Annotated in this window: 106 protein-coding genes and 1 tRNA gene (1 of these 107 only partly in view); 40 read left to right on the plus strand and 67 right to left on the minus strand. The window is 69.2% G+C overall.

Going from position 1 to position 112626, the window contains the following annotated elements:
* Positions 1 to 1714, minus strand: the 5' portion of a protein-coding gene (glgX, locus tag AC1DP3_RS11835) for a glycogen debranching protein GlgX (RefSeq protein ID WP_477293475.1). Its footprint begins 500 nt before the window's first position; only the first 1714 of its 2214 coding nucleotides appear in the window; its start codon is at positions 1712 to 1714; the stop codon falls past the left edge of the window.
* A 228-nt stretch (positions 1715 to 1942) separates the two neighbouring features.
* Here glgX and nirB point away from each other — a divergent pair, with 228 nt between their 5' ends.
* Genes nirB through AC1DP3_RS11855 form a run of 4 tightly spaced genes read left to right on the plus strand, consistent with a single transcriptional unit; the run spans position 1943 to position 7375 of the window.
* Positions 1943 to 4624 carry a nitrite reductase large subunit NirB gene (gene nirB, locus AC1DP3_RS11840; protein WP_477293667.1) on the plus strand — a complete coding sequence of 894 codons (2682 nt, stop codon included), beginning with the start codon at positions 1943 to 1945 and terminating at the stop codon, positions 4622 to 4624.
* Positions 4621 to 5001: a nitrite reductase small subunit NirD gene (gene nirD, locus AC1DP3_RS11845; RefSeq protein ID WP_477293477.1), complete on the plus strand. Its 381-nt coding sequence runs from the start codon at positions 4621 to 4623 to the stop codon at positions 4999 to 5001. The genes nirB and nirD overlap by 4 nt, the downstream gene beginning before the upstream one ends.
* Complete coding sequence (cobA, locus tag AC1DP3_RS11850; protein WP_477293479.1) at positions 4998 to 6230, plus strand: uroporphyrinogen-III C-methyltransferase; 1233 nt, start codon at positions 4998 to 5000, stop codon at positions 6228 to 6230. Before nirD ends, cobA begins: the two co-directional genes overlap by 4 nt.
* On the plus strand, positions 6227 to 7375 hold the full coding sequence (locus tag AC1DP3_RS11855) for a uroporphyrinogen-III synthase (RefSeq protein WP_477293481.1): 1149 nt from the start codon (positions 6227 to 6229) through the stop codon (positions 7373 to 7375). Before cobA ends, AC1DP3_RS11855 begins: the two co-directional genes overlap by 4 nt.
* Positions 7376 to 7417: 42 nt before the next feature.
* Here AC1DP3_RS11855 and trmD read toward each other — a convergent pair whose 3' ends face one another.
* A complete protein-coding gene (trmD, locus tag AC1DP3_RS11860; protein WP_477293483.1) occupies positions 7418 to 8098 on the minus strand; it encodes a tRNA (guanosine(37)-N1)-methyltransferase TrmD in 681 nt (226 codons plus the stop codon).
* A gap of 165 nt (positions 8099 to 8263) precedes the next feature.
* Between trmD and AC1DP3_RS11865 the strand changes: the two genes are divergently transcribed.
* The gene (locus AC1DP3_RS11865; RefSeq protein WP_477293485.1) at positions 8264 to 9688 is read left to right on the plus strand and encodes an MFS transporter; all 1425 of its coding nucleotides are present in this window, start codon (positions 8264 to 8266) and stop codon (positions 9686 to 9688) included.
* Positions 9689 to 9927: 239 nt separating this feature from the next.
* On the opposite strand, the gene AC1DP3_RS11870 is transcribed toward AC1DP3_RS11865, so the two are convergent.
* The 4 genes from AC1DP3_RS11870 to rpsP form a co-directional block, all read right to left on the minus strand.
* Positions 9928 to 14016, minus strand: a complete 4089-nt coding sequence (locus AC1DP3_RS11870; RefSeq protein ID WP_477293487.1) for a molybdopterin-dependent oxidoreductase — start codon at positions 14014 to 14016, stop codon at positions 9928 to 9930.
* A gap of 140 nt (positions 14017 to 14156) precedes the next feature.
* Positions 14157 to 14846 carry a ribosome maturation factor RimM gene (gene rimM / locus AC1DP3_RS11875; RefSeq protein ID WP_477293489.1) on the minus strand — a complete coding sequence of 230 codons (690 nt, stop codon included), beginning with the start codon at positions 14844 to 14846 and terminating at the stop codon, positions 14157 to 14159.
* 1 nt (position 14847) lies between these two features.
* Positions 14848 to 15078: an RNA-binding protein gene (locus AC1DP3_RS11880; protein ID WP_477293491.1), complete on the minus strand. Its 231-nt coding sequence runs from the start codon at positions 15076 to 15078 to the stop codon at positions 14848 to 14850.
* A 4-nt stretch (positions 15079 to 15082) separates the two neighbouring features.
* Positions 15083 to 15505, minus strand: coding sequence for a 30S ribosomal protein S16 (rpsP, locus tag AC1DP3_RS11885; RefSeq protein ID WP_477293493.1), 423 nt, complete (start codon positions 15503 to 15505; stop codon positions 15083 to 15085).
* A 293-nt stretch (positions 15506 to 15798) separates the two neighbouring features.
* Between rpsP and AC1DP3_RS11890 the strand changes: the two genes are divergently transcribed.
* Positions 15799 to 16962, plus strand: coding sequence for a glutamate--cysteine ligase (locus tag AC1DP3_RS11890; protein WP_477293494.1), 1164 nt, complete (start codon positions 15799 to 15801; stop codon positions 16960 to 16962).
* 38 nt (positions 16963 to 17000) lie between these two features.
* Here the strand turns inward: AC1DP3_RS11890 and ffh are convergent, their stop codons facing one another.
* Positions 17001 to 18557, minus strand: coding sequence for a signal recognition particle protein (gene ffh, locus AC1DP3_RS11895; RefSeq protein ID WP_477293495.1), 1557 nt, complete (start codon positions 18555 to 18557; stop codon positions 17001 to 17003).
* A gap of 192 nt (positions 18558 to 18749) precedes the next feature.
* Complete coding sequence (locus tag AC1DP3_RS11900) at positions 18750 to 19322, minus strand: TetR/AcrR family transcriptional regulator (protein WP_477293497.1); 573 nt, start codon at positions 19320 to 19322, stop codon at positions 18750 to 18752.
* A gap of 84 nt (positions 19323 to 19406) precedes the next feature.
* Between AC1DP3_RS11900 and lipB the strand changes: the two genes are divergently transcribed.
* Both lipB and lipA read left to right on the plus strand, forming a co-directional pair.
* Positions 19407 to 20045 (plus strand): lipoyl(octanoyl) transferase LipB, encoded by a 639-nt coding sequence (lipB, locus tag AC1DP3_RS11905; protein ID WP_477293498.1) that lies wholly within the window; start codon positions 19407 to 19409, stop codon positions 20043 to 20045.
* Complete coding sequence (gene lipA, locus AC1DP3_RS11910; RefSeq protein WP_477293499.1) at positions 20042 to 21097, plus strand: lipoyl synthase; 1056 nt, start codon at positions 20042 to 20044, stop codon at positions 21095 to 21097. The genes lipB and lipA overlap by 4 nt, the downstream gene beginning before the upstream one ends.
* Before the next feature lie 23 nt (positions 21098 to 21120).
* Here lipA and AC1DP3_RS11915 read toward each other — a convergent pair whose 3' ends face one another.
* From AC1DP3_RS11915 to smc, 5 genes are all read right to left on the minus strand, one after another.
* A complete protein-coding gene (locus AC1DP3_RS11915; RefSeq protein ID WP_477293501.1) occupies positions 21121 to 21621 on the minus strand; it encodes a DUF2004 domain-containing protein in 501 nt (166 codons plus the stop codon).
* Positions 21622 to 21691: 70 nt separating this feature from the next.
* Positions 21692 to 22564 carry a signal recognition particle-docking protein FtsY gene (ftsY, locus tag AC1DP3_RS11920; protein WP_477293503.1) on the minus strand — a complete coding sequence of 291 codons (873 nt, stop codon included), beginning with the start codon at positions 22562 to 22564 and terminating at the stop codon, positions 21692 to 21694.
* Between the two features lie 73 nt (positions 22565 to 22637).
* A complete protein-coding gene (locus tag AC1DP3_RS11925) occupies positions 22638 to 23321 on the minus strand; it encodes a hypothetical protein (RefSeq protein WP_477293505.1) in 684 nt (227 codons plus the stop codon).
* Positions 23321 to 24025 (minus strand): hypothetical protein, encoded by a 705-nt coding sequence (locus AC1DP3_RS11930; RefSeq protein WP_477293507.1) that lies wholly within the window; start codon positions 24023 to 24025, stop codon positions 23321 to 23323. Before AC1DP3_RS11930 ends, AC1DP3_RS11925 begins: the two co-directional genes overlap by 1 nt.
* 42 nt (positions 24026 to 24067) lie before the next feature.
* Positions 24068 to 27610: a chromosome segregation protein SMC gene (smc, locus tag AC1DP3_RS11935; protein WP_477293509.1), complete on the minus strand. Its 3543-nt coding sequence runs from the start codon at positions 27608 to 27610 to the stop codon at positions 24068 to 24070.
* Positions 27611 to 28071: 461 nt separating this feature from the next.
* On the opposite strand from smc, the gene AC1DP3_RS11940 reads away from it, so the two are divergent.
* From AC1DP3_RS11940 to AC1DP3_RS11955, 4 genes are all read left to right on the plus strand, one after another.
* Positions 28072 to 28620, plus strand: coding sequence for a GNAT family N-acetyltransferase (locus tag AC1DP3_RS11940; protein ID WP_477293511.1), 549 nt, complete (start codon positions 28072 to 28074; stop codon positions 28618 to 28620).
* Complete coding sequence (locus tag AC1DP3_RS11945; RefSeq protein ID WP_477293513.1) at positions 28583 to 29158, plus strand: hypothetical protein; 576 nt, start codon at positions 28583 to 28585, stop codon at positions 29156 to 29158. Before AC1DP3_RS11940 ends, AC1DP3_RS11945 begins: the two co-directional genes overlap by 38 nt.
* Positions 29151 to 30245 (plus strand): GNAT family N-acetyltransferase, encoded by a 1095-nt coding sequence (locus AC1DP3_RS11950; protein WP_477293515.1) that lies wholly within the window; start codon positions 29151 to 29153, stop codon positions 30243 to 30245. The genes AC1DP3_RS11945 and AC1DP3_RS11950 overlap by 8 nt, the downstream gene beginning before the upstream one ends.
* Positions 30246 to 30387: 142 nt before the next feature.
* Complete coding sequence (locus AC1DP3_RS11955; protein ID WP_477293517.1) at positions 30388 to 32721, plus strand: glycoside hydrolase family 5 protein; 2334 nt, start codon at positions 30388 to 30390, stop codon at positions 32719 to 32721.
* Positions 32722 to 32742: 21 nt separating this feature from the next.
* Here the strand turns inward: AC1DP3_RS11955 and mutM are convergent, their stop codons facing one another.
* From mutM to AC1DP3_RS11985, 6 genes are all read right to left on the minus strand, one after another.
* Positions 32743 to 33660, minus strand: coding sequence for a bifunctional DNA-formamidopyrimidine glycosylase/DNA-(apurinic or apyrimidinic site) lyase (gene mutM / locus AC1DP3_RS11960; protein ID WP_477293519.1), 918 nt, complete (start codon positions 33658 to 33660; stop codon positions 32743 to 32745).
* A complete protein-coding gene (gene rnc / locus AC1DP3_RS11965) occupies positions 33653 to 34345 on the minus strand; it encodes a ribonuclease III (protein ID WP_477293521.1) in 693 nt (230 codons plus the stop codon). Before rnc ends, mutM begins: the two co-directional genes overlap by 8 nt.
* A gap of 16 nt (positions 34346 to 34361) precedes the next feature.
* Positions 34362 to 34571, minus strand: a complete 210-nt coding sequence (gene rpmF / locus AC1DP3_RS11970; RefSeq protein ID WP_028495421.1) for a 50S ribosomal protein L32 — start codon at positions 34569 to 34571, stop codon at positions 34362 to 34364.
* Positions 34572 to 34613: 42 nt separating this feature from the next.
* Positions 34614 to 35075: a YceD family protein gene (locus AC1DP3_RS11975; protein ID WP_477293669.1), complete on the minus strand. Its 462-nt coding sequence runs from the start codon at positions 35073 to 35075 to the stop codon at positions 34614 to 34616.
* 122 nt (positions 35076 to 35197) lie between these two features.
* A complete protein-coding gene (gene coaD, locus AC1DP3_RS11980; RefSeq protein ID WP_477293523.1) occupies positions 35198 to 35692 on the minus strand; it encodes a pantetheine-phosphate adenylyltransferase in 495 nt (164 codons plus the stop codon).
* 40 nt (positions 35693 to 35732) lie between these two features.
* Positions 35733 to 37886 carry an ATP-dependent DNA helicase RecG gene (locus tag AC1DP3_RS11985; RefSeq protein ID WP_477293525.1) on the minus strand — a complete coding sequence of 718 codons (2154 nt, stop codon included), beginning with the start codon at positions 37884 to 37886 and terminating at the stop codon, positions 35733 to 35735.
* Between the two features lie 50 nt (positions 37887 to 37936).
* On the opposite strand from AC1DP3_RS11985, the gene rsmD reads away from it, so the two are divergent.
* Positions 37937 to 38518 (plus strand): 16S rRNA (guanine(966)-N(2))-methyltransferase RsmD, encoded by a 582-nt coding sequence (gene rsmD / locus AC1DP3_RS11990; RefSeq protein WP_477293527.1) that lies wholly within the window; start codon positions 37937 to 37939, stop codon positions 38516 to 38518.
* Here rsmD and thiL read toward each other — a convergent pair.
* Positions 38488 to 39471, minus strand: a complete 984-nt coding sequence (thiL, locus tag AC1DP3_RS11995; protein ID WP_477293529.1) for a thiamine-phosphate kinase — start codon at positions 39469 to 39471, stop codon at positions 38488 to 38490. The genes rsmD and thiL overlap by 31 nt on opposite strands.
* 334 nt (positions 39472 to 39805) lie before the next feature.
* On the opposite strand from thiL, the gene AC1DP3_RS12000 reads away from it, so the two are divergent.
* Positions 39806 to 40294 (plus strand): DUF3515 family protein, encoded by a 489-nt coding sequence (locus AC1DP3_RS12000; RefSeq protein WP_477293531.1) that lies wholly within the window; start codon positions 39806 to 39808, stop codon positions 40292 to 40294.
* Here the strand turns inward: AC1DP3_RS12000 and AC1DP3_RS12005 are convergent, their stop codons facing one another.
* The 7 genes from AC1DP3_RS12005 to AC1DP3_RS12035 form a co-directional block, all read right to left on the minus strand.
* Positions 40295 to 41386 (minus strand): D-alanine--D-alanine ligase family protein, encoded by a 1092-nt coding sequence (locus AC1DP3_RS12005; RefSeq protein WP_477293533.1) that lies wholly within the window; start codon positions 41384 to 41386, stop codon positions 40295 to 40297.
* Complete coding sequence (locus AC1DP3_RS12010; protein WP_477293535.1) at positions 41286 to 42419, minus strand: NAD(P)H-dependent glycerol-3-phosphate dehydrogenase; 1134 nt, start codon at positions 42417 to 42419, stop codon at positions 41286 to 41288. The genes AC1DP3_RS12005 and AC1DP3_RS12010 overlap by 101 nt, the downstream gene beginning before the upstream one ends.
* A complete protein-coding gene (locus AC1DP3_RS12015; protein WP_477293537.1) occupies positions 42409 to 43179 on the minus strand; it encodes a lysophospholipid acyltransferase family protein in 771 nt (256 codons plus the stop codon). Before AC1DP3_RS12015 ends, AC1DP3_RS12010 begins: the two co-directional genes overlap by 11 nt.
* A 3-nt stretch (positions 43180 to 43182) precedes the next feature.
* On the minus strand, positions 43183 to 44553 hold the full coding sequence (murA, locus tag AC1DP3_RS12020) for a UDP-N-acetylglucosamine 1-carboxyvinyltransferase (RefSeq protein ID WP_477293538.1): 1371 nt from the start codon (positions 44551 to 44553) through the stop codon (positions 43183 to 43185).
* 81 nt (positions 44554 to 44634) lie between these two features.
* Positions 44635 to 45231, minus strand: coding sequence for a 3-isopropylmalate dehydratase small subunit (gene leuD / locus AC1DP3_RS12025; protein WP_477293541.1), 597 nt, complete (start codon positions 45229 to 45231; stop codon positions 44635 to 44637).
* A 1-nt stretch (position 45232) separates the two neighbouring features.
* Positions 45233 to 46726, minus strand: a complete 1494-nt coding sequence (gene leuC / locus AC1DP3_RS12030; RefSeq protein ID WP_477293543.1) for a 3-isopropylmalate dehydratase large subunit — start codon at positions 46724 to 46726, stop codon at positions 45233 to 45235.
* Positions 46727 to 46886: 160 nt separating this feature from the next.
* The gene (locus tag AC1DP3_RS12035; RefSeq protein WP_477293545.1) at positions 46887 to 47963 is read right to left on the minus strand and encodes a TerC family protein; all 1077 of its coding nucleotides are present in this window, start codon (positions 47961 to 47963) and stop codon (positions 46887 to 46889) included.
* 447 nt (positions 47964 to 48410) lie between these two features.
* On the opposite strand from AC1DP3_RS12035, the gene AC1DP3_RS12040 reads away from it, so the two are divergent.
* Positions 48411 to 48965, plus strand: coding sequence for an RNA polymerase sigma factor (locus tag AC1DP3_RS12040; protein ID WP_477293671.1), 555 nt, complete (start codon positions 48411 to 48413; stop codon positions 48963 to 48965).
* Complete coding sequence (locus tag AC1DP3_RS12045; protein ID WP_477293546.1) at positions 48962 to 50143, plus strand: DUF4349 domain-containing protein; 1182 nt, start codon at positions 48962 to 48964, stop codon at positions 50141 to 50143. Before AC1DP3_RS12040 ends, AC1DP3_RS12045 begins: the two co-directional genes overlap by 4 nt.
* Before the next feature lie 52 nt (positions 50144 to 50195).
* Here the strand turns inward: AC1DP3_RS12045 and AC1DP3_RS12050 are convergent.
* From AC1DP3_RS12050 to AC1DP3_RS12060, 3 genes are all read right to left on the minus strand, one after another.
* Positions 50196 to 50280, minus strand: a tRNA-Leu gene (locus AC1DP3_RS12050).
* Positions 50281 to 50350: 70 nt separating this feature from the next.
* Positions 50351 to 51439, minus strand: a complete 1089-nt coding sequence (locus AC1DP3_RS12055; protein ID WP_477293548.1) for a VIT1/CCC1 transporter family protein — start codon at positions 51437 to 51439, stop codon at positions 50351 to 50353.
* A 113-nt stretch (positions 51440 to 51552) separates the two neighbouring features.
* Positions 51553 to 53442: a DEAD/DEAH box helicase gene (locus tag AC1DP3_RS12060; RefSeq protein ID WP_477293550.1), complete on the minus strand. Its 1890-nt coding sequence runs from the start codon at positions 53440 to 53442 to the stop codon at positions 51553 to 51555.
* Between the two features lie 124 nt (positions 53443 to 53566).
* Between AC1DP3_RS12060 and AC1DP3_RS12065 the strand changes: the two genes are divergently transcribed.
* Complete coding sequence (locus tag AC1DP3_RS12065; RefSeq protein ID WP_477293552.1) at positions 53567 to 54466, plus strand: SGNH/GDSL hydrolase family protein; 900 nt, start codon at positions 53567 to 53569, stop codon at positions 54464 to 54466.
* Here AC1DP3_RS12065 and AC1DP3_RS12070 read toward each other — a convergent pair.
* Positions 54463 to 55269, minus strand: coding sequence for a TrmH family RNA methyltransferase (locus AC1DP3_RS12070; RefSeq protein WP_477293554.1), 807 nt, complete (start codon positions 55267 to 55269; stop codon positions 54463 to 54465). The genes AC1DP3_RS12065 and AC1DP3_RS12070 overlap by 4 nt on opposite strands.
* Before the next feature lie 84 nt (positions 55270 to 55353).
* Between AC1DP3_RS12070 and AC1DP3_RS12075 the strand changes: the two genes are divergently transcribed.
* Genes AC1DP3_RS12075 through AC1DP3_RS12085 form a run of 3 tightly spaced genes read left to right on the plus strand, consistent with a single transcriptional unit; the run spans position 55354 to position 57218 of the window.
* Positions 55354 to 56199 carry a Sir2 family NAD-dependent protein deacetylase gene (locus tag AC1DP3_RS12075; RefSeq protein WP_477293673.1) on the plus strand — a complete coding sequence of 282 codons (846 nt, stop codon included), beginning with the start codon at positions 55354 to 55356 and terminating at the stop codon, positions 56197 to 56199.
* A gap of 43 nt (positions 56200 to 56242) precedes the next feature.
* Positions 56243 to 56842, plus strand: coding sequence for a histidine phosphatase family protein (locus AC1DP3_RS12080; protein ID WP_477293556.1), 600 nt, complete (start codon positions 56243 to 56245; stop codon positions 56840 to 56842).
* A 10-nt stretch (positions 56843 to 56852) separates the two neighbouring features.
* Positions 56853 to 57218, plus strand: coding sequence for an iron chaperone (locus AC1DP3_RS12085; RefSeq protein ID WP_477293558.1), 366 nt, complete (start codon positions 56853 to 56855; stop codon positions 57216 to 57218).
* 25 nt (positions 57219 to 57243) lie between these two features.
* Here the strand turns inward: AC1DP3_RS12085 and AC1DP3_RS12090 are convergent, their stop codons facing one another.
* Genes AC1DP3_RS12090 through AC1DP3_RS12100 form a run of 3 tightly spaced genes read right to left on the minus strand, consistent with a single transcriptional unit; the run spans position 57244 to position 59751 of the window.
* Positions 57244 to 58053, minus strand: a complete 810-nt coding sequence (locus AC1DP3_RS12090; protein WP_477293559.1) for an HpcH/HpaI aldolase/citrate lyase family protein — start codon at positions 58051 to 58053, stop codon at positions 57244 to 57246.
* Positions 58050 to 58586, minus strand: a complete 537-nt coding sequence (locus tag AC1DP3_RS12095; protein ID WP_477293561.1) for a MaoC family dehydratase — start codon at positions 58584 to 58586, stop codon at positions 58050 to 58052. Before AC1DP3_RS12095 ends, AC1DP3_RS12090 begins: the two co-directional genes overlap by 4 nt.
* Positions 58587 to 58596: 10 nt before the next feature.
* The gene (locus tag AC1DP3_RS12100; RefSeq protein ID WP_477293563.1) at positions 58597 to 59751 is read right to left on the minus strand and encodes an acyl-CoA dehydrogenase family protein; all 1155 of its coding nucleotides are present in this window, start codon (positions 59749 to 59751) and stop codon (positions 58597 to 58599) included.
* A 115-nt stretch (positions 59752 to 59866) separates the two neighbouring features.
* Between AC1DP3_RS12100 and AC1DP3_RS12105 the strand changes: the two genes are divergently transcribed.
* Positions 59867 to 60463 carry an SACE_7040 family transcriptional regulator gene (locus AC1DP3_RS12105; RefSeq protein ID WP_477293565.1) on the plus strand — a complete coding sequence of 199 codons (597 nt, stop codon included), beginning with the start codon at positions 59867 to 59869 and terminating at the stop codon, positions 60461 to 60463.
* Positions 60464 to 60543: 80 nt separating this feature from the next.
* Here AC1DP3_RS12105 and AC1DP3_RS12110 read toward each other — a convergent pair whose 3' ends face one another.
* The 3 genes from AC1DP3_RS12110 to pdhA are packed head-to-tail and all read right to left on the minus strand — an operon-like array spanning position 60544 to position 64165.
* Complete coding sequence (locus tag AC1DP3_RS12110; protein WP_477293567.1) at positions 60544 to 62025, minus strand: dihydrolipoamide acetyltransferase family protein; 1482 nt, start codon at positions 62023 to 62025, stop codon at positions 60544 to 60546.
* Complete coding sequence (locus tag AC1DP3_RS12115; protein ID WP_477293569.1) at positions 62022 to 63032, minus strand: alpha-ketoacid dehydrogenase subunit beta; 1011 nt, start codon at positions 63030 to 63032, stop codon at positions 62022 to 62024. Before AC1DP3_RS12115 ends, AC1DP3_RS12110 begins: the two co-directional genes overlap by 4 nt.
* The gene (gene pdhA, locus AC1DP3_RS12120; protein WP_477293571.1) at positions 63029 to 64165 is read right to left on the minus strand and encodes a pyruvate dehydrogenase (acetyl-transferring) E1 component subunit alpha; all 1137 of its coding nucleotides are present in this window, start codon (positions 64163 to 64165) and stop codon (positions 63029 to 63031) included. The genes AC1DP3_RS12115 and pdhA overlap by 4 nt, the downstream gene beginning before the upstream one ends.
* Positions 64166 to 64331: 166 nt before the next feature.
* On the opposite strand from pdhA, the gene AC1DP3_RS12125 reads away from it, so the two are divergent.
* Positions 64332 to 64805: an Lrp/AsnC family transcriptional regulator gene (locus tag AC1DP3_RS12125; RefSeq protein ID WP_477293573.1), complete on the plus strand. Its 474-nt coding sequence runs from the start codon at positions 64332 to 64334 to the stop codon at positions 64803 to 64805.
* Here the strand turns inward: AC1DP3_RS12125 and AC1DP3_RS12130 are convergent.
* Complete coding sequence (locus AC1DP3_RS12130) at positions 64777 to 65754, minus strand: EamA family transporter (protein ID WP_477293575.1); 978 nt, start codon at positions 65752 to 65754, stop codon at positions 64777 to 64779. The genes AC1DP3_RS12125 and AC1DP3_RS12130 overlap by 29 nt on opposite strands.
* Positions 65755 to 65824: 70 nt before the next feature.
* Between AC1DP3_RS12130 and AC1DP3_RS12135 the strand changes: the two genes are divergently transcribed.
* Positions 65825 to 66379 (plus strand): CGNR zinc finger domain-containing protein, encoded by a 555-nt coding sequence (locus AC1DP3_RS12135; RefSeq protein ID WP_477293576.1) that lies wholly within the window; start codon positions 65825 to 65827, stop codon positions 66377 to 66379.
* Between the two features lie 36 nt (positions 66380 to 66415).
* Here AC1DP3_RS12135 and AC1DP3_RS12140 read toward each other — a convergent pair whose 3' ends face one another.
* Positions 66416 to 67315, minus strand: a complete 900-nt coding sequence (locus AC1DP3_RS12140) for an alpha/beta fold hydrolase (RefSeq protein WP_477293578.1) — start codon at positions 67313 to 67315, stop codon at positions 66416 to 66418.
* A 105-nt stretch (positions 67316 to 67420) separates the two neighbouring features.
* Here AC1DP3_RS12140 and AC1DP3_RS12145 point away from each other — a divergent pair, with 105 nt between their 5' ends.
* Positions 67421 to 68152, plus strand: a complete 732-nt coding sequence (locus AC1DP3_RS12145; protein ID WP_477293580.1) for an exonuclease domain-containing protein — start codon at positions 67421 to 67423, stop codon at positions 68150 to 68152.
* A 71-nt stretch (positions 68153 to 68223) separates the two neighbouring features.
* Here AC1DP3_RS12145 and AC1DP3_RS12150 read toward each other — a convergent pair whose 3' ends face one another.
* From AC1DP3_RS12150 to glgA, 3 genes are all read right to left on the minus strand, one after another.
* Positions 68224 to 68475, minus strand: coding sequence for a type B 50S ribosomal protein L31 (locus tag AC1DP3_RS12150; RefSeq protein ID WP_477293582.1), 252 nt, complete (start codon positions 68473 to 68475; stop codon positions 68224 to 68226).
* Positions 68476 to 68598: 123 nt separating this feature from the next.
* Positions 68599 to 69387, minus strand: coding sequence for an ABC transporter ATP-binding protein (locus AC1DP3_RS12155; protein WP_477293584.1), 789 nt, complete (start codon positions 69385 to 69387; stop codon positions 68599 to 68601).
* Positions 69388 to 69396: 9 nt separating this feature from the next.
* Entirely contained in the window at positions 69397 to 70590 is a 1194-nt protein-coding gene (gene glgA / locus AC1DP3_RS12160; protein ID WP_477293586.1) for a glycogen synthase, read from the minus strand.
* A gap of 79 nt (positions 70591 to 70669) precedes the next feature.
* Here glgA and glgC point away from each other — a divergent pair, with 79 nt between their 5' ends.
* The 3 genes from glgC to AC1DP3_RS12175 are packed head-to-tail and all read left to right on the plus strand — an operon-like array spanning position 70670 to position 73357.
* On the plus strand, positions 70670 to 71908 hold the full coding sequence (gene glgC / locus AC1DP3_RS12165) for a glucose-1-phosphate adenylyltransferase (protein WP_477293587.1): 1239 nt from the start codon (positions 70670 to 70672) through the stop codon (positions 71906 to 71908).
* Positions 71909 to 71966: 58 nt separating this feature from the next.
* The gene (gene serB, locus AC1DP3_RS12170; protein WP_477293589.1) at positions 71967 to 72608 is read left to right on the plus strand and encodes a phosphoserine phosphatase SerB; all 642 of its coding nucleotides are present in this window, start codon (positions 71967 to 71969) and stop codon (positions 72606 to 72608) included.
* Between the two features lie 53 nt (positions 72609 to 72661).
* On the plus strand, positions 72662 to 73357 hold the full coding sequence (locus tag AC1DP3_RS12175) for an alpha/beta fold hydrolase (protein WP_477293591.1): 696 nt from the start codon (positions 72662 to 72664) through the stop codon (positions 73355 to 73357).
* A 34-nt stretch (positions 73358 to 73391) separates the two neighbouring features.
* Here the strand turns inward: AC1DP3_RS12175 and fabG are convergent, their stop codons facing one another.
* Positions 73392 to 74102 carry a 3-oxoacyl-ACP reductase FabG gene (fabG, locus tag AC1DP3_RS12180; RefSeq protein ID WP_477293592.1) on the minus strand — a complete coding sequence of 237 codons (711 nt, stop codon included), beginning with the start codon at positions 74100 to 74102 and terminating at the stop codon, positions 73392 to 73394.
* 110 nt (positions 74103 to 74212) lie between these two features.
* Here fabG and AC1DP3_RS12185 point away from each other — a divergent pair, with 110 nt between their 5' ends.
* The 4 genes from AC1DP3_RS12185 to AC1DP3_RS12200 are packed head-to-tail and all read left to right on the plus strand — an operon-like array spanning position 74213 to position 76222.
* Positions 74213 to 74680 carry a DUF4190 domain-containing protein gene (locus AC1DP3_RS12185; protein ID WP_477293594.1) on the plus strand — a complete coding sequence of 156 codons (468 nt, stop codon included), beginning with the start codon at positions 74213 to 74215 and terminating at the stop codon, positions 74678 to 74680.
* A gap of 47 nt (positions 74681 to 74727) precedes the next feature.
* Positions 74728 to 75141, plus strand: a complete 414-nt coding sequence (locus AC1DP3_RS12190) for a DUF3099 domain-containing protein (protein WP_477293596.1) — start codon at positions 74728 to 74730, stop codon at positions 75139 to 75141.
* The gene (locus tag AC1DP3_RS12195) at positions 75138 to 75353 is read left to right on the plus strand and encodes a hypothetical protein (RefSeq protein ID WP_477293598.1); all 216 of its coding nucleotides are present in this window, start codon (positions 75138 to 75140) and stop codon (positions 75351 to 75353) included. The genes AC1DP3_RS12190 and AC1DP3_RS12195 overlap by 4 nt, the downstream gene beginning before the upstream one ends.
* Positions 75350 to 76222 carry an SURF1 family cytochrome oxidase biogenesis protein gene (locus tag AC1DP3_RS12200; RefSeq protein ID WP_477293600.1) on the plus strand — a complete coding sequence of 291 codons (873 nt, stop codon included), beginning with the start codon at positions 75350 to 75352 and terminating at the stop codon, positions 76220 to 76222. The genes AC1DP3_RS12195 and AC1DP3_RS12200 overlap by 4 nt, the downstream gene beginning before the upstream one ends.
* Positions 76223 to 76270: 48 nt before the next feature.
* On the opposite strand, the gene AC1DP3_RS12205 is transcribed toward AC1DP3_RS12200, so the two are convergent.
* Complete coding sequence (locus AC1DP3_RS12205; RefSeq protein ID WP_477293602.1) at positions 76271 to 77869, minus strand: ABC-F family ATP-binding cassette domain-containing protein; 1599 nt, start codon at positions 77867 to 77869, stop codon at positions 76271 to 76273.
* A 276-nt stretch (positions 77870 to 78145) separates the two neighbouring features.
* Here AC1DP3_RS12205 and AC1DP3_RS12210 point away from each other — a divergent pair, with 276 nt between their 5' ends.
* Entirely contained in the window at positions 78146 to 78793 is a 648-nt protein-coding gene (locus AC1DP3_RS12210) for a biotin transporter BioY (RefSeq protein ID WP_477293604.1), read from the plus strand.
* A 70-nt stretch (positions 78794 to 78863) separates the two neighbouring features.
* Here AC1DP3_RS12210 and AC1DP3_RS12215 read toward each other — a convergent pair whose 3' ends face one another.
* The 12 genes from AC1DP3_RS12215 to sufB form a co-directional block, all read right to left on the minus strand.
* Positions 78864 to 79922 carry an ABC transporter substrate-binding protein gene (locus AC1DP3_RS12215; RefSeq protein WP_477293606.1) on the minus strand — a complete coding sequence of 353 codons (1059 nt, stop codon included), beginning with the start codon at positions 79920 to 79922 and terminating at the stop codon, positions 78864 to 78866.
* A 25-nt stretch (positions 79923 to 79947) separates the two neighbouring features.
* A complete protein-coding gene (locus tag AC1DP3_RS12220; protein WP_477293608.1) occupies positions 79948 to 80793 on the minus strand; it encodes an ABC transporter ATP-binding protein in 846 nt (281 codons plus the stop codon).
* A complete protein-coding gene (locus AC1DP3_RS12225) occupies positions 80790 to 81836 on the minus strand; it encodes a FecCD family ABC transporter permease (protein ID WP_477293610.1) in 1047 nt (348 codons plus the stop codon). Before AC1DP3_RS12225 ends, AC1DP3_RS12220 begins: the two co-directional genes overlap by 4 nt.
* Positions 81833 to 82846: a FecCD family ABC transporter permease gene (locus tag AC1DP3_RS12230; protein ID WP_477293612.1), complete on the minus strand. Its 1014-nt coding sequence runs from the start codon at positions 82844 to 82846 to the stop codon at positions 81833 to 81835. Before AC1DP3_RS12230 ends, AC1DP3_RS12225 begins: the two co-directional genes overlap by 4 nt.
* Entirely contained in the window at positions 82843 to 83772 is a 930-nt protein-coding gene (locus AC1DP3_RS12235; RefSeq protein ID WP_477293614.1) for a siderophore-interacting protein, read from the minus strand. The genes AC1DP3_RS12230 and AC1DP3_RS12235 overlap by 4 nt, the downstream gene beginning before the upstream one ends.
* A gap of 49 nt (positions 83773 to 83821) precedes the next feature.
* On the minus strand, positions 83822 to 85186 hold the full coding sequence (locus AC1DP3_RS12240) for an MFS transporter (protein ID WP_477293616.1): 1365 nt from the start codon (positions 85184 to 85186) through the stop codon (positions 83822 to 83824).
* Entirely contained in the window at positions 85183 to 86343 is a 1161-nt protein-coding gene (locus AC1DP3_RS12245) for a MalY/PatB family protein (RefSeq protein ID WP_477293618.1), read from the minus strand. Before AC1DP3_RS12245 ends, AC1DP3_RS12240 begins: the two co-directional genes overlap by 4 nt.
* A 76-nt stretch (positions 86344 to 86419) precedes the next feature.
* Positions 86420 to 86749 carry a metal-sulfur cluster assembly factor gene (locus AC1DP3_RS12250; RefSeq protein ID WP_141882678.1) on the minus strand — a complete coding sequence of 110 codons (330 nt, stop codon included), beginning with the start codon at positions 86747 to 86749 and terminating at the stop codon, positions 86420 to 86422.
* Between the two features lie 9 nt (positions 86750 to 86758).
* On the minus strand, positions 86759 to 87541 hold the full coding sequence (gene sufC / locus AC1DP3_RS12255; RefSeq protein WP_477293620.1) for a Fe-S cluster assembly ATPase SufC: 783 nt from the start codon (positions 87539 to 87541) through the stop codon (positions 86759 to 86761).
* A 12-nt stretch (positions 87542 to 87553) separates the two neighbouring features.
* Complete coding sequence (locus tag AC1DP3_RS12260) at positions 87554 to 87883, minus strand: non-heme iron oxygenase ferredoxin subunit (protein WP_477293622.1); 330 nt, start codon at positions 87881 to 87883, stop codon at positions 87554 to 87556.
* Complete coding sequence (gene sufD / locus AC1DP3_RS12265; RefSeq protein WP_477293624.1) at positions 87880 to 89070, minus strand: Fe-S cluster assembly protein SufD; 1191 nt, start codon at positions 89068 to 89070, stop codon at positions 87880 to 87882. The genes AC1DP3_RS12260 and sufD overlap by 4 nt, the downstream gene beginning before the upstream one ends.
* Entirely contained in the window at positions 89071 to 90489 is a 1419-nt protein-coding gene (sufB, locus tag AC1DP3_RS12270; RefSeq protein ID WP_477293626.1) for a Fe-S cluster assembly protein SufB, read from the minus strand.
* A gap of 251 nt (positions 90490 to 90740) precedes the next feature.
* Here sufB and AC1DP3_RS12275 point away from each other — a divergent pair, with 251 nt between their 5' ends.
* A complete protein-coding gene (locus AC1DP3_RS12275) occupies positions 90741 to 91727 on the plus strand; it encodes a COX15/CtaA family protein (protein ID WP_477293628.1) in 987 nt (328 codons plus the stop codon).
* Between the two features lie 113 nt (positions 91728 to 91840).
* A complete protein-coding gene (locus tag AC1DP3_RS12280) occupies positions 91841 to 92245 on the plus strand; it encodes a dinucleotide-utilizing enzyme (RefSeq protein ID WP_477293629.1) in 405 nt (134 codons plus the stop codon).
* A gap of 129 nt (positions 92246 to 92374) precedes the next feature.
* On the opposite strand, the gene AC1DP3_RS12285 is transcribed toward AC1DP3_RS12280, so the two are convergent.
* Positions 92375 to 93313 carry a heme o synthase gene (locus tag AC1DP3_RS12285; RefSeq protein WP_477293631.1) on the minus strand — a complete coding sequence of 313 codons (939 nt, stop codon included), beginning with the start codon at positions 93311 to 93313 and terminating at the stop codon, positions 92375 to 92377.
* A 364-nt stretch (positions 93314 to 93677) separates the two neighbouring features.
* Here AC1DP3_RS12285 and tkt point away from each other — a divergent pair, with 364 nt between their 5' ends.
* The 6 genes from tkt to pgl are packed head-to-tail and all read left to right on the plus strand — an operon-like array spanning position 93678 to position 101867.
* On the plus strand, positions 93678 to 95786 hold the full coding sequence (tkt, locus tag AC1DP3_RS12290; RefSeq protein ID WP_477293632.1) for a transketolase: 2109 nt from the start codon (positions 93678 to 93680) through the stop codon (positions 95784 to 95786).
* Positions 95787 to 95798: 12 nt separating this feature from the next.
* Positions 95799 to 96920, plus strand: a complete 1122-nt coding sequence (tal, locus tag AC1DP3_RS12295) for a transaldolase (protein ID WP_477293633.1) — start codon at positions 95799 to 95801, stop codon at positions 96918 to 96920.
* Positions 96917 to 98536, plus strand: coding sequence for a glucose-6-phosphate isomerase (locus tag AC1DP3_RS12300; protein WP_477293635.1), 1620 nt, complete (start codon positions 96917 to 96919; stop codon positions 98534 to 98536). Before tal ends, AC1DP3_RS12300 begins: the two co-directional genes overlap by 4 nt.
* A gap of 13 nt (positions 98537 to 98549) precedes the next feature.
* On the plus strand, positions 98550 to 100145 hold the full coding sequence (gene zwf / locus AC1DP3_RS12305) for a glucose-6-phosphate dehydrogenase (protein ID WP_477293637.1): 1596 nt from the start codon (positions 98550 to 98552) through the stop codon (positions 100143 to 100145).
* Entirely contained in the window at positions 100142 to 101092 is a 951-nt protein-coding gene (locus tag AC1DP3_RS12310) for a glucose-6-phosphate dehydrogenase assembly protein OpcA (protein ID WP_477293639.1), read from the plus strand. Before zwf ends, AC1DP3_RS12310 begins: the two co-directional genes overlap by 4 nt.
* The gene (gene pgl / locus AC1DP3_RS12315) at positions 101085 to 101867 is read left to right on the plus strand and encodes a 6-phosphogluconolactonase (RefSeq protein ID WP_477293641.1); all 783 of its coding nucleotides are present in this window, start codon (positions 101085 to 101087) and stop codon (positions 101865 to 101867) included. Before AC1DP3_RS12310 ends, pgl begins: the two co-directional genes overlap by 8 nt.
* A gap of 66 nt (positions 101868 to 101933) precedes the next feature.
* On the opposite strand, the gene AC1DP3_RS12320 is transcribed toward pgl, so the two are convergent.
* The 10 genes from AC1DP3_RS12320 to uvrA all read right to left on the minus strand — a co-directional run.
* The gene (locus AC1DP3_RS12320) at positions 101934 to 102290 is read right to left on the minus strand and encodes an RNA polymerase-binding protein RbpA (protein ID WP_477293643.1); all 357 of its coding nucleotides are present in this window, start codon (positions 102288 to 102290) and stop codon (positions 101934 to 101936) included.
* Entirely contained in the window at positions 102290 to 102538 is a 249-nt protein-coding gene (secG, locus tag AC1DP3_RS12325) for a preprotein translocase subunit SecG (protein ID WP_477293645.1), read from the minus strand. Before secG ends, AC1DP3_RS12320 begins: the two co-directional genes overlap by 1 nt.
* A 62-nt stretch (positions 102539 to 102600) precedes the next feature.
* Positions 102601 to 103392, minus strand: a complete 792-nt coding sequence (tpiA, locus tag AC1DP3_RS12330) for a triose-phosphate isomerase (protein ID WP_477293647.1) — start codon at positions 103390 to 103392, stop codon at positions 102601 to 102603.
* Positions 103383 to 104597, minus strand: coding sequence for a phosphoglycerate kinase (locus tag AC1DP3_RS12335; protein WP_477293649.1), 1215 nt, complete (start codon positions 104595 to 104597; stop codon positions 103383 to 103385). The genes tpiA and AC1DP3_RS12335 overlap by 10 nt, the downstream gene beginning before the upstream one ends.
* An 8-nt stretch (positions 104598 to 104605) precedes the next feature.
* Complete coding sequence (gene gap / locus AC1DP3_RS12340; RefSeq protein ID WP_477293651.1) at positions 104606 to 105616, minus strand: type I glyceraldehyde-3-phosphate dehydrogenase; 1011 nt, start codon at positions 105614 to 105616, stop codon at positions 104606 to 104608.
* Positions 105617 to 105718: 102 nt separating this feature from the next.
* Positions 105719 to 106345, minus strand: a complete 627-nt coding sequence (locus AC1DP3_RS12345) for a superoxide dismutase (RefSeq protein ID WP_477293653.1) — start codon at positions 106343 to 106345, stop codon at positions 105719 to 105721.
* A 159-nt stretch (positions 106346 to 106504) separates the two neighbouring features.
* Entirely contained in the window at positions 106505 to 107482 is a 978-nt protein-coding gene (gene whiA / locus AC1DP3_RS12350) for a DNA-binding protein WhiA (protein WP_477293655.1), read from the minus strand.
* Positions 107483 to 107521: 39 nt separating this feature from the next.
* Positions 107522 to 108406, minus strand: coding sequence for an RNase adapter RapZ (gene rapZ / locus AC1DP3_RS12355; protein WP_477293657.1), 885 nt, complete (start codon positions 108404 to 108406; stop codon positions 107522 to 107524).
* 24 nt (positions 108407 to 108430) lie between these two features.
* On the minus strand, positions 108431 to 110416 hold the full coding sequence (gene uvrC, locus AC1DP3_RS12360) for an excinuclease ABC subunit UvrC (protein ID WP_477293658.1): 1986 nt from the start codon (positions 110414 to 110416) through the stop codon (positions 108431 to 108433).
* A 5-nt stretch (positions 110417 to 110421) separates the two neighbouring features.
* A partial coding sequence (uvrA, locus tag AC1DP3_RS12365; RefSeq protein ID WP_477293660.1) for an excinuclease ABC subunit UvrA occupies positions 110422 to 112626 on the minus strand: 2205 nt, incomplete at its 5' end.

Consider the following 112626-nt stretch of genomic DNA (forward strand, 5'->3'; position numbering starts at 1 on the left):
ACGTCGGGTGGTCCCTCCGGAGCTTGGACAGGGCGGCGGTGAACTCGATGAGCGGCTGATCGGCCGATTCCCAGTCGACCCAGGTGAGCTCGCTGTCCTGTGCGTACCCGTTGTTGTTGCCCTGCTGGGTGCGTCCGAGCTCATCGCCGTGGAGCAGCATGGGGACGCCCTGCGAGACCATGAGGGTCGCGATCATGTTGCGCTGCTGGCGCGAGCGCAGCGTCAGGACGGCAGGGTCGTCGGTCGGGCCTTCCACGCCCCCGTTCCAGGAGCGGTTGTGCGACTCTCCGTCTTTGTTGTCCTCGCCGTTGGCCTCGTTGTGCTTCTCGTTGTACGACACGAGGTCACGCAGCGTGAAGCCGTCATGGGCGGTGACGAAGTTGACCGAGGCGAAGGGGCGGCGGCCCGAGTGCTCGTACAGATCGGCCGACCCGGTGAGCCGGGACGCGAACTCGCCGAGCGCCTGCGGCTCGCCCCTCCAGAAGTCGCGGACCGTGTCGCGGTACTTGCCGTTCCACTCCGTCCACTGGGGCGGGAAGTTGCCGACCTGATAGCCGCCGGGCCCGACATCCCACGGCTCGGCGATGAGCTTGACCTGCGAAACCACCGGGTCCTGCTGGACGAGCTCGAAGAAGGCGGCCAGGCGGTCGACGTCGTAGAACTCGCGGGCGAGCGCCGCAGCCAGGTCGAACCGGAAGCCGTCGACGTGCATCTCGAGCACCCAGTAGCGCAGCGAGTCCATGATGAGCTGCAGCGCGTGGGGATTGCCGACGTTGAGGCTGTTGCCGGTGCCCGTGTAGTCCGTGTAGTACCGCTTGTCCTTGCGCTCCAGCCGGTAGTACGCGGCGTTGTCGATGCCGCGCATCGAGAGCGTCGGGCCCAGATGATTCCCCTCGGCGGTGTGGTTGTAGACGACGTCCAGGATGACCTCGATGTCGGCCGCGTGCAGCGCACGCACCATGCCCTTGAACTCCTGCACCTGCTGGCCCCGGTCGCCGGTTGCCGAGTAGGTGTTCTGCGGGGCGAGGAAGGAGATCGTGTTGTAGCCCCAGTAGTTCGAGAGGCCCTTCTCCTGCAGCGTCGAGTCGTTCACGAACTGGTGCACCGGCATCAGTTCGATCGCGGTGACGCCGAGCTTCTTCAGGTGCTCGATGATCGCCGGGTGCGCGATCGCGCTGTAGGTGCCGCGGATCTCCTCGGGGATCGCAGGATGCAGCTTCGTGAGGCCCTTCACATGCGCCTCGTAGATCAGGGTCTCGGAGTAGGGGGTCTTCGGCTGGCGGTCGCCCGCCCAGTCGAAGTACGGGTTGACCACGACGCCCTTCATCATCGACGAGGCGGAATCCTGGTCGTTGCGCGAGTCGGGGTGGCCGAAGTCATAGCCGTAGACCGACTGGTTCCACTTGACCTGACCCTCGACGGCCTTCGCGTAGGGGTCCAGGAGCAGCTTGTTCGGATTGAAGCGCTTGCCGGACCGGGGGTCGTTGGGGCCGTGCACACGATAGCCGTAGCGCTGCCCCGGACCCACGTTGGGGAGGTAGGCATGCCAGACGAACGCGTCGACGTCCACGAGCTCGACCCGTGTCTCCTTGCCGCGGTCGCCGAAGAGGCAGAGCTCGACGCGCTCCGCGCCTTCACTGAACAGCCCGAAGTTCGTTCCGTTTCCGTCGTAGGTGGCACCCAGGGGGTACGCCGATCCTGGCCATGCCTGCACAGGCGGTCCTCTCCCTCGTAATCGGCTACCCACCCTAGTGGAGCCCGCTGACCTGTCCTCTCGGGGTTGCGCGCAGGCGTGACTGCCGTTCTCACATCCCGTCACCGCGGGCCGTGAGAGAAACGTTCGCTCGGAGTAATGGAAACCCGTCGGGCGATGAAACACCCCGCCCATAGCTTGTTGGCCATCGCACTCGCTCCTTCTTCGATCGGAGACGCCATGCCCGAGATGCCGCCACTGCGTCCGAACTCCAGCGATCCCCGAGCCGACGACAGCCGGAAACACAGCGCTGACAGCGGCGCAACATCCGCCCCCTACCGTGACGATGTGAGCCTCTCCCCCGCCGTCGACACGCATGTCGTGGTCGTGGGCGCGGGGATGGTCGCGCATCGCCTCGTCGACAGCATGGTCAGCCGGTCGCAGGGCGACGGCCTGCGCATCACGGTCCTCGGCGAAGAGCCCCGGCACCCCTATGACCGGGTCGGGCTCACCGGCTTCTTCGGCGGCTCGACGCCGGACGACCTGACACTGGAGCGCTCGGTCCTCGAGGACCCGAGCGTGGAATTCGTCAAGGGCGACGCCGTCACCCGCATCGATCGGGGCGCCCGCACGGTCCGCACCGCCAGCGGGCGCACCATCTCCTACGACCGCCTCGTGCTGGCGACGGGGTCGTATGCCGCGCGGCTGGCCGTCGACGGCTTCGGCCACCAGGGATGCTTCGTCTATCGCACGCTCGACGACGTCGAGGGGCTGCGTGCCTTCGTCACGGCGCGCTCGCTGGAACTCGGTCGCCCGCTCACGGGCATGGTGATCGGGGGCGGGCTGCTCGGCCTCGAGGCCGCAGGCGCGCTCCAGGGCCTCGATGTGGCGTGCACGGTGGTGCAGTCCTCCGACCGTCTCATGTCGGCGCAGCTGGATCTCCCCGGCGGAAACGCGCTGCGCCGGCTCATCGAGTCGCGCGGGATCACGGTCAAGACCGGGTCGATCACCACTCGGCTGGACGCCGACCGGGCCGGGCGCGTCAGCGGGCTCGAGTTCCGCGACGGCGGGTACGCCCCTGCAGATGTGGTCGTCTTCACCGTGGGCGTCCGCCCGCGGGATGAGCTGGCACGGGATGCTGCGCTCGACGTCCACCCGCGCGGCGGCATCCTGATCGACGAAGGCTGCCAGACCTCGGACCCGCACATCCTCGCGGTCGGGGAAGTGGCGAACTTCGACGGCATGTGCGTCGGGCTCGTCGCTCCTGGGTACGCGATGGCAGAGGTCGCAGCGACGCGGCTGCTCGGGGGCGAAGCATCCTTCCCCGGCTACGACCTCTCGACCAAGCTCAAGCTGTCGGGGGTCGATGTCGCGAGCTTCGGCGACGCCTTCGCCGAGACGCCCGGCGCGCTCGACGTGGTCTACGCCGACCCGGTGGCCGGCGTCTACAAGAAGCTCGTGCTCTCGGACGACGCCAAGACCCTGCTCGGCGGCATCCTCGTCGGCGATGCGTCCGCCTACGGCTCGCTCCGGCCGCTGGTCGGCGGTGCCCTCGGCGGCGATCCTGCGGCGTACCTGATGCCCGAGGGCGGGGTGGCGGCGCCCACCGGCGAACTGCCCGACGAGGCGCTCGTGTGCTCGTGCAACAGCGTCACGGCGGGAGGCATCCGTCATGCCGTCCACGAAGAGGGCTGCACGGATGTCACCGCGATCAAGTCGTGCACCAAGGCGGGGGCCGCCTGCGGCTCGTGCGTGATGATGATCAAGAAGATCGTCGGCGCGGAGTTGGCGAAGTCGGGTGCGTCCCTCAGCAGTGCACTGTGCGAGCACTTCGAGATGTCGCGCAGGCAGCTCTTCGACGCGGTGCGGGTCTCGGGGCTGACCACGTTCAGCACAGTCATCGAGCGGTTCGGGATCGGTCGGGGCTGCGATATCTGCAAGCCCGCGCTCGCCAGCATCCTCTCGACCCTCGTCGGCGCACACGTGCTCGAGGGTGAGAACGCGACGCTCCAGGACACGAACGACCACGTCATGGCGAATCTGCAGAAGGACGGCAGCTATTCGGTGGTCCCCCGCATCCCGGGGGGCGAGATCACCCCTGCCGGGCTCCTGGTGATCGGCCAGGTCGCACAGGACTTCAACCTCTACACGAAGATCACCGGGGGCCAGCGAATCGACCTGTTCGGCGCACGCCTCGAGCAGCTCCCCGACATCTGGAAGCGGCTCGTCGATGCCGGCTTCGAGTCCGGGCACGCGTACGGCAAGTCGCTCCGCACGGTGAAATCGTGCGTCGGATCGACGTGGTGCCGCTACGGGGTTCAGGACTCCGTGGGCATGGCCGTGCAGCTCGAGCTGCGCTACCGCGGCCTGCGCTCGCCGCACAAGATCAAGCTCGGCGTGTCGGGGTGCGCTCGGGAGTGCGCCGAAGCCCGAGGAAAGGACGTCGGCGTCATCGCCACCGAGGCTGGGTGGAACATGTACGTGGGTGGCAACGGCGGCTTCACGCCGAGGCACGCGGTGCTCCTCGCCGAGGGGCTTTCGGACGACGAGCTGCTGACGGCGATCGACCGCTTCCTGATGTACTACATCTTCACCGCCGATCGCCTGCAGCGCACGGCACCGTGGTTCGAGGATCTCGAAGGCGGCATCGAGGGCCTCCGAGAGGTCATCTTCGAAGACAGCCTCGGGATCTGCGCCGACCTGGATGCCGCGATCGCGACTCATATCGACGGCTATGAGGACGAGTGGAAGGCCACTCTCGAAGACCCCGCGAAGCTCCGCCGCTTCGCCTCGTTCGTCAACGCCCCGCTGACCCCAGATCCCTCACTCGCCTACACCGTCGAACGCGGTCAGCCGCGTCCCGCGACGACCGAGGAGCGGGAAGAGGGCCGGATCCTCATCGCCGGAACGACACTGGAGGTGCGCAGATGACCCTCGCCGACACCGAACGCCCGCAGACGCACGCAGCAGGCTGGGTGCGCGTCTGCTCGCTGGACGACCTCGAGGTGGAGCGAGGCCGGGCGGCCCTGCTCGGCGAAGACCAGATCGCGCTCTTCCTGACCCACGGCGGCCGGGTGTTCGCGGTGTCGAACCTCGACCCGTACAGCGGCGCGCACGTCATGTCGCGGGGAATCGTCGGAACCCGGCAGGACGCCCCGACGGTCGCGTCGCCGATGTACAAGCAGGTCTTCGATCTGCGCACCGGGCTGTGCCTCGATACGCAGGGCAAGGAGCCGAAGGCACTTGCGGTGTGGCCGGTCGCGGTGAGCGAGGGCGACGTCCACGTCAAGCGGGAGGGCCGCTCATGACGACCATGCTCGGCGTGTCGCTCGCCGGCCGGGACGTCCTCATGGTGGGCGCCGGTCCAGTCGCCGCGCGCCGCCTGCACCGGTTCCTCGAGGACGGGGCCCGGGTCCGGATCGTCGCGCCCGAGCTCACGGCTGGGATCGCCGAGCTGGTGCGACGGCACGGAATCGACTGGATGCCGCGCACGGCGACCGCCGACGACGTCGACGGAGCCTGGCTCGTGCACACCGCGACGGGCGACAGCCGGGCGGACGCCGACATCGCCGCGGCGTGCGAGCAGCGCCGGATCCTGTGCGTCAACGCCTCGGACGGAGCCCACGGCTCCGCCCGGCTCGCCGCGGAGACGCGATCGGGCGACGTCGTCGTCGGAGTCTTCTCGGATGCCGGCGTCGACCCCCTTCGCGCGGGGCGCCTGCGAGACGCCATCGCCGTCCTGCTCCGTGAAGGGCGCCTGCCCCTCCGCCGGCGGCGAGCCACCGTGTCGGGTCGTGTCGACCTGGTCGGCGGCGGCCCTGGACCGACCGACCTCATGACGATCCGCGGCCGCCGCCTGCTCGCCGAGGCGGACGTCGTCGTCGCAGACCGGCTCGGACCGACCGACGTGCTCGCCGACCTCGACCCGGACGTGGAGATCATCGACGTCGGCAAGCGACCCGGCCACCACCCGGTGCCGCAGGACGAGATCAACCGGCTCATCGTCTTCCATGCGACGGCCGGCAAGCGGGTCGTCCGCCTCAAAGGCGGCGACCCCTTCGTCTACGGCCGCGGCGGCGAGGAGGTCGCGGCCTGCCTCGAGGCGGGCATCCCCGTCGATGTCGTCCCGGGTCTCACGAGCGCCGTCTCCGTGCCACAGGCGGCGGGCATCCCCGTGACGCACCGGGGCGTCGCGGCATCCGTGCATATCGTCAACGGCCAGGCGGAGCCCACCGCGGCGACAGTCGCCGCGATCGCCGACCCGACAGTGACTACCGTGGTCCTCATGGGAGTCGCGCATCTCGCAAGGCTCGTCGGCGCCGCGCGCGCCGGCGGCGCACCGGACGACCGCCCCGTTGCCATCATCGAGAACGGACACACTCCGCGGCAGCGGACGACGCGCACCACCCTCGGGAAGGTGCTCTCCGATGCCGATCGTGCCGGAGTGAGCAATCCCGCGGTGATCGTCATCGGCCATGTCGCCGCCCCGCACCTCCTCATGCCCGAGCGCGCTTTGTCGGGTGACGCTGCCCGGTGACAGCCGACACCCCGCGCCCCGTCCTCTCAGCCGCCCTCGACGGCTGCACGATCGTCATCGCCGTAGACCGCCGATCCGGCGAGCTGGCGGCAGCACTGGAGCGCCACGGCGCCACGGTGCGCCACGCGCCCGCGCTCACGATCGTCCCGCACATCGACGACGAGGCGCTCATCGCCCGTACCCGCGAGCTCATCGCGAATCCTCCCGAGATCGTCGTGGCGAGCACCGGCGTGGGGTTCCGCGGCTGGATGGAGGCCGCAGAGGAGGCGGGCCTCCTAGATGATCTGCACGCCGCCTTCGAGGGCGCGCAGATCGTCGCGCGCGGGCCCAAAGCACGCGGCGCGATCCAGCAGGCGGGGCTCACTGCGGACTGGGTCGCCGAGTCCGAAACGTCGACGGAGCTCGGGGCCTACCTTCTCGCCGAAGGCGTCGAAGGACGCCGCATCGCGGTGCAGCATCACGGGTCGGGCGCCGACGGACTGGACGAGCTCTTCGAAGGGCACGGAGCGGACGTCGTGAGCCTCACCGTGTACCGGTGGGGTCCTCCACCGGATGCCGAGGCCGTCCGCCGCTCTGTCATCGCGGCCGGAGGAGGAGAAGTGGATGCTGTCCTCTTCACGTCGGCGCCGGGCGCCGAGGAGTGGGTGGCGGCGGCACGCCGCGAGGGCGCGCTCGACAGCATCCGCTCGCTCGTCGAGCACGAGCGCCTGCTGATGGCGGCGGTCGGTCCGATCACCGCCGGTCCGCTCGAACGCGCCGGGCTCGCCCCCGTCGTCGCCGAGCGCGGCCGGCTCGGCTCGCTGGTGCGCACGGTCGTCACGCACTTCGGCGGAGGGCGCGCGCCGTGGCAGGACACGCCTGCCGGGCGGGTCGAGCTGCGCAGCGCCGGCGCCGTCCTCGACGGACGGTTCATCCCCCTGTCGCGAACCGGCATCGAGCTGCTCGGCGTCCTCTTCGATGCCCGGGGAGCGGTCGTCTCGCGGCAGTCGCTCCAGTCCGCACTGCCACGCTCGGGCGACAACACCCATGCCGTGGAGATGGCCGTCGCCCGCGTGCGGGAAGCCCTCGGCGTGCCGGATCTCATCAAGACCGTCGTCAAGCGCGGATATCGCCTCAACGTGCTCGACCCCGGCGGCGAGCTCTGAGCCACACCGGGGCCTGCCTCCAGGTCGAGAGCAGGTGCGACCCTAGGGCTGCAGCAGGTCGGGTCGGCGCTCCTGCGTCCGCTCCAGGCTCCGCTCGCGCCGCCACTGGGCGATCGCGCCGTGGTTGCCGCTCAGCAGGATAGGCGGCACCTCGAGCTCGCGCCACACCGGCGGCTTGGTGTAGCTCGGATACTCCAGGAGCCCGTCCTCGTGCGATTCCTCGACGAGGCTCTCGGGATTGCCGACCACACCGGGAACGAGCCGCGAGACGGCCTCGATCATCGCCATGGCGGCGACCTCTCCCCCGTTGAGCACGTAGTCCCCGAGACTCACGGATCGCACGCGGCCCTGAGCCGTGTAGTGATCGATGACCCGCTGATCGATGCCCTCGTAGCGGCCGCACGCGAAGACGAGGTGCGACTCGTCAGCCAGCTCGCGGGCCAGGGGCTGGGTGAAGCGCTCGCCGGCCGGCGAGGGGACGATGAGCACGGCATCCGGTGACAGCACCTCGTCGAGCACCGCACCCCACGGCTCCGGCTTCATCACCATGCCCGCACCCCCGCCGTAGGGGGTGTCGTCCACGGTGCGGTGGCGGTCGTGCGTCCAGTCGCGCAGATCGTGCACCCGCAGATCCAGGATGCCGCGCTCGCGCGCCTTGCCGATGAGAGAGACGTCCAGCACATCGAAGAAGGCGGGGAAGATCGTCACGATGTCGATGCGCACGGCTCAAAGTCTAGGCATCCCGCATGTTTCCGGTTTGTGACCAAGCACTAACCCGGGCTCCTCTGGAGGGGTGACGCACTCGTGACCAAGAGGTAACGGGTGTGGCAGTCGTGCGGAAACACGCCGTCCCTAGCGTCGAGTCATACCTTCTCAGAGGAGACTGCGATGACCTCATCCCTGACCACCACCACAGTCGGCGCAGATGCCGCCGCACCAGGCTCCACCGGCTCCGTCACACTCACTCACCGCCCCGGTCGCTGGATCGATGGCTGGAATCCCGAGGACACCGCCTTCTGGCAGTCCGCGGGACGCTCGATCGCCCAGCGCAACCTCCGCTGGTCGATCTTCGCCGAGTTCCTCGGCTTCATCGTCTGGCAGCTGTGGAGCATCGTCGTGGTGATGCTGCCCGACGCCGGCTTCGCCTTCAGCAGCTCGCAGGTGTTCTGGCTCATCTCGGTCCCGAGCCTCGTCGGCGCGACCATGCGATTCCCCTACACCTTCATGGTCGCGCGGTTCGGCGGGCGAAACTGGACGATGATCTCGGCCGGCCTGCTGCTGATCCCGTCGATCCTCTTGGGCGTCGTCGTCGGCAATCCCGAGACTCCCTTCGGCGTCATGCTCGCCGTCGCCGCCCTCGCCGGCTTCGGCGGCGGCAACTTCGCGAGCTCGATGGCGAACATCACCTACTTCTTCCCCCAGAAGGAGAAGGGCTGGGCGCTCGGACTCAATGCGGCGGGCGGCAACATCGGCACAGCGGTCGCGCAGTTCGCCGTGCCCATCGTGGTGACGATCGGGGCCGCCGCGACGCTGAACATCTCGCTCGCCGGCTGGATGTGGGTGCCGTTCATCCTGCTCGCGATCTGGGGAGCCTGGCGCTACATGGACAACCTCTCCAACGCGAAGGCCGACGTCGCCGGCTCCGCCGCCGCGCTCCGCGAGCCGCACCTCTGGCTCATGGCGCTGCTCTACATCGGAACGTTCGGCTCGTTCATCGGGTTCGCGAGCGTCTTCCCGAAGCTCATCGCCGACCAGTTCCCCGAGTTCTCGACCCTCCAGGTGGGGCAGACGGCCATCTCGCTCGCCTTCCTCGGTGCGCTCGTCGGCTCGCTCGCCCGTCCTTTCGGCGGCCGGCTGTCCGACAAGGTGGGCGGCGCGCGCGTCACCGTCGGCGCGTTCTCCGTCATGGCGCTCGGCGCACTGCTGCTGATCTGGACGATGCCGCTCCAGAACTTCTGGGTCTTCCTCGGATGCTTCCTGGTGCTGTTCGCCGCGACCGGCATCGGGAACGGCTCGACCTACCGCATGATCCCCAACGTCTTCGCCGCGCGGGGCATCGCCACGGACGCTCTGCCGGGAACTCCCGGCGGCATCAAGATCCAGCGGAAGGCCGCGGCGGCGCTCGGGCTCATCTCGGCGATCGGCGCGTACGGCGGGTTCGTCATCCCGCAGGTGCTCAACGCGTCGCAGCTCGCGACCGGCGGGTACACGGCCGCGTTCTACGGCTTCGTCGGCGCCTACGTCGTGCTCCTGACCGTCACGATCCTCGTCTACGTCGTGCCGCGCCGGTCGCTCGCCGGGCAGCGCATCTGACCTCGGCATCCTTGCGGGCCGCATCCTTCGGGGTGCGGCCCGCTTCTTCGTGCCCGCTCACGACGCCCCGCGCGTTCTGCCGAGTCCCCCCAGTCCGCGCGAATCCACTCGCTTCAGCGCGCAGAACCAGGTGGTTTCGCGCAAGGCGTGTGGAGTCGGTGTCGGCAGACGCGCGGTTGCCTGTTCAGACGTCGGGCGAGGAGGGCAGGAAGACGGATGCCGCGGCATCCGTCCACCGATCAGTACACGTCGCGGACGTAGCGCTTCTCGGCCACGAGGGACTTCTTGAACTCCGCGGCCGCGTCCTCGGAGAGTCCGCCGTGGCGGCGCGCGATGGTCGTCAGCGTGTCGTCGACGTCCTGCGCCATGCGGCTCGCGTCGCCGCACACGTAGAAGTGCGCGCCATCCTGCAGCCAGCGCCAGAGCTCGACGCCGTGCTCGAGCATCCGGTCCTGGACATAGACCTTCTGGCGCTGGTCCCGGGAGAAGGCGGTGTCGAGCCGGGCGAGCAGCCCGTCCTCACGCATCGCGGTGAGCTCGTCGCGGTAGTAGAAGTCGGTCGCCTCGTGCTGCTCGCCGAAGAAGAGCCAATTGCGGCCCGTGTGCCCATCGGCTCGGCGGTCCTGAAGGAATCCGCGGAAGGGCGCGATGCCTGTGCCGGGCCCCACCATGATCATCGGCGTGTCGCCCGACGCGGGCGGCCGGAAGTGCGGCGACTTCTGCAGGTAGACATGGGCCGCGGGAGCGGCATCCGCCAGGAAGGTCGAGCACACACCCCCGCGCCGCCTGCCCGTCTCGGTCTCGAACCGGACGACCGACACCGTGAGCTGCACTTCATGCGGGCTGGTCTTGGGACTCGATGAGATCGAGTACTGGCGAGGCTGGAGCGGCTTGAGCACCGCGAGCCACTCCTCGGCACCTGCGGCGACGGGAAACTCATGGAGAAGGTCGACGGCCTGCATGCTCCACAGGTACTGCTCGAGGCGCGCCTTGTTCTCGCGGCGCAGGAGCACGGCGAGGCGCGAATCCGGGGTGCGCTCGGCGACGAAAGCCAGAAGATCGGACGTGATCCGGGTGATGTCGAGCTGGGAGCGGAGCGCATCCTCCAGGAAACGCTCCTCGCCCGCGACCTCGACGATCGTGCGCCGTCCGAGTCCCGTCACCTCCAGCCACTCCTCGACGAGCGGGCCGGTGTTCGCGCACACGATGCCGAGGGAGTCGCCCGCCTCATACGAGGTTCCGGCGTGCGAGAGATCGAAGCCGAACTGGCGCACCTCCTTCGCCGAGCCAGGGGCACTGAGAAGCGTGTTCGTGATCAGGTCTGCCTGTACCGGGTTGGCGCGCGTGAAGAGCCGCTTCATGGGAGGGGCGAGCACGACCTCCGGCGCCTCCGCGGTCGGGTCGAGCGCGGCGATGACCTGCTCGAGCCACGCGGCCGCCGGCTCGGCGTACTCGGGTTCGCAGTCGACGCGCGGCAGGAGCGCCGTCGCTCCGAGTGCGCCGAGGCGCGCGTCGATGCTGCGGCCGTGGCCGCAGAAGTCGTCGTAGCTGGGGTCCCCGATAGCGAAGACAGCGTAGTCGAGGGCGGTGAGCTCGGGCACGTCGTCGCCGTTGAGGAGATCCCACAGTCCCGCCGCGTTGTCGGGCGGTCCCCCGTCGCCGAAGGTCGACGTCACGATGAGCAGTCGCCGCACGGCCGCGAGATCGGCGATCGACATGTCGACCATGCTCAGCGCGCGCGCCGGGATGCCGCGAGCGGTGAGAGTCGCCACCGACGCGGCCGCAAGCTCTTCTGCGTTGCCCGTCTGCGAGCCCCACAGCACGGTGACCTCGTTATGGGTGTCGCCGGCCGCCGCCGATCCGATCGCCGTCCGGGAGTGCAGGCCCGCCAGGACGCCGTCGAACCACGCGCGCGGCAGGTCGCGCAGCGGCGCGGCAGCCGGAAGGAGGGGCACGATGCCGGCCGGGACGGGGACGGCCTCGAGCGCGGCGAGGAACCCCGAGACGTAGGTGCTCTCGGCCTCGGTGAGCGAGGGGGCCGCCGAGCCGCCTCCAGCGAGCAGGCCCGGCGCGAGCGCGGGCTGCAGCATCCCGGTCTCGCCCGATGTGGAAGCGTCCCGAGCAGGACCGACGCGACGAAGGCTCACCGCCGCGTACTTGAACTCCGGCTGCAGAGACGCCTCGTCGACCGCGTCGCTCGTCACGGCATTGATCGTGAGATATTCGCCGTGCTCGTCGTTCCAATGGAACGGGGCGAAGCAGTTGCCCGGTCGCACGCGATCGGTGACGACCGCCGGAAGCACGGCGCGGCCCCGCCTCGACGAGATCTCCACCTCGTCGCCTTCGGAGATCCCCTGCGCCTGCGCGTCGAGCGGGTGGATCTCGACGAACGGCGAAGGGTTCAGCTTGACGAGCTTGCCCACCTTGCCGGTCTTGGTCATCGTGTGCCACTGGTGCTGCAGCCGCCCCGTGTTGAGCACCCACGGGTAGTCGTCGTCGGGCAGCTCGTGCGGGCCCAGGTGCGGCCGCGCGAAGAACTGCGCACGCCGCGAGGCAGTGGCGAACGCGAGCGCCGGCACCGTGCCGTCGTCGCCGCGGCGCAGGCGCTGGCTGACCCCGTCGTTGAGGTAGCGGATCGGATGCCGGTCCTCGTCGTCGTCGGGCGGCGCCGGCCACTGCACCGGCCCTCGGCGCAGGCGCTCGTACGTCACGCCACGGACGTCCCAGCCGGTCTGAGGGTTCCAGAAGCGCCGGATCTCGTCGAAGACCTCTTCGCTGCTGGCGAAGTCGAAGCCTTCGTCGAAGCCCATCGCCTGAGCGACGCGGGCGATCGTGAGCCAGTCGGGCATCGCATCGCCGGGCGGCTCCGTCGCCCGCTGCACGAGGGTCATCGTCCGGTCGCTGTTGACCATGACCCCTTCGGCCTCCACCCAGAGGGTCGCGGGCAGGAGGATATCCGCGTAGGCGTTGGTCGCCGTTTCGGTGAAGACGTCCTGGACGATGACGAGCTCCGCGGCCTCGAGACCCTCGATGACCGACCTGCGGTTTGCAACGGATGCCACGGGGTTCGTGCAGATGATCCAGGCCGCCTTGATGTCGCCGGCGGCCATGGCCCGGTACATGTCGATCGTGCCGGTGCCCGCCTCGGCCCGGATCGTCCCCGGCGCAAGGCCCCAGACCCCCTCGACGAACGCACGGTCGGCGGGGTTGAAGACCGCCCGCTGGCCGGGCAGGCCCGGGCCCATGTAGCCCATCTCGCGGCCGCCCATGGCATTCGGCTGACCGGTGAGCGAGAAGGGCCCGCTCCCCGGCCGGCAGATCGCTCCCGTCGCCAGGTGCAGGTTGCAGATCGCGTTGGTGTGCCACGTTCCCTGGGTGGACTGGTTGAGGCCCATCGTCCAGAGCGTCATCCACTCGCCTGCATCGGCGATCAGCCGCGCGGCTGTGCGGATGTCGGCCTCCGGCAGGCCGGTGAGCTCTGCCACGCGGGACGGCGCGTACTCCGCCAGGAACTCCGGCATCGCCTCCCATCCCTCGGTGTGGGCGGCGATGAAGTCCTCGTCGATCGCGCCGTCCTCGACGAGCAGATTCAGGATGCCGTTCAGCAGCGCCAGGTCGGTTCCGGGCGCGATCGGCAGATACAGGTCTGCGCGATCCGCTGTCGCCGTGCGCCGCGGGTCGACGACGATGAGCTTGGCGCCCTGCTTCAGGCGATCCGCCATGCGCAGGAACAGGATCGGGTGGCAATCGGCCATGTTCGAGCCGATGACGAAGAAGAGGTTCGCCTGGTCGATGTCCTCGTAGGAGCCGGGTGGCCCGTCCGCCCCGAGGGACTGCTTGTAGCCGGTGCCCGCCGACGCCATGCACAGCCGCGAGTTGGACTCGATGTGGAGTCCTCGGAGGTAACCCTTCACGAGCTTGTTCGAGAGGTACTGGGCCTCGATCGACATCTGCCCGGAGACGTACACCGCGACCGCGTCCGGCCCGTGCTCCTCGACGATCGCGCGCAGGCGCGCTCCGGCCTCCGCGATGGCGGTGTCGACGGGCGCGGCGACGGGGGCCTCGCCGCGTGCGGGACGGATGTGCGCCGTCGTCATGCGCCCCGGAGCGTGCATGAGATCGACGTGCGTCGCGCCTTTCGTGCACAGTCGACCCGCATTGGCGGGGTGCCGCGTGTCTCCCACCGTCTTGGTGATCCGCGTGCCGAGCGGCCCCGTCGTGGTCGAGACGGCGATGCCGCACCCCACGCCGCAGTACGAGCAGACGGCGCGCGACTCGGTCGGCGGCGCGTCGGATCGCTCCACCGTCGTGCCCGCGGGTGCGCCCATGCTCCGATGATCGCGGATGCATGTTCCACCGCATGTCGCGGGGTGTTACCGCTCGATCACGCCGATCTCACGCGCGCGGGGCAGCGGGTGTGAAAGAGATCGAGGTCGGCCGCGCAGCGCCGGCCGTGGGACCGCAGCGGTCAGGCGTGGTCCTCGCCGGAGTCGGCATCGATGGCGTCGTCGTCTGGCGCGGCGCCGGCTTCGCGCTCGTCGTCCGATCCCGGCAGCTCTTCGAACAGGCCGGCGGGAGGCGTCACGACGACCCGGCCACCGGGCACGTCGACGATCGGGACGATCGCCTTCACGAACGGGACGAGCACCTCACGGTCGCTCTCGTCGCCGCCGGTGCGGACGATCAGAAGGTCCTGGGCGGGGAAGTGGTCGACGCGGGCGACCCGTCCGACCACGACGTCGTCGCGAACGACGTCGAGCCCGACGAGCTGGTGGTCGTACCAGGCGTCGTCTTCGGGGACGGATGCCTCGGCATCCTCATCGATCCACAGGATCGCCCGGATGAGCTCTTCCGCCGCAGAACGGTCGTCCACACCCTCGAAGAAGGCGACGGGATGGCTGTTCATCCACTTGAACTCGCGGACGGTGAGCGGCTTGCCGTGCCACGGCGACGACTCGGGCACCTGAAGCGTGAACGTCGCACCGGGGACGAACCGGCGATCGGGCTCGTCCGTGTAGAGCTCGAGCTTGAACGCGCCCTTCAGCCCGTGCGCCTTCACCAGGCGGCCGACGCGCAGCTGCGTCTTGCCGGACTTGCCTGGACGCGCCGGCTTCTGGGTCGGGCTCGAGACCGAGTCCGGGGATTCTGCGTCTGACATCTCAGTCGTCCGCGACGTCGACGCGCACGCGTCGACCGTCGGCGAGCGCCGAGATGAGCGTGCGCAGGGCCTTTGCCGTGCGTCCGCCGCGCCCGATTACGCGACCTCGGTCATCGGGGTGCACGTGCACCTCGAGGACGTCACCGCGGGGGGACGTCGAGGAGTTGATGCGGACGTCGTCCGGGTGATCCACGATCCCCTTGACGACGTGCTCGAGCGCGGCGGCCAGCACGGAATTACTCTGCGTCTGCGGCGGAGTCGGCGTCAGCGTCGGCCGGAGCCTCGGCGACGGGCTCTTCAGCCTTCTTCTCAGCCTTGGGCTTGATGACCGACTTCTTGGCGGAGTCGATCTCGAAGTCCGGCTTGGGCTCGGCCACCTTGACGGTCGAGACAGCATCCTTGTCGCCCTTGAAGCGACCCCAGTCGCCCGTCAGCTTGAGGATGGCGCGGACCTGCTCGGTGGGCTGGGCGCCCACGCTGAGCCAGTGCTGCGCGCGCTCGGAGTCGACCTCGATGAACGAGGGCTCCTCGGTGGGGTGGTACTTGCCGATCTCCTCGATGACACGACCATCGCGCTTGGTGCGCGAGTCGGCCACGACGATGCGGTAGTAGGGCGCACGGATCTTGCCGAGGCGCTTGAGACGAATCTTGACAGCCACGATTCTCCTGAATTGTGTGGAGGTGAGACGAACCGATCGCCTGGAGAGTGGGGTGCACACCCGGCGGAAGCTCAATAGGAGGACGGCGACGCTGGATAGAGGGTCGAGCGCCGGGTCCGACCCTCTATTCTGCCAGATCCCGGGGAGTGTCGCGAACACCCCCGCCCCGCACACCACGAGGGGTCCCCGTGAACCCCCGCCCACCACATCCCGGGGATTGTCGCGAACCGGCGGCTGCGCCGGCAGCGGCGATGCCACGGCGGCGACAGCATCCGTCATGGCAAACTGTGCGGATGACGGTGCCCTTCGCGACATCCGCCCGTTCCACCGTTGGGCTGGAGTGGGAGCTCATGCTCGCCGACGGGGCCACGGGGGACCTCGTGCCGCGCGCGCCCGAGGTGCTGGACGTCGTCGAGGAGCGCACAGCGCTCGAGCGGTTCACGGTGACCGGCGAGCTGCTGACGAACACGGTCGAGGTCACGAGCGGGGTCGGCGACACGGTCGAGGCCGCGGTCGACGACATCGCGGACGCGATCGCGGCGATCCGGGAGGTGACGAATCCTCTCGGCATCGAGCTGCTGTGCGCCGGGAGCCACCCCTTCGCGCAGTGGTACGACCAGCAGGTGACCGACAAGACCAGGTACCACAACCTCATCGAGCGGACCCAGTGGTGGGGCCGCAACATGATGATCTGGGGCATCCACGTGCACGTCGGCGTGGAAGACGTCAACAAAGTGTTCCCGCTGATCAATGCGCTGTCGGTCTATCTGCCGCATCTCCAGGCACTGTCGGCTTCGTCCCCCTTCTGGGCCGGGGAGCGCACGGGGTACGCGTCGAATCGGGCGCTCGTGTTCCAGCAGCTTCCGACGGCCGGGCTGCCGTGGCCCCTGCAGAACTGGTCCGAGTTCGAGGGGTATCTCGAGGACATGGTGCGAACCGGTGTGATGGCCGACGCGACCGAGGTGCGGTGGGATATCCGCCCGGCCCCGCGGTGGGGCACGATCGAGATCCGCGCCTGTGACGGGATGTCGACGCTGCCCGAGCTCGCCGCCGTCGCGGCGCTCGTGCAGGTGCTCGTCGAGCATTTCTCCCGCGAGTTGGATGCCGGCCGGGAACTGCCGGTCATCCCGCCGTGGTTCGTGCGCGAGAACAAGTGGCGCGCCGCGCGATACGGGCTGGATGCCCGGATCATCGTCGATGCCGACGGCACTCAGGCGCCCGTGCGCGAGCACCTGCGCCAGACGATGGACCGGCTCGTGGACGTCGCGGTCGAGCTCAAGTGCGGGCGTGAGTTCGCCGGCCTCGAGACGACGCTCACCCAGGGCGCGAGCTACGACCGGCAGCTGCGGGTGGCGGATGCCGCGGACGGCGACCTGCGCGAGGTCGTGCAGCACTTGATCCGCGAGTTCCGTGCGGGTCCGACGCTGCGCGAGCACTTCTCGCAGCTCGCCCGCTGAGGCAGGTCAGTCGGCCGCGGCGGACCGACGTCGTGGGTTCAGCCGTTGCCGAGCATCCGCTGCAGCTCGGCGAGGTCCTCGGCCGTCGGCGCGCCCTTCGGACTGCCCAGGCCGAAGCCCGACCCGGTCGGGGCCTCGATGGCAGCCTGGGCGATCCCGGCGTTCTCCGCTGCGCGCTTCGCGGGGTTGCCCGAACGCGAGCCCTTCGCCTTGACCTGCTTGCCGCGCTTGCTCGACGCACCCGGGCGGCCCCCGGGGATCGGGCCCATGCCAGGGATGTTCGGCACGCCGCCGCGGGCGACGGTCTTCATCATCTTGGCGGCCTGCTCGAACCGGTTGACGAGGGCGTTGACGTCGGTGACCGTCATGCCCGAGCCGCGCGCGATGCGCAGCCTTCGCGAGCCGTTGAGCACCTTGGGGTTGCGCCGCTCCCCCGGGGTCATCGAGCGGATGATCGCCTCGGTGCGGTCGATCTCGCGCTCGTCGAAGTTCTCGAGCTGCTCCTTCATCTGCCCCATGCCCGGCAGCATCCCGAGCATCTTCTTCATGGAGCCCATCTTCTTCATTTGCTGAAGCTGGGCGAGGAAGTCTTCGAGGGTGAACTGGTCGGTCGCGAGCTTCTCGGCGACCTTCATCGCCTCTTCCTCGTCGAACGCCGCCTGCGCCTGCTCGATGAGGCTCAGGATGTCGCCGAGGTCGAGGATGCGCTTGGCCATGCGGTCGGGGTAGAACGGCTCGAGATCGTCGAGTCCTTCACCCGTGGATGCGAACACGATGGGGCGACCGGTGACGGATGCCACAGACAGCGCCGCCCCGCCGCGCGCATCGCCGTCGAGCTTGGACAGCACCACACCGGTGAAGTCGACGCCCTCCTGGAAGGCCTTCGCCGTGTTGACGGCATCCTGACCGATCATCGCGTCGATGACGAACAGCACCTCGTCGGGGTTGGTCGCCTTGCGGATGGAGGATGCCTGCTTCATCAGCTCGGCGTCGACGCCGAGCCGGCCGGCCGTGTCGATGATGACGATGTCGTGCTGCTGTCGGCGCGCCACCTCCACGCCGTCTCGCGCAACCTGCACGGGGTCGCCGACGCCGTTGCCGGGCTGCGGCGCGTAGACGGCGGCACCGGCCTGACGGGCGACGACCTGCAGCTGGTTGACGGCGTTGGGGCGCTGCAGGTCGGCGGCGACGAGGAGCGGCGTGTGGCCGTCCTTCTCGAGCATCTTGGCGAGCTTGCCGGCGAAGGTCGTCTTGCCCGAGCCCTGCAGTCCGGCGAGCATGATCACGGTCGGCGGATTCTTGGCGAACTGCAGTCGCCGCTGCTCGCCGCCGAGGATCGCGACGAGTTCTTCGTTGACGATCTGGACGACCTGCTGCGCGGGGTTCAGCGCCCGGTTGACCTCGTCGCCGAGCGCGCGCTCGCGCACCTTGGCGGTGAAGTCCTTGACCACGACGAGGGCGACGTCGGCGTCGAGCAGCGCGCGACGGATCTCGCGCACCGTTCCGTCGACGTCCGCGGGCGTGAGCTGCCCCTTCTTGCGGAGGTTGCGGAAGGTCTCGGTGAGACGATCGGAGAGCGTGCCGAAGGTAGCCATGATCCCCCGATTCTACGGGAGCGGATGCGGGAGCCCGCCGTGAGCACGGGCGATCACCTGCGGAGTCCGGGCGTGCGCCCGTTCCTCCGTGCCCCTGCACAACTCCTCAACATCGGACCGCGGACCCGCGCAACCGACCCCTCCCGGGCACGGCGAGCCTGCATCGACGGAGTTGTGCAGATCCGGCCGCGACTACGCCGCCGCCAAACCGGGCACGAAGCTCAACGCCTCGTCGAGCAGCGTCGCGAGGTCCGTGCGACCGGGTCCCGCCTCTCCCCACTCCCAGAGCGCTGCAAGCACGGCCCCGGCGGCCGCCGCGCCGAGGACCGCGGCGGCGAGCCGCGGGGTCCCGTCAGCCGCGGCCCGTGCAGCGACCGCGCTCGCGAGGCGTGCCTGGCGCAGGGCCCGCTCGCGTTCGATCTCGTCGGTCAGGCCCATGGTGTCGGCGTTCGCGACGGCGAGCGCGAGGCTGTCAGGCGCGAAGCCGTCGGCGATGTCGCGCAGCACGTCACGCGCGGTCGCGTCGGGGTCGTGGGCGAGGCGCCGTACCGCGGCATCCAGCCGCTCATCGAGCCCAGCCCACAGCACGTCGGACTTGGAGGCGAAGTAGTTGAAGAAGCTCGAGCGGCTCACCCCAGCCCGGGAGGTGATGTCCACGATCGAGGTCTGCTCGAAGCCCTGCTCGAGGAAGAGCTCGCAGGCAGCCTCGGCGAGCGTCTCGCGGGACGACGCGCGTGGGCGGCCGGTGCGCGGCTCAGCGTTCATGCCCTCACGCTATCCGGCGCGATGCCGTGTGAGTGCGCGTATTGTTGGACGCGATCCAGAAAGTCGTGCTAACCAAGGAGCGCCGTGCTCGAGATCGTCACACAGGGTTTCGACCCGGACTTCGTGCCCTATCAGGACGGCTGGGCGCTGCAGCGCAGCATCCATTCCGAGGTCGTGGCCGGGAGCCGTCCCGACACGCTCGTCCTGCTGGAGCATGAGCCGGTGTACACCGCAGGAGCGCGGACGGCGCGCCACGAGCGGCCCACGGACGGTACGCCGGTCGTGGATGTCGACAGGGGCGGGAAGATCACGTGGCACGGTCCGGGCCAGCTGGTCGGCTACCCGATCGTGCGACTCCCCGAGCCGCTGGACGTGGTGGCGCACGTGCGTCGCCTCGAGAGCATCCTGATCGACGTGCTCGCCGGATACGGGGTGGAGGGTATCCGGGTAGAAGGGCGCAGCGGCGTGTGGGTGCGGCGGCCACTCTCGGAGGACAAGGTGGGGGCGATCGGCGTGCGAGTGCAGCGGGGTGTCACGATGCATGGGTTCGCGCTCAACTGCGACAACTCGCTGGCGGGCTTCCGCGGCATCGTCCCGTGCGGAATCGCGGATGCCGGAGTCACCACCTTGAGCGAGCTCGTCGGGGCCGACATCGCCCCCGTCGACGTCGTCGGGTCCGTGGTCAGCCGCTTCCAGTCCGAGTACGCGGCGGTCGCAGCGTGAGCGCGTGCGGGAGTGCTCACGGAGGCGCCGCGGGCGCTTCGGCGTCGGCATCCGGCCCCGGGCACGCCCCCGACGGACGCAAGCTCCTTCGCCTCGAGGTCCGCAACGCCCAGACGCCGATCGAGCGCAAGCCGGAGTGGATCAAGACGAAGGCGAAGATGGGGCCGGAGTACCAGGCGCTCCATTCGCTGGTGAAGTCCGAGGAGCTCCACACCGTCTGCCAGGAAGCGGGCTGCCCCAACATCTACGAGTGCTGGGAGGACCGCGAGGCGACCTTCCTCATCGGCGGCTCGCAGTGCACGAGGCGCTGCGACTTCTGCCAGATCGACACGGGCAAGCCGGCGGACTACGACATGGACGAGCCGCGCCGCGTCGCGGAGAGCGTCCAGCGGATGCAGCTGCGCTACGCGACAGTGACCGGCGTCGCGCGCGATGACCTGCCTGACGGCGGTGCGTGGCTGCACGCCGAGACCGTGCGGCGGATCCACGCCGACAACCCGGGCACGGGCGTCGAGATCCTCGCGACCGATTTCAACGGCGATCCCGCGCTGCTCGCGGAGGTCTTCGACTCACGTCCCGAGGTGTTCGCCCACAACGTCGAGACGGTGCCGCGCATCTTCAAGCGCATCCGTCCTGCCTTCCGCTACGAACGGTCGCTCGGCGTCCTGACCGCGGCGCGCGAGGCGGGGCTCATCACGAAGTCGAACCTGATCCTCGGCATGGGCGAAGACCCGGAAGAGGTCGTCCAGGCGCTGCAGGACCTGCACGATGCGGGTACCGACATCATCACCATCACGCAGTACCTGCGGCCGACTCCTCGTCATCTGCCCGTCGCACGCTGGGTCAAGCCTCAGGAGTTCGTCGAGTTCAAAGAGGAAGCCGAGCGCATCGGCTTCCTCGGCGTGCTCGCCGGCCCGCTCGTGCGGTCGTCCTACCGCGCGGGCCGCCTGTGGGCGCAGTCGATGATCTCGAAGGGCCGTGAGATCCCTCCCCACCTGGCGCACATCGCGCGGGACGTGCATGCCGACGGAGGGTTCGCGCAGGCGGTGTGAGGGGCCGGAAGAAAGGTCTGCATTCAGTCGGCGCTGGTCACCGAGAGCACATCGCCGTCCGAGCCGAGGTTGACCAGCAGAACGTCGTCGGTCGCATCCGGGTCGAGTGCGTACTCGAGGACCGCGAAGGGGTCGGACCCTCCGTGCTCGTCCGCGAGGATCGTCATGCTCATCAGCTGGAGCGAGCGGATGACGTCGATGTGCACGTCGCCCGAGATGTCCACCAGCGCCTCGTCGATGTCCTCCCCCAGCAGAGCCTGCTGCTGCAGGATGTACTCGGTCACCTCGCTGGTGCGGTCGTCGAGCTCGGACACCATCGCATTGCGGGCACTCCGGTCGATCTCCTCGATGGACGAGACGAGTCCCGCGGCCACGTCGAGTGCCGCTTCCGAGACGTCGTCCTGGTCGGGCGCGGTGAGATCGACAGTGACGGACTGATCCCCCAGCTCGACGTTCTCGGACCAGAAGATCGATCCGTCCGGCCCGGACTCGAGAAGTCCGAAGAAGTCGTGTTCGATCGCCATGTCCCCATGAAACCAGCCCTGCGCCCCAGACGGTAGCCCGGAGGCCCAGGGATCTCGGCGCGTCGCGAAATCACTCCACGAGCGATGCCGCGAACACGTGCGGGGTGAAGCCGGTGAGGTCGCCGATCCCCTCACCGTTCCCGAGCAGCTTCACCGGAATCCCGGTCCGCTCCTGAACCGCGAGCACGAAGCCGCCCTTCGCCGAGCCGTCGAGCTTGGTGATCACGAGACCCGTCACGCCCGCGTGCTCGAGGAACGCCTGGGCCTGCATGACCCCGTTCTGGCCGGTCGTCGCATCGAGCACGAGCAGCACCTCGCTGATGGGCGCCTGCTTCTCGATGACACGCCGGATCTTGCCCAGCTCGTCCATCAGACCGCCCTTGGTGTGCAGCCGCCCCGCCGTGTCGACGAGCACGATCTCGGTCCCGGTGCGCTTGGCATAGTCGATCGTCTGGAAGGCGACGGATGCCGGATCCTGGCCCTCCTGCTGGGGACGGACGATCGCAGCCCCGCCCCGTTCCGCCCACGTCGCCAGCTGGTCCACGGCCGCAGCGCGGAAGGTGTCGGCCGCCCCGACCACGACACTGCGCCCGTACCGCTGCAGGAACTTCGCGAACTTGCCGATGGTCGTCGTCTTGCCGACGCCGTTGACCCCGACGACGAGCACGACCGCCGGACGCTCGGTGAGTCGCAGCGTGGTGTCGAACTTCGCGAAGTGCTCCTCGAGGCTCTCCTTCAGCATCCGGTGAAGATCTTTCGGATCGTTCGTGTGATACCTGTCGACCTTCTCGCGGAGGTCGTCGATGATCCGCTCCGTGGTGTCAGGCCCGAAGTCGGCCGTCAGCAGCGCGGTCTCGAGGTCGAGCCAGGTGACCTCGGTGATCTCGGGCGCCGCGAACATCGTCCGGAGGGCCCGCACAAGGGACCAGGGGCTGTCTGCCATGCCTCCCAGCCTACGAGGCGCCGCCTGTGCACTCGTGCCTGCGCAGCCTCGAGCTGCGGGGCATGTGACGCCGTCAGCCCCTTCGCACTCCCACGATCAGGTCCAAGTGGCCGGCGAGCGCGAGTTCTTGGATCTCATCTCTGCTGCTCGAGGTGGCCGGGCAGGTGACGAGGAAGAGCACAGCCAGGTCGAGCTCCGGGAAGGCGCGCGCCCCCATGATCGCGTTCGATCGGTCCTCCCACGCGACAGCTGCCACCCGGACAGCAACCTTCCCACCACCTTCTCGATCGACGCGGCTGTCACCGATGTATGCGTCGATACCCTCGCTCGAGCCCGGCTTCAGCTGCTCCGTCAGCCAGCGAATGCCGTCGTCCGATGCCGCCCGGGCATCGTCTCCGGCGGAGAGCTCCGGCAGCACCTGAATGAGCTCCGTCGTGCAACCGCTCGCCTCATCCCGATAGGTGCCGCGCGCCCCCAATCGGGGCGGCTCTGCGGCGAAGCCCTCGGCCGACGCGAGCGATTCGCCCCACTCGACGGCGACGATCCTCGCGTTGCCCCCAGCACCCTCGAACGGAATGTCCTGGTCCGCGACGGCGCTCGGCTGCGAGGGGGATGCGGCAGGGGGCGGTGACGGATCGGAGGTGACATCGCGCACCGTGTCATCGGCTGAAGGCGCGGAAGCGACTCCGTTCGAACACGCTGCGAGACCCAGGGCGAGGGTCAGCACGACCACGCACCCCCACGTCGCCGCACGCATCACTCACTCCCMGCGGTTTCGGTMACGTGCAGCGCCAGCCCCTTCGGGCCGACGACCCGGTCGTGTTCGTCGTACGCGTTTGTCCCGCTGGGGCAATCGATGGCGAAGTAGTAGATCGACTGGATTGCGTTGAAGAATCTGGCCGAGTCCGCCCAGCTCGACCCATCGGTCAGTTCGGCCCCCAGGCCCCACAGCGACGCCGTGCCGCCCTCCTGCGTCTGATCGATGGGAAAGTCGTCTCCGTAGGTCTCCACGACCTCCGGTGTGACCTCCGCATCCCTGCCCTGCGCGATCCCCGCGATCGCGGAGATCGTCGATGCGCGATCAGAGTCCTCTGCGGCGAAATCCTTCAGGGTGCCCTGATAGAAGACGATCGTGCATCCGTTCGTATCGTCGGTGTACGACCAGGAGCCGTTCCCGTCATCCGGCGAGAGAAGGGAGAATTCAGGGTCGGTTGCGAACGGATCGATCCACTCCGCGGCAATCGACCCCGCTTCCAGGTCATCTCCCGCCTCGAAGGTGAGCTCCAGCGGAATCGAAGTGTCGACCGTCTCCGCCACCGCATCATCGCTGGGGGCAGGCGGGTCTGATGACACGGCGGGCACGGGTGCACCCTCCCGCGGCGCTGCAGTGCAGGCCGGGGTTACCAGAATGCCGATGGCGAGGGCGACCACGCCCACGCGCCTTCGCGCGGAGTGATTCATGCGCGAAGCATAGACCTTGGGGGCCTGGGAGGATATGCCCGGTCAGCTCGCGACGCGCTCGCCCACGCGCTGCCCGACGACGGCGGACACGCCGTCCTGGCGCATGGAGACCCCGTAGAGGGCGTCCGCGATCTCCATGGTGCGCTTCTGGTGCGTGATGACGATCAGCTGGCTCGACTCGCGGAGCTGCTCGAACACGCCGAGCAGCCGCCCGAGGTTGGCATCGTCAAGCGCCGCCTCGACCTCATCGAGGATGTAGAACGGACTCGGCCGGGCCTTGAAGATCGCCGTCAGAAGCGCCACCGCGGCAAGCGACCGCTCTCCACCGGAGAGCAGCGACAGCCGCTCGATCTTCTTGCCGACGGGCCGTACGGCGACCTCGATGCCGGTCGTCAGGGGGTGGTCCGGATCGGTGAGGGAGATGCTTCCCGTGCCGCCGGGGAAGAGCACGGGGAACACCTCGCCGAACGCGACTCTCGTGTCTTCGAACGCAGCGAGGAAGATCGACTGCATCCGCTCGTCGAGCTCTTCGATGATCGTGAGCAGGTCTTTGCGGGTCTGCGTCAGATCGGCGAGCTGCTCGGTCAGGAACTTGTGCCGCTGCTCGAGCGCGGCGAACTCCTCGAGGGCGAGCGGGTTGACCCGGCCGAGCTGCGAGAGCTTGCGCTCCGCATCCTGGAGCCGTTTGCGCTGGCCCGCCCGATCGAAGGGGACGGTCTCGACCACGACCGCGCCGTCGTGCGCGCCGGCGGGGGCGGCGGAGTCCTCGGTGCCGAGATCGAGGGGCACAGCCAGGTCCGGACCGTACTCCGCGACCAGGACGTCTTCTTCAAGACCGAGCTCCGACGCGACACGCTCGAGCAGGCTCGTCACGTGGAGCCGCTTCTCGTGGATCTGCAGCTCGAGGCCGTGGACGCTCTCGGTGAGCCCGGTGAGCCGGGCACGGATGGCGGTCTCCTGGGTCCGCAGCTCCGCGAGCTCCTGCGTCACCGCGGTCCGCGCGGACTCCGCGGTCGCCAGGTCGACGCGCGCCTGCGTCACCGAGCGGTCGACGGAGTCGAGGAGCGCCGGAACCTGGGCGGCGACATCGGCGGCGATCTCACGCTGGGCGCGCCGGATGACAGCTCTGCGTGCCGCTTCGGCCGCGGCATCCCGCTCCCGTTCCCGCTGCTTCTCGAGCTGGACCACACGCGCTTCGCCGGCGCGGACGCGCTCACGCAGCGTCTCCACGTCCAGGCGCGTGCGCATCTCGCCTTCTCGCGCGGCTTCGAGCGCGGCGAGCATTCCCTCCCGCGACGACGCGTCCAGGATCGGGCGCGGGGCCTCGAGTGCGACCGTGAGCTGCTCGCCGGCGACCCGTGCGGATGCCTCGGCATCCGCCACGGCAGCCTGAGCCTGGGCGAGGCCTGCGGCGAGGCGGTCGCACTCGGCGATCGCAGCCTCGTGCCGCACGGTCGCACGGTTGACCTGCTCGGCGTGCGCCGCCGCGGCGGCGTCGTGCGCACGCAGCGTCTCGAGCGCCGTCCTGGTCGCCTTCCGAGCGGCGTCGAGTCCGCGCACGCGGTCGGCGAGTGCTTCGCGGAGCGAGTCGGCGATGACCACGATCTCCGAGAGGCGGTCGGCCGCGGCGTCGCGCTCGGCGGCCAGTTCCAGGCGCGACCGGCTCTGGCCCGACCCCGCTCGCACGGTCTGCGCGGTCACGACCTCCCCCGCCCGCGTCACCACGGTGACAGGGCGGTCAGCGGGGAGGAGCGCCTGCGCCGCTGCGAGGTCATCCACGATCACGACGTGGCGGAAGAGGGCGAGGACGCCGTCCGGCGCCTTCACGATGTCGCGCGCCGCGGTCGCGCCCGGGATGCCCGCGATCGACTCGGGAGCGTCGTTCGACGTGGCGATCGCGATGTCGACGACGCCGAGATCGCCTCCCCGCACCGATCCGGCAACGGCGAACGCGTCGTCGCGCGAGTCGACGAGCACGCCCTCGGCGAGCGGGCCCAGCACAGCGGCGATGGCGGTCTCGTAGCCGGGCGTGACTTTGATCGCGTCGCCGATGAGTCCCCGGATGCCGGCCCCTCCGCCCGCGACGATCTCGGCGGCTGCGTTGCGCACATCCAGCGCGCGACCGAGCGTCTTCGTCTGCGCGGTCAGGGAGTCCAGTTCCCGCTCTGCGGTGTGGAGGCGCTCCCGCAGTCCGCCCACCGCGGCCTCGGCATCCGTCGCCTCCCGCTGCGCCCGCTCGTAGGCGGCGGCGTGCTCGGCAGCCGACTCCTCGGGCACGAGATCGGGGTCGATGCCGGCGAGGATCTGCTCGGCCTCGAGGCGCCGCTGCTGGGCGGCGTCCAGCGCCCGCTGCTGGCGATCGACGGCGGCCCGGACAGCCGCGAGAGCGGATGCCGCTGCCTCGGCGGTGCCGCGCAGCGCGGTGATGCGCATGTCGTGCTCCGACACGAGCGCGCTCTGAGCCGAGATGTCGGCGTCGAGCGCATCGAGTTCGGCACGCGCGCGCATGACGTCGCGAGCAGCCTCGGTGGCGGCATCCTGCGCGTCTCCCAGCCCGCTCGCGATCTCGTCGATCTCTGCGCGCACCTCGTCGATCATGGGCTGCGACACGGTCGAGAGGGCTGAGGAATCGTCGCGATCGTCGTCGCCGAGGAGCGCGAGCCGTTGCCCCGCGAGTGTGAAGAGACCACGGATGCGCTCCTGCACGCGCTCGAGACCGAAAGCGACGCTGCGGGCCCGGTCGACCGCTTCGGAGCGCTGGTCTGCCTCAAGCTGCTCGATGCGCAGCCGGAACGAGTCGAGTTGATCCTGCAGCACGAGCCGCTCCGCGTGCCGCTCCTGCTCGCTGCGCGTATGGCCCGCGAGCTCCTCACGGAGGCCCACGAGCTCGTCGGCGAAGAGCCGCGCCTTGGCGTCGCGGACGACCGCTGCGATCGTCGCCGCTTCCCGCGCGATCTCGGCCTGTCGTCCGAGCGGCTTGAGCTGGCGTCGCAGCTCGCCCGCGAGATCGCTCAGGCGCGTGAGGTTCGCCTCCATCGCGTCGAGCTTGCGGAGCGTCTTCTCCTTGCGGCGGCGGTGCTTCAAGATGCCCGCGGCCTCCTCGATGAATCCGCGGCGATCCTCGGGGGATGCCTGCAGCACGGTGTCGAGCCGCCCCTGTCCGACAATGACGTGCATCTCGCGCCCGAGCCCAGAATCGCTGAGCAGCTCCTGCACGTCCAGCAGCCGGCACGTGTCGCCGTTGATCGCGTACTCGCTCGCCCCGTTGCGGAACAGCGTGCGGCTGATCGTCACCTCGGAGTACTCGATCGGCAATGCGCCGTCGGCGTTGTCGATCGTGAGCTGCACCTCGGCCCGGCCGAGTGGGCCGCGCGTGGCGGTGCCGGCGAAGATGACGTCCTCCATCTTCCCGCCGCGGAGCGTCTTGGCTCCCTGCTCGCCCATCACCCAGGCGAGGGCATCGACCACGTTCGACTTGCCCGAGCCGTTCGGTCCGACGATGCACGTCACACCGGGTTCGAGCGCGAAGGTCGTCGGCTGCGCGAACGACTTGAACCCTTTGAGCGTCACGCTCTTCAGGTGCATGGACGAGCCCCTTCGCGCGGCTTACGGATATCCCGACAACCGTACCCGACGGCCTTCCCGCCCCTCGGCAGGCGGGGCCGAAGCGCCGCAGCCCCGCCTGCACCATCGCGCCGAAGGTCTTGACGGCCCCTCGGGGCTGCGCTAGCGTCACTGATCGCGTCCAGAAGTCGAAAGGAGGTCGCCATGATGATCGAAGCCCGCACGCAGTCCCCTGCACCAGCATTCACCGGCTCCGTCTGCACCTCGGCGACCGATTCCTTCTGCGCGTTCTTCCCCGCGGACCGTTGATCCGCTCCTAGGAGAGCTCCGCCTCCAGGCAGGTCGCCGCCCGGGCATCCGCGCGATTGCGCTCGCCCTCGGGCACCCGCTGCCGGCACACCCACGTCGGCCCCGGCTCCGCCACCATTCGTCGGCGCATACGCGTTCCGACTCTCCTTCTTTCCTCCTCTGAGAGAGCAGAAATGAACACCTCCACACTCCTCGGGGTCGAGTTCCGACCGATCGCGATCCCCGAATCCATCCACTCGTCCGACGCGAGCGACTTCATCTCGATGGTCGAGGTGCGCAATCGCGTCTACCGCGAGATCCGCGGAAGCGACGACAACTCCGTCTCCGCCGCCGAGCTGCTCCCGCTCTATCAGCGGGACAGCTACGAGCTTCGCTGCCTGTGGCTGGTCGTTCTCGACGGCCGGCCGGTCGGCCGCGTCGGCGTCGACCTTCCGCTCGAGAAGGGCTCGAAGGCCGCCTACTGGCTGATCGAACTCCTCGCGGAGGTTCACGCACAGGGGCTCGGCACGGCAGGGCACGCCCTCGTCGAGCAGACCGCGCGAGCGCACGGCCGCACGGTGCTGCAATCCTGGGCGGAGCATCCGGCCGCTCCGGGGCCCGTGATCCTCTCGCCCACCGGCTTCGGGTCGATCCCCGAGGACCGCGCCGCACTTCTACCGGACGAACGGCTACACGCTCGAGCAGGTGGAGCGAGTCAGCGCGCTCGACCTCCGAGCCTCTAACGAGAGGCTCGAGGAGCTGCTCGCCGCCGCGCGCACCGCGGCGTCCGACTACCGGGTCGTGCAGTGGTCGCCGCCTACACCGGATGAGTTCGTCGAGGGCTACGCCTGGATGAAGTCCCGGATGTCGACGGACGCTCCGGCGGCGGCGCTCGAGTTCGACGAGGAGACGTGGGATGCCGCTCGCCTGGCGCGGCACGACTCGACGTACACCGACGGCGGCCGGCTGATGCTCGTCACCGCCGCCCAGCACATCGAGAGCGGGGCGCTGTGCGCGTTCAACGAACTGGTGATCGGCCCGGATCGCACCGCGGCATCCCATCAGGAGGACACGCTCGTGCTGAAGGAGCACCGGGGCCACCGGCTCGGGATGCTCGTGAAATGCATCGGCCTGCTGACGTGGCGAGAACTCGTCCCCGAGTCGCCCCGCATCACCACCTACAACGCAGAGGAGAACCGTCCGATGCTCGACATCAACGAGGCGATCGGCTTCACACCGATCGCCTACGAGGGAGCCTGGAAGAAGGTGCTCGATGACTGAGGTCGCCCTGCATCCCCTGACCGTCCGGCAGCTTGTGCCGCCCGCGACCCTCGATGCTCCTGATGCGGGACTGTTCCTCCGCATGATCGAGATCGCCAATGCCGCGTGCCGCCTCGATGCCGGGCACGGCGACCTCGACGAGGACCCGCGGGAAGCGCTCGTGGCGTGGCAGGACCAGACGGATTGGGGCCGGACCGGCTTCGTCGCGGAGCGTGCGGACGAGGTCGTCGGCGTCGCCAATCTGGTCTACCCGCAAGAGGCCGGTGCGACGACGGCGGAGTTCGACGTCTTCATCGCACCGGGCAGATGGGGTGGAGGCGCCGAGGAGGCGCTGCTCGCGGCTGTCGAGGCCGAAGCCCGCCTGCTGGGTCGCACGTCGATCCAGATCTTCACCCTGCACCGCGCCGACGGCACAGGTCCCGCCCTCCGCCCGTCGACGGGATGGGGAGAGATTCCCGCCGACGACCGCCAGACCGTGTTCTGCCTCGAGAACGGCCTCACGCTCGAACAGGTGGAGCGCAACAGCGCCTTCGACATGCGATCGCCGTTCGACGGTGTGGAGCGGATGCTCGCCGAAGCGCGGGAAAAGGCCGGGCCCGACTACCGGCCGGTGGCGTGGACGTCGCCGACTCCGGAGGCCTACCAGGAGGGCCTCGCGTACGCCATGTCGCGCATGTCGACGGACGTGCCGCAGGGCGGGCTCGACGTCGACGAGCAGACGTGGGATGCCGAGCGCATCCGGCGCCGGGATGCCCGCCTGGCTGCTCAGGGGTTCACCGTCTCGGTGGCCTGCGTCGAGCACGTCCCGACCGGTCGGATCGCCGCGTACAACGAGCTCGCCATCGCCGGTGACCGCTCGGGGGCGACGCACCAGTGGGGCACGCTCGTGCTGAAGGAGCACCGCGGCAGGCGGCTGGGGGCGATCGTGAAGTGCGTGAACCTCCTGCGCTGGCGCGACCTCGTGCCCGAATCGCCGCGGGTCTCCACGTTCAACGCCGAAGAGAACCGGCACATGCTCGCCATCAACGAGGCGATCGGCTTTACTCCGGTCTCATACGCGGGAGCGTGGAAGAAGGTGCTCGACTGAGAGGATGCTGCGCCCGCCGGCGGCGCGGGCGCAGCATCCGTCCTCCGCAGTCCTCCCTGTGACCTGAGCCGTCTCGGTTTGACATCGTGCAATCGATCGCGGATGCTGTGCAGGCCCGATCCCCCTCGTCACACGGAGTGCAATGAAGCGTTCCCGTCGTGTCATCGTCGCGCTCTCGTCGACGGTGGCACTCGTTCTCCTTCAAGCGGTGCTGGACCCGACCGGCCTGCTCGCGCTCGTGGGCTGGTCCGGAGCCGTGCCGTCGCTGGACTCCGGTGTCTGGCCGTTCGCGGCGTACGTCGTGTTCCTTCCGGTGCTGCTCGGGATGGTGTGGTGGGTGGCGGCTCGTGCCGGCGAACGCTTCTGGACCCTCTTCCCGGGGGTCGTGCTGGCGGTTCTGCTCGCCCAGGCGGCGGCCTGCCTCGTGATGACGGGAGACCTCGCGGTCGCGGCATGGGGTGCAGGATTCGTCACCGCGAAGGCGCTGCCGGCGGCCGCCATCGTCGCGGCTCTGACGCGATGGCTCGGCGGCAGGCCCCAGCGGGAGCGCCACAGCCCGGGCGAGGTCTGGGTGCCCGCACTCGTGTTCGCGACCCTCGCTCCCATCGTTGCGGGCCTCTGGTGGACGGGCGTCGTGTACGCACCAGGCGTTCCTGCCGCCAGAGCCGACCGGGGTCCGCTCTCGATGATCGTCGGGATGCTGCTGCTCGCGGCCGCCTGCGCCCTGACCCTGCGGTGGATGCGCCGCCGGGTGCCCGGGGTGCTGGGCGGATGGCTCGCGGCGGTCGTCGCAGGTGCCGCGGTGGGCCTCGTCCAGGCCTGCGTCGCCTTCGTCGTCGGCGGCGGACTCACCGGCGAACTCTGGCCCGCCATGAGCGCGTACGTGGCACTCGCAGACGGTCTCTCCTTCGGCGCAGCCGTCGGCTGGGTCGTCGGGATGGTCGCGGTCCTCGTCGACCGGGTGGCGGCGCGCCGGTCGGTCGGCACGATGCGGGTGGTGGCGGCCTCGGTCGCCGTCCTCGCGGCCGCCGTCACGATCGTCGTGCCCGCGGTCTCCCCTGCAGCGGTGGCACAGCCGCAGGACCCGCCGCTCGCGGGATTCCTTCGTGCGGATGGCGACGTCATCGCCGATGGACGAGGCAACCAGGTCCTGCTGCGCGGGGCGAACGTCAACCAGCTGGTCGACTTCTTCGAGCCCCGCCCCGACGTCGAGGGGACTCGTCCGCTCACCGAGTCCGACTTCGCCGGCATGGCCGAGCAGGGGTTCAATGTCGCGCGGCTCGGCATCTCGTGGTCTGCGCTCGAGCCCGATCGCGGTCAGCTCGACGCGGAGTACCTGGGCCTCATCGAGGATGCCGTGGGCTGGGCGAAGAAGTACGGCATCTACATCGTGATCGACATGCACCAGGACAGCTGGTGGAACGGCGCGACGCCGGAGGGGACGGCCTGCCGCCCCGGCACCGACCCGATGTGGGGTTACGACGGCGCCCCCGGCTGGGCTACCCGGACCGACGGCGCACCCCGCTGCCAGTTCCAGGGGCGCGACATCTCGCCCGCGAGCGATCGCGCGTTCCAGCACTTCTACTTCGACACGCATGGCGTGCAGTCGGCCTTCATCAGGACGTGGGCCGAGCTCGCGGCGACCTTCCGCGATGAGCCGGCCGTCGCAGGGTTCGACCTTCTGAATGAGCCCGGCTTCGGCGAGAGCGCGCCCGTGACGACCTCCTATCTGCTGGGCCGCTTCTACGACCGCGCCATCGAGGAGATCCGCGCCGCGGGAGCACCCCAGATCGTCTTCTTCGAGCCGAGCATCCTCTGGTCGGGGCTCGGATTCGACACGGGTCCGACGCCAGGTTTCACGGATGACGCGAACATCGTCTACTCCCCGCACCTGTACGCGGAGTCGATCACCATGGACCGATCACTGGGGCTCCCGCCGATCGTGGGGATCGAGCGTCAGTTCGAACTCGCCGAGCGTGCGGCACAGGCCTACGGCGTCCCCCTCTGGTCGGGCGAGTACGGGTATTGGGGGGATGCCGCCGACCGGGTCGCACGGCTCACCCGGTATGCGGCGGAGGAGGACGATCGCGTGCTCGGGAGCGCCTACTGGGTCTGGAAGCAGGCGTGCGGCGACCCCCAGAACGGCATCGGCGAGTTCGGCGACGCCCTCATCCCGCAGGACTGCGCCACGGGAGACGACGCTGCGCCGCGCGACGATCTGCTCGCCATCCTGAGCCGCGCGTACCCGCGTTCGGCGCCGGGCACGGTCACCCGACTCACGGCAGACGGGGCGGCACTCACCCTCAGCGGTGAGACCAGCTCCGAGTCCTGCGGCCTGGAGGTCTGGATTCCCGGATCTACCGAGCCGCAGGTCACCATGACAGGCATCGCAGATCTCCAGCTGGATGCTGTGCCGGGCGGGTGGCTCGTCACGGGCTGCGCGGAGGGGGAATACACCCTCTCGACCGAGGGCTAGCGCCTCGACGAGGTGCCGCTCTCACGCCGCGGGCGGCACCTTCTGGCAATGCGGGCAGAAGTGGCTCGACCTGTTCATGAACGACACGCGCACGATCGGCCGGCCACAGCGGGCGCACGGCTCGCCGGTCCGGCCGTAGGCGTTCAGCGAATGGGCGAAGTAGCCGGCCTGGCCGTTGACGTTGACGTACTGCGCGTCGAAGCTCGTGCCGCCTTCGGCCAGCGCCTTCTCGAGCACCGCCCGCACCTCCGCGAGGAGCCGCCCGATCGCGCGCGACGACAGCGAATCCGCACGCGTCTCGGGATGGATGCGGGAGGCCCACAGCGCTTCGTCGGCATAGATGTTGCCGATCCCGCTCGCGACGGTCTGATCGAGCAGCACACGCTTGATCGCCGACCCCTTGCGCCCGACCGCCGCGCGGAAGAGCCGATCGGAGAAGGCGGGGTCGAGCGGATCGCGCGCGATGTGCGCGACCTGGCTGGGAACGGATGCGTCGGCGGTTCCGCGGCCGCCGGGCGCAGCATCCGGAGTCGGAACGAGATGATCGACGGCGAGAGACCCGAAGGTACGCTGGTCGGCGAACACGACGGCGAGCTCTCCGTGCTCCGGATGCTGGATGTCGATGCGGACGCGCTCGTGCCGCTCGGGCGCAGCACCGGGGGCGCGCAGCAGAAGCTGGCCGCTCATTCCCAGGTGGCCCACGACGGCCTCGTGGGCGGCAGCATCCGGGCGTGAGGCGAGCGGGAGCCACAGGAACTTGCCCCGGCGCGCGGCCGCCGCGATGACGCGCCCCGTGAGGGCAGCCTCGAAGTCGGCGCCCCCGCCGCGATGACGGGTCAGCGCCCGCTCGTCGAGCACCGTGACAGCGGCGATGGTCGCACCGGTGACCGCAGGCTCGAGTCCTGCCCGGACGACCTCGACCTCGGGAAGCTCAGGCACGTCCGCTGAGCAGGTGCCACGCCGCGAGGGCGGCCGCCGCCTCGGCGTGCTTCTTGCTCGTGCCCGTCCCGTCGGCCGTGACATCTCCCGCGGTCACGGTCGCCGTGAAGCGGCGTTCGTGGTCGGGGCCCGTGGAGGCGACGACGTACACAGGCGGCGCGACCTGCTTGCGCGCCGCGAGCTCCTGCAGGCTCGTCTTGGGATCCATCGCAGCGCCGTAGCGATCAGGGTCGCGGAAGAGCGGCTCGATGAGCCGCAGCACGAGGTCCGTCGCGGCATCCGGACCCACCGAGAGGTAGGTCGCACCGATGATCGCCTCGAGGGTGTCGGCGAGGATCGAGTCCTTGTCCTTGCCGCCGGTCAGCTGCTCGCCGCGTCCGAGGAGGATGTGCTCCCCGAGCCCGATGCGCCGAGCAACGGCGGCCAGCGCGACGGTCGAGACGACCGCCGCTCGACGCTTCGCGAGCGAGCCTTCATCGAGATCCGGATGCTCGGTGTACAGCCGGACCGTCACGGCCTGTCCGAGCACCGAGTCGCCGAGGAACTCGAGGCGCTCGTTGTGCGGGATCTGCCCCTGCTCGTACGCGTACGAGCGGTGGGTGAGCGCAAGCGAGAGAAGCTCGGCGTCGATATCGACACCGAGCTTCTCTGCGAGGGCTGTGCGCCCTGAAGTGACCTGCGTCACGTCGCTGCGCGAGCGATCAGACGTCAGCGACCTTGCGGCCCTTGTACTCGAGGAACAGCTCAGTGCCCTGCGAGTCGGTGACGACCTTCGCCTGGTGGGGACGGCTGTAGACGACCTTGCCGTTCTCGACGGTGGTGGTCAGCGTGATGGGCGCCGCCTTCCACTGCGCACGACGTGAACGAGTGTTCGAGCGGGAGACCTTCCGCTTCGGGGGGTTACCTGCCATGGCTTGCTCTCTTCTGTGTTCTCGACGCCGAGGCGCGTTGCTTCAGTCGTCGCGGTCTGAGGTGTAGTCCTGGAGCGCGGCCCAACGTGGATCGAGGGGCTCGTGCTGCTCTGAACCGGTCTTCTCGGTCAGCCGCTCGCCCGTGACCGGATCGAGGCCGGGGCAATCCGGCTGACAGACCGGTTGAAACGGGAGCGACAGGACAATCGCATCCCTGACGGGAGTTTCAAGATCCACGTGGTCGTCTTGAACCTCGAAGTCAGTTGCTTCTGCTCCAGGATACGCGAAAAGCTCCTGAATCTCGACTTGGAGGGGCTCGGCGATGTCACGCAGGCACCGGCCGCACACTCCCGTGTACTCCGTGTCGATCTCGGCGGTCACGAGGATGCCCTCGTGGACCGACTCGAGCCGGACGTCGACGGCGACCGTCTCGCCCTCTGCGACGGAGACCAGTCCTTCGCCCCATTTGGCCGGGGCGGCGATCTCGAGCGAGTGCTCGCGCATCTCGCCCGGGCGGTGCACGATGTCTCGGACGTTGAGGTCCAGGGGTCCGTTTCGGCGCTTTCTCACGGTCGTCAATGCTACCGGCGCGCGGCTGTGGACCGGCCGAGCGGAAGCGTCCCGCGTCAGATCTCGGCGGGGGTTCCCAGGAAGCGCGCGACGGCGGGCGGGACGAACGGCGACACATCGCCGCCCAGCGATGCGACCTGGCGCACGAGCGAACTCGACACGAGCGCGTGCGCGGGGTCGGGCAGCAGGAACACCGTCTCGACGTGCGCAAGATGGCGGTTGACGATCGCCATCGGCGTCTCATAGGCGACGTCCACCTGTGAGCGAATGCCCTTCACCAGGACGCCCGCGCCGACATCGGTCGCGTAGTCCACCAGCAGACCCATGCTCCATGAGGCGACGACGACATCGGCCTCGATGTCGCTCTCGGCGATCGACTGCTCGATCAGCGTGAGGCGATGGGCAATGGGCAGCATCGCCTCTTTGCCGGGGTTGTGCACCACGAGCACGTGGAGCTGGTCGTAGAGGCCGGCTGCGCGACGGATGACGTCGAGGTGCCCGAGCGTCGGCGGGTCGAACGACCCCGGGACGACGGCGATCCGGTTGTTCATGCGCTCCACCCTACTTGCGGTGGATGCGGCGGCTCGCGCCTCAGTTCTTGGCGAGGGCCGCGCGCTCCTCCATGCCCACCCGGCGCTCGATCGCGGCGGCGAGGCCGCCGTGCTCTCTGAGCGAAGGATCGGCCTCGAGCACGCGCTCCGCGGCATCCCGGGCCGTGGCGATGAGGTCGGCGTCCTTGACGACCCGCAGGAGGCGCAGCGACGAACGGGCGCCCGACTGCGCGCCGCCCAGCACATCGCCTTCGCCGCGCAGCTCGAGGTCGACCTCGGCCAGGGCGAACCCGTCCAGCGTCGCCGCGACGGCCTCGACCCGCTCACGGGCGGAGGTGCCGGCGGGTGCCTCGGTGACGAGCAGGCAGAGGCCCGGGATGCCGCCGCGCCCGACGCGGCCCCGCAGCTGGTGCAGCTGCGAGACGCCGAACCGATCCGCCTCGAGGATGGCCATGGTCGAGGCGTTCGGCACATCGACGCCGACTTCGACGACCGTCGTCGCGATGAGGACGTCGATGTCGCCGCGGGCGAAGGCCTGCATGACGGCATCCTTCTCGTCGGAGGGCATCTTTCCGTGCAGGATCTCGACGCGGATCCCCTCGTAGCCCGGCTGCCGGGAGAGGAGATCGGCGACCTGCACGACGCCCCACCGGGTGCGGGTCGGCGGCTCGTCGACGGGCTCGTCGGCGGTGTCGTCCTTCGTCGCGGTCTCGGCGTCGATGGCGGGGCAGACGACGAACGCCTGCCTGCCGAGCCCGACCTCTTCGACGATCCGCTCCCACACCCTGCCGAACCAGGCCGGCTTCTCGGCGAGCGGCGCGACGAAGGTCTGAATTCCGGCGCGACCCTCGGGCATCGTGCGGATGGTCGAGACGTCGAGGTCGCCGAACACGGTCATGGCGACCGTGCGGGGAATGGGGGTCGCCGTCAGCACGAGCGCGTGCGGAGACGATCCCTTGGCGCGCAGCGACTCACGCTGATCGACGCCGAATCGGTGCTGCTCGTCGACGACGACGAGCCCGAGGTCGGCGAAAGTCGTGGAGGCGCTGAGGAGCGCGTGAGTGCCCACGACGATCCTGGCCTGGCCCGACGCGACGCGGAGGGCCGCCTTCCGGCGCTCCGCCGCCGTCAGCTGGCCCGTGAGGAGAGTCGGCATGAGCTCGGGGGCGAGCTGGGGCCCCAGCATCCGGGCGATCGATCGAACGTGCTGTCCGGCGAGCACCTCGGTCGGCGCGATGAGGGCCGATTGGCCTCCGCTCTCGGCCACCTGGAGCATGGCTCGCAGCGCGACGAGGGTCTTGCCCGAGCCGACCTCGCCCTGCACCAGCCGATTCATCGGCCAGTCCCCCTGCAGGTCGCGCGCGACCTGGTCGCCGACCGTCACCTGGTCGGGGGTGCGCGGAAAGGGCAGGCGCTCGTCGAACCGCTCGAGGAGGGCGCCGGGCTCGCGCTTCGTGGCCGACAGCGCGCGCACGAACTGGCGCTGCTGGAGGAGGGCCGCCTGGAGCACGAACGCCTCCTGCCACCGCAGCGTCTCGCGCGCCTGCTCGATCTCGTCCTCGAATCCGGGACGGTGGATCCGCTCGAGCGCGGTGCGCGCGTCGAGCAGGCCGTGGCGCACTCGCACCGCCTCGGGCAGCGGGTCATCGATGGGGCCGAGAGCCGTGAGCACGATCTCGACGAACTTCGTGAACTGCCAGCTCGCGATGGTGCTGGTCGCCGGATAGATCGGGATGGGCAGACTCGCGTAGGCCTGGGCGTTGAGTCGCGCCGTGTCTTCGTCGTCGAAGAGCTCGTAATCCGGGTGCGCGAGCTGCTTCGCACCCCGGTACTCGCCCACCTTGCCGGCGAAGATGCCTCGCCGACCGGGCTGCAGCTCCTTGCTGCGCCAGGACTGATTGAAGAAGGTCAGCGAGAGATCGCCCTGGCCATCGCTGATGACGACCTCGAGGATGGAGCCCTTGCGGTTCTGCATGCGCCGCTCGGTGGCGCGCCGCACTTCGGCCACGATCGTGACCGGCTCGCCGATCGGAAGAGACGAGATCGGGGTCAGCTCACCGCGAAGGGCGTACCGGCGGGGGTAGTGCGCCAACAGGTCGCCCACCGTCTTCATGCCGAAGGCGCGCTCGAGGGCCGCCGCCGTCTTGCCCCCCACAGCACCGTCCAGGCGCGAGTCGAGGGTGTGGCCGGCCATGCGTCCACTCTAGACACGGCCTCGGACGCGGCGGTTTGTAGGCTGGCAGGGTGACCCGCATCATCGCCGGACGTGCCGGCGGCACGACCCTCGAGGTCCCCGGCGCCGGGACCCGCCCCACGAGCGATCGCGTGCGCGAATCGCTCTTCGGCGCCCTGGAGTCGGCCGAAGCGCTGCGAGGCGCCCGCGTCGTCGACCTCTACGCCGGGTCGGGAGCGCTCGGCCTCGAGGCGGTCAGCCGGGGAGCGGCATCCGCGGATCTCGTCGAGCGCGCCGGGCCGGCCGCGACGATCGTGCAGCGCAACGCCGCGCGGGTCGCCAAGGCGACGGGAAGGGATGCTCCGATCAGAGTGCACCGGGTGAGCGTCGCCGCCTACCTCGGCCGCGCGCCGGGGCCCTTCGACCTGGCTTTCCTCGATCCGCCGTACGACCTGACGGATGCCGACCTCACCGCGGATCTCACTGCGCTTCGGCCGCTGCTGACGGACCACGCCGTGGTCGTCGTCGAGCGCGGCCGCCGCTCGCCCGCCCCGGCCTGGGAGGAAGCCGGCCTCGAGCCGCTCCGCGACCGCACCTACGGCGACACGACGCTCTGGTGGGCTCAGCCCCGCGTCGCGTCCCAATCGCTGTAGGGGTCCCATCCGCCGCGTCCTGACGGCACCTGACCATCCACGAGGACCGGTGCCGACCCTGCCGTCTCGACGCGCCCGATGGGGCGAAACCCTTCGGGAAGGACGCCCGCCGAAGGGAACGCGGCGAGAAGGCCGTGGTCTTCACCCCCGCTGAGCGCCGGTTCCCGGCCCACGGCCTCGGCGTCGATGACGATCGTGACATCCGACGCGGCGGCCATGCGACCGGCATCGAGGACGAGCCCGTCCGACACGTCCATCAGGGCCGTCGCACCGGCGTCCGCGGCGACGGGACCGAGGGCGATGGGGGGCGACGGACGCAGCTGCGCGGCGAGATCGGCCGCCTCGCTGTCGCTGAGCTCCCCCGGATCAACGGGAATGGGCGTGCCCGCGGCATCCCGGAAGCGCCCGAAAAGCAGCGCGAGTCCTCGGGCGGCGCTTCCGAGCTCGCCCGCGATGGCGAGGACGTCGCCCGGTCGCGCACCGGAGCGGAGGACGGGAGCGCGGCCGTCGAGCGACCCCAGGGCGGTCACGGCGATGGTCAGGGTATCCGAGACGGTCAGGTCGCCGCCCTCCACCGCGCAGCCCGGGGCGAGGGCGTCGCACCCCGCCTTGAGGCCGTCGGCGAGCCCCTCCACGAAGGAGAGGCGCGTGGCATCGGGGATCGCGAGCGCCACGAACAGCGCGGTCGGCCGTGCTCCCATCGCCGCGATGTCGGCGAGATTGACGGCGGCCGACTTCCAGCCGAGATCGAACGCGCTGGACCACGCCAGACGGAAGTCGGGTCCGTGCACAAGGGTGTCCGTCGTCGCCACGACCCGCCCGTCGGGGGCCGCGATCACCGCCGCGTCATCTCCGGGCCCGACCAGAGCTGAGGACACACCCAGGCGCGCGCGGATCGCCCGCAGCACCGCGCCCTCGGAGATGGTCCCCACGGCGGGGTCGGCGGCGGTCATCCCTCAAAAGTACTCGGGTGGCGGAAAGTGCTCAGGTCCAGCCGAGGGTTTCGCCCCCGCGAGGCGCCGTTCAGGTGTTCGGTCCTGAGCAGTTTCCGCCGCGCCTCGAAGAGCGCCCGGGCAGAAAGTGCTCAGGCCCAGCCGCCAGTCTCGGCCCCGCAAAGCGCCGTTCGGCTGTTCGGTCCTGAGCAGTCTCCGCCGCGCGCCGAGGAGCGCCCGGGCGGAAAGTGCTCAGGCCCAGCCGCCAGTCTCGGCCCCGCAAAGCGCCGTTCGGCTGTCCGGTCCTGAGCAGTTTCCGTCCGCGCCTCGAAGAGCGCCCGGGTAGCCTGGATTGATGCTCTCCGTCCGTCGCTCCGTGGTCGCCGGACTGGTCGTCCTCGCCGGCCTCCTGGCGGGCTGCAGCTCCACGGTGACGCTCGAGCCGGCCGCGCTCGCCAACGACCCGCGGTGCGCCGATGTCATCGTGCGCCTGCCATCCACCGTCGACGGACAGGCACGGCGGTGGACGGATGCCCAGGCCACAGGAGCGTGGGGCGACCCCAGCGCCGTCCTGCTCACGTGCGGCCTGGAGCCGCCCGGGCCCTCGACGCTCCGCTGCATCACAGTCTCCGGAGTCGACTGGCTCGTCGACGAGACCGAGTCGCCGCGCTTCCGGCTGACGACGTACGGGCGCACCCCGGCCGTCGAGCTGTACGTCGACAACACGCTGGTCTCGCCGAACAACGTGCTCTCGGCGCTCGCCGGCTCAGTCGGGCAGCTGCCCGAGAATGCCGAGTGCACAGCGCCAGAGGCCCCGATCGACGAGCAGGAATCCGCGGGGTGATCAGGCCGCGCGCTCGAGCGCGGTGTCGACGAGCTCCGAGATCAGCTCGGGGTAGGTCATGCCCGATGCCAGCCAGCACTTGGGGAACATCGAGATCGGCGTGAAGCCCGGCATCGTGTTCAGCTCGTTGACGAAGATGCCCTCGGCGGTCACGAAGAAGTCGACGCGGGCAAGGCCGCGTCCGTCGACGGCGTCGAATGCCCGGATGCCGAGCTCCTGGACCGCCGAGATCTCGTCGTCCGTCAGATCGGCGGGGCACACGACCTCTGCCCCGTCGCCCCCGAGGTACTTGCCCTCGAAGTCGTAGAACTCCCGGGTCGTCAGCACGATCTCACCCGGGAGGGATGCGCGGGTGGAGCCGCCGCGGCGGCCCTCGAGGACCGCCACCTCGACCTCGCGGCCGACGATCGCCGACTCGATGAGCACCTTGTCATCTTCGGCGAAGGCGAGCGCAAGCGCGCCTTCGAGCTCCGACGCGTCGTGCACCTTCGACACGCCCACGCTCGACCCCGCACGGGCGGGCTTGACGAACGTCGGCTCCCCGAGGGTGGCGGCATCCGCTCTCACCCGCTCCGGGTCGGCCTCCCACTGGGATCGCGTCACGGTGACCCACGGCGCAACGGCAACGCCCGCGGCCTGCAGCACGATCTTCATGAAGTGCTTGTCCATGCACAGGGCCGAGTCGAGCACTCCGCCCCCCGCATACGGAAGCGCCAGCGTGTCGAGGAACCCCTGGACCGTGCCGTCCTCTCCGTGGAGTCCGTGGAGGATCGGCAGGACCACGTCGACGGCGCCGAGCGCGTCGATCGATCCGTCGGCGCGACGCACGCGGAGCACGCGATCAGAGCCGCCCTCGGGCCAGACGATGCGCGTCCCGTTGTCCGTCACCGCGGGAAGCTTCTCGGCGTCCAGGGCGAACTTGTCGGGATCATCGTCTTCGAGCACGAAGACGCCGTCACGCGTGATCCCGACCGGGATCACGCTGTAGCGGTCACGGTTGATCGCGCGGAGGACGCCTCCCGCTGTTGCGGAGCTGATCGAGTGTTCGCTGGAGCGACCTCCAAAGAGCACCACCACCGCCGGCTTGTCCATTCTGCGTCCTCTCGCCTTTCGGCTCGTCATCGTCGGTTGTGAGGTGCGGGGCGATCTCCCGCGGGTCCATCGTGCCGTCGAGCACGCGCTTGACCTGCTCGACGATCGGCATCTCGATGCCCGCATCCTTCGCGAGCTGGAGGATGGGCGCGACCGAGGCGAGCCCCTCCGCCGTCTGATTCATCTGCTTCACGACGTCCTGGAAGCTGTAGCCCTGCCCCAGGAGCCGGCCCGCCGTGTTGTTGCGGCTGAGGGGCGACTGGCACGTCGCGATGAGATCGCCGAGCCCCGCGAGACCCTGCAGCGTCTCGGTGTGGGCGCCCTGAGCGACCGCGAAGTCGGTCATCTCGACGAGGCCGCGAGTGATGATGGACGCCTTGGTGTTCTCGCCGTAGCCGACGCCGTCGACGATGCCGATCGCAACCGCGATCAGGTTCTTCAGGACGCCGCCGAACTCGGTGCCGATGACATCGGTGTTCACGAACGAGCGGAAGTAGCGATTGCGCGCGCGGCGGGCGACCGCGTCCGCCGTCTCCTGGCTTATCGAGGCGATCACCGCGGCCGTCGGCTGCTCGCGTGCGATCTCGAGCGCGAGGTTGGGACCGGAGGCGACGGCGATCCGGGCAGGGTCGCAGTCGAGCTCCTGCTGGATCACCTGACTCATGCGCAGCCCGGTGCGTCGTTCGACGCCCTTCATGAGAGAGACGATCGGCACGTCCGTGTTCGAGACGAGCGGGCGCACCGCCTTGAGGTTCTGGCGGAGCGCCTGACTGGGCACCGACAGATAGATCTGGTCTGCACCCTCGAGGGCCTCGGACAGATGGTGCGTGGCCGAGATCTCGCGAGGCAGGTTGATGCCGGGAAGGTACTGGCTGTTGCGCTTGGCCTCGTCGATCTCGTGCGCGAGCTCGGGTCGCCGCGCCCACATCGTGACACCTGCACCGCCGTCGGCGAGGATCTTGCCGAATGTGGTTCCCCAGCTGCCCGCGCCGATGACGGCGACGCGCGGCAGCGAATCCTGCCTACGACTCAAGGCGACCCGTCTCCTTCTGCCCGTGATCCGAGGGGTTCCAGCGCTCGGCGGGCGCCGCCTCGCCGCGGATGCGTGCGAGCAGCTGTGAGATGTCCGACATCACGACGTCGGTCGCCGCCACGAGACTCGCCGGCTGGGCCTGTGCTCCACGGAAGCGCGACAAGTCCACGGGCTCGCCGATGATCACGCGCACGGGACGGCGAAGGGGCCACAGCTTCAGCTTGCCGTAGCGGGGAAGGACGGCCTGGCAGCCCCACTGCGCCATCGGGATCACCGGGATGTCGTCAGTCAGCGCGAGGCGTACGGCTCCGGTCTTTCCGCGCATCGGCCACATGGCGGGGTCGCGCGTGAGGGTGCCTTCCGGGTACACGATCACGCCCCGGCCGAGGTCGACCAGGGTCGCAGACGTCTCGAGGGTCCGACGGGCCGATGCCGCCGAGGATGACCGGGCAACGGGAACCATGCCGGTGATCCGGAGGATCCACCCCAGCACCGGAACCCGGAAGAGCGACTCCTTCGCCATGAATCGCGGAGCGCGGCCCGCCTTCCACACCGCCAGGGCGACGGCCAGAGGATCGGACTCCGAATAGTGGTTGGGCGCCAGGACGTAGGCGCCTTCCCGTGGGAGGTTCTCGGCGCCTTCGATCTCGAGCTTGAACAGCAGGGAGATGAGCGGCGCGATGACCGCAGCGAGCGGCCAGAAGACGCTCGGACGCGACTTCTCGCTCGAAGCCCGCAGCTTGGGCGAAGTGCCGGCCATCGACTACTCGATGACGTCGAAGTCGGCGCCCAGGGCGTCGAGCTTCGCGAACAGCTTCTCGTAGCCGCGGCGGATGATCCCCACATTGCGCACGACCGACTCGCCTTCGGCTGCGAGCGCCGCGATGAGATAGCTGTAGCCGCCGCGGAGGTCGGGCACGACCACATCTGCGCCGTGGAGCGGCGTCGGGCCGTTGATGACCGCCGCCTGCTCGAGCGCCCGGCGAGGCACCCGGCGATCCGGGCTGTCGATTCCATCGGGGTGGACGACGATGTCGGCGCCCATCTGCACGAGGGCCTCCGTGAATCCCAGCCGGTTCTCGTACACCGTCTCGTGGACGATCGAGCGACCCGTCGCCTGGGTGAGCGCCACGATGAGCGGCTGCTGCCAGTCGGTCATGAAGCCGGGATGCACATCGGTCTCGACGACCACGGGCTTGAGCGGGCCGCCGCGGCGGAACTGGATGCCGTCCTCATGGACGTCGAACTCGCCGCCCGCTTTGCGGTACACGTTCAGGAACGTCAGCATCTCCTGCTGCTTCGCCCCGCCGACGAAGATGTCGCCGTCGGTCGCGAGGGCCGMGCACGCCCACGAGGCGGCCTCGTTGCGGTCGAAGATGCACCGGTGGTCGTATCCCCGCAGCGAATCGACCCCCTCGATGAGGATGACGCGGTTCGGCTCGTACGAGATGATCGCGCCCATCTTCTGCAGCACCGCGATCAGGTCCATGATCTCGGGCTCGATGGCGGCGTTGCGCAGCTCGGTGACGCCCTTGGCGCGCACCGCGGTCAGCAGCACCTGCTCGGTCGCGCCGACGCTCGGATAGGGCAGTTCGATGTTCGCGCCGTGCAGGCCGTTGGGGGCGGTGATCCGGATGCCCTCGTAGGTCTTGTCGACGATGGCTCCGAATGCGCGCAACGCGTCCATGTGGAAGTTGATCGGCCGGTCGCCGATGCGACAGCCGCCGAGATCCGGAATGAGCGCCTCACCGAGGAGGTGCAGCAGCGGACCGCAGAACAGGATCGGGATGCGGGATGCCCCGGCGTGCGCGTCGATCTCCTCGAAATGCGCCGACACGGCGCCGCTCGGGTCGAAGACGAGGGATCCCTCTTCTTCGCCGTCCACGACGGTCACGCCGTGGACCTCGAGGAGCGACCGGACGACCTGCACGTCGCTGATATCCGGCACGTCGCGCAAGGTGCTCGTCGTCTCTCCGAGGAGAGCGGCGACCATCGCCTTGGTCGCGAGGTTCTTCGCGCCCTTCACTTCGACGCGGCCCGACAGCGGGCGTCCGCCGCGGATGGCTAGGGTCTCTCCGGACAATTCCTTGGCTCCTGCCTTCGGGTGCGCCGAGTCGCTCAGGAGTGTGTCCATCCGGGGTGACCTCACTTGTCGGTTCGAGGAAGCGAGGCAGCCCTGGTGGGGCGGATCCTCGCTGGGCGGGAACGTCTTAGCTTACGGAATCGGAAGCGTCCGTGGCCGCCACGCCTCGCGACGGGACTCGAATTCGGCGATCTTTGCTTCGCTGCGCAGGGTCAGCCCGATGTCATCGAGGCCCTCCAGAATGCGCCACCTCGTGTAATCGTCGATCTCGAAATCCACCGTCAGTCCGCCGATGGCGGCGGTGCGAGCCTGCAGGTCGACGGTCATCTCGGATCCCGGATGAGCCTCGATGGCCGCCCAGATCGCCTCGATGTCACTCTCCGACACGGCTGCGGCGACGAGTCCCTGCTTGCCCGCGTTGCCGCGGAAGATGTCGGCGAATCGGGGGCTCAGCACGACGCGGAACCCGTAGTCGCGGAGCGCCCAGACGGCGTGCTCGCGGCTGGAGCCTGTACCGAAGTCGGGGCCGGCGACCAGGATCGAGGCCCCGGCATTCGCGGGCTGGTTGAGGACGAAATCGGGATCCTGGCGCCAGCTCGCGAACAGCGCATCCTCGAAGCCCGTCTTCGTGACGCGCTTCAGGTACACCGCGGGGATGATCTGGTCGGTGTCGACGGCCGAACGGCGCAGCGCCACCGCGACGCCCGTGTGAGTGGTGAACTTCTCCATGTCAGGCCTCGACCTTCACGCGAGCGGGCGTATCGAGATCGCTCGGGCTCGAGAGGGTGCCGCGCACGGCGGTCGCGGCGGCGACGAGAGGTGAGACCAGGTGCGTGCGCCCGCCCTTGCCCTGGCGGCCCTCGAAGTTGCGGTTCGACGTGGAGGCGCACCGCTCGCCGGGGGCGAGCTGGTCCGGGTTCATGCCCAGGCACATGGAGCATCCCGCGAAGCGCCACTCGGCGCCGAAGTCCAGGAACACCTTGTCGAGGCCCTCGGCCTCGGCCTCCAGGCGCACCCGCGCCGAGCCGGGCACCACCATGACGCGCACGCCGGGCGCCTTCGTCCGACCGCGGACGATCGATGCGAACGCGCGCAGGTCCTCGATCCGGCTGTTGGTGCACGAGCCCATGAAGACGGCATCCACCGGGACGTCCTTGAGGCGCGTCCCCGGCTGCAGGTCCATGTACTCGAGCGCGCGCTCGGCGGCTGCGCGCTCGTTCGGGTCGGCGAAGGCCGAAGGAGTGGGGACGACGTCGCTCAGCGAGACGCCCTGACCGGGGTTCGTCCCCCAGGTCACGAACGGCTCGAGCTCGCCCGCGTCGAGGAACACCTCGGCGTCGTACACGGCGCCCTCGTCGCTGGGCAGCGTGCGCCAGTAGGCGACGGCATCCTCCCAGTCCTGGCCCCGGGGGGCGTGGTCGCGCCCCTCCAGGTACGCGAACGTGGTCTCATCGGGCGCGACCATGCCGGCGCGGGCGCCGGCCTCGATCGACATGTTGCAGATCGTCATGCGGCCCTCCATCGAGAGCGCACGGATCGCGGAGCCGCGGAACTCCAGGACGTAGCCCTGGCCGCCGTTCGCGCCGATCTTCGCGATCACCGCGAGGATGATGTCCTTCGCCGTGACTCCGGGCTTCAATTCACCCTCGACGGTGATGGCCATCGTGCGGAAAGGCTTCAACGGCAGGGTCTGGGTCGCCAGGACGTGCTCGACCTCGCTGGTGCCGATGCCGAACGCCATCGCGCCGAAGGCGCCGTGCGTGGAGGTGTGCGAGTCGCCGCAGACGACGGTGATCCCCGGCATGGTGAGGCCGAGCTGCGGCCCCACGACGTGGACGATCCCCTGCTCCTTGTCGCCCAGCGAGTGCAGGCGCACCCCGAACTCGGCGGCGTTCCGCCGCAGCGTCTCGATCTGCGTCCGGCTCGTCAGGTCGGCGATCGGCTTGTCGATGTCGAGCGTCGGCGTGTTGTGATCCTCGGTCGCGATCGTCAGATCCAGCCGCCGCACGGGCCGGCCCTCCGCACGCAGACCGTCGAAGGCCTGCGGGCTCGTCACCTCGTGCACCAGGTGCAGGTCGATGTAGATGAGGTCCGGCTCGCCGTTCTCGCCCTTGACGACCAGATGGTCGTCCCACACCTTCTCGGCGAGGGTGCGGGGGCGGTCCGGAATGCCGGACGTCGCGTCAGCGGTCAGTGGAACAGCATCGGAAAAGGGGGTGTTCATTGCTCTGTCGTTCTCCTCGGGAGGTGGATCAAGCCCGCAAAGGACTCCGCGACGAGGACGGGCTCAGAACGAGGTCTCGTCGCGGCCGCTAAGGAGAAGGCGAGCGATCCGCACCCGCCCAGGCTACCACCGGGTGCGGGTGCGGATCGCTCGGCGCCCGTCAGCGCTTGTCGTCGCCTGTCTGCGGCTGCTCGACGGTGGGCGGCGTGCCTTTCTCGTCTGCGACCGCGGCGGCCGCAGCATCCGGAGTCAGCGCCTTCGCTTCGCGAGAAGACGAGACGAGGCTCGCGATCGTGGCGACCGCCATGGAGAGGATGATCACGACGAGCGACGTGAAGGTCGAGATCTCGGGTGCCCACGGGACCGGCTCGCCCCCGTTGATGAACGGCAGCTCGTTCGTGTGCAGGGCGTGGAAGAAGAGCTTCACACCGATGAAGCCGAGGATGAACGCGATGCCGTAGTGCAGGTATTTGAGGCGATCGAGGAGTCCGCCGAGCAGGAAGTACAGCTGCCGCAGCCCCATGAGCGCGAACAGGTTCGCCGTGAAGACGATGAACGGGCTCTGCGTGATGCCGAAGATCGCCGGGATCGAGTCGATCGCGAAGATGAGGTCGGTGAACCCGATCGCGACGAAGACGAGGACCATCGGCGTCCAGATCTTCTTGCCGTCGACGACGGTGCGCAGCTTCGCTCCGTCGTACTCCTCGCTGATGTCGACGAAGCGGCGGGTGAAGCGGACGATGCCCGCCTCGGCCTGCGCGTCGTTCTCGTGGGCCTTCGGGAACGCCTGCCGCCACGCCGTGAAGACGAGGAACAGTCCGAAGATGTAGAAGATCCAGCTGAACTGCTCGATGAGGGCCGCCCCGAGCATGATGAAGATCGCCCGCAGGATGAGGGCGATGATGATGCCCACCATCAGGACTTCCTGCTGGTAGCGCCGCGGAACGGCGAACTGGGCCATGATCAGCACGAAGACGAACAGGTTGTCGATCGAGAGGCTGTACTCCGTCAGCCAGCCGGCGAGGAACTCCCCCATCGCCTGGGGACTGTCGGTCACGCGGTAGAGCACGAACGCGAAGATGAGGGCGAGCGTCACATAGAAGACGACCCACAGGGTCGCTTCCTTCATCGACGGGATGTGCGGCCGCTTGAGGATGATCAGCAGATCGGCGATGAGGACCAGCGTCAGCACGACAAGCGCGCCGATCTGGAACCAGACGGGGATCTCGTACGTCATGGAAGCCTTTCGGAGAGTGGTCGCTAGGGCCGAAAGTCTCTCCCCCGCGAAAGCGGCGCGCGCCCGGGGGCCGACAGAGGACCCCGTGATGACGGACGCGCGAGACGGGATACTCCCTCTCGTTCCGAACACGATACCGGCCGGGGCGGCGGCATGGGTTTCGGGCGCGCGTCAGCAAGCCGGGGGTTTGGGGCGGAGCCCCATTAGGCGGCGCGCGTCAGCAAGCCGGGGGTTTGGGGCGGAGCCCCGTCAAGCGCATCGCGTCAGCAAGCCGGGGGTTTGGGGCGGAGCCCCATTGAGTGGCGCGCGTCAGCAAGCCGGGGGTTTGGGGCGGAGCCCCATTAGGCGCATGAAGGATGCCGGTACCGCATCTGAGACGGTCGCCTCCCTGGCGACACATGACAGGTGAGAGACAATGAGGCGCTGGCCTCGCCGGACGGACGATGGATGACCGAGATCGAAGCGACGGATGCCGCATTGGTGCGTGCAGCCTCGGATGGCAGCGAGATGGCCTTCCGGGCGCTGTACCGCGCGTACGTGCGACCCGTGTACTGGATTGCGCACGGACTCGTGGGCAATGCGGCCGACGCCGAGGACGTGACGCAGGAGACGTTCCTGGCCGCGTGGCGGAAGCTGCACGGCTTCGAGCTCGCGGGAGACTCGCTCCTCCCCTGGCTTGCGACCATCTGCCGGTTCCAGGCGGCGAATCGCATCCGCCGGCAGCGGAGGGACCGTGATCACGGAGCCGGGGCGGCGGATGAGAGCCTGCCTGCGACGGTCGACGTCGAACAGCAGGTGATCGACGGGGATCTGGCCGAGCGCATCCTGCGCGCGGTGTCGGGGCTGAGCGAGCTCGACCGCGAGATCTTCCGGCTCTGCGCCGCCGAGGGGTACGCCTACCAAGCGGCCGCCGACCAGCTGGGCGTCGCGCACGGCGTCGTCCGCAATCGTCTCTCCCGGATCCGCACGCGCCTGCGGACGACTGTCGAGGAGAGCACATGAACACCACAGCCGGTGACACACCGCGCGCCGCCGAGCCCTTGGACGGGGCGGCCGGCCTGCCCGTGATCGACGATGACACGATCGAGAGGATCGAGTCGCGGGTCTTCGCGGGGATAGCCCACGATCGCACCGCCGAGCGCGCGCACCGCGCCCGCCGCGGCCGCTGGTGGATCGGCGGGGCCGCCGCCGCGGCCGTCGTGGTCGTCGCGGTCGCGATCGCGCCGATGGTGGTCCCCCTCGTCTCGGGAAGCTCGGGCTCCGCCGTCGACGAGGCCGGCTCCGCTCCTGCGGTGGCGCCCGAAGCGGCGACCGGCGATTCCGGCGGTGCTCCGGACGGCGCCCGCGACATCGCGCAGCAGGACGCCGCATCCGTCCCCCTCGCCGACTCGGCGTCGGGACGGGACATCATCACGACCGCATCGGCGACCGTCGTCGTCGACGACGTCACGCAGGCCGCGAGCGACATCGCCGCCTCCGCGCAGGCGCACGGGGGCTACGTCGAGTCGATGAGCATCGGCCAGACCGGCGTGGTGTACCCGGTGGACCCGAACGGCGTCACCTACGACAGCACTTATCCGAATCCCTACCCTTCACCCGACGGCGCCTGGATCTCGGTGCGGGTCCCGGCCGACGAGCTGAGCACGATGGTGGACGAGCTCGCGGGCATGGGCGAGGTGACCGCGTCGACGGTCAACCGTCAGGACGTGACCGAGCAGACGATCGACCTGCAGGCGCGCATCGACGCCGCTCAGACGTCTGTCGACCGGCTCCTGGAGCTCATGACGCAGGCGGGCAGCCTCTCCGACCTGATCGCCGCCGAGGCCGCGCTGTCGGAACGGCAGGCGACGCTGGAGTCCTACCAGCAGCAGCTCGAGTCGCTCGAGAGCCAGATTCAGATGTCGACGCTGTCGGTGACGCTCGTGCCCAAGTCGGAGGCAGTTGAAGCGGACCCCGCCGGGTTCAGCGACGGCCTGGTGGCGGGGTGGAACGGCTTGGTGGCCACGCTCAACGGCATCGTCATCGCGCTGGGATTCCTGATCCCCTGGATCGCCGTCGCCGCGGTCATCGCACTGATCGTCTGGGGCATCATGCGGCTGGTGAAGCGTCGTCGCGCCCGTCCGGCACCTCGGCCGTCAGAGCCCTCCCAGCCGGTGGAGGACTCGACACCGGCGGGGTGAGAATGCGGGAGAAATGAAGAAGGCCCCCTTTCGGGGGCCTTCTTCATTTCTGTGCGCGAGGGGGGACTTGAACCCCCACGCCCTATGCGGGCACTAGCACCTCAAGCTAGCGCGTCTACCTATTCCGCCACCCGCGCATTCAGTTGTTTTCGGTTTTGCAACCGAGGAACGACATTATCACGTTCTGCGACGGCCGAAGAACCGGGGTCACCCCATGGTGACCCCGAAAGCGAGGCCCAGAAGGTACGTGATGGCCGCCGCGCCGAAGCCGATGGCGAGCTGCCGAACGGCGCGCGCGACCGGCGACGCGCCCGAGAGCAGACCGACGGTCGCGCCGGTGGCGAGGAGTGCGATCCCCACGAGCACGAGCGCCCAGATGATCGCGGCCAGCCCGGTGAGGCCGAAGATCCACGGCAGAACAGGGATGATCGCCCCCGAGGCGAAGAACAGGAAGCTCGAGAGTGCGGCGCCCCACGCTGCGCCGACGACCTCGTGGTCATCGGCAGCCTCGACGGGAAGCCGGTAGGGGACCGAGCGATCGGCGGCCTGCGCCGTGGCGACAACGCGACGTGCACGGTCGAGGGCCTCCTCGGCCGTCATCCCGCGAGTGCGATAGACGAGTGCCAGCTCATTGGCGTCGAGGTCCAGATCGGGCAGCGCCGCATCGGCGAAGTTGTTGGGCTGCGTCGCCTCGAGCAGTTCCCGCTGGGAGCGCACGGAGACGAACTCCCCCGCGCCCATCGAGAGCGCCCCCGCGAGGAGCCCCGCGACGCCGCTGAAGAGCACGAACTGCGAGGAGACACCCGTCGCACCGATGCCCATCACGAGCGCGAGGTTGGAGACGAGGCCGTCGTTGGCGCCGAACACGGCGGCGCGGAAGGTGCCCGACAGCCTGCGGCGGCCGCGTGCGGCGAGACCGCGGACGACCTCATGGTGGATCTTCTCGTCGGCGGCCATCGCGGGCGTCGCGAACGGCTCGTCGTCGTACGGGGAGCGCCCCTCCGCGTTCTGAGCGAGCGCGAGGACGAAGATCGAGCCGAATCGCCGTGCCATGACCGCGAGGACCCGTGTTCCGATTCCGGGTCGCGGCAGCCGACCCGGTTCTCCGCCGAGAAGGTCGAGCCAGTGGGCCTCATGCCGGCCCTCGGCCTCCGCCAGCGCGAGCAGGATCTCGCGCTCCTCACCGGAGCGGCGCGCAGCGAGCTCGCGGTACACGCGAGCCTCAGCGCGCTCGCTGACCAGGTATCTGGCCCAGCGACGTCGGTCGCGGGCGGTGGGGGCGGCGGGCGCGCTCAAAGAAGCCTCCGAAGGCTGCGGTGCGGGTGGGGATCACTCCACGGTAATCAGGTGACGGATGCCGAGCCCGCCGAACGCCGTGATTGACAGCATTTCGGCGCCCCGAACGAGCCTCAGGACCGCACCCTCGCACGAAGCACATCGATACGGGCCTGCAGCTGCGCCACGGTGGCCTGCGACACCGCAGGTCCGCCGCAGATGCGCCGCAGCTCGGCATGGACCGAGCCGTGCGGCTCGCCGGACTGCCGTGCGTAGAGGCCCACGAGGCTGTTCAGCAGCTGACGCTGCTCGCCCAGCGTGCGGTGCAGGGACTGCGGCGGCGTGTGCACCGCATCGCCGCCGGGAGCGGCATCCGTCGCCTCCCTCGCCTTGCGATGACGGGTCTGGCGCGCCTGGCGCTGCATGAGCAGATCGTGGACGTGCTCGGGCTCGAGCAGGCCCGGGAGCCCGAGGAACTCCTCTTCCTCGGGGGTCCCGGGGATGGCGAGCTGCCCGAACTCACGCCCGTCGTAGAGGACGCGATCGAAATGCGCCTGCGAGCCGAGCGCCTGGTACGTGAACTCCTCGGTGAGGGCGTCGGATGCCTTGTCCTCCCGCTCGGCGGCGTCCATGAGGTCGTCGTCGAGCAGATCGTCGTCGCCGTCGCTGTCGCGATCGAGGGCGTGGTCGCGCTGCCGCTCCATCTCTCCGGCGAGTGCCAGGAGCTGGGGGACGTTGGGAAGGAAGACGCTGGCCGTCTCGCCGCGCCGCCGCGCTCGCACGAAGCGCCCGATCGCCTGGGCGAAGAACAGCGGCGTCGAGGCACTCGTGGCGTAGACGCCCACCGCGAGGCGAGGCACGTCGACACCCTCGGACACCATCCGCACAGCCACCATCCACCGGCTCGTGCTCTGGGAGAACTGCTCGATCCGAGCCGATGCCTCCGCCTCGTCCGACAGCACGATCGTGGGGGCCTCGCCCGAGATCTCGCGGAGGATCGCCGCGTAGGCGCGAGCGGCGGTCTGGTCCGTGGCGATCACGAGGCCGCCCGCGTCGGGCACCTGGGCGCGCACCTCGCTGAGCCGGCGGTCGGCGGATCGCAGCACCGCCGGGATCCACTCCCCCTCGGGATCGAGCGCCGTCCGCCAGGCTTGCGAGGTGATGTCCTTCGTGTTGTCCTGCCCGAGGTGCGCCTCCATCTCTTCACCCGTCTTCGTGCGCCAGCGCATCTGACCCGCGTAGACGAGGAAGATGACGGGTCGGACGACGCCGTCCTGGAGAGCGCGGCCGTAGCCGTAGGAGTAGTCCGTGCGCGAGACGCGGATGCCCTTCTCATCCGGGTGGTACTCGACGAACGGGATGGGAGCGGTGTCGCTGCGGAAGGGCGTGCCCGACAGGAGCAGCCGGCGCGTCGCACGCTGGTACGCCTCGCGCAGCGCGTCACCCCAGCTGAGGGCGTCACCGCCGTGGTGCACCTCATCGAGGATGACGAGGGTGCGCTTGTCGATCGTCAGGCGCTGGTGGACGGATGCCTTCACCGCGACCTGCGCGTAGGTCACCGCGACCCCGTGGTAGTGCCTGGCAGGCGCATAGTGCCTGTTGCTGAACGCCGGGTCGAGCCGGATGCCGACGCGGGAGGCGGCATCCGCCCACTGCGTCTTGAGGTGCTCAGTCGGGGCGACCACGACGAGGCGGTCGACGATCCCCCGGCGCAGGAGCTCACTCGCCAGCCTCAGCGCGAAGGTCGTCTTGCCGGCGCCGGGGGTGGCCGCGGCGAGGAAGTCCCGGGGCCCGCCGCCTGGACCGTCCGGCCCGTCCAGGCCGAAGTACAGATCGAGCGCCTCGGCCTGCCACGCCCGCAGCCGCTGAGCGGTGCCCCACGGCGCGCGCTGGGGGTAGGACGGCGATAGATTCTCAGCCGCGAAGCTCCCGATGTGGGGGGTGCCGTGATCGTCCGCGCGGGAGGCGCCGTCGAGCTCGCGTGCCGATTCGGGCGGAGCGGCGAGCGACAGGTCGTCGTCCATCGGCCCTCCTCCGTGTGCACCCGAAAGCACGAAGTGACCACGATAGACGAGGCGGACGACACCCGAGCACCCGCCGTCGGCGGCCAGGCAGACGATAGCCTGGTCAACGGTCAGAACCAGGAAGATGATGCAGACAGACGACGCAGCGACCCTCCTCCCCGAGCCTTACACGCATCCGTGGCGGCGCTACGTCGCGATCGGCGATTCGTTCACAGAGGGGGTCGGCGACCCCGAGCCGGACTCCCCCAACGGCCTGCGCGGCTGGGCGGACCGCGTGGCGGAAGTGCTGTCGCAGTCGGTCGATGACTTCGCCTACGGCAATCTCGCCGTCCGCGGCAAGCTGATCGCCCAGATCGCCGCCGACCAGATCGATCGGGCCCTGGCTCTGAGCCCCGCCCTCATCACCTTCTCGGCGGGGGGCAACGATGTGATCCGGCCGGGTGCCGATCCCGATGCCGTCGCCCAGCAGTTCGAAGACGCCGTCGTGCGACTGAGCGAGTCGAACGCGACCATCGTCGTCTTCACCGCGATCGACACGAACTTCACTCCGGTGTTCCGCGGCATCCGCGGGCGGGTGGCGATCTACAACGAGAACATCCGGGCGATCGCCGACCGGTACGACTGCGTCGTGGCCGACCAATGGGGCCTGCGCGAGGTGCAGGACATGCGCTTCTTCGATGACGACCGCCTGCACTACAACCGGCTCGGCCACCACGAGGTCGCCCGCATGGTCCTGCGCGCGCTCAACGTGCCCAACGACCTCCAGCCCATGCAGCCCGACCCGCTTCCGAACCGCACCTGGCGGGAAGCCCGGGCACACGACCTGGTGTGGGCGCGTGAATACCTCGTGCCGTGGGTGCTGCGGCGAGTCCGCCAGCAGTCGTCCGGTGACACCATCACGGCGAAGCGCCCCGACGCGCGGCCGATCGGTCGGCTCCTGCGCGCACAGGGTGGGGCTGTGGAGCGGCCCGAATCCGGCGAGCGCGACGAGTCGCAGCCGACGGCACCCGGCGAACTGGGCTAGCGGACCCGCAGCTCCCAGACGGCGACCGCCGAGGCGGCGGCGACGTTCAGCGAGTCCACGCCGCCGGCCATCGGGATGGTCACGACGGAATCCGCCGCCTCGATCGCCCGGCGGCTGAGTCCGTCGCCCTCGGCGCCGAAGAGCAGTGCGACCCGCTCGGGTGCGGCCTTCGCGAAGTCGTCGAGCGAGACGGCGCCGTCGGCGAGCGCGAACGCCGCGAGGTGGAACCCCTGATCGTGCAAGAGGCCGCGTGCCGCGCGCCACTCGGGCAGCCGTGCCCAGGGAACCTGGAAGACGGTTCCCATGCTCACCCGCACGCTGCGCCGGTACAGCGGATCGGCGCAGCGCGGGCTGACCAGCACCGCGTCCGCTCCGAGCGCCGCGCAACTGCGGAAGATCGCCCCGACATTGGTGTGGTCGACGATGTCCTCGAGCACGACGACACGGCGGGCGTCCGCGATCACCTCGGCGACGCTCGGAGGTGCCGGCCGATGCATCGCCGCGAGCGCGCCGCGGTGGACCGCGTACCCCGTGATGCCCTCCGACACCTCAGGGCTCACGACGTACACCGGCACATCGTCGTCGTCCGGAAGGATCGCATCGACATCCGGGAGCCACTTCTCCTGGACGAGCACGGAGCGCGGGCGATGCCCCGCTCCGACCGCCCGTGCGATCACCTTCGCGGACTCGGCGATGTAGAGCCCGCCTTCGGGCTCGAGCACGCGCCGGAGTGCGACGTCCGTCAGATCGCGGTAATCGGCGAGCCGGTCGTCGTCGGCGGAATCGATCCGGATGGCACGCATCCGTCCACCTTCCCACGGGCATCCTGTAACACGCCCGAAAAGCGGCGGGCGTACGCTCGAACCCGAGGGGGTGCCGTGGCGATCGTGACAGAGCTCGACGCGCACACGACCGACGCGATCTCGCGAGCGGTCGATGCCCTCGCGGGCCGGCGCATCGCGGTGCTGACGGGTGCAGGTGTCTCCACCGATTCCGGCATCCCGGACTATCGCGGAAAGGGCGCCCCCGTTCGGACGCCCATGACCGCGCAGAACTTCCTCACGAGCGACGCCGCGCGCCGCCGCTACTGGGTGGGCAGTCACCTCGGCTGGAAGGCGTTCGCCGCGGCCGAGCCGAACGCCGGTCACCGCGCCCTCTCGCGGCTCGAGCGCGACGGCATCGCGACGGGCGTCGTGACGCAGAACGTCGACGGGCTGCACCTGCGGGCCGGAAGCCACCGGGTCGTCGAGCTGCACGGCACGATGCGCAGGGTGTTCTGCACGCATTGCGGGCAGGTCTTCGACCGCCGCGATCTGGCAGCGCGCGTCGAGCGCGACAACCCGTGGATCGCGATTCCCGAGAACATGGCACTCGGGCCCGACGGCGACGTGCTGCCGGAGAGCTCGGACGGCTTCGTCGTGCCGGACTGCTCCGTCTGCGGCGGGATGCTGAAGCCCGACGTGGTGTTCTTCGGGGAGTTCATCCCCGCCGAGAAGTTCCGCGAGGCGGAGCAGCTCGTCCGCGCGAGCGACGCGCTGGTCGTGGCGGGATCCTCGCTCGTGGTCAACTCGGGGATCCGGCTCGTGGAGCGCGCTCGTCGCCGGCGGCTGCCGGTGGTCATCGTCAACCGCGGCGAGACGCGGGCCGATGCTCGCGCGACCGTGAAGGTGGAGGCGGGCACGAGCGACGTGCTCGAGGCGTTCGCCGATCTGCTCCCGACCCGTCGTCCGTGACGGGTCGGGGAGCCTCACAGGCCCGCGCCGTTAGGCTCGAAGGGTGACGACCCTCATCCTTGTGCGCCATGGCGAGACCGACTGGAACCGCGATCGACGCATTCAGGGGTCGACCGACATCCCGCTGAACGACACGGGTCGCGCGCAGGCGCGGGATGCCGCGACCGCTCTCCGTGACACGCTCGAGCTGCCGACCTTCGTGGTCTCGAGCGATCTGTCCCGCGCTCGGGAGACCGCCGAGATCATCGCGGCCGAACTGGACCTGCCCACGCCGCACCAGTACCCTCAGCTGCGAGAGCGCAGCTACGGCATCGCAGAGGGCATGCGCATCGAGGAGTATTTCGAGCGGTGGGGCGACTGGCAGGGTGCGGACGTCCCGGAGGCGGAGTCGCCCGAGGGGCTCCGCGAGCGGGCGGTCGCGGGCCTCAGCGTTGTCGTGAACGATGTCCGGCGCACGACCGCGCCGGCTGCGGCATCCGTCATCGTCGTCACGCACGGGGCGCTGATCCGCGAGGTGATCCGGCACGCGAGCGGCGGAACCCTCCCGCTCGACGGCGAGCGCCTGCCCAACGCGTCGGCGCACACCGTGCTCTTCGAGCGCGAGCGGCTGCGGCTGCTGTCGTACTCCCCCATCGCCGCGTAACCTCGGCGCCATGGCCGCGCCCCTCACTGTCGACGAGTACATCTCGGGGTTCCCGCCCGAGGTTGCCGACCGACTCAACCGAATCCGCAGCATCATCGTCGCAGCGGTGCGTGACGCGACCGGGCAGGAGCCCGAGGAGAAGATGCGCTACGGCATCGCCGCGGTCATGCTCGGCGGTCGCTACGCGCTGCACTACGCGGGATGGAAGAAGCACATCGGCCTGTACCCGGTGCCTGCGCTGTCCGACGCGCTCGAGTCGGAGATCGCGCCCTATCGGGCCGAGAAGGACTCGGTCGTCTTCCTCCACTCCAAGCCGCTGCCGGATGCGCTCATCGCACGTGTCGCCGCCGAGATCGTGGAGCAGCGCGCCCGCTGAGTCGCCCGGTCCGACGACGCGGCGGTCAGGACGCCGCGCGCTGCAGCACCGAGCGCGCGTGCCGCAGCACCGGTTCGTCGACCATGCGTCCCTCGTACGAGAACACTCCGCGCTCACTCTCCGCGGCGGCGAGCACGCCCCGCGCCCAGGCGACGCTTGCGCCATCCGGGCGATATGCGGCCCGGATCACCTCGACCTGGCTGGGATGGATGCACGCCGTCGCCGAGAAGCCCGTGGCGGCGGCATCCGTCGCCTCGATCCGGAGCCGCTTGAGGTCGGAGATGTCGAGCTGCACCGCATCGATCGCGGCCTTGCCGTGGGAGCCCGCCGCGAGGAGGGTCCGCGAACGGGCGTAGCGAGCGACATCCCGGTAGCGACCGTTGGGCTTGCGGCTCGACGTGCCGCCAAGGCTGGCGACGAGGTCCTCGGCTCCCCACATGAGGGCGACGACGTTGTCGCACGCGGCGATCCGATCGGCGTGCGTGACGCCCTTCGCGGTCTCGAGCAGCGCGATCAGAAGAAAGCGGCGGTCGATCTTCGCGATCCGTTTGGGAGTCTCGGCCTTGGCGATCATCACCGTGCGATAGTCGGTCTGCGAGAGGGTCTGGATGTCGGCATCGAACTCTCCCGTCCCGACCGGATTCACCCGGACGATGACCCGCGCGGGGTCGAGATCCGATTCGATGAGCGCGCCGCGAGCAGCCCTCTTGTCGGCGGGAGCGACCGCGTCTTCGAGGTCGAGGATGACGGCGTCCGCGCGATCGAGCGCCTTGCCGAACCGCTCCGGGCGGTCGGCGGGGCAGAAGAGGATCGCGGGCCCCAGATCGAAGGTCATGCCGGCCCTCCCGGAGCATCGTGATCCGCGTCCCGGCACCACATGAGCGCGACCCGCGTGGCGACGGCGACGACGACGCCGTCCTGGTTGCGACCGGTGTGCCGGAGGGTCACGATCCCCTGCCCGGGGCGCGAGGCCGATCTCCGCTTCTCGACGACCTCGGTCTCGGTGTAGAGGGTGTCGCCGTGGAAGAGCGGCGCCGGGAACGTCACATCGGTGAGGCCGAGCTGCGCGACCAGCGTCCCCTGCGTGATCTGTGAGACGGATGCTCCGACCATCGTCGCAAGGGTCCACATCGAGTTCATCAGCCGCTGTCCGAACGGCTCGGTCGCCGAGAAGGCGGCATCCAGATGCAGCGCCTGCCCGTTCATCGTGAGCGAGGAGAAGAGGACGTTGTCGGCCTCTGTGGCGGTCCGGCCCGGTCGGTGGGCGTAGCGGACTCCGACCTCGAGCTCTTCGTAGTACAGACCGCGCTGCACCACCGTCGGTGGCTGCCGCGCGGCGCTCTCGTCCCAGCCGGTGCCGTCGCCCACGATCGCCACGCTACCCGTGCAGGCCGAGGGCGCGCGAGATGACGAGCAGCTGCACTTCGCTCGTTCCCTCGCCGATCTCGAGGATCTTCGAGTCGCGATAGTGGCGGGCGACCGCGTACTCGTTCATGAAGCCGTTGCCGCCGAACACCTGCGTCGCATCGCGGGCGTTGTCCATCGCGGCGTCGCTCGCCGTGAGCTTCGCGATCGCGGCCTCGGTCTTGAAGGGCTTCCCCGCATCACGCAGGCGGGCGGCGTGGCGCCACGCGAGCCGCGCGTTATGGACGCGCAACTGCATGCGGGCGATCGTGAACTGGATGCTCTGGCGGGTCGAGAGCGGCTCACCGAAGACGGTGCGCTTCTTGGCGTAGTCGACGGCCGCTTCGAGGCATCCCTCTGCGGCGCCCGTCGAGAGCGCGGCGATGGCGATCCGGCCCTCGTCGAGGATGTGCAGGAAGTTCGCGAAGCCGCGGCCACGCTCGCCGAGGAGGTTCTGCTCGGGAACCCGCGCGTCGACGAAGGTGAGCGGATGCGTGTCGGATGCATGCCAGCCGACCTTGTCGTAGGGCGCTTCGACGGTGAAGCCGGGCGTGCCGTTCGGCACCATGATGGTCGAGATCTCCTTGCGCCCGTCGCGCTCACCTGTCACCGCCGTGACGGTGACGAACCGCGTGATCTCGGTGCCGGAGTTGGTGATGAACTGCTTGGAACCGTTCACGACCCATTCGCCGCCGTCCAGGCGCGCCGTCGTGCGCGTCGCACCCGCATCCGAGCCCGCCTCGGGCTCGGTGAGGCCGAACCCCGCGAGTGCGCGTCCGGCCAGGAGATCGGGCAGGAGCTCCTGCTTCTGCGCGTCGTTCCCGAAGCGATAGACGGGCATCGCGCCGAGGCTGACCCCCGCCTCCAGGGTGATCGCGATCGACTGGTCCACCCGGCCGAGTCCTTCGATGGCGAGGCACAGCGCGAAATAGTCGCCGCCCTGACCGCCGAACTCCTCGGGGAACGGCAGGCCGAAGAGCCCGAGCTCTCCCATCTGCGCGACGACGTCGAGCGGCAGCGTCTTGGTGCGGTCCGCCTCGTATGAGCGAGGGGCGACCACCTCGTCCGCGAACTCCCGCACGAGCCCGGCGAGCTCGTTCTCTTCGTCGGTCAAGTCGTGCTGGTCCATCGAACTCCGTGTCATCCTCTTCGACGTCACGATCCCATCACAGACGTTGTCGCGACGCGGGCGCACTGGTTAGTGTTCACTAACCCGATGCTCAGGTTAGCGAGGATTAACTGAAATGACAAGCGGTCTCACCGAGCGCGACCGCGCGAAAGCCGACCGGCAGGCCGCCATCCTCCGCGAGGCGGCGCGGCTCTTCGCCGAGCGGGGCTTCAGCGGCGTCAGCCTCGAAGACCTCGGCGGAGCCGTGGGCGTCAGCGGTCCCGCCGTGTACCGGCACTTCGCCAACAAACAGGCTCTGCTCGGCGCCATCCTGCTGCAGGTCAGCGAGAAGCTGCTGAGCGGCGGGCGCGATGTGCTGGCGCGTGAGGAGGATCCCGGCATCCGTCTCGCCGCCCTGGTGGCCTTCCACGTGGACTTCGCCCTCCGCGATGCCGATGTCATCCGCGTCCAGGACCGCGATCTCGCGAGCCTCCGCGACGAGGATCGCAACCGGGTGCGGCGCCTCCAGCGGGAGTACGTCGAGCTGTGGATCCAGGTCCTCGCCCAGCTGCACCCCACGCGGACGGAGTCCGACCTCCGCATCCGCGCCCACGCGTGCTTCGGCCTGATGAACTCCACGCCCCACAGCCTGCGGGCTGCCCGGCTTTCGCCGTCGGATCGTGCGGCGCGCCCCGTCCTCGAGTCGATGGCACTCGCGGCGCTCACCAGCTGAGCGCACTCACCAGCTGAGAACGCTCGCTGCGGAAGGGCGACGGATGCCGCGCGCTCCCCGCGGCGACACCCGTCACTCCCTCAGCTCAGAAGCATGGCGCGAGCCGGCTCGCGCAGGAGCGACCCCACGTCCGCGAGGAACCGGGATCCCTGCTGGCCGTCCACCAGCCGGTGGTCGAACGAGAGCGCGAGCGTCATGACGTCGCGGAGGGCGATCTCGCCGCGGTGCTCCCAGGGCTGGCGGCGCACGGCGCCGAGCGCCAGGATGCCGGCCTCGCCGGGGTTCAGGATCGGAGTACCGGCGTCGACGCCGAAGACGCCGACATTCGTGATCGAGAACGTGCCGCCCATCATGTCGGACGGAGGAGTCTTGCCCGAGCGAGCCGTCTCGGCGAGCGCGCCGATCGCATCCGCGAGCTCGACGAGCGTCATGGCTTCGGCATCCCGGATGTTCGGCACGATGAGTCCGCGCTGGGTCGCCGCCGCGATCCCGAGGTTCACGTAGCCGAACTCCACGATCTCGCCGTGTTCGTCGTCCCAGTGCGAGTTGAGCTCGGGCGTCCGGGAGAGCGCCAGGCAGACGGCTTTGGCGGCGATCGCGAGAATGCCGATGCGATGGCCTTCGAGGGAACGGTCCGCCTTGAGCGACGCGATGAGCTCGGTGGTGGCCGTCACATCGACGGTGAGGAAGGTCGTGACGTGCGGCGCCGTGAAGGCGCTCCGCACCATCGCCTCGGCAGTGTGCTTGCGCACTCCCCTGATGGGAATGCGCCGTTCGCGCTGCCTCGACTCTCCGCCCGTGAGCGACGCCGGCGACGCCGGCGCGGCCTCTGCCGCGAGATCCTCGGCCGGCTCGACCTGGGTCCCGCCCCCCTTGCCCACACGCTCGGCATAGGCTTCGACATCCGCTCGCGTGATCAGTCCCGACTCGCCGGTGGGCTCCACCAGCGCGAGGTCCAGTCCCAGATCCTTCGCGAGCTTGCGCACCGGCGGCGTCGAGCGCGGGCGCTCGATCGGAGCGTCCATCGTGTCGGGGGCGTGCAGCACGTCGTGGGGCGCGGCCTCGAGGACGGCCGTGTCGGACGCGCTGGAGACGGATGCCGCGGCGATGCGCGCGCGACGCTGAGGGCGTCCGCCGGCACGGGGTGCGGCGCCGTAGCCGACCAGATTGGGCGGGGCGGCCTCGTCGGCGGAGGCCACGGGAGCCGGGGCGGCCGCCGAAGGCGTGCCTGCCTCGGCGATCGCGCGACGGGTCGCGGGAGCCGGCGTCACGCTGGCTGCGGGCGCCTCCGCTCGAGGCGCGGCCTCGGGCGCGGCATCCGTCTCCGCCACGTCGAACGCGATGAGCACGGAACCGACGGTCACGACGTCGCCAGGCTCTGCGTGCAACTGCGAGATCACGCCGGCGTACGGCGACGGGAGCTCGACGACGGCTTTCGCCGTCTCGACCTCGGCGATCGTCTGGTTCAGCGCGACCTGATCGCCCTCGGCGACGAGCCACTGGACGAGCTCCGCCTCGGGCAGCCCTTCGCCCAGGTCGGGAAGCCGGAACTCGGTGATCACTCGATCACCCCGCTCAGGCTGTTGGGGCGGTCGAGCACCCGGTCGACGCCGTCCAGGATCCGGTCGAGGTCGGGCAGGTGGTGCTTCTCGAGCTTGGCGGGCGGATAGGGGATGTCGTGTCCGGTGACGCGCACAGGCGCCGCCTCGAGGTAGTTGAAGCACTTCTCCGTGATGCTCGCGATGAGCTCGGCTCCGACGCCCGCCTCGCGCGCCGCCTCGTGTGTCACGACCACTCGCCCGGTCTTGCGGACCGAAGCGGTCACCGTGCGGTAGTCGACCGGCGAGATGGACCGCAGGTCGATGACCTCGATCGAGATGCCGTCGTCCTCGGCTGCGGTCGCAGCATCCATCGCCGTCGCCACCTGCGCACCGTAGGTGAGCAGGGTCACATCCGTCCCTTCTCGCGCGATGCGAGCGAGGCCCATCGGCGGCTGGTCGGCGAGATCGGCGCCCAGGTCGACGTCGCCCTTCGTGTGGTACAGCCGCTTCGGCTCGAAGTAGACGACGGGGTCATCGCTTGCGATGGCCTGTCGCAGCATGACGTACGCGTCCTGGGGATTCGACACCGCGACGACCCGCAGGCCCGAGGTGTGCACGAAGTACGCCTCAGGGGACTCGGAGTGGTGCTCGGCCGCACCGACGCCGCCGGCCCACGGGATACGGATCGTGAGCGGCATCTTCACGTTGCCGCGGGTGCGGTAGTGGAGCTTCGCGACCTGGCAGACGATCTGGTCGAATGCGGGATACACGAAGCCGTCGAACTGGATCTCGACGACGGGCCGGTATCCACGGAACGCGAGGCCCACGGCGGTGCCCATGATCCCGGACTCGGCCAGCGGGGTGTCCACGACCCGCTGCGCGCCGAACTCGTCGAGCAGCCTGTCAGTGACACGGAACACGCCGCCGAGCTTCCCGATGTCCTCCCCCATCACGAGGACCTTCGGGTCATCGGCCATTGCTCGGCGCAGCCCCTCATTGACGGCCTTGGCCATGGTGAGCTGGGTCATCGTCCCGCCTCCGCTTCCGCCGGCGCGAACCCGCCGAGGTAGCGGGCGAAGTGGTCGCGCTGCTCTGCGAGTCCGGAGTGCGGCTCTTCGTACACGTGATCGAAGACGCCGATGGGCTCGCGCGAGACGGCACCGAGTGCGGCGGCGCGGACCGCGGCGCCGAGGCGGTCGGCATCCGCGGCGACCTCGGACTGGAAGTCGTCGCCGAACTGGTTCTGCGAGCGCAGGAGCGCCTCCACGCGTGCGATCGGGTCGCGACGGCGCCAGCGCTCGACCTCTTCCTTATCCCGATAGCGCGTGGGGTCGTCCGACGTCGTGTGCGGACCCATCCGGTAGGTCACCGCCTCGATGAAGGCGGGTCCCTTTCCGCTGCGCGCATGATCGACCGCCCAGCGCATGGCGGCGAGGCCGGCCAGGACGTCGTTGCCGTCGATGCGCATGCTCGGGATGCCGAATCCCGGCGCGCGCCCGGCGATCGGGAACTTCGCCTGAACCGCGACGGGCTCGGAGATCGCCCACTGGTTGTTGGTGCACACGAAGACGACAGGAGCGCGGAAGGACGACGCGAACACGAGCGCCTCGTTCACATCGCCCTGGCTCGAGGCGCCGTCGCCGAAGTATGCGGCGGCGACCTGGTCGGTCCCGTCGCGTTGAACGCCCATGGCGTAGCCGACGGCGTGGAGGGTCTGCGCGCCGATGATGATCTGAGGCGTGGCCGTGTTGATGTCGTAGGGGTTGTAGGTCGAGTGCTCTTCGCCCCGCCATGCGATGACGAAGTCGGCCGGCTTGGCACCGCGCACATGCTGGACGCCGATCTCCCGGTAGCTCGGGAAGGCGAAGTCATCGTGGCGCAGCGCGTGGGCCGTTCCGACCTGCACGCCTTCCTGCCCCTGGCATGGCGCCCACAGTCCCAGCTGCCCCTGACGCTGGAGCGCGACGCCTTCAGTATCGATCCGTCGCACCAGCACCATGTCGCGATAGAGCTCGCGGAGAGCAGCGGCATCGATGTCGGTGACCCAGCGGTCGAGCTCCGGATCGGCGACGCGTTCGCCATCTTCATTCACCAGACGCGCGACATCGTCGACGTCGGTTGCGAGGTCTGTCTGCGGTGTAAGGGTGTGCATCGTCGTCATCCCTTCGTGAGTCGATCAGCCCTCGTGAGGCGATCGTCTTCCGAGCGCCGGCATCGTCGCCGGCACTTTCAGGCTACGTCGATCTTGCACCTCGCTCAAGCATCAGCACTTGAGTTGAGCATGTTGCACTGACAAGGCCGCCTTTGGGGTGCTAATCTTTCGCACTATGAGCACCCTCGATCGAGTTGACCTCGAGCTCCTCGCCGCCCTGTCCGCAGATCCCCGCGCCACCGTCGTCGCACTCTCCGATCGGCTCGGGATGTCGCGCAACACGGTCCAGGCACGCATGGCACGACTCGAGCGCGCAGGGGTCTTCCTCTCGTACGAGCGTGCCATCTCTTCGGCCGCACTGGGGTTCCCGATCGAGGCTTTCGTCAACGTCATCGTGCGCCAGGCGGACCTTCCGCGGATCAGCCAGGAGCTCACGCACATCCCCGAGATCATCCAGGTGCACGGGCTGAGCGGCCAGGTGGATCTGCTCGTCAGAGTCGCCTGCCGCGACACGCAGCACCTCTTCGAGACGGATGCCCGCATCCTCGCCATCGAGGGCATCGAGCGGACCGAGACCTCGCTGGTGATGGGCGAGGTCATCGGCTATCGCGTGGCACCCCTCATGGAGCTGGCACAGCAGGAGGCGTGACGGCGTCCTCGGTCCGCTCGGCATCCATCCGCACCAGGATCACGCCGAGGAGGATCAGCGCTCCGCCGGCGAACTGCACGGGAGCCGGGACTTCAGCGAGGAAGAGCCACGCGAATCCGAGCGCGAAGAGCACCTCCGACAGCCCGACGAAGGACGCGACACGCGCCCCCACGCGGGGCACGGCCATCACGCCGAGCGCGTAGCCCACCGTCGTCCCGACTGCGGCCACCCAGAAGAGCGGCACGAACCAGGGAACCGCCACCCCGGCCAGCACGACGTCGACGGCCGGTGCGGCGAACGGGAGGATCCCGATCGCGCAGAGCACCGCCATCAGCAGCGCGCCCACGAGGAGCCCGCCGGACGCGAGGGCGAGGGGCGGCAGGTCATCGCCGGTCCGCTCGCCGATGAGGAAGTAGGCGCCCACGCAGACGGCTGCTCCCAGGGCCAGGAGGGTTCCGATGAGATCGAAGGAGGCGCCCGAGATGTCGACGACGAGCACGAGCCCGGTGACCGCCACCGCGGAGCCCACCAGCACCAGGCGCGAGGGCGTCCGCCGCGTGCGGATCCAGGCGAGGCCCACGAGCAGCACCGGTGCGAGGTACTGGATGAGGAGCGCGACGGCGACCGGCATCCGCTGCATCGCGGAGAAGAACAGGATCTGACACCCGGCCACCGCCGTGAGGCCGAACCCGAGCACGATGCGCCAGTGCCGCCGGACGAAGGAGCGCTCCTTGCGGATCGCGAGGAACAGGGCCGGCGAGAGGATGAGCCCCGACACGCCCATCCGCACGAGGAGGGCTGCGCCCAGCGACCAGCCCGACTCCAGGAGCGGCTTCATGAAGGGTCCACTGGAGGAGAAGGCGAGCGCCGATGCGACGGCCATGACCAGACCAGCGGTGCTGACGCGCCGGGTGGGGGCGATTGCGACGCGAGTGGCGGTTGCCGTCATGTCATCCGCCTGTCATGAGTGTAGAAGGTTACACTCGTGACAGTAGCCGCTGCCGACGTCAGGAGTCAACATGGTGTTCATCCATGACACCGGACGGTCGCTCGCAGCCGTCGTCGACCTCGTCAATACGCTCCCYGGGCACGATGACCCCGACACCCTGCAGACGATCGCCGACCTCGACCGCTTCCTCGCCGCGAACCCCTACACGGGCCGGATCGCTCGCAGCACGGGCGAGCTCACGGCCCTGCGCGGCATCCGCTCACGTCTACGCCGTCTCTGGGACGTCGCACGCGACGAGGCCGTGCCGCTCGTCAACGAGATGCTGCGCGATGGCCACGCCCTCCCCCAGCTCGCGATCCACGACGGGTACGACTGGCACGTCCATGCCACCTCCGACGACGCCCCGCTCGCCACGCGGATCCTGGTCGAAGCGGCGATGGCGTTCGTCGACGTCATCCGCTCCGACGAGTACGAGCGGATCCGCGTGTGCTCGGCTGACGACTGCGACGCCGTCTACATCGACTATTCGCGCAACGGCTCGAAGCGCTACTGCGACACCGGCAACTGCGGCAATCGCATGAATGTCATCGCGTACCGGGCTCGGAAGGCGCGAGAAACCGTCTGATCCTCGATCAGGGCCGGGCCGGAGCAACGACGGGCGTCATCGCGTACCGGGCTCGGAAGGCGCGAGAAACCGTCTGATCGCCTCCGCCGCCGCAGCCGGCGTCTCGTAGTGGATCAAGTGCCCGACATCCGGGATCTCGACCAGCTCGGCGGACGGGAAGAGCGTCGCCAGATGGCGCTCCGCCTCGATCGGGGTGATGTCGTCCTTCTGCGCGGCCACGAGCAGCGTGGGCTGCGTGATGCGCGGGGCGAACGCCCGGACGTCGTGGGACACCGACGTGACGAACGCCTCGTGGAGGACGTCGCGATCGGCGAAGCGCGAGAAATAGGTGTCGTGCTGGTCGTGGATGAATCGGCGCAGACCGGGATCGCGGGTCTTGGCCATCGAGACGCTCATGATCCGCACGATCAGCGGGTTTCGCAGGAGCCACTCCCCCACGCGCTGGGGCAGACGGGCGCCGGCCCAGTAGTAGAACACGGCCAGTCGGGTGAGGATGCCGCGCGGGCCTTCGAGCGCGGGCGCGCCGATCGGATTCACGAGGATCAGACGCGGCGTCTCGAGGCCGCCCGCCACCGCTCCGGCGGCGACGATGGATCCGAAGGAATGGCCGAGGATCACCGCGCCCGGCGCGACGGCAGCAGTGAAGGCGATGAGCCACTCGGCATAGGCGTCCAGGTCATGGCGCCGGCCCGGGAGCGGCGCCGTCTCTCCGAAGCCGGGCAGATCGGGCGACACGATGCGCACGTGAGGAAGGTGCGCCACGACCGGCTCCAGCCCATGGTGCTCACCGCGGAAGCCGTGGACCACGACGACGGTCGTCTCGGCCTCGTCCGACCCGTAGGTCCAGTACGCGGTGGTGCCGCCGAGGATCTCGATGTCGCGACGCACGACGGGGATCTCGGCGAGCAGTGAGGAGTACGGGCTTGCGACGGGCACGGGTCGAGTCTACGAACGGGAGCCGGGAAGCCGCCGTGACCGGGCCGCCGGCTGGGGCAGCGCGCCTGGCAGCCGATGTCGGGACCGGCGCATACCGTGATCGGCATGGATGCCTCGCCCGCCCAGCCGCTGCCCCTTTTCCCGGTGCCGGAGTGGACGCGCGTGGTGGGGGTGTTCGACCTCGAGACGACCGGAGTCGACGTCACGAGCGATCGGATCGTCACGGCGCACGTGGGGGTGCTCGATGCCGACGGGCGGGTCCTGAGCGCGCGCGACTGGATCGCCGACCCGGGCATCGAGATCCCCGAGGGCGCCACGGCGGTACACGGCATCACCACCGAGCACGCCCGAGCACACGGCCGCCCCGCTCAGGCGGTGGCAGCAGAGGTCGTCGCCGCGCTCCGAGGGATTCTGGATGCCGGCATCCCGGTCGTCGCCTACAACGCACCCTACGACTTCTCGCTGCTGAAGCACGAGGCGCTGCGCCACGGGCTCGAGCCGATTCTGCAGCCCTCCCCCGTCATCGATCCTCTTGTCGTCGACAAGGCCTACGACCGCTGGCGACGCGGCAAGCGCACGCTCACGGTGGTGGCCGAGCACTACGCCGTTCGGCTCGACGGCGCCCACGAGGCATCCGCCGACGCGATCGCGGCCGGACGAGTCGCTCAGGCGCTCGCCGAGCGCTATGCGCCTTGGCTGCCCGAGAGCGCCGAAGAGCTCCACACCCGGCAGATCGCCTGGGCGCGGGCGCAGGCGGCCAGTCTGACCGAGTACTTCATCCGCATCGGCAGGCTCGACCCGGAGGAGCAGCTCGACGGAAGCTGGCCGATCCGCTGATCGACGTGTTCGGCGGTGACCTCGCCGGAACGACGAAAGCCCCGCCGAAGCGGGGCTTTCGCGTGGGCTGCTTACTTGGAGCCGAAGTTCTTGAAGCGCTGGTTGAACTTCTCGACGCGACCGGCCGAGTCCATGATGCGCTGCTTGCCCGTGTAGAACGGGTGCGAGGCGGACGAGATCTCGACGTCGATGACGGGGTACTCGACACCGTCCAGGTCGATCGTCTTGTCGCTCGTGACGGTGGAGCGGGTGAGGAAGGTCTCGCCCGAGCCCAGGTCACGGAAAACGACTGCCTTGTAGTCGGGGTGGATTTCAGTCTTCATGAGAAGTCCTTTGAGGTGAGTGCTCTGGATTTTGCCAGGGCGGTCAAAGTCTGCGGTGCGAACGCACCAAAGAGCGATTCTATCAGCCCGGAGTGGGTTCCGTGGAATCGTCCGGCGGAGGGCTCAGGCGGAGGCCGCGCGTGCGGAGTGCCGGCCGTCTTCGGACGTCAGATTGATGGGGAGCCCGAACGTCGCCGTGAGGTTCTCGGCGGTGAGCGTCTCGTCGATCGGACCCGCCGCCACGATGCCGCCGTCGCGGATCAGCAGAACGTGCGTGAACCCGACCGGGATCTCCTCTACGTGGTGGGTGACCATGATCATGGCGGGCGTCGTGGGCGCCTTCGCGTACCCGGCGAGCAGCGTGAGGAGCTCTTCGCGTGCGCCGAGGTCGAGGCTCGCGGTGGGCTCATCGAGCAGCAGCAGCTCGGGGTCGGTCATGACCGCGCGAGCGATCTGAACGCGCTTCTGCTCACCGTCCGAGAGCGTGCCGAAGGTGCGGTCCGCGAGGTGGTCGAGCTTCCATTCGGCGAGGACGCGGAGGGCTCGCCGCTCGTCGATGTCCTCGTAGTCCTCATTCCAGCGCCCGAGGACCGAGAACGCGGCCGTGAGCACCACGTTGATGATCGTCTCGTCCTGGGGGACGCGCTTCGCCATCGCGGATGATGCGAATCCGATGCGCGGCCGCAGTTCGAAGACGTCGGCACGGCCGAGGCGCTCGCCGAGGATCGTCACCGTTCCCGCGGTCGGATGCATCAGCGTGTCGGCCAGCTGGAGCAGCGTGGTCTTTCCGGCGCCGTTCGGACCGAGGATGACCCAGCGCTCGTCGTCGTTCACCGACCAGTTCAGGTGATCGACGATGTCACGGGAATTTCTGCGGACGACGACGTCGGAGAACTGGAGGACTTGCGCCATGCCGCCAGCCTATCGGCCCGTTCGGGCCACCTCTGCGTAGAGGGCCTGGGTCTCCTGCGCGATGGATGCCCAGCTGAAGTCCTGCGCCGCCCTCTCGCGTCCGGCCGCCCCGTAGGCCGCCGCACGCTCGCGATCACTCACGACCTCGGTGAGCACTCGGGCGAGGTCCTCGACGAACTTCTCGGGGTCGATGGGCGTGCCCGTGCCGTCCTGAACCTGCTCGATCGGCACCAGGCGGCCGGTGACGCCGTCGACGACGACCTCCGGGATGCCGCCGGTCGCCGTGCCCACCACCGCAGCGCCGCACGCCATGGCCTCGAGGTTCACAATCCCGAGCGGCTCATAGACCGACGGGCACACGAACGTCGTCGCCGCGCTGAGAATCGTGCACAGCTCGTGTCGCGACAGCAGCCGGTCGATCCAGACGACGCCTTCGCGCGTCTCCTGGAGCCGCTTCACCAGCCCTTCCACCTCGGCCATGATCTGCGGGGTGTCCGGGGCTCCCGCGCACAGCACCAGCTGGACGTCCGGCGGCAGCAGCTCGGCAGCGCGCAGCAGGTACGGCAGACCCTTCTGGCGGGTGATCCGCCCCACGAACACGATGGAGGGCTTGGATGCGTCCACTCCGAGTTGCGCGAGGAGCTCGGGGTCGTCGACGGGATGCCATGCCTCCACGTCGATGCCGTTGTAGATGACGCGCACCTTGCCGGGGTCGAGCGACGGGTAGCTGCGCAGGATGTCACCGCGCATGCCCTCGCTCACCGCCACGATMGCGGCCGCTCCTTCGTATGCCGTCTTCTCGATGTAGCTCGACACCGCATACCCGCCGCCGAGCTGCTCCGACTTCCAGGGCCTGAGCGGCTCGAGACTGTGCGCTGTCACGATGTGCGGGATGCCGTGCAGCAGCGATGCCAGGTGTCCGGCGAAGTTCGCGTACCAGGTGTGGCTGTGCACCACATCGGCACCCGCGGCATCCGTCACGATCGCAAGGTCGGTGCCGAGGGTCTGGATGGCGGCATTCGCGCTGGCGAGCTCGGCCGGAACCGCGTACGCGGTCGTTCCCGGCTCGTCCCGCTCGACCCCGAAAGCCCGCACCTGGACGTCGATCGACTCCCGGAGCGCCTTCACCAGCTCCGTGACGTGGACGCCTGCTCCGCCGTAGATCTCCGGCGGATACTCCTTCGTGATGATGTCGACGCGCATGGCACGAAACCTAGTACACCAAGACACTCCGGTGAACCCGGCTACCGATCTGACGACAGGCGGCCCTAGGGTGGGTCCCATGCCAGCAGCGCCGAAGGTGTTCGGAATCGTCCTCGCCGGTGGCGAGGGCAAGCGCCTCATGCCCCTCACCGCGGATCGAGCGAAACCTGCGGTGCCGTTCGGCGGCCAGTACAGGCTGATCGACTTCGCCATCTCGAACCTCATCAACTCGGGGCTCCGGCAGATCGTCGTGCTGACCCAGTACAAATCGCACAGTCTCGACCGCCATATCTCGCAGACGTGGCGCATGTCGGCGCTGCTCGACTCGTACGTGGCCTCCGTGCCCGCGCAGCAGCGCCTCGGCAAGCGGTGGTTCTCGGGCTCCGCAGATGCGATCCTGCAGAGCCTCAACCTGATCAACGACGAGAAGCCCGACATCGTCGTGGTCATCGGCGCCGATCACGTGTATCGCATGGACTTCCGGCAGATGCTGGATGCCCACATCCAGTCCGGTGCGCAGGCGACGGTCGCCGGCATCCGCCAGCCGATCTCGCTGGCGAACCAGTTCGGCGTGATCGACATCGGCGAGGACAACCGGATCAACGAGTTCCTCGAGAAGCCGCAGAACCCGACCGGGCTCGCCGATTCCCCGGGCGAAGTGCTCGCCTCGATGGGCAACTACATCTTCGACGCCCAGGCGCTGATCGACGCGGTCGAGGCCGATGGCGAGCTGCCCACGTCGAACCACGACATGGGCGGCGACATCGTCCCGTACTTCGTCGGTCGCGGCGAAGCCGGGGTCTACGACATGAAGCGCAACGACGTGCCGGGATCCACCGATCGCGACCGCGACTACTGGCGGGACGTCGGGACGATCGACTCGTTCTTCGACGCCCACCAGGACCTCATCTCGACCCTGCCGATCTTCAACCTGTACAACATGGAGTGGCCCATCCACTCCCAGACGGTCAACTCGCCGCCCGCGAAGTTCGTGCGCGACTCCGTCGGGCGGATGGGCAACGCGATCGACTCGATCGTGTCGCTGGGGTCGGTCCTGTCAGGGACGCACCTGGAGCGCAGCGTTGTCGGGCCCTGGACCCTCTCCGGCGGCGGATCGACGATCACGGACTCGGTCCTGTTCGACCACGTCCGGGTGGGTGCGGGCGCCCGGGTGCACCGCGCGATCCTCGACAAGAACGTCGTCCTCCACGATGGCGCCACCGTCGGGGTCAATCGCGAGCGCGACCTCGCCCGCGGCTTCACCGTGACCGAGAGCGGCATCACCGTGGTGGGCAAGGGCGCGATCATCGAGCGCTGAGCACGAGCTGCTCCCGCCGCGTCGTCGGGCGCTTCGGCGTCCCGGTACGGTGGACGTCGTGCCTGCGACATCCACCCGCTTCCTCGTGGTCCTCGATGCCGACTCGACGCTGATCCGCAACGAGGTCATCGAGCTCATCGCAGACGAAGTGGGCCGTGGTGCCGAGGTGGCCGCAGCCACCGAAGCGGCGATGCGGGGCGAAGTGGATTTCGCCACCAGTCTGCGCTCTCGCGTGCGCGCGCTCGCCGGGGTGCCGGTGTCGGCGTTCGGGCACGTGCTGGCGCGGATCGAGCCGACGCCCGGCGTGCGCGAGCTCACCGCCGCCGTCCACGAGCGCGGAGGTCGGGTGGGCGTCGTCTCGGGCGGCTTCCACGAGATCCTCGACACGATCGCCCCCGCGCTCGGCGCTGACGTCTGGCGCGCCAATCGGCTCGCGGTCTCGGGCGGCGTGCTGTCCGGTGAAGTGGACGGCGGGATCGTGGATGCCGAGGTCAAGGCGCAGACCCTCAGCGCCTGGGCGCACGACGCGGGGGTCGCACTGTCTCACACGATCGCCATCGGCGACGGAGCGAACGACCTGCGGATGATGGCGATCGCGGGGCTCGGCATCGCCTTCAACGCGAAGCCCGCGGTCCGGGCACAGGCCGATCTCGTCGTGGGGCCGGTCGATCTGCGCGAGGTCATCCCGCTCCTCCCCTGACACGTGAACTCTCAGCGGTGCAGGATGTCGGAGGGCGCAGCTAGCGTCGGGGGATGGACATCATCCTGGTTCCGGGCCTGTGGCTCGACTCGTCTTCATGGGATCCCATCGTCGCGCCGCTCGAGGCTGCCGGCCACGACGTGCACGCACTGACCATGCCCGGTGTGGGGGTTCCCGCGCCCGCGTCGTCCGATATCGGCATCGCCCAGTGGGTCGATGCGGTGGTCCACGAGGTCGACGCCTTCGAGGGACCGGTGGTGCTGGTCGGCCATTCGGGCGGCGGCAACGTCGTGTGGGGTGCGGCGGACGCCCGTGCCGAGCGCATCGCCCGCGTCGTCTTCGTCGACGCGGTGCCGCCACCGGACGGTCGCGGCATCTCCGAGTTCGACATCGTCGACGGGGTCATCCCCTTCCCGGGCTGGGATTTCTTCGACGAGCCCGATGTCGCCGACCTCGACCCGCAGGTGCGAGAGCGGACAGCCGCGAGGATGGCATCCGTCCCGGCCAGGGTGCCGACCGATCCTCTCGCCCTGGGCAACGCCGCCCGTCATCGGGTGCCGGCGACGATCCTCTCCGGCGGTCAGGACGAGAGCGCACTGCGCGCCGCCCTCGCCGACTGGGGGCCGTGGGCAGACGAGTTCGCGGCTCTCGAAGCCGTCGAAGTCGTGACACTCGGCACCGGACACTGGCCGCAGTTCTCGCAGCCCGATCTGCTCGCCGAGAAGATCCTCGCCGCCATAGAGCGGTGAGCGCGGAGGCGATGGTGAGCGCGCTGCGCGGCTGTCAGTGCCCCATGCCGAGACCGCCGTCGACCGGAATCACGGCGCCGGAGATGTACGCGGAGTTCTCCGACGCGATCCACGTGACCACGCCGGCGACTTCGTCGGGCGTGGCGAACCGACCCGCCGGGATGTTGCGCTTGTACTCCGCCTGCGTCTCGTCGGGAAGAGCGGCCGTCATGTCGGTCTCGATGAAGCCGGGAGCGACCACGTTGGCGGTGATGCCGCGGCTTCCGAGCTCGCGGGTGAGCGAGCGGGCGAAGCCCACGAGGCCGGCCTTCGACGAGGCGTAGTTGATCTGGCCGGGCGATCCGTAGAGCCCGACGACGCTCGAGATGAGGATGACCCGTCCCCACTTCGCGMGGAGCATGCCCTTCGACGCCCGCTTGACGACGCGGAACGCGCCGCCCAGGTTCGTCGCGACGACACTGTCGAAGTCGTCCTCCGTCATGCGCAGCAGCAGGGTGTCCTTCGTGACTCCCGCGTTCGCGACGACGATCTCCACCGGACCCAGCGCCGCCTCGACCTCGGTGAAGGCGGCGTCGACGGCAGCGGCATCCGTCACATCAGCGCGAACGGTGAGCGTTCCCTCTGGGCCCTCGCCCGAGCGGGCCGTCACGGCGACCTTGTAGCCCTCTGCGACGAAGCGCTCTGCGATGGCGCGGCCGATGCCGCGGTTCCCGCCGGTGACGAGGACGACGCGATCAGTGGACATGGAGGCTCCCGGGCGGTCATGACGGTGGACCCCATCAGCCTATCGGCGCCGTTTGACAGGCCCGGGCGGCGCTGGAAGCCTGGAGTCGACACGAAAGGCGATGCCACGACATGAGCGACCCGAACAACGGCGGCACCCCCGCCGGTGAGAACAACCCCCAGCCGCCGGCGTACGGCCAGTCCGCACCGACGTATGGTCAGCCCGCGCCGCCCGCGTATGGTCAGCAGGCCCCCGGCTCCACCACCCCTCCCGCCTACGCGGCTCCCTCCTACGGCGCGGCCCCCGCGTACGGCGCATACTCAGCGCCTCGCAAGACGAACACCCTCGCCGTCGTGTCGCTGATCTCGTCGCTCGTGGGATTCTTCATCCTGCCGTTCATCGGCTCTGTGGTCGGCATCATCACGGGACACATGTCTCTCAGCCAGATCAAGCGCACGGGTGAAGGCGGTCGTGGCCTGGGTCTCGCGGGAACGATCGTCGGGTGGGTCGGCCTGGCCCTGGCGATCATCGGCACGATCGTCCTCATCGCCTGGGCGAGCTACTTCTTCTCGAACATGCAGGAATATCAGACGATGTGACCGTGGGCACGGCCGCACCTCCGCGCGCGGCGTACCCTTGAATCATCGTGAAGAACTCGAGCGGAGCACAGTCTGCAACCTCGCTCCCGCGTGCGCCTCAGGACGAGGTGGGGGCCCGTTCGCGGCGCTATCTCATCACGATGGGCGTGCGTGTCGCCTGCTTCATCCTCATGGTCGCCGTGCAGCCCTACGGCTGGTACACGTGGGTGTTCGCCCTCGGGGCGGTCGTGCTCCCGTACGTCGCGGTCGTCACCGCGAACGTCGGGCAGGACTCGCGAGCGACGCGGCGAAGCGAGAGCCCCGAGCGCGCACTGCCGGCGACCCCGTCCCCGATGACGCAGGCCGGCGACACCGGTGTGGTTCGGATCGTGGAGCAGCGTTCGATCGGCTCCGAGTCCGCGCCCCGCGTGGCCGACGAGCCGCCGGCCTCGGCGCCCGACCAGCGGGACGCGCCGGCATGACCGCAGCGACCGAGACCGCGACCTGTTCGCGGGCGGGGTGCCGCGCGCCGGCGACGTGGCGCGTCGACTGGCGCAATCCCCGCATCCACGCGCCCGATCGGCGCAAGACCTGGGTCGCCTGCGACGAGCACCGCGACTTCCTCCGAGACTTCCTCGCGACACGAGACTTCCCCGTCGAGGTCGCTCCGCTCGAGGCGGATGATCCCTCGTGAGCCGACAGGATGCCCCCGCCGCGGTCCGCTGGACCGCGTACGTCGCCGTGGCCGTGGTCTTCGCCATCGCCTGCGCCTTCCTCGCCAACTGGCAGTTCACGCGGAATGCGCAGCGGTCGGCCCAGCTCGCTCTCGTCGAGCAGAACTACGATGCCCCTCCCGTCAGCCTCGACGAGCTGATCCCCACGGGAGGCGCGTTCGACCCCGCCGACGAATGGCATCCCGTCGCGCTGACGGGCGTCTACCTCGCAGACGACCAGCTCCTCGTGCGAGGGCGAGCCCACGGCGGCAGCGCGGCCTACGAGGTGCTCGTGCCGTTCGAGCTCGAGAACGGTCGGGTGCTGCTCGTCGATCGGGGCTGGGTGGCGCCCGGCGAGAAGCAGAACGAACCCGACGTCGTTCCTGCGCCTCCTCAGGGCACTGCGACGGTGATCGTCCGCCTGCGTCCCGGCGAGCCCCTTCCCGCCTCTGGCCGGTCGGCACCCGAGGGCCAAGTGCCCACGATCCACCTGCCGACCGTGGCCGACGCCATCGATCCCGCGGCCGGTGAAGCCCTCGAGCTGAGCGCCTACGGCCTCATGGACTCCGAGGACCCGGCGCCGGCGACCCGGCCTGAGCCGCTCGAGGCGCCCTCGGCCGATCCGGGACCCCACCTGTCGTATGCGATCCAGTGGATCCTCTTCGCGATCATGGGCTTCGTCTTCATCGGCTACATCATCCGCACCGAGCGGGCCCACAGGCGGGAAGAAGCCGAGGATGCGGCGCTCGGCGACGAAGCGGCATCCCCTCGCGATCCTGCCGTGAAGCGGCGCTCCCGCGACCGGGACGCCGAAGCAGAGGACGCGCTCGTCGAGTCGAGCGGGAACTGACGCGAGCGACCGATCGACCGGCGTGTGCGCCTCCCCGTGGAGGAAGCCTTACGCCAGCTCGACCAGCTCTGCGTAGTCGCGGCCCCAGAGATCCTCGACGCCGTCCGGCAGAATGAGGACCCGCTCCGGGTTGAGCGCCTCCACGGCACCCTGATCGTGGGAGACGAGGACCACCGCCCCCTCGTAGTGGGCGAGAGCGCCCAGGATCTCCTCGCGAGAGGCGGGATCGAGGTTGTTCGTCGGCTCATCGAGCAGCAGCATGTTCGCCGATGACACGACCAGCGTCGCGAGCGACAGTCGCGTCTTCTCTCCCCCGGACAGCACGCCGGCAGGCTTGAGCACATCGTCGCCCGTGAAGAGGAACGAGCCCAGGACCTTCCGGGCATCCGTCGCAGTGATGTCGGGGGCCGCCGACATCATGTTCTCGAGCACCGAGCGCGAGACATCCAGGTTCTCGTGCTCCTGTGCGTAATAGCCGATCTTGAGGCCGTGGCCGGGTTCGAGCTGGCCGGTGTCGGGCTTGTCGACGCCGGCGAGGATGCGCAGCAGCGTCGTCTTGCCCGCGCCGTTGAGTCCCAGCACGACGACCTTCGACCCGCGGTCGATCGCGAGGTCGACGTCGGTGAAGATCTCGAGCGACCCATACGACTTCGACAGCCCGGATGCCATGAGCGGCGTCTTGCCACAGGCTGCGGGTTTCGGGAACCGGAGCTTCGCGACGCGCTCCTCCTGGCGGACGTCGTCCAGGCCCGACAGCATCTTCTCGGCGCGCGCGACCATCTGGTGCGCGGCGGCTGCCTTCGACGCCTTCGCGCCGAAGCGGGCGGCCTGCAGCTGCAGCTGCGTCGCCTTCTTCTCGACGTTGACGCGCTCCTTCTTGCGGCGCTCCTCATCGGCGACGCGCTGGCGGAGGTAGTTCTTCCAGTTCATGTTGTAGACGTCGATCACCTGGCGGTTGGCGTCCAGGTAGAACACGCGGTTGACGGTCTCGCCGACGAGCTCGACGTCGTGGCTGATGACGATCAGGCCGCCCTTGTAGTTCTTGAGGAACTCGCGGAGCCACACGACGCTGTCAGCGTCGAGGTGGTTGGTGGGCTCGTCGAGGATCATCGACTCGGCATCCGAGAACAGGATGCGCGCGAGTTCGATGCGGCGCCGCTGACCACCCGAGAGCGTGCTGAGGGGCTGGTCCAGGATCCGGTCGGGAAGAGAGAGGTTGTGGGCGATCGAGGCCGCCTCGGCCTCGGCGGTGTAGCCGCCGAGGGCTTCGAAGCGCTCGGTGAGGTTCGCGTACTTCCGCATGGCCTTGGCTGCGGCATCCGGAGAATCGGAGCCCATCGCGAGAGATGCCTCGTGCATGCCGAGTGCGAGCGTGCCGAGTCCCCGCGCGTCGAGGATCCGGGTGCGGGCCAGCATCTCGGGATCGCCCGAGCGCGGGTCCTGGGGCAGGTAGCCGAGTTCGCCGTGGCGGTCGACCCTGCCGTCGGCGGGAAGCAGGTCGCCGGCGAGCACCTTCGTCAGCGTCGTCTTGCCGGCGCCGTTGCGCCCGACCAGACCGACTTTGTCGCCGTCCGAGACGCGGAACGACACGTCCGACATGAGGACGCGCGCGCCTACGCGGATTTCGAGGTCGTGCACGGCGAGCACAGCGGACGTCCGTTTCGTAGAGGGAGAGTTGCCGACCGAGAGGCCAGCCACTCAGTATATTCGTCGCGACCTGGACGAAGACCCGGCCCGAAGTGCCGTCAGGCTGCGAAGCGCGGACCGGCACTGCCCCCCTGTTGAGAGGAATGGCACATCAGGATGCCGCGGCATTGGTACGTCATCTCCGAGAGCCGCGCCGGACCACCGCCATAGTATGAGTCGCGACACCGCCCTTCCCCTTCCCGCCGTTCCCGGCGGGACACGAAGCCAAGGAGCTCCATGTCCGCTCTCTCCGCCGCCCCTGCAGCACCCGCCCGAGTCCCGGTTCTCGCAGACCTCATCGCCCGCCCCTCCGCACGCGCCCGAGCCTTCGCGCTCGACGCCGGGCTCGTCGTCGCCGGCGCCGCCGTCGTCGCACTCCTGGCGCAGGTCGAGATCCCCCTGTGGCCTGTGCCGATCACCGGGCAGACGCTCGGGGTCATCGTGGTCGGCGCGGCGCTGGGAGCCTGGCGCGGTGCCGCTGCTCTCACGACCTACCTGCTCGTCGGACTCGCCGGCCTGCCGGTGTTCGCAGGGTTCACGGGCACGGTCGCCGCGCTCGGCAAGCCCAGCTTCGGATTCATCGTCGGCTTCATCGCCTCCGCCTTCGTGGCTGGGTGGTTCGCGCAGCGCGCGTGGGATCGCAAGCCGCTTCTCGCCTTCGCCGGGTTCGCACTCGCGAGCGTCATGCCGTTCGTGTTCGGCATCCCGTACATGGCCTTCATCCTGAACGTCGTCGGCGGTGGCGAGTTCTCGTTCGAGCAGATCCTCGGGTTCGGCCTCTGGCCGTTCATCGTCGGCGGGATCATCAAGGCGGGCATCGCGGCCCTCCTCATCCCCGGCGCCTGGGCCCTCGTGCGGAAGGCCGACAAGACCAAGGACGCCTGACCTCTCCGTCGYGCACGAAGGACCCCGGCCGATCGGCCAGGGTCCTTCTGCGTGACGGGCGCAGCCCCGCTCAGCCCTGGGCGACCGCTGTCGCCGTCGCCAGYTGCTCCACGATCGAGGGGAGGATCCACGGCAGGGTCAGAGCGGTCGGCGAGATCGCGGCGACGTTCTCCTCGCCGATGATGGCGCCGACGGCTCCCTTCCCGACGGCGGGGATGATGCCCGTGCGGTCCGAGGTGAGGAAGGTCGTCAGCGCCTCCTGGCTGTCGGTCTGCGTGAAGATCACGTCGGCATCGATCTTGTCGAGGTTCTCGCTGCTCACGGTCGTATAGAACGTCGACTCTCCTGTGTCGAGGTCGGTGACGGCGGGCGCGGACGTGAAGCCAAGATCCTCGAGGATCTCCACCCGCGGGTCGGCGGGCAGATACAGGTAGAACGTGTCGACATCGTCAGCGGCGTACGCGATGCTCGTTCCCTGGAATTCGGGATGCTGGGCCGCAGCGTCCTCGACGAGGCCGTCCAGGTCGCCGATGAGCTGCTCAGCCTCATCCGCAAGGCCGAGAACCGTGCCCGTGTCGGTGATCACATCGCGCCAGGGCGTGGACCAGAGCGCCTCTTCAGGCGCGACGACCGGGATGCCGGCCGCAGTGACGGCGTCGTACTCCTCCTGCGTGAGGCCCGAGTACGAGGCGATGAGCACATCGGGATCGGTGGCCAGGAGCTCCTCCACCGAGAGCTCGTAGGTCGCATTGTCGAGGATCACGGGCGACTCGCCGCCGAGCTTCTCGATCGCGTCCTCGACCCAGGGCGTGATGCGGTCATCGCCCCCGCCGTAGTCCATCGAGGCCATCGCGACGGGGACGATTCCGAGTGCGAGCACGGCGTCGGTGGCTCCCCAGCCCCACGTCGCCACGCGCGCCGGCGCCGTGTCGATCGTGGTCTCGCCGTAGATGTGCTCGAAGGTCACGGGAAAGGCCGTCGAGTCCCCCGGGGCCGCCGAGGCCGGGGAGTCCGGCGCCGCTCCAGACGATCCGGCGCACCCGCTCAGAATGAGGGCGCCGGCTGCCGCGAGCGCACCGAGGGCACCCAGGCGTCGGAAGGGTCTGACGGGACGAACGGGAGAAGACATTGCTGTGGTGCTTCCTTTCGTGGGGTCATTCCGTGTCGGCGGCGACGTGCGAGCCACCGGGAACGGGAACGACGAGTGGGGTCTGGGTGAGCGGGTCGGAAATGACGAGCGCATCGAGCGAGAACGCCTCCGAGATGACCTCGGCGGTGATGACCTCCGACGCCGTCCCCTTCGCGACGATCCGGCCGTGCGACATCACGACGAGGTCATCGGCGTATCGGGCCGCGAGATTCAGTTCGTGCAGGACGACGACGATCGTCGTGCCGTCGGTGCGGTTGAGGTCACGCAGCAGGTCGAGGACCTCGATCTGATGGCTCAGGTCGAGGAAGGTCGTCGGCTCGTCGAGCAGCAGGATCCTTGGGTTCTGCGCAAGCGCCATCGCGATCCAGACGCGCTGGCGCTGTCCGCCCGACAGGTCGCCGACGGGCCGGTCGGCGAGCTCCGAGACTCCCGTACGCCGCATCGCCTCCTCCACCCGCTCGGTATCTGCGGCGTTCCATCGCTGGAAGACGCCGCGATGCGGGTGACGGCCGCGGGCGACGAGCTCGGTGACGGTCAGCCCGTCCGGCGCGGACGGATGCTGCGGCAGCAGTCCGACGGTCTGCGCGAAGCCGCGGCGTGGGATCGTCGCGACATCCGCTCCATCCAGCTCGACCCGGCCGGCGAGCGGACTGTTCACCCGGGCGAGAACGCTCAGGAGGGTGGATTTGCCGCAGGCATTCGCGCCGATGATCATCGTGATGCGTCCTGGCGCGATCTCCAGGTCGAGGCCCTCGATCACGCGACGGCCGGGATAGCCCGCCGAGAGAGCCCTCGCGGCGAGCACGGGGGCGGCGGGGCCAGAGCGGGCAGGACCGGGCGACGCGGTCACAGCTGACGTCCCTTCGAAGTCGTGAGCAGCCAGAGCAGGAAGACCGCCCCGAGAGCGCCGGTCACCACGCCCACCGGCAGCGAGATGCCCGGAACCGCGTACTGCGCGATGAGATCGGCGCCGGCCAGCAGAAGTGCGCCGACGGCGGCGCTCGTGCCGATGGCGACGGCTCCGTGCCCCAAGAGCGGGCGCGCGATCGCCGGAGCGCACAGCGCGATGAACGAGATCGGGCCGACGAACGCGCAGGTGGTGGAGGTCAGCAGCACCGCCACGACGACCGTGACGACCCGGACCGCATCCGGTCGCACCCCGAGCGAGACGGCGGTGCCGGCGCCCAGCTGTGTCAGAGGCAGCCACCGCGCGCACGCGAGGATCGCGGGCAGAGCGACCACCGAGACGATGAGCACCACAGCGACGTTCCACCACGGCGTCGATGCGAGACTGCCCGTGAGCCAGATGAGCGCCGCCTGCGCGAGCTCGACCTGCGCGCGGGTCATGAGATAGCCCGTGATGGCGACGCACAGGAACGCGACGCCGATCCCGGCGACCACGAGGCGGTACTCGCCGTCGCCGCGCCGGCTGCCCGCGAGCAGCAGGAAGGCCGCCACGACGAGTCCTCCGACGAAGGCCACGACCGCGAGGAAGGGCCCTGTGATGCCGAGCACGAGGATGCCGAACACAGCGGCGACGCCTGCTCCTCCGCTGATCCCGAGCAGGTCGGGGCTCGCGAGCGGGTTGGAGAGCAGCGACTGCAGCAGTGCACCCGAGACGCCGAGCGCCGCACCGGCGACGATGGCCATCGAGAGCCGAGGCGCGCGGAGCTGGAACACGACATAGCTCTCGATCCGCTCGCCGCCGCCCCAGAGAGTCCGCCACAGATCCCCCGGCGCCAGGGCGTAGTCCCCGACCGACAGCGAGATCGCGGCGACCACGGCCAGCGACAGCAGGACGCCCGTGACGACGATGATCCGGCGGCGCCGCACGCGTGCACGGACGACCGCGACGGTCGGCGCGGGCGCGGGCCCTGTCGACACAGCGGTCACAGGACCACCTGCCGTCGCCGGAGGACGAGCGAGATGAGCATCGGCGCGCCGACGAAGGCGACGACGAGTCCTGCCTGCACCTCTCCGGGAGGCGCGATCACGCGACCGAGGACATCGGCGATCAGGAGCACGAGGGCTCCGGCCGGCGCGCCGATGAGCAGGAGCCAGCGATAGTCCGACCCGACGAGCCCGCGGAGGGTGTGCGGAACGAGCAGCCCGAGGAACACGATGGGGCCCGCGATCGCCGTCGCTCCCCCGCAGAGCAGGATGGTCGCCAGGATGCCGAGCGTGCGCGTGCGTGCGACATTGTGACCGAGCCCGGTCGCCGTGTCGTCGCCCAGAGCGATCAGGTCGAGGCCGCGTGCGCAGAGTCCGGCCAGGATCATCCCCGCGATGATGGGAACCACCACGGCGGCCGCGGAGTCGAGGCCCCTGGCCGTCAGCCCGCCGACCTGCCAGTAGCGGTAGACGTCGAGCGCCCGGATGCTGGTGGTGAGGATGAAGAGGCTCACGGCCGTGAGCCCGGCCGTGACGGCGGCGCCCGTCAGGGCGAGCTTCGCGGGGTTGCCGCCGTCGGGTCCGCGTGAGCCGATGACGGCGACGACCGCCGCCGCGACCGCTGCGCCCAGGAAGGCGAACCACACGAAGCCCGAAGGCTGGGTGATCCCGAGCAGCGTGATGGCACTGAGGACCGCGACCGAGGCGCCGGCGTTCACCCCGAGCAGCCCGGGGTCTGCGAGCGGATTGCGAGTGAGGCCCTGCATGAGCGTGCCGGCGACGGCGAGCGCTGCGCCGGCGAGGATCCCGATGACCGTGCGGGGCACCCGCTGGGTGAGGACCACCGTGTGGTCGTTGTTGCCGGGCTCGGCTGCGAAGAGGGCCTGGATCACCGACGAGGGCGCGATGGCGCGCGCCCCCACGCCGAGGCTGAGGACGACCGCGCCCGCGAGCAGGACGATGACGCAGGCCAGTACGACGCGCGCCCGTCGGGTGCGGGCGGCGCTGTTCATTCGATCCGCTCTGCCTGACCCAGCCGCCAGTAGCCCATGAATGCGACGCGCTTGCGATCGACCCCGTGCTGACTGACCAGCAGGCGGCGGAGGGTCTTCACCGTTGCCGCCTCACCGGCGATCCACGCATAGAACTCCCCGTCCCCGTCCTCGGGGCTGTCCCACAGCAGTTCGCTGTCGACGTCGATGTCGGCGACCTCCTGACGGCGCGGAGCAGCGGCGCGAGCGAGCACCTCGAGGTTCGTGCCCGTCCAGTCGGTGAGGGCCTCGATCAGCGACGTCCCATGGGCGCGGTCCTGACGAGGGAGCCACCGCAGTCGGAACCTCGGGGGGCACGCCACCGGGACGACGTCGGCCGCTGTCGGAATCTCGATGAACGCGTCGACCTCGAAGTCAGCGGGAAGCATCTCGAGGATCGAAAGGATCGCGGGGACCGCGGTTTCGTCCCCGGCGAGGACGACTCGCCGTGCCGTGCCCGGATGCCAATCCAACCCGCCACCCGAGTGAGGGCTGCGCGCGTCGGGACCCACGATGATCAGGCGCTGCCCTGCCGTGGCGCTCTCCGCCCACGCGCCGGCCGGTCCCGCGTCGTGGTGCACGACGAAATCGACATCGAGTTCCCGTCGCTCGGGGTCGATCCGCCGGACGGTGTAGGTGCGGAACGCATTCCGCTGTGCCGTCGGCAGCGCCCGCCAGCGCTCGTACCAGTCTCCGGCGCCGTCGTCCTGACCCAGATCCGAGAAGGTGCCGTCGGCATGCGGCAGCACGATCTTGATGCGCTGATCCAGCCGTGCCACCCCGAAATGCTCGAACTCCGCAGCCGTGAAGGTGACCCGCATGAAGTGCGGCGTCAGGCGGCGTACCCGGGCGACTTCGGCCGTGTACGGACGGTACGCAGGCCGGACGGCGGTCTGAGTCGGAGTCATGACGTTAGGCTAGCCTTACCTCACGTCGGATGCCAAATGGGGTTGCGGTTCACCGTCCTGATTCGTGCGCGTGCCCGAGACGGAGGCCGGGGATGAGAGAGATCAGCGCCAGCGTCGCCGCGATGACGAACACCGCCGGGAACGCGGCATCCGTTCCCGCGAGGGCTGTGAAGACGAGGCCCATGGCGGCGGTGGCCGTGGCGGAGCCCACCGAATCCGAGATCGACAGGGCCGAGGAGTTGAAGCCCTGGTTCTGAGGGGTGGAGTAGGCCAGGGTGAGGACAGTGAGTCGCGGATACATGAGTCCCATGCCCGCTCCGGCGAGCGCCCAGCCGGCGATCACGACCGCGGGCGTGAGGTGCAGTGCTGCGGTGATCGCGGCGATCACCGTCGCCGTCGCGAGCAGAGCCGTACCGACAGCCGCGATGCGCGCGTTGCCGATCCGATCCCCCACCCTCCCCTGCACGTCGGATGCGACCGCCCACGCGAGCGCCGCGGCGGTGAGTCCGAGCCCCGCCCAGGTCGGCGAGAAGCCGTAGTCCTCGATCAGCAGGTAGGGGACGTAGATCTCGGCGCCGAAGAGCGATCCGGCGATGAGCCCGCGCATGAGCACGACGCTGGGCAGCCCCCGTGCCGCGACGAGCGTTCGCCGCGGCAGGAGCGGCCGGACCGCGAGGACGATCACGAGGACGGATGCCGCGACCGCCGCCGCCGCGAACTGCCCCAGCTCTCCGGCGAGACTCAAGGCCAGCGCTCCGACCGCGACCGCGGCGGCGCACGCAAGACGAGGCCCCACGCGATCCGACGACGGATGCTCGGTCCCCAGCGGGATTCCCCAGAGCTTCGTGGCCACCATGATGAAGGCGACGACGGTGAGCGCCGCCACCCCGAGGAAGACCCACCGCCAGTGCAGGTACTCCGTCACCGCCCCTGCCAGGAAGGGGCCGACGAGCGAGGGGATCACCCACGCGGCCGAGAACGCGGCGAACACGCGGCCGTGCAGCGCGGGCGGGTAGACCCGCGCGACGACGACGTACAGTGCGACGGTCTGCCCGCCCGTGCCGAGGCCCTGCACGAGGCGCCCGACGACGAGGACGGCCATCGTGGGAGCGAGTCCCGAGACGACGAGCCCTGTCACGAACAGCGCGACCGAGACGGTCAGCGGCCAGACCGGACCCGAGCGGTCGCTCCATGCCCCGACCGCCACCATGCCGATCACGCTGGTGGCGAGTGTCCCGGCGAACGCGATGGCGTACAGGGCGGCGCCGTTCAGATCGTCGCTCACGACCGGCATGACGGTCGTGACCGCCAGAGACTGCGTCGCCGCAAGGAAGATGAGCGCCACCGCTCCGGCCGTCACCCAGACGAAGCGGGCGTCCCAGACGGATCCGGGGCGCTCGACCTCGGCGCTCATGAGCCGGCCAGGGATCCCACCCGCTCGATCGCCTCACGGAGCAGATCCGGAGAGCAGGCGAAGTTGATGCGGACGTGCCCCTTGCCCTCGTCGCCGAAGAGCGGCCCGTGGTGGAACGCGACGCGAGCGTGGCGGCGGAGATGCGGAGCGGGGTTGTCCCCCCAGCCGTACGCCGACACGTCGACCCACGCCAGGAAGCCGGCATCCGGGATCCGGTAGCGCGCCTCGGGAAGATGCTCCGAGAGGAGGTCTGCGAGCAGCCGCCTGTTCTCATCGAGGGCTGCGAGGAGGCTGTCCAGCCACGGATCGCTCTCGGGAGCCAGCGCCGCATTGTTGGCGAGCGCGCCGAAGAGGCCGGTGCGCCATTCCACCTCCCAGGGCAGCGCCCGCAGCACCTTCGCCTGGTCGAGGCCGCCGCCGATCATCACGGCGCACTTGAGCCCTGCGAGGTTGTAGCTCTTGCTCGCGCTCGTCACCGTGTAGCCCACGCCGCGCGCGGCATCCGAGACGGCGAGGAAGGGGGTGAACGGCACGTCGCCGTGTGCGAGCGGACCGTGGATCTCGTCGGAGATCACGACGGCGCCGTGCGCCGCTGCGATCTCGGCGAGGGCCGCGAGGCTCGCGGCGGTGTGCACGGTGCCGGTGGGGTTGTGCGGATTGCAGAGGAGCACGGCGCGGGCACCGGAGGCGAGGGCCGCCTCGATCCCGGGGAGGTCGAGCTCCCATCCGGCATCCGACCTCTGCAGCGGAACCCGCTCGACCACCGCGCCCGCCTCTTCGACGGTGTCATAGAACGGGGGGTACACGGGAGGCGTGACGATGACGCGGTCTCCGGGCTCGGTCACGGCGCGGAGGATCTCGACGACGCCCATCATGACGTCTGCCGTCCAGAACACCCTGTCGGGATCGACGGTCCAGCCCCAGCGGCGGTCCGCGAATCCGACGAATGCCTCGCGGACGCCGGGGTCGGGCGGGGTGTAGCCGGTATCGCCCAGCTCAACCGCGCGCGTCAGCACCCGGGTGATCGCCGGCGCGAGCGCGTAGTCCATCTCGGCGACGAAGAACGGCAGGACATCGTCGGGATACTTCCGCCACTTGGTGCTCGACCGCTGTCGCAGCTCGTCCAGGGGCAGGGCCTTGAGTGGGGTCACGCTCACCAGACGAGCCTAATCGAGGGGCTCGTCCGGCCCTCATCGCGCGTCATCGTGTGAAGCACAGTGAGAGGACCCGGCGTCAGATCGCGAAGCCGAGCGCCCTCATCATGTCGCGGCCGTCGTCGGTGATCCGCTCGGGACCCCACGGCGGCATCCACACCCAGTTGATGCGGAATCTCTCCACGACCTCGTCGAGCGCCTGCGCGGTCTGCTCTTCGAGGACATCGGTCAGCGGGCAGCCCGCTGAGGTGAGGGTCATGTGGATCACGAGAGCGTCGTTCTCGTCATCCCATGCCAGATCGTAGATGAGGCCCAGATCGACGACGTTGATCCCCAGTTCGGGGTCCATCACGTCCTTCAGCGCTTCTGTGACCTCGTCGAACTTCTCGGGTGTGAGCGTCGCGGTCATGCTCGGATCCTACGCCTCGGCATCGGCGCCGGCTTCGGCGAGCGGCTCGAGGAAGCGGTCGTAGCCCTCGTTCTCCAGACGCTCGGCGAGCTCCGGGCCGCCCTCCTCCACGATCCGCCCCGCGACCATGACGTGCACGTAGTCGGGGTGGATGTAGCGGAGGATGCGGGTGTAGTGCGTGATGAGCAGCACGCCGAGGTTCGTCTCGGCCTTGGCGCGGTTGACGCCCTCCGAGACGATCTTCAGCGCGTCGACGTCGAGGCCCGAGTCCGTCTCATCGAGCACGGCGATCTTCGGCTTGAGCAGCTCGAGCTGAAGGATCTCGTGGCGCTTCTTCTCGCCGCCCGAGAAGCCCTCGTTGACGTTGCGCTGGGCGAACTTGCCGTCCATGCGGAGGTGCTTCATGGCCTCCTTGACGTCCTTCGTCCAACTGCGCAGCGACGGCGCCTCGCCGTCGATCGCCGTCTTGGCGGTCCGGAGGAAGTTGGTGACGGTGACGCCGGGGATCTCGACGGGGTACTGCATGGCGAGGAAGAGACCCGCGCGAGCGCGCTCGTCCACCGTCATGGCGAGGACGTCCTCGCCGTCGAGCGTGATGGTTCCGCTCGTCACGGTGTACTTCGGGTGACCGGCGATCGTGTACGCGAGCGTCGACTTGCCCGAGCCGTTGGGGCCCATGATCGCGTGCGTCTGACCCGTCTGGACCGTGAGGGTGACGCCGTTGAGGATCGGGATGGTGCCCTCGTCGGTCTCGACGGTGACGTGGAGGTCTCGGATCTCGAGAACAGGCATGGGGGTTCCTTCTCAGTTCACAGCGATGTTCACGGCGGGGTCGATGAGCACGTCATCGCCCTCGATCGTGACGGCGTACACCGGGACCGGTTCGTACGCGGGGAGGTTGAGGGGCTTGCCGGTGCGCAGCGAGAACGCCGAGCCGTGGGCCCAGCACTCGAGCGCCTCGTCATCGACGAAGCCTTCGGCGAGCGACACGTCGCCATGGGTGCAGGTGTCGCCGATGGCGTGCACCTCGCCCTTCGAGTCCAGCACGACGGCGATGGCGACGCCGTCGACTTCGAACCGCACGGCGGCGTCCTGCTCGAGGTCGCTCAGGGCGCAGACACGGGAAGCGGTCATGCCGCGGCTCCTTCCGCGAGCTCGCGCTCGATCGCCTCGGACAGCTCCTGCTCGAGGGCGGGCACGCCGATCTTCTGCACGATCTCGCTGAGGAATCCGATCACGACGAGTCGTCGCGCCTCGGGCTCCGGGATGCCGCGCGCCTGCAGGTAGAACAGCTGCTCGTCGTCGAAGCGGCCCGTCGCGCTCGCGTGACCCGCACCGCGGATGTTGCCGGTCTCGATCTCGAGGTTCGGGACCGAGTCGGCGCGCGCGCCGTCGGTGAGGACGAGATTGCGGTTGGCCTCGTAGGAATCGGTGCCGACCGCATCGGGTCCGATGAGCACGTCGCCGATCCACACGGAGCGGGCGCCGACTCCCTGGAGGGCGCCCTTGTACAGGACGTCGCCCTTGGTGTGCTCGCCCTTGTGGTGGAGATACACCTGGCTCTCGAGGTGCTGGCCCGCGTCGGAGTACGACAGACCGAACATCTCGGCCTCCGACCCGGCCCCGGCGAGCTCGATCGAGGGGTTCAGCCGCACCACAGCACCGCCGAAGCTGACGACGAAGTGCCGGAGGTACGCATCCTTGGCGACGTGCGCCTGATGCGCGGACAKGTGGATCGCGTCATCCGCCCACTCCTGCAGCGAGATGACCGTCAGGTGAGCGCCGTCGCGGACGAGGATCTCGACGTTCTGCGCGTGCTGGGCCGTGCCGGAGTGGCGGAAGACCACCGTGCCACGCGAGTTGGCGCCGGCCTCGATCACGACGTGCGCGTGCGCGATGCCGCCGGTGCCGACGAGGTTGACGATGACGGGCTCCGAGAGCTCGACACCGGCCGGGATGCGGATGAGCGGAGCCTCGGGCTCCTGCGTCCACGCGATGGCGCTTGCGCGGTCCTCCGGGCGGAAGAACTCGCCGCGGGGCGCTTGTCCGGGGGCGAGCCGGGACTGCTCGACGCCCTCCGGAGCCTGAACATCCACCTGGATGACGCCGTGCGGCGCTTGGGCATCGTCGAACAGCGACCGCACCCGGTCGACCGGCGTGTAGCGCCAGTTGACCTCACGGCCGGTCGGGACGGCGAAGTCGTCCGGGTCGAACGACCGGGGCCGATCGGACCGCGTCTGCACCGGCACGAATGCGCCGGCCCCGTCCGAATGCGCTCGGGAGCCAGGCACCACCTGGGGTGCCTCTTGCGTGGTCGTCATCTAGCCGACCGATCCTTCCATGCCCATCTCGATGAGCTTGTTGAGCTCCAGGGCGTACTCCATGGGCAGTTCACGGGCGATGGGCTCGATGAAGCCGCGGACGATCATCGCCATCRCCTCGTCCTCGGGCATGCCCCGCGACTGGAGGTAGAAGAGCTGCTCTTCGCTGACCTTCGAGACGGTGGCCTCGTGGCCGAGCTGAACGTCGTCGACCCGGATGTCGATCGCCGGGTATGTGTCGGAGCGCGAGATCGAGTCGACCAGGAGCGCGTCGCAGCGCACGGTGTTGGCGGAGTGATGCGCGTTCTCATCGACGCGGACCTCGCCGCGGTAGCCGGCGCGACCGCCTCCGCGCGCGATCGACTTGGACACGATCGACGACTGCGTGTACGGCGCCATGTGGATCATCTTGGCGCCGGCATCCTGGTGCTGACCCGGACCCGCGAACGCGACGGACAGCGTCTCGCCCTTGGCGTGCTCGCCCACGAGGAAGATCGACGGGTACTTCATCGTGACCTTCGAGCCGATGTTGCCGTCGATCCACTCCATCGTCGCGCCCTCGTGCGCGATCGCGCGCTTGGTGACGAGGTTGTAGACGTTGTTCGACCAGTTCTGGATCGTCGTGTAGCGGACGCGCGCGTTCTTCTTCACGATGATCTCGACCACCGCCGAGTGCAGCGAGTCGCTCTTGTAGATGGGGGCCGTGCAGCCCTCGATGTAGTGGACGTACGAGCCCTCGTCCGCGATGATCAGCGTCCGCTCGAACTGGCCCATGTTCTCGGTGTTGATCCGGAAGTAGGCCTGCAGCGGGATCTCGACGTGGACTCYGGGGGGCACGTAGACGAAGGATCCACCCGACCAGACGGCGGTATTCAGCGCAGCGAACTTGTTGTCGCCGGCGGGGATGACGGTGCCGAAGTACTCCTCGAAGAACTCCGGGTGGTCACGCAGAGCCGTGTCGGTGTCCTTGAAGATGACGCCCTGCGCCTCGAGGTCCTCGCGGATCTGGTGGTAGACGACCTCGGACTCGTACTGGGCCGCGACGCCCGCGACGAGGCGCTGACGCTCCGCCTCGGGGATGCCGAGCCGCTCGTACGTGTTGCGGATCTCCTCGGGGAGGTCCTCCCACGACTGCGCCTGCTTCTCGGTCGAGCGCACGAAGTACTTGATGTTGTCGAAGTGGATGTCGCTGAGGTCGGCGCCCCACGTCGGCATCGGCTTGCGGCCGAAGAGCTGGTAGCCCTTGAGCCGGGTCTTCAGCATCCATTCGGGCTCGCTCTTCAGCGCGGAGATGCCGCGCACGACGCTCTCGTTGATGCCGCGCTGCGCGACGGCGCCGGCGGCATCGGTGTCGTGCCAGCCGAATTCGTACACCCCCAGACCATCGAGCTCTGGGCGATCGATCAGCACATCGGACATCGTCACACTCTCCTCATAGGCCGAAACGGTGTCATCCGCCCCGGCATTCCTGGTCTTCCGTGGAGTGGGAAGGGGGATGCCGCTGGTGGGCCTTCTCAAGCGGCGCCGTCCTGCGCGCCTAAACTGTCAGTGATGCGTCGCGATTAGAGCGCACGCATGCAACCCCTCGATTCTACAGGCTCGCGTCATCGCCCGGCGTTCGCGTGCGTCTGCCCGCACTCCGCCGCGGGCTCTTCTGGAGGAGACTTCCCATGTCCGCTCACGAGAGCGCCATCACCCGTCCACCGCTTCCCCAGCGGATGTGGAACCGCCTTCCGACGACCGTGCGCACCGGCACGCGGGTGCTGGCCTGGCTCGTGCTCGCCAGCAACATCGTCATCGTCGGCACGGGAGGCCTGGTCCGGCTGACCGGCTCGGGCATGGGATGCCCGAACTGGCCCAACTGCACCGGCGGCTCGCTGATCCCGACGGAAGAGCTCAGCTGGCACAGCCTGATCGAGTTCGGCAATCGCACGCTCACGGGCGTGCTGGTGATCATCGCGCTCCTGGCCTTCCTCTCGGTGGCGCGGATGCGGCAGCAGCGTCCCGAGCTGTTCGCACTGACGCTCGCGAACGGGATCGGCATCATCCTGCAGGCCCTCGTCGGAGGGGTCATCGTGTGGCTGCACCTGCCTCCGAGCCTCGTCGGCATCCACTTCGTCATCTCCGCCGGTCTCGTGGCGAATGCCGCCGCGTACCTCTGCCGGGTCTACGGAGCTCCCGGACCCCAGGCGCGCGCGGTCTCGCGGGGCTACGCGATCCTCACGTCTGCGACGAGCGCATCCGTCGTCGTCACGGTCCTGATCGGCATCCTGCTCACCGGGGGCGGCCCCCACGCAGGAGACGCCGCGGCGGCGCGCAACGGCCTCGATCCCGTGCTCTGGCAGCACATCCACGCGTGGCCCGCATATGTCACGCTCGCGCTCACGATCGCGCTCTTCGCGACCGCCTTCCGTACTCCCCGTGGCCTCCGGCTCCCGCTCTGGACCGGTCTCCTGCTCCTCGTCGAGCTCTTCCAGATCGGGGTCGGGCTGTGGCAGGCGCGCACCGGCCTTCCGATCGTCCTCGTGAACATCCACATGGTGCTCGCCGTCTGTCTCGTCGCAGCGATGACCGCGGTCGTGATGCACACCCGGGAGTCCCGCAGCCCCCGCGACTCCCCTCTCGAGCCCCACGACTTCGCGCGCTCACGCGCGTGAGCCGGGCGCGGCGCTCATAGCGGACTCATCGACTTCGCAGAGCGCGCGCACGGAAACCCCGATAACACTGACCCATGCCTCGATCGAATGGTCGCGGCTGGAAGGAGCAACACATGACCGCACGTCCCCGCCTGACCCGCAGCATCCCGTTCTGGATCCTCCTGGTGGGCTCGCTCGCCAGCATCGCGCTGGGCGCCTGGCTGATCGTCGACAAGATCGCCACGATGAGCGCCACGCTCCTGGACGGAACCGCCACAGGCGTCGAGGTGTACGGCGGCCAGTCCTGGGTGACCGTGGGCGCCGCCCTCGTCGGCGCAGGTCTCGTCGGCCTCGTCTCGACGCTGTTCCTCGCCGTGCTGCGCTCGTTCGTCCCCGTCGCGGCGGTCGCCTCTGCCGAGACCATCGACTGKGACTCGGAGACCGACACGCTGACGGATGCTGAGCCCGTCGTCGCCGAGGATGTCCAGGTCGCCGACGTGGCGCCTGCCGAGGAATCGGCTCCCGCGATCACGCGCTGACACCCAGCTGCCGTACGACGAGCGGGCCCCGGCATCGAGCCGGGGCCCGCTCTGTCGTCTTTCTGCGCATGGATGCCGAAAGCGACGAGCGTCAGCACCCCGCCGCGCCCGGGCTCTTCCCTCAGGGGGTCAGAAGGGCAGCAGCGGGTCGATCGCGATGGCGACGAAGAGCAGCGTGAGGTAGGTGATCGAGGCGTGGAAGACGCGCATCGGTCGCGGCTCGGTTCCGCGCACAGCCCTGTTGTAGAGGCGGTGCGACTCGTAGATGAACCACCCGCCGAACACGAGGGCCGAGACCGTGTAGACGAGTCCCATGTCGGCGACGGGGATGAGCAGCAGCGAGCACACGACGGTCGCCCACGCGTAGAGGATGACCTGCAGTCCGACCTGCGACCCGCTTCGGGTGGCCCCGAGCATCGGGACATCCACGCCCTCGTACTGGGCCTTGTACTTCATCGACAGCGGCCAATAGTGCGGCGGCGTCCACAGGAAGACGAGAGCGAACAGGATCACCGGCGGCCACGCGAGCGACCCGGTGACGGCGGTCCAGCCGATGAGCACAGGGAAGCAGCCCGCGATGCCGCCCCACACGATGTTCTGCTCGGTGCGGCGCTTGAGGATCATCGTGTAGATCACGACGTAGAAGAAGATGGCGCCGGCCGACAGTGCGGCGGCGAGCCAGTTCGTGGTGACTCCCAGCCAGAGGGTGGAGAGCACGGCGAGGGTCCAGGCGAAGATGAGCGCGCCGCGCGGAGACACCTCGCCCGTCACGAGCGGGCGGTTCTCGGTGCGCTGCATGTGCGCGTCGATGTCGCGGTCGAGGTACATGTTGAACGCGGCCGCGGACCCGGCGCTGAGCGAGCCGCCGATCACCGTCGCCAGCACGAGCCACAGCTCCGGCATGCCGCCCTCGGCCAGGATCATGACAGGCACGGTGGTGACGAGCAGGAGCTCGAGCACGCGCGGCTTCGTCAATGCGACGTAAGCGCGGACGGTGCGGCCGAAGCTGCGCGGAGCGGTCCCGGAAGGAGTGAGCGTCGTCTCTCGCGCCGTGGTCGAGATGTCCATCGCCCCCCTATCGTGCACCCGTTGTCGAACCGTGACGATTCTATGTCATCGAGCGGGAGGGCCCCGGGCACGGGGCGGGACGAGCACCCGCAGCACCTCACACGAGCGGGCGCCCGCTCGTGAACGATCGGTCACCCCGCGGACACACCGATGCAACGATCGCGAGCGCATCGGATGCCACTGTGTCAAGGGGTCCCCTTTGTGCGAGTCACACAAGGCCACACATGGCCAGGCGGGCATGGCCCTTCGATATGCTGACAAGACAGGCGCGACCCCGCGCGCACCCCCACTCCCACTCCCTTCGCAAAGGCTGTGCGGCGTGAGTGGCCGGGGCGCCGAACGCTCCAGAATGAAAGGCGGTCCCGTGTCGGAACTGCGTTGGGATGAGATCGACAAGCGGGCTGTGGACACGGCTCGCGTGCTGGCGGCGGATGCTGTCGAGAAGGTGGGCAACGGCCACCCGGGGACGGCGATGAGCCTCGCTCCGGCGGCGTACCTCTTGTACCAGCGTGTGCTCGACCACGACCCCGCCGATGTGCACTGGGTCGGCCGCGACCGCTTCATCCTCTCTGCTGGGCACTCGTCGCTGACGCAGTACGTGCAGCTGTACCTGGGTGGGTTCGGGCTCGAGCTCGACGATCTGAAGGCGCTCCGCACGTGGGGTTCGCTGACTCCCGGTCACCCCGAGTACGGGCACACCGACGGCGTCGAGATCACGACAGGCCCGCTCGGTCAGGGACTCGCGTCCTCCGTCGGCTTCGCGTACGCCGCCCGCTATGAGCGCGGCCTGTTCGACCCCGAGGCCCCGGCCGGGACGTCGCCGTTCGACCACTTCGTGTACGTGATCGCCGGCGACGGCGACCTTCAGGAGGGCATCACCAGCGAGGCATCCTCGCTCGCGGGCCACCAGGCGCTCGGCAACCTGATCGCGATCTACGACTCCAACCAGATCTCGATCGAGGACGACACGAACGTCGCCTTCACCGAGGACGTCGCAGCCCGCTACGAGGCCTACGGCTGGCAGGTCCAGGTCGTCGACTGGAAGAAGTCCGGCGAATACGTCGAGGACGTCGCCGAGCTGTACGCCGCGATCGAGGCGGCCAAGGGCGAGACCGACAAGCCCTCGCTGATCATCCTCCGCACGATCATCGGGTGGCCCTCGCCCGGCAAGCAGAACACCGGCAAGATCCACGGCTCCGCCTTGGGCGGCGACGAGCTCGCTGCGACCAAGAAGGTCCTGGGCTTCGATCCCGAGCAGACGTTCGCGGTCGCGGATGACGTGCTCGAGCACACCCGCGGGCTTCGCGAGCGGGGCGCTGCCTCGCACGCGGCATGGCAGGAGCGGTTCGATGCGTGGGCTGCCGCGAACCCCGAGCGCAAGGCGCTGTTCGACCGCCTGGAGGCGGGCGAACTGCCCGCAGACGTCGAGGGGGCGCTGCCGGTCTTCGAGGCGGGCAAGGAAGTGTCGACCCGCGCCGCATCCGGCACGGTCATCAACGCGCTCGCAGAGGTGCTCCCCGAACTGTGGGGCGGCTCGGCCGACCTCGCCGAGTCGAACCTGACGACCATCAAGTCGGCGAAGTCGTTCATCCCGGCGCAGTGGTCAACGCACGAGTGGTCGGGCGACCCGTACGGCCGCGTGCTGCACTTCGGCATCCGCGAGCACGCGATGGGCGCGATCGTCAACGGCATCGTCCTGCACGGCAAGACCCGCGCGTTCGGCGGCACGTTCCTGATCTTCAGCGACTACATGCGCCCCTCGGTGCGCCTGTCGGCGCTGATGGACATCCCGTCCGTCTTCGTCTGGACGCACGACTCCGTCGCCCTCGGTGAGGACGGCCCGACCCACCAGCCGATCGAGCAGCTCGCCACCCTTCGGGCGATCCCGAACTTCGCCGTCGTCCGTCCGGCCGACGCGAACGAGACCTCGGTGGTGTGGCTCGAGCTGCTGCGTCGCTCGGCGGGTCCCGCCGGTCTTGCCCTGACGCGCCAGAACATCCCGGTGTTCGAGCGCGGCGAAGGCGAGGCATCCGGTGACACGTTCGCCTCCGCCCAGCTCGCCACCAAGGGTGCGTACGTCCTGGCCGAGGCGCCGAACGGCACGCCCGACGTGATCCTGATCGCGACCGGCTCCGAGGTCCAGCTCGCCGTTGCGGCGCGCGAGACGCTCGCCGCCGAAGGCGTGAACGCCCGCGTGGTCTCGGCGCCGTCGCTCGAATGGTTCGCCGAGCAGGATGACGCCTACCAGGAGCAGGTCCTCCCCAAGGCCGTCAAGGCGCGCGTCTCGGTCGAGGCCGGCATCGCGCTCACCTGGCGCGGCATCGTCGGCGACGCGGGCCGCTCCGTGTCGATCGAGCACTTCGGAGCATCCGCCGACTACAAGACCCTCTTCCAGAAATTCGGCGTCACCGCCGAGGCCGTCGTCGAGGCGGCACGTGAGACCCTCGCTGCCGCAGGTGCGGCGGAGAACTAAGGAGAACAACTCATGAGCACTCCTACCGAACAGCTTTCTGCTGAGGGTGTGAGCATCTGGCTCGACGATCTCTCTCGTGATCGCATCACGACAGGGAACCTCGCCGAGCTCATCGCGACGCGCAACGTCACGGGCGTCACGACGAACCCGTCGATCTTCCAGGCCGCGATCGGGGGTGGGGGCCACGCCTACGCCGGGCAGATCGCCGAGCTGGCGAGCGCCGGCGCATCCGTGGACGACGCGATCTTCGCCGCGACGACAGACGACGTCCGCGACGCCGCCGACATCTTCCGGCCGGTGTTCGACGCCACCAACGGCCTCGACGGCCGCGTGTCGATCGAGGTCTCCCCCGACCTCGCCCACGACACCGAGGCCACCATCGCCCAGGCGAAGGAGCTGTGGAAGACCGTCGACCGCGACAACGTCCTCATCAAGATCCCCGCGACGAAGGCCGGCCTCCCCGCGATCACTGAGGTCATCGGGTCGGGCATCTCGGTCAACGTGACGCTCATCTTCAGCCTCGAGCGCTACGCCGAGGTCATCGAGGCGTACCTCGCCGGTCTCGAGCAGGCCAAGGCCGCGCGCCTGGATCTGTCGAAGATCCACTCGGTCGCGTCCTTCTTCGTGTCGCGTGTCGACACGGAGGTCGACAAGCGACTGAAGTCGATCGGCACGGGCGAGGCCACGGGTCTGGCTTCGCTCGCCGGTGTCGCGAACGCCCGTCTCGCCTACGAGCTGTACGAGAGGGTATTCGCCACCGACCGCGCCACGGCGCTGACGGATGCCGGGGCCAATCCCCAGCGCCCGCTCTGGGCCTCGACGGGCGTCAAGGACCCGGCGCTCCCCGACACGCTCTACGTGACCGAGCTCGTCGCTCCCGGCACCGTCAACACGATGCCCGAGAAGACGCTCGAGGCCACGTTCGACCACGGGCAGATCGCGGGCGACACCATCAAGGGCACGTACGAGGGGGCGCACAAGGTCTTCGCCGACCTCGCCGCCGTGGGCGTCGACTTCGCCGATGTCACCCAGGTGCTCGAGGACGAGGGCGTCGAGAAGTTCATCGTCTCGTGGCAGGACCTCAAGAAGACCGTCGCCGAGGCGCTCGAGTCAGCGCCCGAGGCAGCCCGGTGAGTTTCGAGATCCACCTCTCGGGACACGTCAAGTCGGTCGTCGACGAAACGCTTCCCGAGCTCGTCGCCGACCTTGTCGCGTCGGGAGTCACCGCGGGTGACGCGACGCTGTGGGGTCCGGATGCCGAGGCCGAGGCGTCTTCACGCCTCGGCTGGGTGGAGGCCGTGAGCGTCTCACGTCCGCTCGTCCCGGAGATCCTCGCGCTGCGCGCCGAACTCCACGCGAAGGGCGTCACACGCGTCGTGCTGGCCGGCATGGGCGGGTCGTCTCTCGCGCCCGAGGTCATCGCGCAGACGGCCGGCGTGCCGCTCACCATCCTCGATTCGACCGCCCCCGGCCAGGTGCTTGCGGCGATCGACGGCGATGCCGAGTCCGGCGGCCTCGGCCAGACGGTGCTCGTCGTGTCATCGAAGTCCGGCTCCACGGTCGAGACCGACTCCGCCAAGCGCGCCTTCGAGGCCGCGTGGCGCGATCTCGGCATCGACCCGGTCGAGCGCATCGTCGTGGTCACCGACCCCGGCTCACCGCTCGACGCCGCCGCCCGCGCGGCCGGGCACCGCGTCTTCAACGCCGATCCCACCGTCGGAGGGCGCTACTCGGCTTTGACGGCCTTCGGCCTGGTTCCCGCGGGCCTCGCGGGCGCTGACATCGTCGAGCTGCTGGACGAGGCCGAGGCCTCGCTCCTCGAGCTCGCGATCGACAGTGCCGACAACCCCGGACTCGTCCTCGCCGCCGCGATCGCCGGCGGCAGCCCGCGCCGCGACAAGCTCGGTCTCATCACCGATGGCACGCACATCGTGGGTCTCCCGGACTGGATCGAGCAGCTCGTCGCCGAATCGACGGGCAAGGAGGGCACCGGCATCCTGCCTGTCGTCCTGCTCCCCCTCTCACCCGAGCTCGACAGCGCGCCGGACGACCTGCAGGTGGTCCGCTTCGTGGACGAGGCGAACGAGTTCCACTTCCGTGAGCGCCACGAGGGCGAGATCCTCGTCAGCGGCTCGCTCGGGGCGCAGTTCATCGTCTGGGAGTACGCCACGGCGATCGCAGGACGGATGCTGGGGATCAACCCGTTCGACCAGCCCGACGTGGAGTCCGCGAAGAACGCCACCCGCGGTCTGCTCGACGCCCGTCCCGCACCAGCGGCGCCGGCCTTCACGGCCGACGGAGTGGAGGTCCGCGTCTCGGACTCCGAGCTCGCGGCATCCGGAACCGTCGCGGGCGTCCTCGATGCGCTCTGGGCGAGAATCCCCGAAGACGGGTATGTGTCCATTCAGGCATACGTCGATCGGCTCACGCTCCCGCACCTCGAGGGTCTGCGCGAGCTCGTCGCCGCCGACTCGAAGCGCCCGACCACCTTCGGCTGGGGACCGCGATTCCTGCACTCGACGGGGCAGTACCACAAGGGCGGCCCCGCGAACGGCGTCTTCCTCCAGATCCTCGAGCGCACCGACGTCGACCTCGAGATCCCCGGTCGTCCCTTCACATTCGGCCAGTTGATCGAGGCGCAGGCCGCCGGTGACGCTTCCGTGCTCGCCGAGCACGGCCGTCCGGTCGTCACCCTGACCCTCACCGATCCGCAGCTCGAGGTGCTCACGCTCTTCGAAGCCGCCCAATAGGAGCACCTACTCCATGACCGTTCAGGATGATCCTGGATCGAGTCGCGCCCTGCAGGGCCGCGGTATCGAGATCTCGCGCGGGCACAATCCCCTGCGCGACCCGGATGACCGGCGCCTCAACCGCATCGCGGGTCCGAGCGCGCTCGTCATCTTCGGCGTGACCGGAGACCTGTCGCGCAAGAAGCTCATGCCCGCCGTGTACGACCTCGCCAACCGGGGTCTGCTGCCACCCGGCTTCGCCCTCGTCGGGTTCGCCCGCCGCGATTGGGAGGACCAGGACTTCGCGGAGGTCGTGCACGAGGCCGTCAAGCAGAACGCGCGCACCGAGTACCGCGAAGAAACCTGGACGCAGCTGCTCCAGGGCATTCGCTTCGTCTCGGGCACATTCGACGACCCGGATGCCTTCCGCCGCCTCCGCGAGACCGTCGAGAAGCTCGACGTCGAGCGGGGCACCATGGGCAACCACGCGTACTACCTCTCGATCCCGCCCAAGGACTTCGCGGTGGTCGCCGGGCAGCTGAAGTCCTCGGGGCTCGTCGATGACACCGCCGACGGCGACGACCGCTGGCGTCGCGTCGTTATCGAGAAGCCGTTCGGCCACGACCTCGAGTCGGCGCGCGAGCTGAACAACGTGCTGCGCTCGACCTTCCCGACGGACTCGATCTTCCGCATCGACCACTACCTCGGCAAGGAGACGGTCCAGAACATCCTGGCGCTGCGCTTCGCGAACGAGCTCTACGAGCCGATCTGGAACCGCAACTACGTCGACCACGTCCAGATCACGATGGCCGAGGACATCGGCGTCGGAGGCCGTGCCGGCTACTACGACGGCGTCGGCGCAGCGCGCGACGTCATCCAGAACCACCTGCTGCAGCTCATGGCGCTCACGGCGATGGAGGAGCCCATCACCTTCAACGCCGCGGACCTGCGTGCCGAGAAGGAGAAGGTGCTCGCGGCGGTCACGCTGCCCGAAGACCTCTCCCTCGCCGCGGCCCGCGGTCAGTACGCGGGCGGATGGCAGGGCGGTCAGAAGGTGCTCGGCTTCCTCGAGGAGGAGGGCATGGCCCCCGACTCGACGACCGAGACCTACGCGGCGATCAAGCTCGAGGTGAACACCCGGCGCTGGTCGGGAGTGCCGTTCTACCTGCGCACAGGCAAGCGCCTCGGCCGTCGGGTCACCGAGATCGCCGTCGTGTTCAAGCGCGCGCCGCAGCACCTCTTCTCGCGCAGCCAGACATCGGAGCTCGGGCAGAACGCGCTCGTCATCCGCGTCCAGCCCGACGAGGGCGTCACCCTGCGGTTCGGCTCGAAGGTCCCGGGTGCCGGCACCCAGGTGCGCGACGTCACGATGGACTTCGGCTACGGCCACGCGTTCACCGAGGCGAGCCCCGAGGCTTACGAGCGTCTGATCCTCGACGTCCTGCTGGGCGACCCGCCGCTGTTCCCGCGGCACGAAGAGGTCGAGCTGTCCTGGAAGATCCTCGACCCGTTCGAGAAGTTCTGGGCGACTCAGAACGGCGCGCTCGATCAGTACGAGCCCGGCTCGTGGGGCCCCGAGTCCGCCGACCAGCTCCTCGCACGCGACGGACGGACCTGGAGGCGGCCGTGATCATCGAACTTCCCGACACCAACGTCAGCAAGATCTCGCGCGCGCTCATCGACGTGCGCGAAGAGGGCGGCGCCGTCGCGCTCGGCAGGGTGCTCACCCTCGTGATCGCAACGCGCCACGGCTCGGAGGAGGAGGCCATCGAGGCCGCCAACGACGCGTCCCGCGAGCATCCGATGCGGGTGATCGTGCTCATGTTCGGCGACCGCGACGCCGAGCCGAGGCTCGATGCCCAGATCCGCGTGGGCGGCGACGCCGGCGCGAGCGAGGTCGTCGTGCTGCAGGCGTACGGTCCTGCCGCGTCGAACACCGAGAGCCTCGTGACGGGCCTGCTCCTGCCCGATGCCCCCGTGGTCGTCTGGTGGCCCGACAATCCGCCCACGGTTCCGTCGGCCTCTCCCCTGGGCCGCATCGCGCAGCGCAGGATCACGGATGCCTCGACCCGGCCATACGACCCGCACCGCCTCGCGGCGCTCGGCGAGAACCACGAGCCCGGCGACACCGATCTGGCCTGGACGCGCCTCACGCACTGGCGCGAGCAGCTGGCCGCCGTGCTCGACCAGCCGCCGTACGAGCCGATCACGGCGATCGAGGTGCGCGGGGCGAGCAGCTCGCCGTCGACGGCGCTCCTCGCCGCCTGGCTGCGCCTCATGCTCGACGTGCCGGTGGATTGGCATTACCTGAGCGCCGAGGAGTGGGGCGAGGGCATCAAGTCGGTGCGCCTGGTGCGCGCGAGCGGCGACATCCTCCTCGAACGCTCCAACCCCGCGATCGCGTGCCTGCATCAGCCGGGCCAGCCCGATCATGACCTCGTGCTTCCTCGTCGGACCCTGCGCGAGTGCCTCGCTGAGGAGCTCCGTCGGCTCGATCCGGACGTCCTGTATGGTCGAGTGATCACGGACGGGTGGCGGCTTCTGGGGCCACCCACGGCACAGGAGATGCATGGCTGAGTTCTGGAGCGAGAAGCGCGTCGTCATCAGTCCGGATGCGGCATCCCTTGCCGACTCCGTCGCTGCACGCCTTCTCGGTCGACTGGCCAAGCAGACCTCGGACGGGCTCGACGCGCATGTCTCGCTCACCGGCGGCTCGATGGGCGGTGCGGTGCTCGCGGCAGCCGCCAAGCATCCGAAGCTCGAGAAGGTCGACTGGTCGCGTGTCCACTTCTGGTGGAGCGACGAGCGCTGGGTCCCCCGCGCCGACGACGACCGCAACGAAAAGCAGGCCCGCGCGGCGCTCCTCGACCAGCTCCGTCTGCCCGCGGGCAACATCCATGCGATCGCCGCGAGTGACGACGGCCTCGAGCTGGATGCCGCGGCCGAGGCGTATGCGGCCGAACTCGCGCGCTTCGGCTCCGCGGAGGGCGACGCCTGGCCGTCATTCGACGTGTGCTTCCTCGGAGTGGGCCCCGACGCTCACATCGCGTCGCTGTTCCCGGATCGCGCCGAGATCCACGTGACCGATCGCGCCGTGCTGGCGGTGCGGGACTCCCCCAAGCCCCCCTCCGAGCGCCTCACGATGTCCCGACCCGTCATCAACTCCTCGCAGCGGGTCTGGCTCGTCATCACGGGCGCCGACAAGGCCTCCGCACTCGGGCTGGCCCTCGCCGGCGCGAGCTACGGCAGCGTCCCTGCAGCCGGGGCCAAGGGCCGAAGGCGCACGATCTTCTTCGTCGACGACGCGGCCGCCTCGCAGGTCGCCTCGGAGCTCATCACCGGCGAGTACTGACCTCACCACAGCAATGACGAAGGGCCGCGCATCGCGCGGCCCTTCCTCATTGCTGTCGTGCCGCGGTCATTCCCCGCCGCGACGCTCCTTGAGCTGCTGAAGCGCGTCGTCGAGGAGGGTCTCGGCCTCTTCCTCGGTGCGGCGCTCCTTCACGTAGGCGAGGTGCGTCTTGTACGGCTCGGTCTTGGCGAGCGCGGGCGGGTTCTCCTTGTCACGTCCGGCAGGAAGCCCGGAGTGCGGGGAGTCGATCGTCTCGGGGATCTCCTCTTCGGGGATGCCCGCAGCGAAGTGCCGGACCGTCTCGTTGCCGAGAGCATCCCAGTACGAGATCGCCACCCGCTCCGCGTGGAAGCCGTGATCCTGCTCGCCCATGGGGCCCGCGCCTACGCGCGTGCCACGGATCGCATTTCCTCCGGTAGCCATCAGATCCCCTGGAATTTGGTGATGAGCCCGAGGGCCACGATCGAAGTGAACCAGGTGAGCGCGAGGATCACCGTGAAGCGGTTCAGGTTGCGCTCTGCCAGCCCCGACGAGCCCAGCGCCGACGTCATGCCGCCGCCGAACATGTCGGAGAGGCCGCCACCGCGGCCCTTGTGGAGCAGGATCAGCAGGGTCAGCAGGAGGCTCGTGATGCCGAGGATCACCTGCAGGACGAACTCGAGGATCTGCACAGTCGTTGAAGCCTTTCGCTGCGATCCCGCGGATCGCACAAGGATCGAGTATACCGGCGGCGTCAGACGCCGACGTGCTTCTGGTAGCGGATGATCACAGCGAACTCGTCGACGACGAGACTTGCGCCTCCCACCAGGGCCCCGTCGACATCCGGCTCGCGCATGTAGCTCGCGATATTGGACGACTTGACCGACCCGCCGTACAGCACGCGGGTGCGGTCGGCAGCATCCTTCCCGAGCTTGTCGGCGATGACGTCGCGCAGCTTGGCGCACACGTCCTGCGCCTGCTCGGGCGTCGCCGCCTTGCCCGATCCGATCGCCCAGACCGGCTCGTAGGCCACGACGATGTCGGCATCGCTCGGCACACCGTCGAGTGCGACCTGCAGCTGACCCACCGGCACCGCACTCGCCCCGAACTTCTCGAGGTCGTCCGCTGTCTCACCCACGCAGATGACCGGCACGAGCTGGTGCCGGAGCGCCGCCTGAACCTTCGCCGCGATGACGTCATCCGTCTCGGCGTGATATTCACGACGCTCCGAGTGACCGATGATCACGTAACGGACGTCGAGCTTGGCGAGGAAGGCACCGGAGATCTCGCCGGTGTACGCACCGGAATCCTTCGTCGAGAGGTCCTGCGCGCCCAGCGCGAACGGGATCTTGTCGGCGTCGAGGAGCGTCTGCACCGTGCGGATGTCGGTGAAGGGCGGGAAGACCGCGACCTCGACCGAGCCGTCCTCGTGCTTGGCGTCCTTGAGCGTCCAGTGGAGCTTCTGGACGAACGCGACCGCCTGGAGGTGGTCGAGATTCATCTTCCAGTTGCCCGCCAGAAGCGGAGTACGACCTGTCACTGCCATCCGAGGACCTCCAGTCCGGGAAGTTTCTTGCCCTCGAGGAATTCGAGGCTCGCGCCGCCACCTGTGGAGATGTGACCGAAGGCGTCGTCCGAGAAGCCGAGCTGACGAACGGCGGCTGCGGAATCCCCGCCGCCGACGACCGAGAGTCCGTCGACCTCGGTGAGCGCCTCGGCGACGGCCTTGGTGCCGGCCGCGAAGGCCGCCATCTCGAACACCCCCATCGGGCCGTTCCAGAAGACGGTCTTGCTCGAGCGCACCACGTCGGCGAACAGCGTCGCCGTCTCGGGCCCGATGTCGAGGCCGAGGCCCGAGGCGCCGAACGCCGTGTCCTCGATGCCGGATGCCGGCGTCACGACGTGCTCTGCATCCGCCGAGAACGACGCGGCGACGACCACGTCGACCGGGAGGACGAACTCCACTCCGCGCTCCTCGGCCGTGGCGATGTAGCCCTTGACCGTGTCGAGCTGGTCCTGCTCGAGCAGGCTCGCCCCGACGCTGTGGCCCTGGGCCGCGAGGAAGGTGTACATCATGCCGCCGCCGACGAGGATCTTGTCGACCCTCGGCAGCAGGTGCTCGATGACCCCCAGCTTGTCGCTGACCTTCGATCCGCCGAGGATGACCGTGTACGGGCGCTCGGGCTTCTCAGTGAGGCGGTCGAGGACGTCGACCTCCTTCTCGATGAGGAAGCCGGCTGCGGAGGGCAGGAGCTCGGCCAGCTCGTAGACCGAGGCCTGCTTGCGGTGGACGACACCGAAGCCATCAGACACAAGCACGTCGCCGAGTTCGGCGAGCTGGGACGCGAAGGCGCGGCGCTCACCCTCGTCCTTGGCGGTCTCACCGGCGTTGAAGCGGAGGTTCTCGATGATGGCGATGTCGCCGTCCTCCAGCGCCGCCACAGCCTCGTGGGCCGATTCGCCCACGGTGTCGCGCGCGAACGCGACGGGCTTGCCGAGGAGCTCGGACAGCCGCTGTGCGACCGGCTCGAGGCTGTACTTCGGGTTCGGGGAGCCGTCCGGGCGACCGAGGTGCGAGCAGACGATGACGCGGGCGCCCTGGTTGATGAGGGCGTTCAGCGTGGGGAGCGTGGCCCGCACACGGCCATCGTCCGTGATGACCGCGTCCTGGAGAGGAACGTTGAGGTCAGCACGGACGATGACGCGCTTGCCGGCCAGCGAACCCAGCGAGTCGAGGGTGCGCAGAGCCATGATGCGGCTTAGAGCTTTTCGGCGACGTACTCGGTGAGGTCGACGAGGCGGTTCGAGTAGCCCCACTCGTTGTCGTACCACGCCGAGACCTTGACCAGGTTGCCGCTGACGTTGGTCAGCTCCGAGTCGAAGATCGACGAGTGCGGGTCGAGCTGGATGTCGCTCGAGACGATCGGATCTGCCGTGTACTTGAGGTACCCGACGAGCGAGCCCTCCGCCGCTGCGGCCTCGTAGGCGGCGTTGACCTGGTCGATCGTGAGGCCCTCGGTGGGCGTGATGATCGTGAGGTCGACGATCGAGCCGGTGGGCACCGGCACGCGGTACGAGCCGCCGCTCAGCTTGCCGTTGAGCTCGGGCAGCACGTGCCCGATGGCCTTGGCGGCACCTGTCGAGGCCGGAACGATGTTGATCGCAGCACCGCGCGCACGGCGCAGGTCGCTGTGCGGGCCGTCCTGCAGGTTCTGGTCGGCCGTGTAGGCGTGTGCGGTCATCATGAAGCCGCGCTCGATGCCGAACGCGTCGTTGAAGACCTTGGCGAGCGGCGCGAGGCAGTTCGTGGTGCACGAGGCGTTCGAGATGATGACGTGGTTGTCGGGGTCGTAGTCACCCTCGTTGACGCCCATGACGATCGTGACGTCGTCACCCGTCGCGGGAGCCGAGATCAGGACCTTCTTGGCCCCGCCCGCGATGTGCTTCTTGGCGTCCTCGGCCTTGGTGAAGCGGCCGGTCGACTCGATCACGATGTCGACGCCGAGCTCGCCCCAGGGCAGGTTCGCGGGGTCGCGCTCTTCGAAGACCTTGATCGACTTGCCGCCGACCGTGATCGAGTCCGCGTCGTACGAGACGTCTTCGCTCAAGCGCCCGCCGACCGAGTCGTACTTGAGGAGGTGGGCGAGGGTCTTGTTGTCGGTGAGGTCGTTGACCGCGACGATTTCGAGGTCAGCACCCTGCGCGAGAGCCGCGCGAAGGTAGTTGCGTCCGATGCGGCCGAAGCCGTTGATTCCGATCTTGACGGTCACGGAATATCTCCTGAGGTGTCATGCGCGAGTGCGCGATTGTTGCATACAGACGATCTGGACAACGGCGTCCCGGCGGTCATCCCACCGGGACAGCCGCATTTTCTATGACAGTACCAGCAGGCCTGCTGTCTTCTCACGGGCAATCGTGAAGCGGGTCTGAACATTCGACCAGTCCGCGATGTTCCAGAACGCCTTGACGTAGTCGGCGCGCACGTTCTTGTAGTCGAGGTAGTACGCGTGCTCCCAGACGTCGAGCAGAAGGAGCGGCACCGAGCCGGCCGCGAACTGCGACTGCTGGTCGAAGAACTGCTGGATGATCAGGTTCTCGCCGATCGAGTCCCAGAAGAGCCCCGCCCACCCCGAGCCCTGCACGCCGAGTGCAGCGGCGGTGAAGTGGGCCTGGAACTTGTCGAACGAGCCGAAGTGGTCGTCGATCGCGGATTCGAGGTCGCCGGTCGGCTTGTCGCCGCCGTTGGGCGAGAGGTTGGTCCAGAAGATCGAGTGGTTCGTGTGACCACCGAGATTGAACGCGAGGTCCTTCTCGAGCTTGTTGACGTTCGCGAGGTTGCCCGTGTCGCGCGCCTCGGCGAGCTGCTCGAGCGCGGTGTTTGCTCCCGTGACATACGCCTGGTGGTGCTTGCTGTGATGCAGCTCCATGATCGTCGCGCTGATGTGCGGCTGGAGCGCGGCGTAGTCGTAGGTGAGTTCGGGCAGCGTGTACTTCGCCATGTTCTCTTCTTCCTGTCGGCGCTGCGCCAGGCGCTCCCCGGCGTCAGCGAGGGTGACGATTTCATCCTAGTGAGGGGCAGCGCCCTGACAGGCGGGTTGCTTCCTCGGATGACGTCCGATAGGTCGAGAGGATGCCGAGGGTGCGGCATCCGTCCTCGCTCAGTCCTCTGCGCCCACCGGCACGGCGGCCTCGGTGCCCGAGATCCCGTCCACCTCGGCCTTCTTGTCGGCCATCGCCAGCAGGCGGCGGATGCGGCCCGCCACGGCGTCCTTCGTCAGCGGCGGGTCGGCGAAGTGTCCGAGCTCGTCGAGGCTCGCGTCGCGATGAGCGAGGCGCAGATCCCCCGCTTCGCGCAGGTGCGGCGGCACTTCCTCCCCGAGGATCTCGAGGGCGCGCTCGACTCGCGCGCACGCCGCGACGGCGGCCTGCGCCGAGCGGCGAAGGTTGGCGTCGTCGAAGTTGACGAGGCGATTGACACCTGCGCGGACCTCTCGCCGCTGTCGGAGCTGGTCCCACTCGGCGGCGGCGCGTCCGGCGCCCATCGCAGCGAGGGCCATCCGGATGCCCTCGGCCTCGCGCACGACGACGCGCGGCACTCCCCGCACTTCACGCGCCTTGGCGGCGATTCCCAGCCGGTGGGCGGCGCCGACGAGGGCCATCGCGGCCTCGCCCGACGGGCAGGCGATCTCGAGCGCGGCGGTCCGGCCGGGCTCACTGAGACTGCCCGAAGCGAGGAAGGCGCCGCGCCACACCGCTGCGAGGTCGGGTCGCGAGCCAGTCGTCAGCTTGTTGGGGAGGCCGCGCACCGGACGCCGGCGCTGGTCGAGCAGGCCGGTCTGACGAGCGAGCGTCTCGCCGCCCTCGATCACGCGGACCGCGTAGTGGCTGCCGGCGCGGGCTCCGGATCCCTGCACGTGCACGAGTTCAGGCCTCACGCCGTAGATCTCCACGAGATCACGGGCGACCCTGCGCGCGAGGACGTCCGAATCGAGCTCCGCCTCGACGGCCACCCGATTGGCGATCGAGTGCAGGCCGCCCGAGAACCTCAGCAGCGACGTCAGTTCGGCCACACGCGCCGTCGGGCGAGGGTCGCGAACGGCGGTCAGCTCGGCTTTGACGTCGGCGGTCAGCGACACGGGACTCCTCGCGATGGGGTTCAGGGACGAACGTCCAGCCTACTCGCGGCCGAGGTCCCGATGCTTTACGCGGACCGCCAGGCCGGGCAGCTGCGACAGCCGGGAGGCGAGTTCATTGGCCATGGCGACCGAGCGATGCTTTCCGCCGGTGCACCCTACCGCGACGACGGAGTGGCGCTTGTTCTCACGCTGGTAGCCCTCGAGCACCGGTGCCAGCGCGGCGGTGTACGAGTCGAGGAACTCACGTGCTCCCTCCTGGGCGAGCACGTAGTCGCGGACGGCATCGTCCTCGCCGGTGAAGGGGCGGAGCTCCTCGTTCCAGAACGGATTCGGCAGGAAGCGCATGTCGGCGACGAGATCGGCATCCGGCGGCAGCCCGTACTTGAAGCCGAAGCTCTGCAGGGTGACCGTGTGCTTCGCCGTCCCCTCCTTCGTGAAGAGGTCGGCCACCTGCGTCGCGAGCTGATGGATGTTGTACGAGGAGGTGTCGATCAGCAGGTCGGCGCTCTCGCGCACGTGCGCGAGACGCTCGCGCTCATTGCGGATCCCGTCCAGGATCGTCCCGTCCCCCTGCAGCGGGTGCGGTCTTCGCACCGCCTCGAAGCGGCGGACCAGCACGTCATCCGAGGCATCCAGGAACAGCACGCGGACATGCTGCCGAGCATCCCTCATGGCCCGCGTGACTTCGGGAAGGCCCGCGAAGAGATCTCGGCCGCGCACGTCTACGACGACCGCGACCTTGGGAAGCGCCTCTCCAGCGAGGTTCGAGAGGTCGAACAGGGGCTTGAGCATCTGCGGCGGCAGATTGTCGACGACGTACCAGTCGAGATCCTCCAGCACGTTCGCCGCGGTCGAGCGCCCGGCACCCGACATCCCGGTGACGATCAGCAGTTCGCCGGTGTCGTCGTTCGTCTCATCCGTCATGACCACCCCTACCCCCGAATCAGCCTAGCGATTCACCACCCTCTCGGATTCTGAATCCGTCAGGTGCGCGTGAATGGATGCTGCGAGCTTGGGCCCGACGCCGGGGAGCTCGGTGATCTGCTCCGGCGTCGCCTGCTTGAGAGCCGCGACCGACCCGAAATGACGAAGCAGCGCCTTGATGCGGGCATCGCCCAGCCCCGGGATCTCGGCCAGGACGCTCTGGATGTCGCGGCGACGGCGCTTGCGCTGATGCGTGATCGCGAAGCGGTGGGCCTCGTCGCGGAGGCGCTGCAGCAGATAGAGCGCCTCGCTCGTGCGGGGCAGGATCACCGGGAAGTCCTCCCCCGGCATCCACACCTCCTCGAGGCGCTTGGCGATGCCGCACAGGGCGATCTCCTCGTGGCCCGCGTCGCGGAGCGCACGTGCCGCCGCCTCGACCTGGGGCTTGCCGCCGTCGACGACGAGCAGCTGGGGCCGGTAGGCGAATCGCGGTCGCCGGCGCTCGGTCACGACCACCTCGTCATCGCCGGAGGCGCCGGCCACGGCATCCGCTCCCTGCACGGGTGCAATGATCTGCTCGGATGCCGGGCCCGCCGACAGATCGTCGCTCCGGTCGACGTAAGCCAGACGGCGGGTGAGCACCTGGTAGAGCGAATCGGTGTCGTCGGTCGTCTCGGGAACGCCGAAGGAGCGGTACTGGTCTTTGCGTGGAAGCCCGTCCTCGAAGACCACCATCGACGCGACGACGTTCGTGCCGCTGAGGTGCGAGACGTCGAAGCACTCGATCCTCAGGGGCGCCTCAGCCAGGCCCAGGGCGTCCTGCAGGTCGGTGAGTGCCTGCGTCCGCGCGACGTAGTCGCTGGTGCGCCGGGTCTTGTGGAGCATGAGGGCCTGCTGCGCGTTGAGCGTCGCGGTGCGCATGAGATCGGCCTTGCGCCCGCGCTGCGCGACCTGAAGGCTGACGTTGCGCCCTCGCCGGTCTCGGAGCCACTCCTCGAGCTCGGCGGCGTCGTCGGGAAGCTCGGGCACGAGGACCTGACGCGGGATGTCGGCCTGCTGGGCGCCGCCGTACGCGTGCTGGAGCACCTGGTCGACGAGGTCGGCGCCCGTGATGTCGAGTTCCTTCTCAATCGTGGTCGCGCGCACGCCTCGGACCCGGCCGCCGCGGATGACGAAGTGCTGGACTGTCGCGGCCAGCTCGTCCTCGGCGATGCCGAACAGATCGGCATCCGTGTCGGGGGCGAGCACCAGTGCGCTCTTGTTGAGCACCGCGTCGATGGCCTGCAGCTTGTCGCGATAGCCGGCCGCGGATTCGTAGTCCATCGCGGCCGACGCCTCCCGCATGCGCGCCGTGAGCTCACGGGTGAACCGCTGGTCGCCGCCCGACATGAACGCCACGAAGTCGTCGACGATCGCGCGGTGCTCCTCGATCGTGACCCTCATCGAGCACGGCCCCCCGCAGCGGCCGATCTGGCCGGGGAAGCACGGGCGCCCGGAGGCCATCGCCTTCTTGTACGACGAGTCGCTGCACGTGCGGATGGGGAAGACCCGGATCATCAGGTCGATCGTGTCGTGCACCGCCCAGACCTTCGGGTAGGGCCCGAAGTACTTCGCGCCCTTGATGCGGTGATTGCGCGTGACGATCACCCGTGGGGCCTCGTCGGCGAGGGTGATGGCCATGAAGGGGTAGGACTTGTCGTCCTTGTAGCGGACGTTGAAGGGCGGGTCGAACTCCTTGATCCACTGGTATTCGAGCTGCAGCGAGTCCACGTCGGTCGCGACGACCGTCCATTCGACGGAGGCCGCGGTCGTCACCATGCGCCGAGTGCGCTCGTGCAGGGTGTGCAGCGGGGCGAAGTAGTTCGAGAGGCGGGCGCGCAGGTTCTTCGCCTTGCCGACGTAGAGCACGCGGCCGTCGGCGTCGCGGAAGCGATAGACGCCGGGGTTGGTCGGGATCTCGCCGGGCTTGGGCTTGTAGGCGACCGTCGGGGTGCGAGTGGACGTGCCCATCCGCCTCAGCCGGCTTTGCGCACGTCAGCCGCGGAGGGACGGATGCCGAGCGCCTCCGCGAGGAAGGCTCCGGTGTGGCTGCGCTCGACGCGCGCGACCTGCTCCGGCGTGCCGGTGGCGATGACCTCGCCGCCGCCGGAACCGCCTTCGGGCCCGAGGTCGATCACCCAGTCCGCGGACTTGATGACGTCGAGGTTGTGCTCGATGACGATGACCGTGTTGCCCTTGTCGACGAGTCCGCCGAGAACCTCGAGCAGGCGCCGCACGTCTTCGAAGTGCAGTCCGGTGGTCGGTTCGTCGAGGACATAGATCGAGCGCCCGTTTGAGCGTCGCTGCAGCTCTGTCGCGAGCTTCACGCGCTGCGCTTCGCCGCCCGAGAGGGTCGTCGCCGACTGGCCGAGCCGGACGTAGCCGAGGCCCACGTCGACGAGGGTGCGCAGGTACCGGTGGATCGCCTGGATCGGCTCGAAGAACTCGGCCGCCTCGGAGATCGGCATCTCGAGCACCTCGGCGATGTTCTTGCCCTTGTAGTGCACGGCGAGCGTGTCGCGGTTGTACCGCTTGCCGTGGCACACCTCGCAGTCCACGTACACATCGGGGAGGAAGTTCATCTCGATCTTGATGGTGCCGTCACCGGAGCACGCTTCGCAGCGGCCGCCCTTGACGTTGAAGCTGAAGCGCCCGGGCTGGTAGCCGCGCACCTTCGCCTCGGGCGTCTCACTGAAGAGCGTGCGGACCCGGTCGAAGACGCCCGTGTAGGTCGCCGGATTGGAGCGCGGCGTGCGGCCGATGGGCGCCTGGTCGACGTGCACGACCTTGTCGAGATTGTCGAGGCCCACCACCCGGGTGTGCTTGCCCGCGACGCGTCGGGCGCCGTTGAGCTTCGTCGCGAGGACCTGGTAGAGGATGTCGTTCACGAGTGAGGACTTGCCGGACCCGCTCACGCCCGTGACCGCCGTGAGCACGCCGAGCGGGAAGTCGACCGTCACGTTCTTGAGGTTGTTCTCACGGGCGCCGACGACCGAGATCTGCCGGCTCTTGTCGATCTTGCGGCGCTTCTTCGGGGTCGGGATCTCGCGGCGACCGGCGAGGTAATCGCCGGTGATCGAGTGGCGGTCCTCGAGGAGCGACGCCAGGGGCCCGGAGTGGACGACCTCTCCCCCATCGACGCCCGCACGGGGGCCGATGTCGACGATCCAGTCGGCCGCGTGGATCGTCTCCTCGTCGTGTTCGACGACGATCAGCGTGTTGCCGAGATCGCGGAGCTTGACCAGCGTCTCGATGAGCCGGCGGTTGTCGCGCTGGTGAAGGCCGATCGAAGGTTCGTCGAGCACGTAGAGCACGCCCGTGAGGCCTGAGCCGATCTGCGTCGCGAGCCGGATGCGCTGCGCTTCGCCGCCCGAGAGCGAACCCGCCGATCGGCTGAGGTTGAGATAGTTGAGCCCCACCTCGATGAGGAACTCCAGGCGGAGCCGGATCTCGCGCAGCACCTGCGCCGCGATGATCGCCTCGCGGTCGGTGAGGTCGAGCTGGGCGAAGTACGCCTGCGCGTCCGCGAGGCTCAGGCGCGAGGCATCCGCGATGGAATGCCCGTGCACGAGCACCGAGAGGACCTCGGGCTTGAGCCGATCGCCGTGGCAGACGGCGCACGGCACCTCGCGCAGGTAGTCGGCCCAGCGCTGGCGCTGCGTGTCGGATTCGGCCTGCGTGTACTGCCGCTCGATATACGGCACCACGCCCTCGAAGCCGGACGAGTAGCGCATCTCGCGCCCGTACCGGTTCTTCCAGCGCACGGTGACCTTGTAGTTCTCACCGCGCAGCACAGCCTCGCGCACTTCGGCGCGCAGCATCCGCCACGGGGTGTCGAGTGAGAAGTCGAGGTCGTGCGCGAGTCCTTCGAGCAGCCGCTCGTAGTACTGGAAGAGGCCCTTGCCCTGGGTCGTCCAGGGAATGATGACGCCTTCGCGGATCGAGAGGTCTTGATCGCCGAGCATGAGGTCGACGTCGACCGACATGCGGGTTCCGAGGCCGGAGCACACGGGGCATGCGCCGAACGGCGCGTTGAACGAGAACGTGCGGGGCTCGATCTCGGTGAGCTGGAGCGGGTGCCCGTTGGGGCAGGCGAGCTTCTCGGAGAAGCTCTGCCAGGCGCCGTCGCCTTCTTCGTCGACGAAGTTGACCTGCACGAGGCCATCGGCGAGGCTCAGCGC

The organism is Microbacterium sp. P5_B6 (assembly GCF_056400345.1).

Bases quoted from the DNA above. Each gene is read 5' to 3' on its own strand.
- AC1DP3_RS12285 (WP_477293631.1), bottom strand. From the start codon at position 93,313: ATGGACATCTCGACCACGGCGCGAGAGACGACGCTCACTCCTTCCGGG.
- AC1DP3_RS11890 (WP_477293494.1), top strand. From the start codon at position 15,799: ATGACGGTGCCCTTCGCGACATCCGCCCGTTCCACCGTTGGGCTGGAG.
- rimM (WP_477293489.1), bottom strand. From the start codon at position 14,846: ATGTCAGACGCAGAATCCCCGGACTCGGTCTCGAGCCCGACCCAGAAG.
- AC1DP3_RS12070 (WP_477293554.1), bottom strand. From the start codon at position 55,269: ATGCGTGCCATCCGGATCGATTCCGCCGACGACGACCGGCTCGCCGAT.
- AC1DP3_RS11915 (WP_477293501.1), bottom strand. From the start codon at position 21,621: ATGGCGATCGAACACGACTTCTTCGGACTTCTCGAGTCCGGGCCGGAC.
- cobA (WP_477293479.1), top strand. From the start codon at position 4,998: ATGACGACCATGCTCGGCGTGTCGCTCGCCGGCCGGGACGTCCTCATG.
- AC1DP3_RS12145 (WP_477293580.1), top strand. From the start codon at position 67,421: ATGGATGCCTCGCCCGCCCAGCCGCTGCCCCTTTTCCCGGTGCCGGAG.
- AC1DP3_RS11955 (WP_477293517.1), top strand. From the start codon at position 30,388: ATGAAGCGTTCCCGTCGTGTCATCGTCGCGCTCTCGTCGACGGTGGCA.
- AC1DP3_RS12235 (WP_477293614.1), bottom strand. From the start codon at position 83,772: ATGACTCCGACTCAGACCGCCGTCCGGCCTGCGTACCGTCCGTACACG.
- tal (WP_477293633.1), top strand. From the start codon at position 95,799: ATGAGCACTCCTACCGAACAGCTTTCTGCTGAGGGTGTGAGCATCTGG.
- AC1DP3_RS11925 (WP_477293505.1), bottom strand. From the start codon at position 23,321: ATGCGTGCGGCGACGTGGGGGTGCGTGGTCGTGCTGACCCTCGCCCTG.
- coaD (WP_477293523.1), bottom strand. From the start codon at position 35,692: ATGAACAACCGGATCGCCGTCGTCCCGGGGTCGTTCGACCCGCCGACG.
- AC1DP3_RS12185 (WP_477293594.1), top strand. From the start codon at position 74,213: ATGAGCGACCCGAACAACGGCGGCACCCCCGCCGGTGAGAACAACCCC.
- AC1DP3_RS11985 (WP_477293525.1), bottom strand. From the start codon at position 37,886: ATGGCCGGCCACACCCTCGACTCGCGCCTGGACGGTGCTGTGGGGGGC.
- AC1DP3_RS12065 (WP_477293552.1), top strand. From the start codon at position 53,567: ATGATGCAGACAGACGACGCAGCGACCCTCCTCCCCGAGCCTTACACG.
- AC1DP3_RS12100 (WP_477293563.1), bottom strand. From the start codon at position 59,751: ATGGACCAGCACGACTTGACCGACGAAGAGAACGAGCTCGCCGGGCTC.
- AC1DP3_RS12260 (WP_477293622.1), bottom strand. From the start codon at position 87,883: ATGACCGCTTCCCGTGTCTGCGCCCTGAGCGACCTCGAGCAGGACGCC.
- AC1DP3_RS12230 (WP_477293612.1), bottom strand. From the start codon at position 82,846: ATGAACAGCGCCGCCCGCACCCGACGGGCGCGCGTCGTACTGGCCTGC.
- tpiA (WP_477293647.1), bottom strand. From the start codon at position 103,392: ATGGCAGTGACAGGTCGTACTCCGCTTCTGGCGGGCAACTGGAAGATG.
- AC1DP3_RS12210 (WP_477293604.1), top strand. From the start codon at position 78,146: ATGTCCGCTCTCTCCGCCGCCCCTGCAGCACCCGCCCGAGTCCCGGTT.
- AC1DP3_RS12345 (WP_477293653.1), bottom strand. From the start codon at position 106,345: ATGGCGAAGTACACGCTGCCCGAACTCACCTACGACTACGCCGCGCTC.
- uvrC (WP_477293658.1), bottom strand. From the start codon at position 110,416: ATGGGCACGTCCACTCGCACCCCGACGGTCGCCTACAAGCCCAAGCCC.
- glgC (WP_477293587.1), top strand. From the start codon at position 70,670: ATGCCAGCAGCGCCGAAGGTGTTCGGAATCGTCCTCGCCGGTGGCGAG.
- AC1DP3_RS12275 (WP_477293628.1), top strand. From the start codon at position 90,741: ATGTCCGCTCACGAGAGCGCCATCACCCGTCCACCGCTTCCCCAGCGG.
- AC1DP3_RS12125 (WP_477293573.1), top strand. From the start codon at position 64,332: ATGAGCACCCTCGATCGAGTTGACCTCGAGCTCCTCGCCGCCCTGTCC.
- smc (WP_477293509.1), bottom strand. From the start codon at position 27,610: ATGCACCTGAAGAGCGTGACGCTCAAAGGGTTCAAGTCGTTCGCGCAG.
- AC1DP3_RS12320 (WP_477293643.1), bottom strand. From the start codon at position 102,290: ATGGCTACCGGAGGAAATGCGATCCGTGGCACGCGCGTAGGCGCGGGC.
- AC1DP3_RS12115 (WP_477293569.1), bottom strand. From the start codon at position 63,032: ATGACCCAGCTCACCATGGCCAAGGCCGTCAATGAGGGGCTGCGCCGA.
- AC1DP3_RS11865 (WP_477293485.1), top strand. From the start codon at position 8,264: ATGACCTCATCCCTGACCACCACCACAGTCGGCGCAGATGCCGCCGCA.
- nirD (WP_477293477.1), top strand. From the start codon at position 4,621: ATGACCCTCGCCGACACCGAACGCCCGCAGACGCACGCAGCAGGCTGG.
- AC1DP3_RS12335 (WP_477293649.1), bottom strand. From the start codon at position 104,597: ATGGCTCTGCGCACCCTCGACTCGCTGGGTTCGCTGGCCGGCAAGCGC.
- AC1DP3_RS12015 (WP_477293537.1), bottom strand. From the start codon at position 43,179: ATGGCCGGCACTTCGCCCAAGCTGCGGGCTTCGAGCGAGAAGTCGCGT.
- AC1DP3_RS11975 (WP_477293669.1), bottom strand. From the start codon at position 35,075: ATGCGCGAGCACTCGCTCGAGATCGCCGCCCCGGCCAAATGGGGCGAA.
- AC1DP3_RS12035 (WP_477293545.1), bottom strand. From the start codon at position 47,963: ATGACGTACGAGATCCCCGTCTGGTTCCAGATCGGCGCGCTTGTCGTG.
- AC1DP3_RS12105 (WP_477293565.1), top strand. From the start codon at position 59,867: ATGACAAGCGGTCTCACCGAGCGCGACCGCGCGAAAGCCGACCGGCAG.
- AC1DP3_RS12175 (WP_477293591.1), top strand. From the start codon at position 72,662: ATGGACATCATCCTGGTTCCGGGCCTGTGGCTCGACTCGTCTTCATGG.
- AC1DP3_RS12155 (WP_477293584.1), bottom strand. From the start codon at position 69,387: ATGGCGCAAGTCCTCCAGTTCTCCGACGTCGTCGTCCGCAGAAATTCC.
- rpmF (WP_028495421.1), bottom strand. From the start codon at position 34,571: ATGGCAGGTAACCCCCCGAAGCGGAAGGTCTCCCGCTCGAACACTCGT.
- AC1DP3_RS12060 (WP_477293550.1), bottom strand. From the start codon at position 53,442: ATGGACGACGACCTGTCGCTCGCCGCTCCGCCCGAATCGGCACGCGAG.
- AC1DP3_RS12240 (WP_477293616.1), bottom strand. From the start codon at position 85,186: ATGAGCGCCGAGGTCGAGCGCCCCGGATCCGTCTGGGACGCCCGCTTC.
- thiL (WP_477293529.1), bottom strand. From the start codon at position 39,471: ATGACCGCCGCCGACCCCGCCGTGGGGACCATCTCCGAGGGCGCGGTG.
- AC1DP3_RS12045 (WP_477293546.1), top strand. From the start codon at position 48,962: ATGAACACCACAGCCGGTGACACACCGCGCGCCGCCGAGCCCTTGGAC.
- AC1DP3_RS12130 (WP_477293575.1), bottom strand. From the start codon at position 65,754: ATGACGGCAACCGCCACTCGCGTCGCAATCGCCCCCACCCGGCGCGTC.
- AC1DP3_RS12085 (WP_477293558.1), top strand. From the start codon at position 56,853: ATGGCCGCGCCCCTCACTGTCGACGAGTACATCTCGGGGTTCCCGCCC.
- leuD (WP_477293541.1), bottom strand. From the start codon at position 45,231: ATGGAGAAGTTCACCACTCACACGGGCGTCGCGGTGGCGCTGCGCCGT.
- AC1DP3_RS12090 (WP_477293559.1), bottom strand. From the start codon at position 58,053: ATGACCTTCGATCTGGGGCCCGCGATCCTCTTCTGCCCCGCCGACCGC.
- AC1DP3_RS11950 (WP_477293515.1), top strand. From the start codon at position 29,151: ATGACTGAGGTCGCCCTGCATCCCCTGACCGTCCGGCAGCTTGTGCCG.
- ftsY (WP_477293503.1), bottom strand. From the start codon at position 22,564: ATGGCAGACAGCCCCTGGTCCCTTGTGCGGGCCCTCCGGACGATGTTC.
- AC1DP3_RS12250 (WP_141882678.1), bottom strand. From the start codon at position 86,749: ATGACCGCGACGCTCACACCCGAGAAGTTCGACGAGGTCACAGAAGCG.
- pgl (WP_477293641.1), top strand. From the start codon at position 101,085: ATGGCTGAGTTCTGGAGCGAGAAGCGCGTCGTCATCAGTCCGGATGCG.
- rapZ (WP_477293657.1), bottom strand. From the start codon at position 108,406: ATGACGGATGAGACGAACGACGACACCGGCGAACTGCTGATCGTCACC.
- zwf (WP_477293637.1), top strand. From the start codon at position 98,550: ATGACCGTTCAGGATGATCCTGGATCGAGTCGCGCCCTGCAGGGCCGC.
- AC1DP3_RS12150 (WP_477293582.1), bottom strand. From the start codon at position 68,475: ATGAAGACTGAAATCCACCCCGACTACAAGGCAGTCGTTTTCCGTGAC.
- AC1DP3_RS12195 (WP_477293598.1), top strand. From the start codon at position 75,138: ATGACCGCAGCGACCGAGACCGCGACCTGTTCGCGGGCGGGGTGCCGC.
- sufC (WP_477293620.1), bottom strand. From the start codon at position 87,541: ATGCCTGTTCTCGAGATCCGAGACCTCCACGTCACCGTCGAGACCGAC.
- AC1DP3_RS12005 (WP_477293533.1), bottom strand. From the start codon at position 41,386: ATGGACAAGCCGGCGGTGGTGGTGCTCTTTGGAGGTCGCTCCAGCGAA.
- nirB (WP_477293667.1), top strand. From the start codon at position 1,943: ATGCCGCCACTGCGTCCGAACTCCAGCGATCCCCGAGCCGACGACAGC.
- AC1DP3_RS12000 (WP_477293531.1), top strand. From the start codon at position 39,806: ATGCTCTCCGTCCGTCGCTCCGTGGTCGCCGGACTGGTCGTCCTCGCC.
- AC1DP3_RS11940 (WP_477293511.1), top strand. From the start codon at position 28,072: ATGAACACCTCCACACTCCTCGGGGTCGAGTTCCGACCGATCGCGATC.
- leuC (WP_477293543.1), bottom strand. From the start codon at position 46,726: ATGAACACCCCCTTTTCCGATGCTGTTCCACTGACCGCTGACGCGACG.
- AC1DP3_RS11870 (WP_477293487.1), bottom strand. From the start codon at position 14,016: ATGGGCGCACCCGCGGGCACGACGGTGGAGCGATCCGACGCGCCGCCG.
- AC1DP3_RS12040 (WP_477293671.1), top strand. From the start codon at position 48,411: ATGACCGAGATCGAAGCGACGGATGCCGCATTGGTGCGTGCAGCCTCG.
- AC1DP3_RS11900 (WP_477293497.1), bottom strand. From the start codon at position 19,322: ATGAACGCTGAGCCGCGCACCGGCCGCCCACGCGCGTCGTCCCGCGAG.
- ffh (WP_477293495.1), bottom strand. From the start codon at position 18,557: ATGGCTACCTTCGGCACGCTCTCCGATCGTCTCACCGAGACCTTCCGC.
- pdhA (WP_477293571.1), bottom strand. From the start codon at position 64,165: ATGACGACGATGCACACCCTTACACCGCAGACAGACCTCGCAACCGAC.